This is a genomic window from Streptomyces griseosporeus (genome assembly GCF_014656055.1).
GTDB lineage: Bacteria > Actinomycetota > Actinomycetes > Streptomycetales > Streptomycetaceae > Streptomyces > Streptomyces griseosporeus.
The window spans coordinates 115,344-225,894 of record NZ_BNBR01000004.1; the positions used below are offsets into that span (position 1 = coordinate 115,344).

The 110,551-nt window shown below is 71.6% G+C and carries 108 protein-coding genes, 5 tRNA genes, 1 pseudogene and 1 riboswitch (1 of these 115 running past the window's edge); of the genes and pseudogenes, 60 read left to right on the forward strand and 54 right to left on the reverse strand.

Going from position 1 to position 110,551, the window contains the following annotated elements; genetic code table 11:
- The first annotated feature begins 179 nt into the window (after positions 1-179).
- Entirely contained in the window at positions 180-1,586 is a 1,407-nt protein-coding gene (locus tag IE308_RS19510) for an FAD-binding oxidoreductase (protein ID WP_110628469.1), read from the forward strand.
- A gap of 24 nt (positions 1,587-1,610) precedes the next feature.
- On the opposite strand, the gene IE308_RS19515 is transcribed toward IE308_RS19510, so the two are convergent.
- Positions 1,611-2,021, reverse strand: coding sequence for an SsgA family sporulation/cell division regulator (locus IE308_RS19515; protein ID WP_110628468.1), 411 nt, complete (start codon positions 2,019-2,021; stop codon positions 1,611-1,613).
- A gap of 211 nt (positions 2,022-2,232) precedes the next feature.
- Here IE308_RS19515 and IE308_RS19520 point away from each other — a divergent pair, with 211 nt between their 5' ends.
- Both IE308_RS19520 and IE308_RS19525 read left to right on the forward strand, forming a co-directional pair.
- Entirely contained in the window at positions 2,233-4,068 is a 1,836-nt protein-coding gene (locus IE308_RS19520) for an RDD family protein (protein ID WP_190218929.1), read from the forward strand.
- A gap of 89 nt (positions 4,069-4,157) precedes the next feature.
- Positions 4,158-4,889: an RDD family protein gene (locus IE308_RS19525; RefSeq protein WP_190218930.1), complete on the forward strand. Its 732-nt coding sequence runs from the start codon at positions 4,158-4,160 to the stop codon at positions 4,887-4,889.
- A 57-nt stretch (positions 4,890-4,946) separates the two neighbouring features.
- Here the strand turns inward: IE308_RS19525 and IE308_RS19530 are convergent, their stop codons facing one another.
- The gene (locus IE308_RS19530) at positions 4,947-5,195 is read right to left on the reverse strand and encodes a hypothetical protein (RefSeq protein ID WP_229908961.1); all 249 of its coding nucleotides are present in this window, start codon (positions 5,193-5,195) and stop codon (positions 4,947-4,949) included.
- A gap of 343 nt (positions 5,196-5,538) precedes the next feature.
- Here IE308_RS19530 and IE308_RS19535 point away from each other — a divergent pair, with 343 nt between their 5' ends.
- Entirely contained in the window at positions 5,539-7,890 is a 2,352-nt protein-coding gene (locus tag IE308_RS19535) for an immune inhibitor A domain-containing protein (RefSeq protein ID WP_110628465.1), read from the forward strand.
- Between the two features lie 121 nt (positions 7,891-8,011).
- Positions 8,012-8,353, forward strand: a complete 342-nt coding sequence (locus tag IE308_RS19540; protein ID WP_110628464.1) for a hypothetical protein — start codon at positions 8,012-8,014, stop codon at positions 8,351-8,353.
- Between the two features lie 19 nt (positions 8,354-8,372).
- Here the strand turns inward: IE308_RS19540 and IE308_RS19545 are convergent, their stop codons facing one another.
- Together IE308_RS19545 and IE308_RS19550 are read right to left on the reverse strand one after the other, a co-directional pair.
- The gene (locus tag IE308_RS19545) at positions 8,373-8,966 is read right to left on the reverse strand and encodes a nicotinamidase (protein ID WP_110628463.1); all 594 of its coding nucleotides are present in this window, start codon (positions 8,964-8,966) and stop codon (positions 8,373-8,375) included.
- Positions 8,967-9,152: 186 nt separating this feature from the next.
- The gene (locus tag IE308_RS19550) at positions 9,153-10,502 is read right to left on the reverse strand and encodes a nicotinate phosphoribosyltransferase (protein WP_190218931.1); all 1,350 of its coding nucleotides are present in this window, start codon (positions 10,500-10,502) and stop codon (positions 9,153-9,155) included.
- Positions 10,503-10,559: 57 nt separating this feature from the next.
- Here IE308_RS19550 and clpS point away from each other — a divergent pair, with 57 nt between their 5' ends.
- The 7 genes from clpS (at position 10,560) to IE308_RS19580 (ending at position 15,356) form a co-directional block, all read left to right on the forward strand.
- Positions 10,560-10,877 (forward strand): ATP-dependent Clp protease adapter ClpS, encoded by a 318-nt coding sequence (gene clpS, locus IE308_RS19555; protein ID WP_110628461.1) that lies wholly within the window; start codon positions 10,560-10,562, stop codon positions 10,875-10,877.
- A gap of 11 nt (positions 10,878-10,888) precedes the next feature.
- Positions 10,889-11,494 (forward strand): DUF2017 domain-containing protein, encoded by a 606-nt coding sequence (locus IE308_RS19560; RefSeq protein ID WP_190218932.1) that lies wholly within the window; start codon positions 10,889-10,891, stop codon positions 11,492-11,494.
- Positions 11,495-11,839: 345 nt separating this feature from the next.
- A complete protein-coding gene (locus IE308_RS19565; protein WP_190218933.1) occupies positions 11,840-13,264 on the forward strand; it encodes an amino acid permease in 1,425 nt (474 codons plus the stop codon).
- 146 nt (positions 13,265-13,410) lie between these two features.
- Entirely contained in the window at positions 13,411-13,833 is a 423-nt protein-coding gene (locus IE308_RS19570) for a M67 family metallopeptidase (RefSeq protein ID WP_110628458.1), read from the forward strand.
- 79 nt (positions 13,834-13,912) lie between these two features.
- On the forward strand, positions 13,913-14,008 hold the full coding sequence (locus tag IE308_RS37475) for a putative leader peptide (protein ID WP_343234080.1): 96 nt from the start codon (positions 13,913-13,915) through the stop codon (positions 14,006-14,008).
- A 112-nt stretch (positions 14,009-14,120) separates the two neighbouring features.
- Complete coding sequence (locus IE308_RS19575) at positions 14,121-14,399, forward strand: MoaD/ThiS family protein (RefSeq protein WP_110628457.1); 279 nt, start codon at positions 14,121-14,123, stop codon at positions 14,397-14,399.
- A gap of 6 nt (positions 14,400-14,405) precedes the next feature.
- A complete protein-coding gene (locus IE308_RS19580; protein ID WP_190218934.1) occupies positions 14,406-15,356 on the forward strand; it encodes a PLP-dependent cysteine synthase family protein in 951 nt (316 codons plus the stop codon).
- 4 nt (positions 15,357-15,360) lie between these two features.
- Here the strand turns inward: IE308_RS19580 and IE308_RS19585 are convergent, their stop codons facing one another.
- Positions 15,361-15,801, reverse strand: coding sequence for a type II toxin-antitoxin system PemK/MazF family toxin (locus IE308_RS19585; RefSeq protein ID WP_190218935.1), 441 nt, complete (start codon positions 15,799-15,801; stop codon positions 15,361-15,363).
- A 272-nt stretch (positions 15,802-16,073) separates the two neighbouring features.
- Here IE308_RS19585 and IE308_RS19590 point away from each other — a divergent pair, with 272 nt between their 5' ends.
- Positions 16,074-16,826, forward strand: coding sequence for an MBL fold metallo-hydrolase (locus IE308_RS19590; RefSeq protein ID WP_190218936.1), 753 nt, complete (start codon positions 16,074-16,076; stop codon positions 16,824-16,826).
- A gap of 73 nt (positions 16,827-16,899) precedes the next feature.
- On the opposite strand, the gene IE308_RS19595 is transcribed toward IE308_RS19590, so the two are convergent.
- Positions 16,900-18,150: a PTS transporter subunit EIIC gene (locus tag IE308_RS19595; protein ID WP_110628453.1), complete on the reverse strand. Its 1,251-nt coding sequence runs from the start codon at positions 18,148-18,150 to the stop codon at positions 16,900-16,902.
- A 180-nt stretch (positions 18,151-18,330) separates the two neighbouring features.
- The gene (locus IE308_RS19600) at positions 18,331-19,647 is read right to left on the reverse strand and encodes a PTS transporter subunit EIIC (RefSeq protein WP_110628452.1); all 1,317 of its coding nucleotides are present in this window, start codon (positions 19,645-19,647) and stop codon (positions 18,331-18,333) included.
- A 179-nt stretch (positions 19,648-19,826) separates the two neighbouring features.
- Here IE308_RS19600 and IE308_RS19605 point away from each other — a divergent pair, with 179 nt between their 5' ends.
- From IE308_RS19605 to rdgB, 4 genes are all read left to right on the forward strand, one after another.
- Entirely contained in the window at positions 19,827-20,060 is a 234-nt protein-coding gene (locus IE308_RS19605; protein WP_043440579.1) for a PTS sugar transporter subunit IIB, read from the forward strand.
- A 92-nt stretch (positions 20,061-20,152) separates the two neighbouring features.
- Positions 20,153-20,890, forward strand: a complete 738-nt coding sequence (gene rph / locus IE308_RS19610) for a ribonuclease PH (protein WP_110628451.1) — start codon at positions 20,153-20,155, stop codon at positions 20,888-20,890.
- A 158-nt stretch (positions 20,891-21,048) separates the two neighbouring features.
- Positions 21,049-21,459, forward strand: a complete 411-nt coding sequence (locus tag IE308_RS19615; RefSeq protein WP_190218937.1) for a hypothetical protein — start codon at positions 21,049-21,051, stop codon at positions 21,457-21,459.
- Between the two features lie 44 nt (positions 21,460-21,503).
- Positions 21,504-22,106, forward strand: coding sequence for an RdgB/HAM1 family non-canonical purine NTP pyrophosphatase (gene rdgB / locus IE308_RS19620; protein WP_110628449.1), 603 nt, complete (start codon positions 21,504-21,506; stop codon positions 22,104-22,106).
- Positions 22,107-22,162: 56 nt separating this feature from the next.
- Here the strand turns inward: rdgB and IE308_RS19625 are convergent.
- The 3 genes from IE308_RS19625 to bcp form a co-directional block, all read right to left on the reverse strand.
- Positions 22,163-22,247 (reverse strand) — tRNA-Leu (locus tag IE308_RS19625).
- Positions 22,248-22,289: 42 nt separating this feature from the next.
- The gene (locus IE308_RS19630) at positions 22,290-23,306 is read right to left on the reverse strand and encodes an HNH endonuclease signature motif containing protein (RefSeq protein ID WP_190218938.1); all 1,017 of its coding nucleotides are present in this window, start codon (positions 23,304-23,306) and stop codon (positions 22,290-22,292) included.
- A gap of 92 nt (positions 23,307-23,398) precedes the next feature.
- On the reverse strand, positions 23,399-23,866 hold the full coding sequence (gene bcp / locus IE308_RS19635) for a thioredoxin-dependent thiol peroxidase (RefSeq protein ID WP_190218939.1): 468 nt from the start codon (positions 23,864-23,866) through the stop codon (positions 23,399-23,401).
- A gap of 94 nt (positions 23,867-23,960) precedes the next feature.
- Here bcp and IE308_RS19640 point away from each other — a divergent pair, with 94 nt between their 5' ends.
- The 3 genes from IE308_RS19640 (at position 23,961) to IE308_RS19650 (ending at position 25,206) form a co-directional block, all read left to right on the forward strand.
- Positions 23,961-24,290: a DUF3618 domain-containing protein gene (locus tag IE308_RS19640; protein WP_110628447.1), complete on the forward strand. Its 330-nt coding sequence runs from the start codon at positions 23,961-23,963 to the stop codon at positions 24,288-24,290.
- Between the two features lie 65 nt (positions 24,291-24,355).
- Positions 24,356-24,712 (forward strand): GroES family chaperonin, encoded by a 357-nt coding sequence (locus IE308_RS19645; protein ID WP_110628446.1) that lies wholly within the window; start codon positions 24,356-24,358, stop codon positions 24,710-24,712.
- Between the two features lie 55 nt (positions 24,713-24,767).
- A riboswitch (guanidine-III (ykkC-III) riboswitch) is annotated at positions 24,768-24,851 on the forward strand.
- 34 nt (positions 24,852-24,885) lie between these two features.
- A complete protein-coding gene (locus tag IE308_RS19650; protein ID WP_110628445.1) occupies positions 24,886-25,206 on the forward strand; it encodes a DMT family transporter in 321 nt (106 codons plus the stop codon).
- Between the two features lie 10 nt (positions 25,207-25,216).
- On the opposite strand, the gene IE308_RS19655 is transcribed toward IE308_RS19650, so the two are convergent.
- Positions 25,217-27,817 (reverse strand): transglycosylase domain-containing protein, encoded by a 2,601-nt coding sequence (locus tag IE308_RS19655; RefSeq protein ID WP_190218940.1) that lies wholly within the window; start codon positions 27,815-27,817, stop codon positions 25,217-25,219.
- Between the two features lie 216 nt (positions 27,818-28,033).
- On the opposite strand from IE308_RS19655, the gene IE308_RS19660 reads away from it, so the two are divergent.
- From IE308_RS19660 to IE308_RS19675, 4 genes are all read left to right on the forward strand, one after another.
- Entirely contained in the window at positions 28,034-28,834 is an 801-nt protein-coding gene (locus IE308_RS19660) for an ABC transporter permease (RefSeq protein ID WP_110628443.1), read from the forward strand.
- Positions 28,827-29,648 carry an ABC transporter permease gene (locus IE308_RS19665; RefSeq protein ID WP_373314534.1) on the forward strand — a complete coding sequence of 274 codons (822 nt, stop codon included), beginning with the start codon at positions 28,827-28,829 and terminating at the stop codon, positions 29,646-29,648. The genes IE308_RS19660 and IE308_RS19665 overlap by 8 nt, the downstream gene beginning before the upstream one ends.
- A 48-nt stretch (positions 29,649-29,696) precedes the next feature.
- Positions 29,697-30,707, forward strand: coding sequence for an ABC transporter ATP-binding protein (locus IE308_RS19670; RefSeq protein WP_190218941.1), 1,011 nt, complete (start codon positions 29,697-29,699; stop codon positions 30,705-30,707).
- A gap of 128 nt (positions 30,708-30,835) precedes the next feature.
- Positions 30,836-31,612: a DUF1707 SHOCT-like domain-containing protein gene (locus tag IE308_RS19675; RefSeq protein WP_190218942.1), complete on the forward strand. Its 777-nt coding sequence runs from the start codon at positions 30,836-30,838 to the stop codon at positions 31,610-31,612.
- Between the two features lie 82 nt (positions 31,613-31,694).
- On the opposite strand, the gene IE308_RS19680 is transcribed toward IE308_RS19675, so the two are convergent.
- Positions 31,695-33,032, reverse strand: coding sequence for an SGNH/GDSL hydrolase family protein (locus IE308_RS19680; RefSeq protein WP_190218943.1), 1,338 nt, complete (start codon positions 33,030-33,032; stop codon positions 31,695-31,697).
- 236 nt (positions 33,033-33,268) lie between these two features.
- Between IE308_RS19680 and IE308_RS19685 the strand changes: the two genes are divergently transcribed.
- Both IE308_RS19685 and IE308_RS19690 read left to right on the forward strand, forming a co-directional pair.
- Positions 33,269-34,669, forward strand: a complete 1,401-nt coding sequence (locus IE308_RS19685) for a DUF445 domain-containing protein (RefSeq protein ID WP_373314536.1) — start codon at positions 33,269-33,271, stop codon at positions 34,667-34,669.
- A gap of 54 nt (positions 34,670-34,723) precedes the next feature.
- Positions 34,724-36,265 (forward strand): MFS transporter, encoded by a 1,542-nt coding sequence (locus IE308_RS19690; protein ID WP_110628439.1) that lies wholly within the window; start codon positions 34,724-34,726, stop codon positions 36,263-36,265.
- Between the two features lie 175 nt (positions 36,266-36,440).
- Here the strand turns inward: IE308_RS19690 and IE308_RS19695 are convergent, their stop codons facing one another.
- On the reverse strand, positions 36,441-36,920 hold the full coding sequence (locus IE308_RS19695; RefSeq protein ID WP_190218944.1) for a DUF2269 family protein: 480 nt from the start codon (positions 36,918-36,920) through the stop codon (positions 36,441-36,443).
- A gap of 102 nt (positions 36,921-37,022) precedes the next feature.
- Here IE308_RS19695 and IE308_RS19700 point away from each other — a divergent pair, with 102 nt between their 5' ends.
- Entirely contained in the window at positions 37,023-37,967 is a 945-nt protein-coding gene (locus IE308_RS19700; RefSeq protein ID WP_190218945.1) for a GlxA family transcriptional regulator, read from the forward strand.
- A gap of 95 nt (positions 37,968-38,062) precedes the next feature.
- Here the strand turns inward: IE308_RS19700 and IE308_RS19705 are convergent, their stop codons facing one another.
- Positions 38,063-38,368 carry a hypothetical protein gene (locus tag IE308_RS19705; RefSeq protein WP_190218946.1) on the reverse strand — a complete coding sequence of 102 codons (306 nt, stop codon included), beginning with the start codon at positions 38,366-38,368 and terminating at the stop codon, positions 38,063-38,065.
- A 179-nt stretch (positions 38,369-38,547) separates the two neighbouring features.
- Here IE308_RS19705 and IE308_RS19710 point away from each other — a divergent pair, with 179 nt between their 5' ends.
- The 3 genes from IE308_RS19710 to IE308_RS19720 all read left to right on the forward strand — a co-directional run bounded on the left by IE308_RS19710 (position 38,548) and on the right by IE308_RS19720 (position 40,620).
- The gene (locus tag IE308_RS19710) at positions 38,548-38,970 is read left to right on the forward strand and encodes an Hsp20/alpha crystallin family protein (protein ID WP_190218947.1); all 423 of its coding nucleotides are present in this window, start codon (positions 38,548-38,550) and stop codon (positions 38,968-38,970) included.
- Between the two features lie 182 nt (positions 38,971-39,152).
- On the forward strand, positions 39,153-39,581 hold the full coding sequence (locus IE308_RS19715) for a DUF2267 domain-containing protein (protein WP_229909002.1): 429 nt from the start codon (positions 39,153-39,155) through the stop codon (positions 39,579-39,581).
- A 199-nt stretch (positions 39,582-39,780) separates the two neighbouring features.
- The gene (locus tag IE308_RS19720; protein WP_190218949.1) at positions 39,781-40,620 is read left to right on the forward strand and encodes an alpha/beta fold hydrolase; all 840 of its coding nucleotides are present in this window, start codon (positions 39,781-39,783) and stop codon (positions 40,618-40,620) included.
- A 65-nt stretch (positions 40,621-40,685) separates the two neighbouring features.
- On the opposite strand, the gene IE308_RS19725 is transcribed toward IE308_RS19720, so the two are convergent.
- Both IE308_RS19725 and IE308_RS19730 read right to left on the reverse strand, forming a co-directional pair.
- Positions 40,686-40,880 carry a DUF397 domain-containing protein gene (locus IE308_RS19725; protein WP_190218950.1) on the reverse strand — a complete coding sequence of 65 codons (195 nt, stop codon included), beginning with the start codon at positions 40,878-40,880 and terminating at the stop codon, positions 40,686-40,688.
- Positions 40,880-41,725, reverse strand: coding sequence for a helix-turn-helix domain-containing protein (locus tag IE308_RS19730; RefSeq protein WP_190218951.1), 846 nt, complete (start codon positions 41,723-41,725; stop codon positions 40,880-40,882). Before IE308_RS19730 ends, IE308_RS19725 begins: the two co-directional genes overlap by 1 nt.
- Positions 41,726-41,938: 213 nt before the next feature.
- Between IE308_RS19730 and IE308_RS19735 the strand changes: the two genes are divergently transcribed.
- A complete protein-coding gene (locus IE308_RS19735; protein WP_190218952.1) occupies positions 41,939-42,610 on the forward strand; it encodes an ATP-binding protein in 672 nt (223 codons plus the stop codon).
- Between the two features lie 57 nt (positions 42,611-42,667).
- Here IE308_RS19735 and IE308_RS19740 read toward each other — a convergent pair whose 3' ends face one another.
- From IE308_RS19740 to IE308_RS19755, 4 genes are all read right to left on the reverse strand, one after another.
- Complete coding sequence (locus IE308_RS19740) at positions 42,668-45,817, reverse strand: DEAD/DEAH box helicase (RefSeq protein ID WP_229908962.1); 3,150 nt, start codon at positions 45,815-45,817, stop codon at positions 42,668-42,670.
- A gap of 105 nt (positions 45,818-45,922) precedes the next feature.
- Positions 45,923-46,939, reverse strand: a complete 1,017-nt coding sequence (locus tag IE308_RS19745; protein ID WP_190218953.1) for an SEC-C domain-containing protein — start codon at positions 46,937-46,939, stop codon at positions 45,923-45,925.
- 124 nt (positions 46,940-47,063) lie between these two features.
- Positions 47,064-48,536, reverse strand: a complete 1,473-nt coding sequence (locus IE308_RS19750) for a glycoside hydrolase (RefSeq protein WP_190218954.1) — start codon at positions 48,534-48,536, stop codon at positions 47,064-47,066.
- Positions 48,537-48,734: 198 nt separating this feature from the next.
- A complete protein-coding gene (locus IE308_RS19755; protein ID WP_190218955.1) occupies positions 48,735-50,219 on the reverse strand; it encodes an MFS transporter in 1,485 nt (494 codons plus the stop codon).
- 67 nt (positions 50,220-50,286) lie between these two features.
- On the opposite strand from IE308_RS19755, the gene IE308_RS19760 reads away from it, so the two are divergent.
- The 4 genes from IE308_RS19760 (at position 50,287) to IE308_RS19775 (ending at position 53,138) form a co-directional block, all read left to right on the forward strand.
- A complete protein-coding gene (locus tag IE308_RS19760) occupies positions 50,287-50,814 on the forward strand; it encodes a winged helix-turn-helix transcriptional regulator (protein ID WP_110628423.1) in 528 nt (175 codons plus the stop codon).
- A 47-nt stretch (positions 50,815-50,861) separates the two neighbouring features.
- Complete coding sequence (locus tag IE308_RS19765; RefSeq protein WP_190219373.1) at positions 50,862-51,173, forward strand: DUF6412 domain-containing protein; 312 nt, start codon at positions 50,862-50,864, stop codon at positions 51,171-51,173.
- A gap of 117 nt (positions 51,174-51,290) precedes the next feature.
- Positions 51,291-52,013 carry a YidC/Oxa1 family membrane protein insertase gene (locus IE308_RS19770; RefSeq protein ID WP_190218956.1) on the forward strand — a complete coding sequence of 241 codons (723 nt, stop codon included), beginning with the start codon at positions 51,291-51,293 and terminating at the stop codon, positions 52,011-52,013.
- 267 nt (positions 52,014-52,280) lie between these two features.
- A complete protein-coding gene (locus tag IE308_RS19775) occupies positions 52,281-53,138 on the forward strand; it encodes a fumarylacetoacetate hydrolase family protein (protein ID WP_190218957.1) in 858 nt (285 codons plus the stop codon).
- A gap of 130 nt (positions 53,139-53,268) precedes the next feature.
- Here the strand turns inward: IE308_RS19775 and IE308_RS19780 are convergent, their stop codons facing one another.
- From IE308_RS19780 to IE308_RS19790, 3 genes are all read right to left on the reverse strand, one after another.
- Positions 53,269-54,135, reverse strand: a complete 867-nt coding sequence (locus tag IE308_RS19780) for an LLM class F420-dependent oxidoreductase (RefSeq protein WP_190218958.1) — start codon at positions 54,133-54,135, stop codon at positions 53,269-53,271.
- A 95-nt stretch (positions 54,136-54,230) separates the two neighbouring features.
- On the reverse strand, positions 54,231-54,740 hold the full coding sequence (locus tag IE308_RS19785; protein ID WP_190218959.1) for a heme-degrading domain-containing protein: 510 nt from the start codon (positions 54,738-54,740) through the stop codon (positions 54,231-54,233).
- Positions 54,740-55,858, reverse strand: coding sequence for a Gfo/Idh/MocA family oxidoreductase (locus IE308_RS19790; protein ID WP_190218960.1), 1,119 nt, complete (start codon positions 55,856-55,858; stop codon positions 54,740-54,742). The genes IE308_RS19785 and IE308_RS19790 overlap by 1 nt, the downstream gene beginning before the upstream one ends.
- A 56-nt stretch (positions 55,859-55,914) precedes the next feature.
- Here IE308_RS19790 and IE308_RS19795 point away from each other — a divergent pair, with 56 nt between their 5' ends.
- From IE308_RS19795 to IE308_RS19820, 6 genes are all read left to right on the forward strand, one after another.
- Positions 55,915-57,030 carry an ROK family transcriptional regulator gene (locus IE308_RS19795; RefSeq protein ID WP_229908963.1) on the forward strand — a complete coding sequence of 372 codons (1,116 nt, stop codon included), beginning with the start codon at positions 55,915-55,917 and terminating at the stop codon, positions 57,028-57,030.
- A gap of 150 nt (positions 57,031-57,180) precedes the next feature.
- Positions 57,181-58,065, forward strand: coding sequence for a hypothetical protein (locus IE308_RS19800; protein ID WP_308440117.1), 885 nt, complete (start codon positions 57,181-57,183; stop codon positions 58,063-58,065).
- A 165-nt stretch (positions 58,066-58,230) separates the two neighbouring features.
- The gene (locus tag IE308_RS19805; protein ID WP_110628414.1) at positions 58,231-59,010 is read left to right on the forward strand and encodes an HAD-IIA family hydrolase; all 780 of its coding nucleotides are present in this window, start codon (positions 58,231-58,233) and stop codon (positions 59,008-59,010) included.
- A gap of 106 nt (positions 59,011-59,116) precedes the next feature.
- On the forward strand, positions 59,117-59,668 hold the full coding sequence (locus tag IE308_RS19810) for a hypothetical protein (protein WP_190218963.1): 552 nt from the start codon (positions 59,117-59,119) through the stop codon (positions 59,666-59,668).
- Between the two features lie 3 nt (positions 59,669-59,671).
- Positions 59,672-60,334: a class F sortase gene (locus IE308_RS19815; protein WP_190218964.1), complete on the forward strand. Its 663-nt coding sequence runs from the start codon at positions 59,672-59,674 to the stop codon at positions 60,332-60,334.
- A 69-nt stretch (positions 60,335-60,403) separates the two neighbouring features.
- Entirely contained in the window at positions 60,404-61,411 is a 1,008-nt protein-coding gene (locus IE308_RS19820; protein ID WP_190218965.1) for a glycoside hydrolase family 6 protein, read from the forward strand.
- A 62-nt stretch (positions 61,412-61,473) separates the two neighbouring features.
- Here IE308_RS19820 and glxA read toward each other — a convergent pair whose 3' ends face one another.
- From glxA to IE308_RS19835, 3 genes are all read right to left on the reverse strand, one after another.
- The gene (gene glxA, locus IE308_RS19825; protein WP_190218966.1) at positions 61,474-63,411 is read right to left on the reverse strand and encodes a radical copper oxidase GlxA; all 1,938 of its coding nucleotides are present in this window, start codon (positions 63,409-63,411) and stop codon (positions 61,474-61,476) included.
- Positions 63,408-65,432 carry a glycosyltransferase family 2 protein gene (locus IE308_RS19830; RefSeq protein ID WP_190218967.1) on the reverse strand — a complete coding sequence of 675 codons (2,025 nt, stop codon included), beginning with the start codon at positions 65,430-65,432 and terminating at the stop codon, positions 63,408-63,410. Before IE308_RS19830 ends, glxA begins: the two co-directional genes overlap by 4 nt.
- Positions 65,433-65,833: 401 nt before the next feature.
- Positions 65,834-65,907 (reverse strand) — tRNA-Lys (locus IE308_RS19835).
- A gap of 188 nt (positions 65,908-66,095) precedes the next feature.
- On the opposite strand from IE308_RS19835, the gene IE308_RS19840 reads away from it, so the two are divergent.
- The 4 genes from IE308_RS19840 (at position 66,096) to IE308_RS19855 (ending at position 69,819) form a co-directional block, all read left to right on the forward strand.
- Positions 66,096-67,409, forward strand: coding sequence for a peptidoglycan-binding protein (locus IE308_RS19840; protein ID WP_190218968.1), 1,314 nt, complete (start codon positions 66,096-66,098; stop codon positions 67,407-67,409).
- 31 nt (positions 67,410-67,440) lie between these two features.
- Entirely contained in the window at positions 67,441-68,568 is a 1,128-nt protein-coding gene (locus IE308_RS19845) for an SPFH domain-containing protein (protein WP_190218969.1), read from the forward strand.
- A gap of 122 nt (positions 68,569-68,690) precedes the next feature.
- Complete coding sequence (locus IE308_RS19850; protein WP_190218970.1) at positions 68,691-69,296, forward strand: lytic polysaccharide monooxygenase auxiliary activity family 9 protein; 606 nt, start codon at positions 68,691-68,693, stop codon at positions 69,294-69,296.
- 91 nt (positions 69,297-69,387) lie between these two features.
- The gene (locus IE308_RS19855) at positions 69,388-69,819 is read left to right on the forward strand and encodes a DUF3592 domain-containing protein (RefSeq protein WP_110628405.1); all 432 of its coding nucleotides are present in this window, start codon (positions 69,388-69,390) and stop codon (positions 69,817-69,819) included.
- A gap of 80 nt (positions 69,820-69,899) precedes the next feature.
- Here the strand turns inward: IE308_RS19855 and IE308_RS19860 are convergent.
- The 7 genes from IE308_RS19860 to IE308_RS19890 form a co-directional block, all read right to left on the reverse strand.
- Positions 69,900-69,973 (reverse strand) — tRNA-Lys (locus IE308_RS19860).
- Positions 69,974-70,094: 121 nt separating this feature from the next.
- Entirely contained in the window at positions 70,095-70,853 is a 759-nt protein-coding gene (locus tag IE308_RS19865) for an IclR family transcriptional regulator (RefSeq protein WP_110628404.1), read from the reverse strand.
- A gap of 195 nt (positions 70,854-71,048) precedes the next feature.
- Entirely contained in the window at positions 71,049-71,831 is a 783-nt protein-coding gene (gene ehuA, locus IE308_RS19870) for an ectoine/hydroxyectoine ABC transporter ATP-binding protein EhuA (RefSeq protein ID WP_110628403.1), read from the reverse strand.
- Entirely contained in the window at positions 71,821-72,471 is a 651-nt protein-coding gene (ehuD, locus tag IE308_RS19875; RefSeq protein ID WP_190218971.1) for an ectoine/hydroxyectoine ABC transporter permease subunit EhuD, read from the reverse strand. The genes ehuA and ehuD overlap by 11 nt, the downstream gene beginning before the upstream one ends.
- Positions 72,468-73,184, reverse strand: coding sequence for an ectoine/hydroxyectoine ABC transporter permease subunit EhuC (gene ehuC, locus IE308_RS19880; RefSeq protein WP_190218972.1), 717 nt, complete (start codon positions 73,182-73,184; stop codon positions 72,468-72,470). The genes ehuD and ehuC overlap by 4 nt, the downstream gene beginning before the upstream one ends.
- Positions 73,181-74,116, reverse strand: a complete 936-nt coding sequence (gene ehuB / locus IE308_RS19885) for an ectoine/hydroxyectoine ABC transporter substrate-binding protein EhuB (protein WP_190218973.1) — start codon at positions 74,114-74,116, stop codon at positions 73,181-73,183. Before ehuB ends, ehuC begins: the two co-directional genes overlap by 4 nt.
- Positions 74,117-74,264: 148 nt before the next feature.
- The gene (locus IE308_RS19890; protein ID WP_190218974.1) at positions 74,265-75,221 is read right to left on the reverse strand and encodes a D-2-hydroxyacid dehydrogenase; all 957 of its coding nucleotides are present in this window, start codon (positions 75,219-75,221) and stop codon (positions 74,265-74,267) included.
- Positions 75,222-75,422: 201 nt separating this feature from the next.
- Here IE308_RS19890 and IE308_RS36990 point away from each other — a divergent pair.
- From IE308_RS36990 to IE308_RS19900, 3 genes and pseudogenes are all read left to right on the forward strand, one after another.
- Positions 75,423-75,593: pseudogene (locus IE308_RS36990) on the forward strand (maleate cis-trans isomerase family protein); the annotation flags it as partial.
- Positions 75,590-76,330 carry a maleate cis-trans isomerase family protein gene (locus IE308_RS19895; protein WP_190218975.1) on the forward strand — a complete coding sequence of 247 codons (741 nt, stop codon included), beginning with the start codon at positions 75,590-75,592 and terminating at the stop codon, positions 76,328-76,330. The pseudogene IE308_RS36990 and the gene IE308_RS19895, both read left to right, overlap by 4 nt.
- Positions 76,331-76,453: 123 nt before the next feature.
- The gene (locus IE308_RS19900; RefSeq protein WP_190218976.1) at positions 76,454-77,560 is read left to right on the forward strand and encodes an LLM class flavin-dependent oxidoreductase; all 1,107 of its coding nucleotides are present in this window, start codon (positions 76,454-76,456) and stop codon (positions 77,558-77,560) included.
- Here IE308_RS19900 and IE308_RS19905 read toward each other — a convergent pair.
- Positions 77,536-79,374 carry a putative bifunctional diguanylate cyclase/phosphodiesterase gene (locus tag IE308_RS19905; RefSeq protein ID WP_110628396.1) on the reverse strand — a complete coding sequence of 613 codons (1,839 nt, stop codon included), beginning with the start codon at positions 79,372-79,374 and terminating at the stop codon, positions 77,536-77,538. The genes IE308_RS19900 and IE308_RS19905 overlap by 25 nt on opposite strands.
- Positions 79,375-79,733: 359 nt before the next feature.
- Here IE308_RS19905 and IE308_RS19910 point away from each other — a divergent pair, with 359 nt between their 5' ends.
- Positions 79,734-81,092, forward strand: coding sequence for a M6 family metalloprotease domain-containing protein (locus tag IE308_RS19910; RefSeq protein ID WP_190218977.1), 1,359 nt, complete (start codon positions 79,734-79,736; stop codon positions 81,090-81,092).
- Positions 81,093-81,184: 92 nt separating this feature from the next.
- Here the strand turns inward: IE308_RS19910 and IE308_RS19915 are convergent.
- The 7 genes from IE308_RS19915 to IE308_RS19945 form a co-directional block, all read right to left on the reverse strand.
- A tRNA-Lys gene (locus IE308_RS19915) sits at positions 81,185-81,258 on the reverse strand.
- Positions 81,249-81,815 (reverse strand): bifunctional DNA primase/polymerase, encoded by a 567-nt coding sequence (locus IE308_RS19920; protein WP_110628395.1) that lies wholly within the window; start codon positions 81,813-81,815, stop codon positions 81,249-81,251. Before IE308_RS19920 ends, IE308_RS19915 begins: the two co-directional genes overlap by 10 nt.
- Before the next feature lie 163 nt (positions 81,816-81,978).
- On the reverse strand, positions 81,979-82,350 hold the full coding sequence (locus IE308_RS19925) for a DUF8844 domain-containing protein (RefSeq protein ID WP_190218978.1): 372 nt from the start codon (positions 82,348-82,350) through the stop codon (positions 81,979-81,981).
- A gap of 192 nt (positions 82,351-82,542) precedes the next feature.
- Positions 82,543-83,901 carry an AAA domain-containing protein gene (locus IE308_RS19930; protein WP_190218979.1) on the reverse strand — a complete coding sequence of 453 codons (1,359 nt, stop codon included), beginning with the start codon at positions 83,899-83,901 and terminating at the stop codon, positions 82,543-82,545.
- Complete coding sequence (locus IE308_RS19935) at positions 83,898-85,511, reverse strand: hypothetical protein (RefSeq protein WP_190218980.1); 1,614 nt, start codon at positions 85,509-85,511, stop codon at positions 83,898-83,900. Before IE308_RS19935 ends, IE308_RS19930 begins: the two co-directional genes overlap by 4 nt.
- Positions 85,502-86,665, reverse strand: coding sequence for a hypothetical protein (locus IE308_RS19940; RefSeq protein WP_190219374.1), 1,164 nt, complete (start codon positions 86,663-86,665; stop codon positions 85,502-85,504). Before IE308_RS19940 ends, IE308_RS19935 begins: the two co-directional genes overlap by 10 nt.
- Positions 86,607-87,572: a phosphatase PAP2 family protein gene (locus IE308_RS19945; protein ID WP_190218981.1), complete on the reverse strand. Its 966-nt coding sequence runs from the start codon at positions 87,570-87,572 to the stop codon at positions 86,607-86,609. The genes IE308_RS19940 and IE308_RS19945 overlap by 59 nt, the downstream gene beginning before the upstream one ends.
- Positions 87,573-87,815: 243 nt before the next feature.
- Here IE308_RS19945 and IE308_RS19950 point away from each other — a divergent pair, with 243 nt between their 5' ends.
- Positions 87,816-88,412: a histidine phosphatase family protein gene (locus tag IE308_RS19950; RefSeq protein WP_110628389.1), complete on the forward strand. Its 597-nt coding sequence runs from the start codon at positions 87,816-87,818 to the stop codon at positions 88,410-88,412.
- Positions 88,413-88,774: 362 nt separating this feature from the next.
- Here the strand turns inward: IE308_RS19950 and IE308_RS19955 are convergent, their stop codons facing one another.
- Positions 88,775-90,232: an NsdA family TPR-like regulatory protein gene (locus IE308_RS19955; RefSeq protein WP_190218982.1), complete on the reverse strand. Its 1,458-nt coding sequence runs from the start codon at positions 90,230-90,232 to the stop codon at positions 88,775-88,777.
- A gap of 278 nt (positions 90,233-90,510) precedes the next feature.
- On the opposite strand from IE308_RS19955, the gene IE308_RS19960 reads away from it, so the two are divergent.
- Positions 90,511-90,948 (forward strand): hypothetical protein, encoded by a 438-nt coding sequence (locus IE308_RS19960; protein WP_190218983.1) that lies wholly within the window; start codon positions 90,511-90,513, stop codon positions 90,946-90,948.
- 49 nt (positions 90,949-90,997) lie between these two features.
- Positions 90,998-91,867 carry a spermidine synthase gene (locus tag IE308_RS19965; protein WP_190218984.1) on the forward strand — a complete coding sequence of 290 codons (870 nt, stop codon included), beginning with the start codon at positions 90,998-91,000 and terminating at the stop codon, positions 91,865-91,867.
- Positions 91,868-91,882: 15 nt separating this feature from the next.
- Here the strand turns inward: IE308_RS19965 and IE308_RS19970 are convergent, their stop codons facing one another.
- Positions 91,883-92,422 (reverse strand): hypothetical protein, encoded by a 540-nt coding sequence (locus IE308_RS19970; RefSeq protein WP_110628386.1) that lies wholly within the window; start codon positions 92,420-92,422, stop codon positions 91,883-91,885.
- 120 nt (positions 92,423-92,542) lie between these two features.
- On the opposite strand from IE308_RS19970, the gene IE308_RS19975 reads away from it, so the two are divergent.
- From IE308_RS19975 to IE308_RS19985, 3 genes are all read left to right on the forward strand, one after another.
- Positions 92,543-93,250 (forward strand): response regulator transcription factor, encoded by a 708-nt coding sequence (locus IE308_RS19975; protein ID WP_190218985.1) that lies wholly within the window; start codon positions 92,543-92,545, stop codon positions 93,248-93,250.
- Positions 93,247-94,650, forward strand: coding sequence for a sensor histidine kinase (locus tag IE308_RS19980; protein WP_190218986.1), 1,404 nt, complete (start codon positions 93,247-93,249; stop codon positions 94,648-94,650). Before IE308_RS19975 ends, IE308_RS19980 begins: the two co-directional genes overlap by 4 nt.
- A 129-nt stretch (positions 94,651-94,779) precedes the next feature.
- Positions 94,780-96,240, forward strand: a complete 1,461-nt coding sequence (locus IE308_RS19985; protein WP_190218987.1) for a glycoside hydrolase family 18 protein — start codon at positions 94,780-94,782, stop codon at positions 96,238-96,240.
- 186 nt (positions 96,241-96,426) lie between these two features.
- Here the strand turns inward: IE308_RS19985 and IE308_RS19990 are convergent, their stop codons facing one another.
- The 4 genes from IE308_RS19990 to IE308_RS20005 all read right to left on the reverse strand — a co-directional run bounded on the left by IE308_RS19990 (position 96,427) and on the right by IE308_RS20005 (position 101,274).
- A complete protein-coding gene (locus IE308_RS19990; RefSeq protein ID WP_110628382.1) occupies positions 96,427-97,875 on the reverse strand; it encodes a GH1 family beta-glucosidase in 1,449 nt (482 codons plus the stop codon).
- 146 nt (positions 97,876-98,021) lie between these two features.
- The gene (locus tag IE308_RS19995) at positions 98,022-98,921 is read right to left on the reverse strand and encodes a carbohydrate ABC transporter permease (RefSeq protein ID WP_110628381.1); all 900 of its coding nucleotides are present in this window, start codon (positions 98,919-98,921) and stop codon (positions 98,022-98,024) included.
- Positions 98,921-99,946 carry a carbohydrate ABC transporter permease gene (locus IE308_RS20000; RefSeq protein WP_110628380.1) on the reverse strand — a complete coding sequence of 342 codons (1,026 nt, stop codon included), beginning with the start codon at positions 99,944-99,946 and terminating at the stop codon, positions 98,921-98,923. Before IE308_RS20000 ends, IE308_RS19995 begins: the two co-directional genes overlap by 1 nt.
- Complete coding sequence (locus IE308_RS20005; protein WP_110628379.1) at positions 99,943-101,274, reverse strand: ABC transporter substrate-binding protein; 1,332 nt, start codon at positions 101,272-101,274, stop codon at positions 99,943-99,945. Before IE308_RS20005 ends, IE308_RS20000 begins: the two co-directional genes overlap by 4 nt.
- Before the next feature lie 422 nt (positions 101,275-101,696).
- Here IE308_RS20005 and IE308_RS20010 point away from each other — a divergent pair, with 422 nt between their 5' ends.
- The 3 genes from IE308_RS20010 (at position 101,697) to IE308_RS20020 (ending at position 103,929) form a co-directional block, all read left to right on the forward strand.
- A complete protein-coding gene (locus IE308_RS20010; RefSeq protein ID WP_110628378.1) occupies positions 101,697-102,752 on the forward strand; it encodes a LacI family DNA-binding transcriptional regulator in 1,056 nt (351 codons plus the stop codon).
- 13 nt (positions 102,753-102,765) lie between these two features.
- Entirely contained in the window at positions 102,766-103,221 is a 456-nt protein-coding gene (locus tag IE308_RS20015; RefSeq protein ID WP_190218988.1) for a DUF5959 family protein, read from the forward strand.
- A 93-nt stretch (positions 103,222-103,314) separates the two neighbouring features.
- On the forward strand, positions 103,315-103,929 hold the full coding sequence (locus IE308_RS20020) for a hypothetical protein (protein ID WP_190218989.1): 615 nt from the start codon (positions 103,315-103,317) through the stop codon (positions 103,927-103,929).
- A gap of 142 nt (positions 103,930-104,071) precedes the next feature.
- Here IE308_RS20020 and IE308_RS20025 read toward each other — a convergent pair whose 3' ends face one another.
- From IE308_RS20025 to IE308_RS20050, 6 genes are all read right to left on the reverse strand, one after another.
- A complete protein-coding gene (locus IE308_RS20025) occupies positions 104,072-104,812 on the reverse strand; it encodes a class I SAM-dependent methyltransferase (RefSeq protein WP_190218990.1) in 741 nt (246 codons plus the stop codon).
- A 118-nt stretch (positions 104,813-104,930) separates the two neighbouring features.
- Positions 104,931-105,536, reverse strand: a complete 606-nt coding sequence (locus tag IE308_RS20030) for a PASTA domain-containing protein (protein ID WP_229908964.1) — start codon at positions 105,534-105,536, stop codon at positions 104,931-104,933.
- 157 nt (positions 105,537-105,693) lie between these two features.
- A tRNA-His gene (locus IE308_RS20035) sits at positions 105,694-105,766 on the reverse strand.
- A gap of 110 nt (positions 105,767-105,876) precedes the next feature.
- Positions 105,877-106,485, reverse strand: coding sequence for an oligoribonuclease (gene orn / locus IE308_RS20040; RefSeq protein WP_110628367.1), 609 nt, complete (start codon positions 106,483-106,485; stop codon positions 105,877-105,879).
- Between the two features lie 204 nt (positions 106,486-106,689).
- Complete coding sequence (locus IE308_RS20045; RefSeq protein WP_110628366.1) at positions 106,690-107,916, reverse strand: helix-turn-helix domain-containing protein; 1,227 nt, start codon at positions 107,914-107,916, stop codon at positions 106,690-106,692.
- Between the two features lie 378 nt (positions 107,917-108,294).
- Positions 108,295-108,615, reverse strand: coding sequence for a hypothetical protein (locus IE308_RS20050; protein ID WP_190218991.1), 321 nt, complete (start codon positions 108,613-108,615; stop codon positions 108,295-108,297).
- A 329-nt stretch (positions 108,616-108,944) separates the two neighbouring features.
- Between IE308_RS20050 and IE308_RS20055 the strand changes: the two genes are divergently transcribed.
- Both IE308_RS20055 and IE308_RS20060 read left to right on the forward strand, forming a co-directional pair.
- Entirely contained in the window at positions 108,945-109,472 is a 528-nt protein-coding gene (locus tag IE308_RS20055) for a universal stress protein (RefSeq protein WP_110628364.1), read from the forward strand.
- A 133-nt stretch (positions 109,473-109,605) separates the two neighbouring features.
- Entirely contained in the window at positions 109,606-110,166 is a 561-nt protein-coding gene (locus tag IE308_RS20060; RefSeq protein ID WP_110628363.1) for a GPR1/FUN34/YaaH family transporter, read from the forward strand.
- A 220-nt stretch (positions 110,167-110,386) separates the two neighbouring features.
- Here the strand turns inward: IE308_RS20060 and glmS are convergent, their stop codons facing one another.
- Positions 110,387-110,551: the 3' end of a glutamine--fructose-6-phosphate transaminase (isomerizing) gene (gene glmS / locus IE308_RS20065; protein ID WP_110628362.1), read on the reverse strand. It continues 1,653 nt past the right edge of the window; the window shows 165 of its 1,818 coding nt (coding positions 1,654-1,818); its start codon lies beyond the right edge, outside the window; it ends in the stop codon at positions 110,387-110,389.

The following is a 110,551-nucleotide window of genomic DNA, read 5'->3' on the forward strand; positions in this document are numbered from 1 at the left end:
CCCCCGGGTCGGTGGGGCCGGTGTCGGCGGGGCCGAGGGGCGGGGCGCTGTCGATCAGGCCCCCGGAGGGCTTCGCGCTGTTCTCCATGGCGCTCACTGTGCGCGAGGACGCCGACCGCGCCCGGTATACGGCGGCTGCCGTACACGGGGTTCACACCGATGGCCCCCGGTGCGACGCTGTGATCATGAGCCGCATCGAAGCGCCGCGCGACGAACGGACGGGCAACCTCCTCGACCGGCTGCTGGCCGGCCTGCCCGCCGAGGCCGTCCTGACCGACCCCGACGTCACGGCCTCTTACGCCCACGACATGGCCAGCTTCTGCCCGGCCGGCTCCCCGGCCGTGGTCGTGCTGCCCCGCACCGTCGAACAGGTCCAGCACGTCCTGCGCACCGCCACCGAGCTGCGTGTCCCCGTCGTCCCGCAGGGCGCCCGCACCGGCCTGTCCGGCGGCGCCAACGCCACCGACGGCTGCATCGTGCTGTCCCTCACCAAGATGGACCGCATCCTGGAGATCAACCCGGTCGACCGGGTCGCGGTCGTCGAACCCGGCGTCGTCAACGCCGCCCTCTCCCGCGCCGTGGAGGAACACGGGCTGTACTACCCGCCCGACCCCTCCAGCTGGGAGATGTGCACGATCGGCGGCAACATCGGCACCGCCTCCGGCGGCCTGTGCTGCGTGAAGTACGGCGTCACCGCCGAGTACGTCCTCGGCCTGGACGTCGTCCTCGCCGACGGCCGCCTGCTCACCACCGGCCGCCGCACCGCGAAGGGCGTCGCCGGATACGACCTCACCCGCCTCTTCGTCGGCTCGGAGGGCTCCCTCGGCATCGTCGTCCGGGCGGTCCTCGCGCTGCGGCCCAAGCCGCCCCGGCAGCTGGTGCTGGCCGCCGAGTTCCCCTCGGCGGCGGCCGCCTGCGACGCCGTGTGCCGGATCATGGCCGGCGGTCACGTCCCGTCCCTCCTCGAACTGATGGACCGTACGACCGTCAAGGCGGTGAACGACCTCGCCCACATGGGCCTGCCCGAGACCACCGAGGCCCTCCTCCTGGCCGCCTTCGACACCCCGGACCCCGCCGCCGACCTCGCCGCCGTCGGCGCGCTGTGCGAGGCCGCCGGTGCCACCCAGGTCGTTCCCGCCGAGGACACCGCCGAGTCCGAACTGCTCCTGCAGGCACGCCGGCTGTCCCTCACCGCGCTGGAGGCCGTCAAGGGCACGACGATGATCGACGACGTGTGCGTGCCCCGCTCCCGGCTCGGCGACATGCTCGACGGCGTCGAGCGCATCGCCGCGAAGTACGGCCTGACCATCGGGGTCTGCGCGCACGCGGGCGACGGCAATACCCACCCGACCGTCTGCTTCGACGCGCAGGACCCCGACGAGTCCCGGCGGGCCCGCGAGTCCTTCGACGAGATCATGGCCCTCGGCCTGGAACTCGGCGGCACGATCACCGGCGAGCACGGCGTGGGTGTCCTGAAGAAGGAGTGGCTGGCCCGCGAGATCGGCCCGGTCGGCGTCGAGATGCAACGGCAGATCAAACAGGTCTTCGACCCGCTCGGCATCCTCAACCCGGGCAAGCTGTTCTGACCTCGGTCGGTGCCGCACCGGGTCTCACTGGGCGAGCAGTTGGTCGAGGGCGTCGTCGATGCCCAGCTGCTCGCCCTCGGTCCCCGGCGGCACCACCCGCAGCGTCCGCTCCAGCCAGGCCGACACCTGGGCCGCCGGCGCCTCCAGCAGGGCGTCTCCGTCGGGCGAGCTCAGCGCCATCAGCACCACGCTGCGACCGTCCACCTTCGTCGGCCACACCCGCACGTCCCCGTGCCCGCACGGCCGGAACACGCCCTCCACCAGCAGCTCCCGGGCGAACGTCCAGTTGACCGGGTACTCCGAGTTGATGTGGAAGGTGATGTGCACGGCGTAGGGGTCGTCGGTGCGGTAGGTGAGCCTGGCCGGGACGGGGATGCCGCGCTCCGGCGAAAGGATGAGCCTCAGTTCCAGTTCGCGCTCGACCACGGTGTGCATGACGGTGTCGTCCTCTCGTGAGGGGCCCTCGGACGGGCCCGTACGAGGAGAGAGGGGGCCGGGCCGGAAGCATTACGCGGGTTCGGGGAAATTCTTTTTCCCTCGTGCCCGGAAAGGGGTGGGTCCTGCGGGAGAGGCGGTGGCGGTTGCGCTCGTCTGATAGATGTGGAGGCCCCCAAGTGACCCCCGAGACAGATACGGGACGACGGACATGAGCGCCCCAACCCCGGCCCCCGGCGACGACCGGCCCCGCGAAGGGTATTACCCGGACCCGTCCATCCCTGGATACGTCCGGTACTGGAACGGTTCCGCCTGGGTGCCGGGCACCAGCCGCCCGGCGCCGACCGACGGCGAGCCGCTCGCACCGCCGCCCGGCGTGCGCCCGGCGCAGCCCGCCTCCGTGGAGGAGACCGGCCCCCACTTCTTCGACGAGGACCCGCAGCCCGGCCCGGCCGCCGACCCCCAGGAACCGGCCTCCGCATGGACCGCCGACCGCGCCCGCCAGTCCGGCTTCGGCACCGACCAGGACCGTCGCGTGTCGTGGGGGACCCCCGGGGCGGCCGCGGACCCGAGGGTGCCGACAGACCCGGCCCGGACCCCCGCACCGGGCTCCGGCCCCGCCCAGCCCGCCGCACCCGGCCAGGCCGCCGGTCCGGCCCAGTCGCCCGTACCCGGCCAGGCCGCCGGCCCGGCCCACTCGCCCGTACCCGGCCAGGCCCCCGGCCCGGCCCAGTCGCCCGTACCCGGACAGGCGTCCGGTGCGGCTCCGGCGAGCGTGCCCGGGCAAGGACCCGGCGCCGGGCAGTCGTTCGGTCCGGCGCGGGCGTCCGGTGCGGGCCGGTCGCCCGTGCCCGCACAGGGGCCCGGGGCCGCCCAGGGACCCGTACCCGGCCAGTCCTTCGGCCCGGCGCAGGCCTCCGGCGGTGGCGCCGGGCGCGCGGAGGCCGGGGACGCGGAGTCGTCGCCGGGCACCGTCGTCTTCCGCCGGCCCACCGCCGCCGACGCTCCCCAGGGTGATCAGGACGCGGGCACGATGCTGTTCCGCCCGGTGCCCTCGCAGGGGCAGGGCGACGGACGCGGCCAGGCCGGCCAGGGCACCCCGGGCGCGGCCCCCGACTGGCCGGAGGCCGGCTCCGACTTCGCCGCGCAGGGCCCGGTGCACGCCGGTGCCGCCGGCCCGGCGGCCGCCGCGGCGCCGGGTCCCGGTTTCGCCGCCGGGAAGGCCGCCGCCGACCGCGCGGCCGCCGCACAGGGCCCGGCGGCAGCCACCCCCGGCACCCCCGCCGCCACCCCCGGGCCGACGGCCTCGCAGCCGAACCCCGCCGCCCCAGGCCCGGTCGGCCCCGCCGCCCCCGCCACCCCCGGCTTCCCCCATCAGGCCGCCCCGGCCGCCGCCTCCGCCAACCCCCTCTCCACCCCCGTGACCAGCGGCCCCGGCGGCGGTCAGGCCTCCTGGGCGCAGCAGGTGCACCAGCTGGCGGGCGCGGGCGAGGCGGAGCAGCCGGTCGCGCCGTGGAAGCCGCCGGTGGAGGACATCTTCCAGGCGGCGGCCCGCCGGCAGGCTTCCGCGCGCCCCGCGGGGCTCGGCAGGCGGCTGGCCGCGCGGCTCGTCGACACGCTGGTCGTCGCCGCCGTCACCTCCGCCGCCGCCGTGCCGCTCGGCCTGAAGACCGTCGACCACGTCAGCGAGAAGATCGACGCGGCCAAGCTCACCGGACGGACCGTCACCGTCTGGATCGTCGACGGCACCACCTCGGTCTACCTCGGTGTCATCCTCGCCGTCCTGCTCCTCGCCGGTGTCCTCTGCGAGGCGCTGCCCACCGCCAAGTGGGGCCGCACCCTCGGCAAGAAGCTGTTCCGCCTGGAGGTGCGGGACATCGAGGCGCACGAGCCCCCGTCCTTCGGCGCGGCCCTGCGCCGCTGGCTGGTCTACAGCATCCCGGGGCTGCTCGGCATCGGTGTCGTGGGCGTCGTATGGGGCCTGTTCGACCGTCCCTGGCGGCAGTGCTGGCACGACAAGGCCGCGCATACGTTCGTCGCGGGATGACCGGGTACGGCGTCCGGCCCGGCTGATCCGGTACTCCGACCGGCCGCTCGCCGGATGCGGAGCCGGAGGGAACGCGGTGCACTCGGCCCATGAGCACCGAACCGCCCCCCGGCTCCGGGCAGCCACCGGAGGACGACCCGTTCAGGAAGCAGCCCCCGCCCGGCCCCGGGCAGGGGCCGGGACCGGGCTCGCCGTACGACACCCCGCACGGCGGCCAGCCCCCGCCACCCCACGGCACCGGCGGCCCCCCGGGCGGCGGCCCCTACGGCGGCGGTGGCCCGTACGGGGGCGGTGGCCCGTACGGGGGTGACCCCTACGGCGGTCCCGGTGGCCCCTACGGCGGCCCCGGCGGCCCCGCCGACCCCCTCGCCGGCATGCCCCCGCTCGCCGACAGCGGCAAGCGCACGCTCGCGCGCATCATCGACATGATCCTCGTCGGTGTCGTCGTCTGGCTGCTCACCCTCGGCTTCAACGTGGACGAGTACACCGTGGACGGCGACCGGATCGAGGTCGGCAAGTCCCTCGGCCAGTCCGCCATCGCGGCCGTGCTCTACGTCGCGTACGACACCTTCCTGATCGCCCGCACCGGCCAGACCGTCGGCAAGAAGCTGCTCGGCATGCGCGTGGCCAATCTGGACAACGGGGCCAACCCGTCCGTGCAGAACGCGCTGCTGCGGGCGTTGGTGCTGTGGATCCCGTTCGCGTTCTGCTGTGCCTGTGTGTGGACGGCGATCTCGGGCGGCTGGAGCTTCTTCGACAAGCCGTACAAACAGGGCCTGCACGACAAGGCGGCCAAGACGGTCGTGGTCAGCACCGGTTGAGCGCACGGCGAAGGGCCCGCACCGGCCGCGGCGCGGGCCCTGTCGCCCGATGTCGGGTTAGGGGGCCACCGGTTCGCGTTCGCTGCGCTCGGCGGAGGCCGGCCGCGCGGCTGGGGCCGACGCCTTGGGCACCGGGACCGTCATCGCGACGAGCACGCCGAGCGCGAGTGCCGCCACGGCGACGACCGCGATCGCCGGGCCCGAACCCGTCTGGGACAGCAGCAGCATGGCGAGCGTCGAGAAGACGACGGTGCAGGCACCGTAGACGAGCTGTGCGACGGTCGGGCGAGGCAGCGGACCAGGCATGGCAATCGTGTCCTCGGAAGCGGGGGTTGTCTCGACTCTATTCGCCTGCATGCCCGAGCGGAACGAACAGTAAGCGTGACCTAACCAACAGTGCCGGTGCACAGGGGGCGCACGGAGTCATGCGCCGCGCTCGGTCCGGTCGTCCGGCCGCGGGGAGACCGTCCGCAAAGCGAACGCCTCTTCCGCATAGTGCACTTGACTTGTCCAAGTCAAGGTCTGTCTTTTCTTCTAAACCTCTAGTCAAATGTCGTCACTTGACTACACGCGTTGATCATGCGCGCGCGGATCCCGCCAGACCAGGGCCCCTATCTGCCGTGCGCGCACACGCGGGGGAGGAACTCAAGTGACCAGTAGATCCTGGACGTTCAGAGCGGCGGCGATCAGCGTCGCGCTCGCGGCGGCCTCCGCCGGCTTCACCACCTTCGCCGTGGCCGAGGCCGCTCCGAACGCCGGAGCCACCACCGTGGACCGGCACGACCCGGCCCCGGAGAAGCAGCACAAGCACGACCTCGACGGTCCGCTGAGCAAGACCCAGGAAGCCCAGCGCCAGGAGGCCCTGGACCAGGTCATATCCGGCCAGGCCCAGGTGAAGGAGAAGAACGGCTCCAAGGTCGTCCAGCTGAAGAGCAAGAAGGGCGACAGCAAGTTCGTCGAGCTGGGCCGCGAGAAGACCGACAAGATCTTCACCATCCTGGTGGAGTTCGGCGACAAGACCGACCCCAAGTTCGGCGGCACGCCCGGCCCGCTGCACAACACCATCGCGGCGCCCGACCGCACCAAGGACAACTCCACGGCCTGGCAGGCGGACTACGACCGCCAGCACTTCCAGGACCTCTACTTCGGCACCGGCAAGAACACCGAGTCGGTCAAGAAGTACTACGAGAAGCAGTCCTCGGGCCGCTACTCGGTCGACGGCGAGGTCTCCGACTGGGTCAAGGTGCCCTACAACGAGGCCCGCTACGGCAACAACGCCTGCGGCTCCACCAACTGCCCGAGCGTGTGGAACGTCGTCAGCGACGGCCTGAGCGCCTGGGTCGCGCAGCAGAAGGCGGCCGGCCGCACCGACGCCCAGATCAAGGCGGACGTCGCGCAGTTCGACCAGTGGGACCGCTACGACTACGACGCCGACGGCAACTTCAACGAGCCCGACGGCTACATCGACCACTTCCAGATCGTGCACGCCGGTGAGGACGAGTCCGCGGGCGGCGGCGCCCAGGGCACGGACGCGATCTGGGCCCACCGCTGGTACGCCTTCGGCACCGACGCCGGCGCCACCGGCCCCGCCAACAACAGGCTGGGCGGCGCGCAGATCGGCGACACCGGCATCTGGGTCGGCGACTACACCATCCAGCCGGAGAACGGCGGCCTCGGCGTCTACGCGCACGAGTACGGCCACGACCTCGGCCTGCCCGACGAGTACGACACCGCGGGCGGCGAGAACTCCACCGGCTTCTGGACGCTGATGTCGTCCGGTTCCTGGCTCGGCCGCGGCAAGGACGCCATCGGCGACCTGCCGGGCGACATGAACGCCTGGGACAAGCTGCAGCTCGGCTGGCTCAACTACGACACCGCCAAGGCCGGCAAGCAGTCCACGCACAAGCTGGGCGTCGCCGAGTACAACACCTGGGACAAGCAGGCCCTCGTGGTGAACCTGCCCGACAAGGCGGTCACCACCGAGGTCGTCAAGCCGGCCGAGGGCGCCACCCAGTGGTGGAGCGGCAGCGGCGACGACCTGAAGAACACGCTGACCCGCAGCGTGGACCTCACCGGCAAGACGTCGGCCGCCCTCACCCTCGACGGCTGGTACGACATCGAGGCCAACTACGACTACCTCTACACCGAGGTGTCCACCGACGGCGGCGCCAACTGGACCGCCCTGGACGGCACGGTGGACGGTCAGCCGATCCCGCGTGACGGCAGCGACAAGCCGGCCCTGACCGGCAGCTCCGAGACGTACAAGAAGCTGTCGTACTCGCTGGACGCCTACGCGGGCAAGAAGATCGACCTGCGCTTCCGCTACCAGACGGACGGCGGCGTGGCCCTCAAGGGCTTCGCGGCCGACGAGATCACGGTGACCGCCGACGGCGCCGCCCTGTTCTCCGACAACGCCGAGACGCTCGACCCCGCCTGGACCAAGGTCGGCTTCGACCGCATCGGCGCGTCCTTCACCAAGGACTACGCGCAGTACTACATCGCCGAGAACCGCCAGTACGTGTCGTACGACAAGACGCTGAAGACCGGCCCGTACAACTTCGGCTTCTCCACGACCCGTCCGGACTGGGTCGAGCACTACGCGTACCAGAACGGCCTGCTGATCTGGAAGTGGGACACCTCGCAGGCGGACAACAACACCGGCACCCACCCCGGCGCCGGCCTGATCCTGCCGATCGACTCCCACCCGGAGGCGCTGCGCTGGAAGGACGGCACGCTGATGCGCGGCCGCATCCAGTCCTACGACGCGCCCTTCAGCCTGTACCCGACGGACGGCATGACGCTGCACAAGGCCGACGTCGCGACCAGGATCTGGCCGTCGGCCGGCGTGTCGGTCTTCGACGACCACGCCAGCACCTACTACGACGCCTCGAACCCGGCCTCCGGTGTCAAGGTCACTGACACCAACACCCGGATCCGGATCGTCAAGGAGGCCAAGGACGGCTCGACGATCAACCTCCAGGTCGGCCCCGCGGTGAAGTAGTCACTGTTTCCGCAGGTCAGACGCGTATCGGCGGCAACCCCTTGGCGGGTTGCCGCCGATCGTGTTTAGGTGCGTGCTGTGGATTTCTTATTGACACCGGGACGCACGGGGGTGTGACTGCATGGCCGCAGGAGGTTTCTGCAAGCTGCCGAACGGCAGCGTGGTGGTGGCGCTGAACCTGCCCAGCCCCGCCGCCGACGGCCCCGCCGGAGTGCGGGTCCTCGTCCACGCCCAGAACCGGGCGCGCGCCCTGACCAGGCTGCGCAACCTGGGGCTGCGCTCGGTCTATCTGCGTGGCAACGCGGCCCCGCCGACGCCGGACGAGATCACCGCCGTACTGCACCACCCGGACGGCCTGATATGGCGGACCGCGCCCGGCAGCGCGGTCGGCGGCCCGGAACTGATGACGGAGCTGTGGCACCCGATCCGGGCCCTGCTCAGACGCCCCGCGGCCCCGGCGTGACCGTCCCGGTGCCGGGCGCCTAGCCTCTCAGGACGACGGGCTTGCCGGTCAGCTCCACGCCCGCCTCCCGCATCTCCTCGATCGCCTTCTCGGTGGTCTCTTGGGCCACCCCGGCGGTCAGGTCGAGCAGGACGTGGGCGCGGAAGCCCTCCTTCGCCGCGTCCAGCGCGGTGGCGCGCACACAGTGGTCGGTGGCGATGCCCACCACGTCCACCTCGTCGACCTCGCGCTCCCGGAGCCAGTCGGCGAGGCCGGTGCCGTTCTCGTCGGCGCCCTCGAAGCCGCTGTAGGCGGCCGCGTACGCGCCCTTGTCGAAGACGGCGTCGATCGCGCCGGAGGCGACGACGGGCGCGAAGTTCGGGTGGAAGCCCACGCCCTCGGTGCCCGCGACGCAGTGCGCGGGCCAGCTGCGCACATAGTCCGGGTTGTCGGCGAAGTGGCCGCCGGGCGCGATGTGGTGGTCACGGGTGGCCACCACATGCCGGTAGGCGGGGGTGGCCTGCCCGATCAGCTCGGTGATGGCGGCGGCGACATCGGCACCCCCGGCGACCGCGAGGCTGCCTCCCTCGCAGAAGTCGTTCTGCACGTCTACGACGATCAAGGCGCGGCGCATGGTGGGTGTCCTTCGGCAATCGCGGTCGGCAGGAAGGGTCAGCGGGCCCGGCCGGTATGAACTTCCGAGCCTAGGGAATCCCGGGGCGGTACGGGAGGGGGCATCAGGGGGCGTGAACGGGGGCGCACCCGCCCACGGGCCCCTCTGACGGGCCCGTGTCCGCCCCCGATGGCTCTGTTCGGCCGCTCACTGGCTACCCGAGCGCCCGTGGACGTATTCCGTCGGCAGGACGGGTTCCCCGCGCGAGAGCTGGATCGCGGACAGCGGCAGGCCGGCGCGGGCCGCCGCGTGGCGCTCGCGGGCGGCGTCCAGCGGCTCACGCCCGACGATCTCGCCGCCTTTGACCAGCTCCACCAGCAGCTGCCGGTCGGCCAGCTCGCCCGGGACCGGCCCGGTGCCGACGACCTCGGCCTCGGCCACGCCGTCCTCGTCCAGCCGCCGCGCGGCCCACTTGCGCCCGCCGACCGAGGTCTTCCCGCCGGAGGACTTCTTCGCCACCGCCTTCAGCGGCGCCTTCGGATCGGCGCTCTCGGCACGGGCGACCAGCTTGTAGACCATCGACGCGGTGGGGTGCCCGGACCCGGTCACCAGCTGGGTGCCGACGCCGTACGCGTCCACCGGCGCCGCCGCCAGCGAGGCGATGGCGTACTCGTCGAGGTCCGACGTCACGATGATCCTCGTGTCGCGCGCGCCCAGCTCGTCCAGCTGCTGCCGCACCCGGTGCGCGACCAGCAGCAGGTCGCCGGAGTCGATGCGCACGGCGCCCAGCTCGGGCCCGGCCACCTCCACCGCCGTACGGACGGCCTCGGCGACGTCGTAGGTGTCCACCAGCAGGGTCGTGCCGCGGCCCATGGACTCCACCTGGGCGCGGAAGGCGTCGCGTTCGCAGTCGTGCAGCAGGGTGAAGGCGTGCGCGGAGGTGCCCACGGTCGGGATGTTGTAGCGGAAGCCGGCCGCCAGGTCGGAGGTGGAGGCGAAGCCGCCGACGTAGGCGGCGCGCGACGCGGCCACCGCGGACAGCTCGTGAGTGCGCCGGGCGCCCATCTCGATCAGCGGCCGGTCACCGGCCGCCGAGGCCATCCGGGACGCGGCGGCCGCGATCGCCGAGTCGTGGTTGAGGATCGACAGGATCACGGTCTCCAGCAGCACGCACTCGGCGAAGGAGCCCTCCACCCTGAGGATCGGCGAGCCCGGGAAGTACACCTCGCCCTCCGGATAGCCCCAGATGTCACCCGAGAAGCGGTATCCGGCCAGCCAGTCCAGGGTGGCGTCGTCGACGATCCGCCGCTCGCGCAGGAAGCCGAGCACGCCCGCGTCGAAGCGGAAGTTCTCCACGGCGTCCAGGACGCGCCCGGTGCCCGCGACGACGCCGTAGCGCCGGCCGTTCGGCAGCCGCCGGGTGAAGACCTCGAAGACGCTGCGCCGTTCGGCCGTACCCGCCTTGAGGGCGGCCTGGAGCATCGTCAGCTCGTAGTGGTCCGTGAAGAGCGCCGTCGAGGGGACGTCCACCGGCAGCCCAAGGTCCGCAGTGTTCATGGCAAGAGATGGTACCCCTATTTCGTCAGTGTGACGATTTCTGGGGCCCGTGGCAGCATGGTCACTGTGACGGCAGCCGCACCCATCGAGATCGAGAAGACCGAGTCGGCGGAGGAGGTTTCCGCCGTACCCGAGCCCGACGTGCCCTGGGTGACGATCGTCCACAACGATCCCGTGAACCTCATGAGCTACGTGACGTACGTCTTCCAGACGTACTTCGGCTACTCCAAGGACAAGGCCACCAAGCTCATGCTCGACGTCCACCACAAGGGCCGGGCGGTCGTCTCCAGCGGCACGCGCGAGGAGATGGAGCGCGACGTGCAGGCCATGCACGGCTACGGTCTGTGGGCCACCCTCCAGCAGGACCGGAAGTAGCGATCGCCTTCATGCCAGGACACTTCGAACCGCTCCGCGGCGGCGGTGCCGCCGTCGCCCTCGACGACGTCGAGATCTCCATCATCCGCTCGCTCGCCGTGCAGCTGCTGGAACTGATCGGCCCCGGCCCCGCCGAGGACGCCCCGGACGACCCGCTCGCCGAGCTGTTCGCCGAGGGGCCCAGCGAGCCGCCCTCCGACCCGGTCCTCAGGCGCCTGTTCCCGGACGCCTACTCCGACCCGGAGCAGCAGCCCGCCACGGCCCAGGAGGCCGCGGAGCGCACGGCCCGCTCGGCCGAGTTCCGCCGCTACACCGAGAACGACCTGCGCGCCCGCAAACGCGACAGCGCCCTCGCGGTGATCCGCTCGCTGGACGCGCTCACCCCCGTCGGCGAGGAGGGAGCGGTCCTCAAGCTGTCCTCGCAGGAGTCCCAGCAGTGGCTGGGTGCGCTCAACGACCTGCGCCTCGCGATCGGCTCCCGGCTGGACATCACCGACGAGGACGACACCGACCTGCTGTACCGGCTGCCCGACGAGGACCCGCGCAAGCCGATGGTGATGGCGTACCTGTGGCTGGGCGGCCTCCAGGAGACGCTGGTTTCCACCCTGATGCCCTGATCTGTCCGCACCGGGCGTTCGCTCAGAGGACGCTCAAATCCGGATAACGATCCCGTCACCGCGACGGCCGGGTACGCCCGCCAGGGTGCCCTTTTGTCCGGTTTTCCCCGTGGGGTGCGTCACACGCGGCACCCCCGATCACTGTTGCGGCCGTGATAAATCTTCACGACCGCCCGACGAACACCACCCGTATGTTCGGTCGGGTGCGCCACCGAGCCGGCAACCGCCGGCCAGGCAATGAGCGGGCCCGCACAGCTCGCTCAGCTCCATCAATCCGGGGGGATCGAAACCCGATCCGAGGCCGACGAGAGGCCTGGGTCGGCATGGAGAAAGGCGCACCACACCATGACCTCGAAGCAGGTCGAGCAGGGGGTCACCCCCGAGGAGGGCTACGAGCGCGGGCTCGGCAGCCGTCAGGTCCAGATGATCGCGATCGGCGGCGCCATCGGCGTCGGCCTGTTCCTGGGTGCCGGGGCGAACATCGCCAAGGCCGGACCCAGTCTGATCCTGATGTACGCCCTGGCGGGCGTGATCATCTTCTTCATCATGCGGGCGCTCGGCGAGCTCCTGCTGTACCGCCCGGTCTCCGGCTCCTTCGCCGAGTACTCGCGCGAGTTCCTCGGCCCGTTCTTCGGCTACTTCACCGGCTGGACGTACTGGCTGATGTGGGTCGTCACCGGCATGGCCGAGCTGACGGCCGCCGCGATCTATGTCAACTACTGGTTCCCGGACGTCCCGCAGTGGGTCACGGCCCTGGTCTTCCTGGTGATCCTCTTCGGGGTCAACCTGATCTCCGTGAAGCTCTTCGGCGAGCTGGAGTTCTGGTTCTCGATGGTCAAGGTCACCGCCCTCATAGGCATGATCGTCATCGGCCTGGGCGTGCTCACCTTCGGCTTCTCCTCCGCCGGCGACACCGCCGCGGTCTCCAACCTGTGGGCCTTCGACGGCTTCTTCCCCAAGGGCATCGGCTCGTCCCTGATGACCCTGCAGGGCGTCATGTTCGCCTACCTCGCGGTCGAGCTGGTCGGCGTCACCGCCGGTGAGTCGGAGAACCCCGAGAAGACCCTGCCCAAGGCGATCAACACCCTGCCCTGGCGGATCGCGCTGTTCTACGTCGGCGCCCTCACCGTCATCCTGTGCGTGGTGAAGTGGACCGAGTTCGCGCCGGGCGTCAGCCCGTTCGTCGCCGCCTTCGCGAAGATCGGCATCCCGGCGGGCGCCGGCATCGTCAACTTCGTCGTGCTCACCGCGGCCCTGTCGTCCTGCAACTCGGGCATGTACTCCACCGGCCGCATGCTGCGCAACCTCGCCTCCAGCGGCGAGGCGCCCAAGGTCTTCGAGAAGCTGTCCTCGACGAAGACGCCCGCGCTCGGCATCACCGTCTCGGTGCTCTTCATGGGCATCGGCGTCGTCCTGAACTACATCGTCCCGGAGAAGGCCTTCGGCTACGTCACCTCCGTCGCCACCGCGGCCGGCATCTGGACCTGGCTGATGATCCTCGTCAGCCACGTCCTGTACCGCCGCGCGGTCGACGCGGGCCGGCTGCCCGCCTCCTCCTTCCCGGCGCCCGGCGGCTCGGTCTGCTCCTGGATCGCCATCGTGTTCCTGCTGTTCGTCACCGGCCTCATCGCCAAGGATGCCGACTCCCGGGTCTGCCTGTACGTCATGGCGGGCTGGGCCGTCGCCCTCGGCATCGGCTGGATGGTGCTGAAGTCCCGCAACCCGGAGATCACCCAGCGCCGCGAGCCGGAGCTCGAAAAGGTCGGCTGACCAGCCGCTTCGACCACTCCAGAGGACGTCCGGCCAGACGGGGCACTCGTGGCGCCCCCTCCGGCCGCCGCTCAGGGCGTCCGGCATCCGGGCCGTTCCGTACCACTCCTCGGTACGGAACGGCCCTTCTGCTTATCCTGACGGACATGCTGACCATCACCCAGGCCCTCGTCGACCAGATCGTCGCCCACGCGCGCAAGGACCACCCCGACGAGGCGTGCGGCGTCGTCGCGGGCCCGGCGGGCTCGGACCGCCCCGAGCGCTTCATCCCCATGCTCAACGCGGCGATGTCGCCCACCTTCTACGAGTTCGACTCGGGCGACCTGCTCAAGCTCTACCGCGAGATGGACGACCGCGACGAGGAGCCGGTGGTCATCTACCACTCCCACACCGCCACCGAGGCCTACCCCTCGCGCACCGACATCTCCTACGCCAACGAGCCCGGCGCCCACTACGTCCTCGTCTCCACCGCCGACACCGACGGCCTCGGAGAGTTCCAGTTCCGCTCGTTCCGGATCGTGGAGGGCGAGGTGACGGAAGAGGAGGTCAGGGTCGTGGAAGCGTACTGATTCCGGTATCCGGTCGGAAAACATCCAGCATGCGAGATCACACTCCGGGTCCCGGGACGGGAATCGATACGATGAGCCCATGGTTCTGAACGACGTGAGCGACAAGACGCCGGGCATGCTGCTCGTGGCGCGGCTGCACGTCGACCTGTGCAGGCTCGCCAGCTCCATCTGTTGACGCTGCCTGCCGCCGTACGGCCGTGGAGCCGCGGCGCTCACCGCACCACCCGCTTCACCCGCGCCGCCGCGCGCCCACCGACGTCATCCACTCCCGACAGGAGCCCACAGCCATGGCCATCGAGGTCCGCATCCCGACCATCCTCCGCCAGTACACCGACGGTCAGAAGGCGGTGGAGGGCAGCGGCGACACCCTCGCCGAGCTGTTCGCCGACCTCGAGAGCCGGCACGCGGGCATCCAGGCCCGCATCGTGGACGGCGACCAGCTGCGCCGCTTCGTCAACGTCTACCTGAACGACGAGGACGTCCGCTTCCTCGACGGCATCGAGACCAAGCTGTCCGACGGCGACAACGTCACGATCCTGCCGGCCGTGGCCGGCGGTATGGCCTGATCGGCGATGCGGTACGACTCCCCCCTGGCCGCGGTCGGCAACACCCCCCTGGTGCGCCTGCCGCGGCTGTCGCCGTCCGACGACGTGCGCATCTGGGCCAAGCTGGAGGACCGCAACCCCACCGGCTCCGTCAAGGACCGCCCCGCCCTGCACATGATCGAGCAGGCGGAGAAGGACGGCCGCCTCACACCCGGCTGCACGATCCTGGAGCCCACCAGCGGCAACACCGGCATCTCGCTCGCCATGGCCGCCAAGCTCAAGGGCTACCGCATGGTGTGCGTGATGCCCGAGAACACCTCGCAGGAACGCCGTGACCTGCTCGGCATGTGGGGCGCCGAGATCATCTCCTCCCCGGCCGCGGGCGGCTCCAACACCGCCGTACGCGTCGCCAAGGAGCTGGCCGCCGAGCACCCCGACTGGGTGATGCTCTACCAGTACGGCAACCCGGACAACGCCGGCGCCCACTACGCGACGACGGGCCCCGAGATCCTCGCGGACCTCCCCTCCGTCACCCACTTCGTCGCGGGCCTCGGCACCACCGGCACCCTCATGGGCGTCGGCCGCTACCTGCGCGAGCACAAGCCCGACGTCAGGATCGTCGCCGCCGAGCCGCGCTACGACGACCTGGTGTACGGCCTGCGCAACCTCGACGAGGGCTTCGTACCCGAGCTGTACGACGCCTCCGTGCTGACGACGCGCTTCTCCGTCGGCTCCGCGGACGCCGTGACCCGCACCCGGGAACTGCTCCAGCAGGAGGGCATCTTCGCCGGCGTCTCCACGGGCGCCGCGCTGCACGCCGCGATCGGCGTCGGCAAGAAGGCGCTCAAGGCGGGGGAGAGCGCCGACATCGTCTTCGTCGTCGCCGACGGCGGCTGGAAGTACCTCTCGACCGGCGTCTACACGGCCGCGACGACCGAGGAAGCGATCGAGACGCTGCAAGGCCAGCTCTGGGCCTGAGGCGCTATGCCAGGTGACGGACCTGGTCCCACAGGACCGGGTCCACCACTCCCACGCGGCGCCGGAAGTCACCCACCGGCACCTCGCGCAACTCGTCCGTCTGCAGGAAACTCGCCCGCCCCCGCGCGTCCCCCACCGCGCCCGGCGGCAGCGGGATCACCCCGGCCCGCTCGTGGTGGTTCTTGGTGCTGATCTTCGCGACGACCGCGTGGCCACCCCGCACGGACAGCACCAGACACGGCCGGTCCTTCCGCCCCGGCCCGTCCTCGAAGGGCACGCCCGCCCACCAGATCTCCGCGGGCTCCGGCCGCGCGCCCGTCCCGCCACCGCGGGACCGCCGCCCGCCGCCCGGCGGCCGGGGCGCCCGCCCCCACCCGTCGACGAGCACCGCGACGAGCGCGAGCAGCACCACCGCCACGAGCGCCAGCCACCAGGACGTGTCCATACCGACGACGGTACCGGCGCATCCTGCACGCCGCGCGCCCTTTCGTCACTCCGCGCAACCTGCCGCGCGCCGCAGGCGCCCCGCGTCCAGCCGAACCGGTGACAGCACAGGTGAGTTCGCCCACAACAGGCCTTGGCGGAGGAGCGACCGGAGGTTTTGCGCCTTACGCTCGACGGACCGCACGACCCCACGCCCGTCCCCGATTCCCGATATCCCGTTTCCGCAGATTTGCCCGCATTTCCCGCATTTTCCGCCACGGAGGTTTCCGCTCCATGAAGCTCACCGTCGTCGGCTGCTCGGGGTCGTTCCCGTCCGCGGAATCGGCCTGCTCGAGCTACCTCGTCGAGGCCGACGGCTTCCGGCTGCTTCTCGACATGGGCAACGGCGCCCTGGGCGAGCTGCAGCGCCACTGCGGTCTCTACGACCTCGACGCGATCTTCCTGAGCCATCTGCACGCCGACCACTGCATCGACATGCTCGCGTACTTCGTCGCGCGCTACTACCGCCATGACGGCGGCCGCTGCGCCCCGCTCCCGGTCTACGGCCCCGAGGGCACCGAGCACCGCCTGACGACGGCCTACGCGGACACCCCGTCGGCCTCCTCCATGAGCGAGGTCTTCGACTTCCACACGGTCAAGCCGTCCACCTTCGAGATCGGCCCGTTCACCGTGCACACCGAGCGCGTGGCCCATCCCGTGGAGGCGTACGGCATCCGCATCGAGCACGCGGGGAAGGTGCTCGCGTACTCCGGCGACACCGGCGTCACCCCCGCCCTCGACGAACTCGCCCGGGACGCCGACCTGTTCCTGTGCGAGGCCGCGTTCACCCACGGCAAGGAGTCCATCCCCGACCTGCACCTCAACGGCCGCGAGGCAGGCGAGACGGCGGCCCGGGCCGGGGCCCGCCGCCTGGTCCTCACCCACATCCCGCCGTGGACCGACCCCCAGGTCAACCTGGCGGACGCGCGGGCGGTGTACGAGGGCCCGGTGGAACTGGCGGCACCCAGACTGTCGTACGACATCTGACCCCACGGCACACACACCGAAGGCCCCGGAACCTTGCAGGTCCGGGGCCTTCGTCACGCCGTACGACGAGCTCTCACGCCTTGGTGAGATCCTCGACCTCCTCCTCGGGCTCGCGGCCCGGGGTGGGGATGTTGAACCGGACGATGGCGAAACGGAACGTGAAGTAGTAGATCGCGCCGAAGACCAGCCCGATCGGGATGATCATCCACGGCTTGGTGGCCATGTTCCAGTTGAGGAAGTAGTCGATGGCGCCCGCCGAGAAGCTGAAGCCGTGGTGGACGCCGAGGGCCCAGGTGACGGCCATGGAGACGGCGGTCAATACCGCGTGGATGACGTACAGCACTGGCGCGATGAACATGAACGCGAACTCGATCGGCTCGGTGATACCCGTGACGAACGAGGTCAGCGCGAGCGACATCATCATGCCGCCGACGACCTTGCGGCGCTCGGGGCGGGCGCTGTGCGTGATGGCCAGGGCGGCTGCCGGAAGGGCGAACATCATGATCGGGAAGAAGCCGGTCATGAACTGGCCGGCGGTCGGGTCGCCGTGGAAGAACCGGGGCAGGTCGCCGTGCCAGACGGCACCCGAGGCGTCCTTGAACGAGCCGATCTCCTGCCACGCCACCGTGTTGACGAACTGGTGCATACCCACGGGCAGCAGCGCCCGGTTGATCGCGCCGAAGATACCCGCGCCGACCGCGCCGAGGCCGGTCATCCACTCGCCGAAGTTGGTGATCACGTCACCGATGGGCTCCCACACCAGGCCGAAGAAGACGCCCACCGCGGTGCCGATGAAGGCCATCAGGATCGGCACGAGCCGGCGCCCGTTGAAGAAGCCCAGCCAGTCGGGGAGCTTGGTGCGGTGGAAGCGCTGCCAGACGACCGCGGCTATCAGGCCCATGATGATGCCGCCGAAGACCTTGGGGTCGTTGTACGTCGCGGCGATGTCCTCGCCCTTGGTGATCTTCGCCTCGGTGATGGGGAACGCCGTCAGCACGTTCTTGTAGACGAGGAAGCCCACCAGGGCGGCGAGCGCGGTCGAACCGTCGGCCTTCTTGGCGAAGCCGATGGCGATGCCGACGCAGAACAGCAGCGGCAGGTTGGCGAAGACGGCGTCGCCGGCCGTCATGAACACGGCCGCGACCTTGTTCCAGCCGAAGCCGTCCTTGCCGAAGACGTCGTCCTGGCCGAGCCGCAGCAGGATGCCCGCCGCCGGCAGCACGGCGATGGGCAGCTGGAGGCTGCGGCCGACCTTCTGCAGGCCCTGGAACAGGCCGGATCCCCGCTTCTTTGCGGGGGCCGCCGTTGCGGTGGCGGTGCTCATAGACTTCCTCCATCGGGTGGTGGTCTACACCACTCAGTGGTGTAGACCTGTTGTAACACGATGAAGGCGGTATAAGGAACCCGTCAAAAACGCAACCGGAGCGCTACGCCCCGTACCGTGTCCCGAACGTGACGAAGGGCCCCCGGACCGGCGGTCCGAAGGCCCAAAAACCCTGCCTCATCAGGCTCTTGTCACGTCCTCGACCTCCTCCTCCGGCTCCCGCCCGGGGGTTTTGAGATCGAACTTCGTGATGGCGAAGCGGAAGATCACGTAATAGACGGCGGCGAAGCACAGGCCGATCGGGATGATCGCCCACGGTCTGGTCGCCAGGTTCCAGTTGATGATGTAGTCGATCAATCCGGCGGAGAAGCTGAAGCCGTCGTGCACGCCCAGCGCCCACGTCACCGCCATCGACACCCCCGTGAGCACCGCGTGGACCGCGTACAGCACGGGCGCGATGAACAGGAACGAGTACTCGATCGGCTCGGTGATCCCCGTGACGAACGACGTCAGCGCCACCGACAGCATCAGCCCGCCCACCACCTTGCGCCGCTCCGGCCGCGCGCAGTGCGTGATGGCCAGGGCCGCCGCCGGCAGCGCGAACATCATGATCGGGAAGAAGCCCGAGGTGAACTGGCCCGCGTCGGGGTCACCGTGGAGGAACATGTTGATGTCGCCGTGCCACACCTGGCCGTCCGGCGCGGTGTACGAACCGAACTGGAACCAGATGGGCACGTTCAGGAACTGGTGCAGACCGATCACCAGCAGCGCCCGGTTCGTGACCCCGAACAGACCGGCGCCCCAGGCGCCGGCGTCCCGCAGCCACTCGCTGAAGTTCTCCAGGGCGTCACCGACCGGCGGCCAGATCCACAGGCACACCACCGCGAACGCGATCGCCACGAACGCCATGATGATCGGCACGAGTCGGCGCCCGTTGAAGAAGCCCAGCCAGTCCACCAACTTCGTCCGGTGATAGCGCTGCCAGAAGTAGGCCGCCAGCAGGCCCATCACGATGCCGCCGAACACCCCTGGGTTCTGGTACTCGGCCGGCGTCGCGGGCGAGCCCAGGGGCGCGGCGCACACCCCGCCCAGCGGGCCCGCACTGGTGAACGTGCCGGTCGGGCAGTCCTTCGGGAACTGGTGCAGGACGAAGTAGTAGACGAGGTAACCCGCCACCGCGGCCAGCGCGGTCGACCCGTCGGACTTCTTCGCCATGCCGATCGCCACGCCGATGCAGAACAGCAGCGGCAGACCCAGCGAACCGTCCAGCAGGGCGCCGCCCGCGGCTGCCATCACCTTGGAGACGTTCGTCCACCCCAGGCCCTGGTCCCCGAAGACATCCGCCTGCCCCAGACGGTTCAGGATGCCCGCCGCCGGCAACACCGCGATCGGCAGCTGCAGACTGCGCCCCATCTTCTGCAGGCCCTGGAAGAAGCGGCTCCAGCGTTCCCTCGCGGGGCTGACCTTCCGGCCCTCGGCGGCACTCTCGGCACTCATCGGTATCCTCTGGTGTAGACCAGTTGACCGACAGTCGGCTTCGCTGTCGTGATCGCCATCATTCGGTACATACGGCATCAACGCTCGCGAAGTTGGGCCGACTGTGGGTTACTGCGACTACCGCGACGACCGCGACACCGCGGCGGCGGTCCGCACCAGGGATTTCAGGGAGACGGAACATGGCCAGCAAGGCTGAGAAGATCGTCGCCGGGCTCGGCGGCATCGACAACATCGACGAGATCGAGGGCTGCATCACCCGCCTGCGCACCGAGGTGCACGACGCCTCCCTGGTCGACGAGGCCGCCCTGAAGGCCGCCGGCGCCCACGGCGTCGTCAAGATGGGCACCGCCATCCAGGTCGTCATCGGCACCGACGCCGACCCCATCGCCGCGGAGATCGAAGACATGATGTGAACCCCCGGGTCCCAGGACCCCGGATTCACCTGGAAGGGGCTTCTCCCACCGAGGGAGGAGCCCCTTCCGCCACTCGGGCTAGGCTCAGCGGCATGTCACGCATCGACGGCCGCACCCCCGAACAACTCCGCCCGGTCACCATCCAGCGCGGCTGGAGCAAGCACGCCGAGGGCTCCGTCCTCGTCTCCTTCGGCGACACCCGGGTGCTCTGCACCGCCTCCTTCACCGAAGGCGTCCCCCGCTGGCGCAAGGGCAGCGGCGAGGGCTGGGTCACCGCCGAGTACGCCATGCTGCCCCGCGCCACCAACACCCGCGGCGACCGCGAGTCCGTCAAGGGCAAGATCGGCGGCCGTACCCACGAGATCAGCAGGCTCATCGGACGTTCCCTGCGCGCCGTCATCGACTACAAGGCCCTCGGCGAGAACACGATCGTCCTCGACTGCGACGTCCTCCAGGCCGACGGCGGCACCCGCACCGCCGCGATCACCGGCGCCTACGTGGCCCTCGCCGACGCCGTCGCCTGGGCCCAGGGCAAGAAGCTGATCAAGGCCGGCCGGCAGCCGATCACCGGCACCGTCGCCGCCGTCTCCGTCGGCATCGTCGGCGGCGTCCCGCTCCTCGACCTCTGCTACGAGGAGGACGTCCGCGCCGACACCGACATGAACGTCGTCTGCACCGGAGACGGCCGCTTCGTCGAGGTCCAGGGCACCGCCGAGGCCGAGCCGTTCGCCCGCGAGGAGCTGAACGCCCTCCTCGACCTGGCCGTCTCCGGCTGCACCGAGCTGGCGGCGGCGCAGCGCGCGGCGCTCGAAACCGTCCTCGAACGGTAAAGCGCACCCCAAACCACGCTCAAGAGAACATAAGACGTCCGAGGACGGCACGGGCAACCGTGCCGTCCTCGGACGCGTCAGTAGGGGTACGGAAAACGGGGGCCGGGGGAGGCCCGAGAAGGGCGGCCACGGGCCGGCCCGAGGGAGGGAGCACAGCCATGGCCGCGAGCCGACGCCCACGTCGAGGCCGCCGTATCGCCATCGTCACCGCCGCCGTCGCGGCCACCGCACTCACCGCCGGTCTCACCACCGGCTGCGACGCCGTGAACAAGGCGCTGGACTGCGTGCAGACCGCCGACGCCATCGCCGACAGCGTCACCGACCTCCAGCAGGCCGTGGAGAACGCCTCGAACGACCCCACGCAGCTCGACGAGTCCCTCGCCGCGATCGACAAGAACCTCGACAAGATCGGCGACAAGACCGACAACGCCGACGTCAACAAGGCCGTGGACGACCTGAGCAAGGCCGTCGACAACGTCCGTACGGCCATCAGGAACGGCGACCGGACCCCCGACATCAGCCCGGTCACGGACGCGGCCGGCGAACTGACGAAGGTCTGCACGCCGTAACGGCCGGTCACCGGCCCCCGACCCCGCTGGGGATACTGGGGGCCATGACCCGCTTGATCCTCGCCACCCGCAACGCCGGAAAGATCACCGAGCTGAGGGCGATCCTCGCCGAGGCCGGACTCCCGCACGAACTCGTCGGCGCCGACGCGTTCCCGGACATCCCCGACGTCAAGGAAACCGGCGTCACCTTCGCCGAGAACGCCCTGCTCAAGGCCCACGCCCTCGCCCAGGCCACCGGCCTGCCCGCCGTCGCCGACGACTCCGGCCTGTGCGTGGACGTCCTGAACGGCGCCCCCGGCATCTTCTCCGCCCGCTGGGCCGGCCGCCACGGCGACGACAAGGCCAACCTCGACCTGCTCCTCGCCCAGCTCTCCGACATCGCGGACGAACACCGCGGCGCCTACTTCGCCTGCGCCGCCGCCCTGGCCCTCCCCGACGGCACGGAACGCGTGGTCGAGGGCCGCCTCCCCGGCACCCTCCGCCACACCCCGGCCGGCACGAACGGCTTCGGCTACGACCCGATCCTCCAGCCCGAGGGCGAGACGAGGACCTGCGCGGAGCTGACCCCGGCCGAAAAAAACGCGATCAGCCACCGCGGCAAGGCGTTCCGCGCCCTGGTCCCGGTGGTACGGGAACTGCTGGGCTGAAGACGGACGAGGGGTGGGTCCGCGCAGAACGCGAACCCACCCCTCGGTGCAGACAGTGCGGTCGGTGGGACTCGAACCCACACGGGATTTCTCCCACGGGCACCTAAAACCCGCGCGTATCGCCTATTTCGCCACGACCGCCCCAAAACGGACATCAGGTCCCCCTGAGCCGCTCGGTGCCCCTCAGTGTACGGGGCCCGCATCACCGCCGTGCCGGGACTTCTTCCGGCACCATGTAGGCGTCAGGGCGTGGCAGTTCGGGCACAGGTACCGAAGATTCCCGACGCGGTTGTCGAGCCAGTCGCCGTCGACATGGTCGATATGCAGCGTGATCGGCTGCCCGAGCCACTCCCCACGGTTTCCGCACGACGCGCAGCGGTACGGCACTCCGCGCTCGCGCAGCCCGGCATGGAGCCGCTCACGGTTGGGACGCGGTGATCCCGGAGGCAGGACGACCAAGGCGTCGAGCGCCCGCGAGCTCTTCGGCAGGGTGGGTTGCACGCTCCCTGAGCGCCGCGTGAAGTGGCCGGTGTCCAAACCCAGCTCGGCGACCTTGCGGCGGACCCTGCGGTGGTTGGTGTAGTTCACCTCCAAGCCCAGGGCGCGCATCACATCGGCGTAGCTGCCGGATGACCGCACGGCGGCCCTCAGCCGGTCCTCGGGCAGCGCCATGCGGGCGTGGCGGAAGTGCGACGTGTCGATCCCCCGGTCCCGAAGCAGCCGCCCCAGTGCCGCTCTGGAACGTCCGTCGTCCGGAACCCCCAGCGCCCTGGCCGTACCGCGGACGCTGTCCGAGGCGGCCGCGGCGGCTCGCAGCTCCTCGTCGGTGAAGGGCAGGGCAGCGCGCGACCGGTCGATACCGGCGAAGTGGCTGATGTCGATACCTGCCGCGGCGATGCGGCGGCGAAGGTGCGACAGCGTTCCGCGTGCGGGAGTCGCCCCCAGATGCAAGGCAACCTCACGCAGGGATGCCGATCCGGCGACCGCATCAGTGATGGTCGTGTCCGAATACGCGCGCCACGGGCTGTGCCGTCTGAAGTGGCTGACGTCGAGGCCGTGGGTGGCGACCCTCTGCTGAAGCACCCTCCGCTGCCCGCCGCTGGGCTTGAGGCCCAGGCGGCGCACCAGCTCGTTCCAGCTGTGCGACTCGCTCACGGCGTTCGCCAGCACCTCGGGCGCGTACCTTGCCTCGCGGTCCATTCCCCCTCCGATACGACCAGGCGTTCCCCTCTCGTACGGAGTAACGAGCCGGTGATCGGAGGGTCACGCCCGGTCGGGTCGGGCGGGGTGGGTCAGATGGCCAGGTCCTTGATGATCTTGGCTACGTGGCCCGTCGCCTTGACGTTGTACAGGGCCCGTTCGACCTTGCCCTCCTCGTCGACGATCACCGTGGAGCGGATGACGCCGACGACCGTCTTGCCGTAGAGCTTCTTCTCGCCGAAGGCGCCGTACGCCTCCAGGACCTGCTTGTCGGGGTCGGCGAGGAGGGTGACCCTGAGGTTCTCCTTCTCGCGGAACTTGGCCAGCTTCTCCGGCTTGTCGGGGGAGATGCCGATGACGTCGTACCCGGCGCCGGCCAGGACGTCGAGGTTGTCGGTGAAGTCGCACGCCTGCTTGGTGCAGCCGGGGGTCAGCGCGGCCGGGTAGAAATAGACGATGACCTTGCGGCCCTTGTGGTCCGACAGGGAGACCTCGTTGCCGTCGGCGTCGTGCAGGGTGAAGGCGGGGGCCACGTCCCCGGGCTGGAGTCGCTCGCTCATCGGACCAGCGTAACCGGGGGTCCTGACAGTGCGGCGGGGCCGAGAGCTGACAGACTGTCCAGAACAGCATCAGATTGACTTCGGAGGCCGTACGGTGGCGGACACGTCGGACACCAGAACCCCGGCGCAGATCGAGGCGGACATCAGGCGCCGCCGCGAAGTGCTGGCCGAGACACTCGACGAGATCGGGGTGCGGGTGCATCCGAAGACGATCGTCGGGGATGCCAAAGCCAAGGTCGTCGCCAACATCGATCACACGGTCGGGAGGGCCTATGTGCAGGTCAACCGGGTCGTGAGTGACGTGCGGGCGCAGTTCACGGACGAGGAGGGGGCACCCCGGCTGGAGCGCGTCGTGCCCGTCGCCCTCGTGGCCGTGGGGGTCGTGGGGCTCCTCCTGTTCAGCAGCAGGCGCCGCAAGGGCTGAGGCCCGGCTGCCGAGCGGCACCCCTCCCGCGTACGGATCCGTTCCAGGCAGGTAGGTTCAGTGGCGTGAGCGCCAACAGAAACGAGCACAGCACCCATCCCGACAAGCTGCCCATCCGCATGCTGCACGACCGCGTCCTCGTGCGGCAGGACACCAGCGAGGGCGAGCGGCGTTCCGGCGGCGGCATCCTCATCCCGGCCACCGCGGCCGTCGGCCGCCGGCTGGCCTGGGCGGAGGTCGTCGCGGTGGGGCAGAACGTACGGACCGTGGAGCCGGGCGACCGGGTCCTGTACGACCCGGAGGACCGTGCCGAGGTCGAGGTGCGCGGCATCGCCTACGTGCTCATGCGCGAGCGCGACCTGCACGCCGTGGCCGCGGACCGGTTCGAGGGGTCGGAGGACTCCACCGGCCTGTACCTCTGACACAGCGGTCGAAAGGGGCTGGTGACCATGGTCACCAGCCCCTTTTGCGCGTCCTTTGCTACCTTCGAAGGAGATCCGCCCGACGAGACGCGCCGTACCGGGCCGTACCCCAGCGGTACGAACGCAAAGACGACGCACCCCCGCTCAAGCAACAACGTCCGGAGGTGCTCGCCATGGCGTGGGTTCTGCTCGTCGTCGCCGGTCTGCTCGAAGTCGGCTGGTCCATCGGCATGAAGTTCAGCGAGGGCTTCACCCGGCTGTGGCCGAGCCTGTTCACCGGCGCCGGCATCGTCGCCAGCATGCTGCTGCTGTCCTACGCCGCCCGCTCCCTGCCCATCGGCACCGCCTACGGCGTGTGGGTGGGCATCGGCGCGGCCGGTGCGGCGGTGGTCGGCATGGTCGTGCTGGGCGAGCCGGCCACCGCCGCCCGGATCTTCTTCGTGTGCCTGCTGCTGGTCGCCGTCGTGGGGCTGAAGGCGACCAGCGGGCACTGATCGCGGGGCGCTATCTCAAGGTGCCCTGGCCGAACGTCGTGCCGGCCGTGTCCGTGCCGTCGGTCGTGCCGCCGTCGCCGCCCGTGCCGCCGTCGGTCGTGGTGCCGCCGTCCCCGGTCGTCCCGCCGTCCGCGGTGGAGCCGGTCGTGCCGCCGGTGCCGCCGCCGTCCGTGGTGTCCCCGGCGGTGGTGCCGCCGGTGGACGGGGTGCCGCCGGTGGTGGTCGTGCCGGTGCTGGTGCCACCGGTCGTCTGGCCCTGGGTCTGGCCCGGCGTCTGCCCGCCGGTCTGCCCCGCGGTGGCCGGACGGCCCGTGGGGTCGCCGGTCGTGCCGCCGGTGTTCCCGTCGCCGGTGTCGTCCGTCTCCTCGTCGCTCGGCTCGGTGCTCGGCGGGGCCTGCGTCTCCTCGGCGCCCTCCTCCAGCTCCAGATCGAAGTCGCTGACCGGGGTGTCCTTCAGCGCGTCGCGGGTGAACTGCGCCCAGATGTCGGTCGGCGCCCCGCCGCCGTTGATACGCGGCAGGCCCATCACGTCGTACAGCGACTTCTGTGCGGCGGTGTCCGGGTCCTGGCCCATCACCGACACGACCGTGGCCAGTTCCGGGGTGTAGCCGGCGAACCAGGCCGCCGTGTCGTACTCGGCGGTGCCGGTCTTGCCGGCGGCCGGGCGGCCCGCGGCCTGGGCGGCGGTCGCGGTGCCGTTCTCGACGACGCTCTGCAGTATCGCCGTCGTGGTGTCGGCGGCCTCCCGGCTGACGGCCTGGTGCTGCTCGGCCTGCGGCAGCCGGATGACGTCCTGGCCGTCCTTGGTGATCTTCTCGACGAGCGTGTACGTGCCGTGCTTGCCGTGGTTGGCGAGCGTCGCGTACGCCTCCGCCATGTCCAGGACGCTGGCGTTCGCCACGCCGAGCGCGATGGACGGGTACGGGGAGAGCGACTTGGTGTCCGCCGGGATGCCGAGGTCGACCGCGGTCTGCTTGACCTTGGCCGGGCCGACGTCGACGGCCATCTGCGCGTACACCGAGTTCACCGACTTGTCGGTGGCCTCGCGGACCGTGATGGGGCCGTAGTTGACGCCGTCCTCGTTCTCCGGGGCGTACCCGCCGCCGCTCCAGCCCTCCACCGGGCGCTCGCTCTCGCCGCTGTAGATCGTGTTGGGGGTGATGGTCCGGCCGTCCTGGGTGGTGGCCTCGTTCTGCACGGCCGCGGTGAACACGAACGGCTTGAACGTGGAGCCGACCTGGTAGTCCCCGCGGGTGGCGTTGTTCGTGTACTGCTTGACGTAGTCGATGCCGCCGTACATCGCGACGACCTTGCCGGTCCTGGGGTCGACGGCGGCGCCGCCCGCGCGGACGTACTTGTCGCGGGGGTGGGCCTTGGCATCCAGCTTGGACATCAGCTGGTCGTCGACGGCCTTCACGAACGCGTCCTGCTTGCTCTTCTGCAGGGTGGTCGTGATGCGGTACCCGCCTGCCCGCAGCTCGTCCGCGTCGACGATCTTGTTCTCGTAGAGGTAGTCCTTGATCGCGTCGAGGAGGTAACCGCGCTGCCCGGACAGTCCGGTGGAGAGGGTGGACTGGCGCGGCATCGGGAACTTCAGCGCGGCCCGGGACGACTGGCTGAGCCAGCCCTTCTTCACCATGCCGTCCAGGACGTAGCTCCAGCGGGCCTCGGCGGCGGCCTTGTTCTCGGGGTGCGCGACGACGTCGTACTCGCTGGGCGCGTTCAGCAGGGAGGCGAGGTAGGCGCCCTGGGCGGCGGTCAGGTCGGTGGCGTCGATGCCGTAGTAGGCGCGGGCGGCGGCCTGGATGCCGTAGGCGTTGCGGCCGAAGAAGCTGGTGTTGAGGTAGCCCTCCAGGATCTCGTCCTTGCTCGTCTCGCGGTCCAGCTTGATCGCGATGAAGAACTCCTTCACCTTGCGGGTGACGGTCTGTTCCTGGCCCAGGTAGTAGTTCTTCACGTACTGCTGGGTGATGGTCGAACCGGACTGCTTGCCCTTGCCGGTGACGGTGTTCCAGCCGGCGCGGAGCATCGCCTTGGGGTCGACGGCGGACTCGCTGTAGAAGTCGCGGTCCTCGGCGGCCAGGACGGCGTGCTGGGCGTCCTTGGAGATCTGGGCGAGGGTGACGTTCTCCCGGTTGACCTCGCCGTCGCGGGCGATCTCGGTGCCGTCCGCGTAGAGGTAGACGTTGGACTGCTTGGTCGCCAGGGCGTTGGCCGGCGGGATCTTCACCATGGAGTAGCCGAGGAAGAACAGGCCGGCGAGCAGCAGGACGCCGATGACGAAGGTGCCGAGGACCATGCGCCAGGTCGGGACGAGCCGCCGCCAGCCGGTGCGCTTGGGGCGCTTGGGCTTCTTGCCGTCGGTCCCGGATCCGGCGGGTTCCGATTCGGCGAGCCCGGACTCAACGGTTCCGGACCCAACGGTTCCGGACTCAACGGTGCCGGACCCAGCGGTGCCGGACCCAGCGGTGCCGGACTCGGCGGTTCCCGCTTCAGCGGCTCCCGCTTCGGTGGTTCCGGATGCGGCGGTCGTGCCGTCGTCGTCAGCCGCCTTCGGCTCTCCCTTCGCCCCGGCCTCGGTCGGCTGCTGCGGCTGCGGCTCGTCGCTCATGTCGTGCTCGGACTCCTGTTTCGCGTCGTACGTTCCCGTACGCCTCGTTGCGCCTTCTGCGCACCACTCCCCCCATTGAAGACTCTCGTACCGGGTGATCCGTTCCCGTGTCCCGGCACACGTCGCCCGGAAAATGCGTGGCCGGAACCCCTGGGGGATGGCTAGGCTCCTGCGCTTCGGTGCCGGAGGGCCGGGAAGGCCGGGAGGGCGGTCGGCGTGGGTGCGGGACGGTTGTACGCGGCCGTCGCTGTGGGTGGATTCAGAAGGTACGCGACGTATCGGGCGGCAACGGCCGCGGGGGTGTTCACCAACACCGTCTTCGGTCTGATCATCGTCTACACCTACCTCGCGCTGTGGGACGAGAGACCGCACCTCGGTGGGTACGACCAGACGCAGGCCGTCACCTACGCGTGGCTCGGCCAGGCCCTCTACTCGACGCTCGCCATCCAGGGCGGCGGCACCGAGAAGGACCTGATGGCCCGCATCCGCACGGGCGACATCGCCGTCGACCTGTACCGGCCCGCCGACCTGCAACTGTGGTGGCTGGCGAGCGATCTGGGCCGGACCCTGTTCCAACTGCTGGGCCGGGGCGTCATCCCGTTCGCCTTCGGCGCGCTGGTCTTCGACATGGCGCTGCCGCACTCCGCCGCGACCTGGGCGGCGTTCGCGGTGGCGCTGCTGCTGGCGGCGGTGGTCAGCTTCGGCATCCGCTACCTCGCCGCGCTGAGCGTGTTCTGGCTGCTCGACGGGACGGGCGTCAACCAGGCCGTGATGGTGCTGGGCATCTTCTGCTCGGGCATCACCCTGCCGCTGAACGTCGTCCCCGGCGCACTCGGCGACCTCGTCCAGGTCCTGCCGTGGGCGGCCCAGTTGCAGATGCCGGCCGACGTGCTGATGGGGGAGACGTCCCCCTGGTCGGCGTACGGCTTCCAGGCCGCGTGGGCGGTGGTGCTGCTGGCGGCGGGACGGGTGGTGCAGTCGGCGGCGACCCGGCGGGTGGTGGTGCAGGGTGGGTGAGACCGGCCGCCTGCGCGAGGGCACGCGGGCCTATCTGCTGATCGCTGCCATGTGGATCCGCTCCACGATGACCTACCGCACCTCCTTCGTCCTCACCGCCGTCGGCAACCTGGCGGTGACCGGCCTGGACTTCGTCACGCTGGTGCTGATGTTCGCGCAGGTCGACACGCTGGGCGGCTGGACACTGCCCGAGGTCGCCTTCCTCTACGGCCTGTCGGTGACCTCCTTCGGCCTCGCCGACCTGCTCATCGGCTCGGCGGACACCCTCGGCGCACGGCTGCGCGACGGTTCCTTCGACACGCTGCTGGTACGGCCCGCCCCGGTGCTGGCCCAGGTCGCCGCCGACCGCTTCGCGCTGCGCCGGCTGGGCCGGATCACCCAGGGCGCGCTGGTGCTGGGCTGGGCGCTGTGCGCCGTGCACGTCGAGTGGACCGCGGCGAAGGTGCTGCTGGTGCCGGTGATGCTGGTCAGCGGCGCGGCGATCTTCGGGGCGGTGTTCACGGCGGGCGCGGCCTTCCAGTTCCTCGCGCAGGACGCCGCCGAGGTGCAGAACGCCTTCACCTACGGCGGCACCACGCTGCTGCAGTACCCGCCGACGGTGTTCGGCAAGGACCTGGTCCGCGGGGTCACCTTCGTGCTGCCGCTGGCCTTCGTCAACTGGGTGCCCGGCGCCTATGTGCTGGGCCGGCCCTATCCGCTCAGCCTGCCGGGCTGGGCGGCGTTCGCGCCGCCGCTGGTCGCCGCCGGGTGCGTCGCGCTGGCCGGGCTGGCGTGGCGGGCGGGGCTGCGGGCGTATCGGAGCACGGGGAGCTGACGGGCGTATGCCGGGGTTCGAGGGACGTATGCGGGAGTTGAGGGGCGTATGACAGAGACCGGCACGGGCTCCGGCACGGTCACGGACACCGTCGCGGACGCGTTCATCGAGGTGGACCGGGTCGAGAAGGTCTTCGACGTGCGCCGCAGGACCGGCTTCCTCAAGCGGGAGCGGCGGCAGGTGCGGGCGGTCGACGCGCTCTCCTTCACCGTGGCGCGCGGCGAGATGGTCGGCTACATCGGCCCGAACGGCGCCGGCAAGTCCACCACCATCAAGATGCTGACCGGCATCCTGACGCCGAGCGGCGGCCGGCTGCGGGTGGCGGGCATCGACCCCGCGCGTGAACGCACCCGGCTGGCCCACCGTATCGGGGTGGTGTTCGGGCAGCGCACGACGCTGTGGTGGGACCTGCCGCTGATCGACTCCTACCGGCTGGCGCACCGCATGTACCGCATCCCCGACGCCCGTTACCGCGAGATCCTCGACCGGCTCGTCGAACTCCTCGACCTGGGCGCCCTGCTGGACGTGCCGGTACGGCAGCTGTCGCTGGGCCAGCGGATGCGCGGCGACATCGCGGCGGCGCTGCTGCACGACCCCGAGGTGCTGTACCTGGACGAGCCGACGATCGGCCTGGACGTCGTCTCCAAGGCGCGGGTACGGGAGTTCCTGCGCGGGCTGCGCGACGAGCGCGGCACGACGGTCCTGCTGACCACCCACGACCTCCAGGACATCGAGCAGTTGTGCTCCCGCGTGATGGTCATCGACCACGGCCGCCTGATGTACGACGGCCCGCTCGCCGGTCTGCACGAGGCGGGCGAGAGCGAACGCACCCTGGTGCTGGACCTGGAGCGGGAACTCCCGCCGGTCGACGCGCCGCCCCCCGCGCGCGTGGTGCGCGTCGAGGGCCCGCGGCAGTGGCTGGCCTTCCCGGCGTCCGCGTCGGCGGCACCCCTGGTGGCGCGGCTCGCGGCGGAGTACCCGCTGGTGGACCTGTCGGTACGGGAGCCGGACATCGAGGCCGTGATCGCGCGGATGTACGAGGAGCGGGCGTCGGCGTAGGGGACGGGCGGTCCTCGGCACGGGGCCACTGCATGGGGTGGGATGGTCGCCGGGCCCGGTCGGCGGCGCCGGGCCGGGCGCCGTCAACCACGTAGTGCCGCGGGCCCTCGGCTCGTAGGCTGCTGTGCATGACCGACGAGTCCGTCCCCGAGCGCGGGGCCGCCGAGGGACCGCAGGGCGGCGCGTCCCCGGTGCCCGACCGCCGTACGTCCGAGGTGCCCGGCCGCGACGCCCCCGGCGTCCCCGATCTGCGCGCCTCCGACGCCGACCGGGAGCGGGTCGCCGAGGTGCTGCGCGACGCCCTCGCCGAGGGACGGCTGGACATGGCCGAGTTCGAGGAGCGGCTGGACGCGACGTACAAGGCGCGCACCTACGGCGAGCTGACCCCGCTCACCCGGGACCTGCCGGGCGCCACGCCGGCCGTTCCGCTGACCAAGGAGCCCGCCGCGGACGGCGGTTGGGCCGGGCGGATCGTCGGCGGGGAGGGCACCTCGACCTGGGGCGTGGCCGTGATGTCCGGCTTCCAGCGCCGGGGCCGCTGGACCGTGCCGCGCCGCTTCACCTGCTTCACCTTCTGGGGCGGCGGCGAGATCGACCTGCGGGACGCGAACTTCGCCGACCGCGAGGTGGAGATCAACTGCGTCGCGATCATGGGCGGGGTGCAGATCGTCGTGCCCCCGGGCGTCGAGGTCGTCGTGCGCGGCATCGGCATCATGGGCGGCTTCGACCAGCGCGAGTCCGGCATCCCCGGTGACCCGGGCGCCCCCCGGGTCGTCGTCAGCGGCTTCGCCTTCTGGGGCGGGGTGGCCGTGGAGCGCAAGTTGCCGCGCGAGGAGCGGCGCCGGCTGAAGGAGGAGCGGCGCCGCGAGCTGGACCACGACCGGCGGCGGCACTGGGAGCACTGACGGCGGCCGGGCGCCATGGCCCGTCGGCTCCTTCCAGGCGCTCAAGCACCGGCTGGCCCATGGGAGCGCCAGGCCGTGGGGATCACAGCTGGGCCGGCGCCGACCCCTTCAGGTCGTTCAGGTCGAACACCTCGGCCATCTTGCGGTAGCCCGCGTCGCTGGGGTGCAGATGGTCGCCGCAGTCGTAGCGCGGCAGCAGTCGCCGCGGGTCGTAGGGGTCCCGCAGGGCCGCGTCGAAGTCGACCACCGCGTCGAACACCCTGCCCGACCGGATCACCGCGTTGACCTGCTGCCGTACGGTGTCGCGGGCCGGGCTGTAGCCGCGGTGGCCGCCGAACGGCATCAGCGTGGCGCCCACCACCTTCGCGCCGCGCGCGTGGGCCTGCCGGACCAGGGTCCGCAGCCCGTTCAGGACGGCGCCGGGGGTGGGGGCGACGTCCGGCCGCATGATGTCGTTGACGCCGAGGTCGATCACGACGACCTTGACGTTCGCGTGGCCGAGCGCGTCCCGGGAGAACCGCTTGAGCCCGCTGATGTTCTCCGGGGGGCGCCCCAGCCCGTCGACCAGGACGCGGTTGCCGCTGATGCCGGCGTTGACGACGCCGTAGCGCGGGACGTCCCGGCCGGCGTCGGCGGCGCCGCGCAGCCGGTCGGCGAGGACGTCGGTCCAGCGCCGGTTGGTGCCGGGGGTGGAGGTCATGCCGTCGGTGAGGGAGTCGCCGAGGACGACGACGGTTCCGTCGGCCTGGTTGCTGAGCACGTCCAGCGCGGTCAGATAGCGCCAGTACGACGTGTGCTCGGTGTACGCCGCGCCGTCCGCGTCGGCCGCGTGGTCGCCCGGAGCGGCGTAGGACGTCTGGCGGGCGAACTTGTGGATGGTGACGGGGCCGGAGGAGGTGGGGGAGTAGGTGGTCACGAGGACGTCGCCGTCGGCCGGCACGGGTATGCGCACGGCGTCGCTGACCGCCTGCCGCCCGGCGGGTATGACCACGCGGGTGCCGCCGCCGAAGGTTATTCGGCGCAGGGTGCCGGGGTCGGCCGCGGCGGTGCCGTGGCCTGCGGAGACGGCGACGGTGGCGTGGGTGACGACCAGCGGCCGGGTGCCGTAGAGGTTGGACAGCGTGATGCGGGCACTCGTCCCGCCGACGCTGGTGTGCACGACGTTGCGCACGGACCGGCCGGCCATGCCGGTGCGTCCGGTGCCGGGCTCGGCGCCGGACGGGGAGGTGGCCCAGGTGCCGACCCACACGCCCGTGGAGGCGGGGGCCGCGGAGTTGTGGGAGCCGCGCCCGCCGGCGAACGTGTCCCGCGAGCCGGCCGAGCCGTCCCCGGCGGAGACCCCGATGTACAGCGCGGCGGACAGGCCGACGATCAGAGCGATGATCGCGGACAGCAGAGCACAACCCTGGCGCCTGGTCATGCGGTGCGTGTTCTCCTCGGGCGAGGGGAGCCCGGGGCTCCGTGGTCGATCTTCCCATGATGCGTCATGGGGTCCGTCCCTTCAGAAGCGGGGGAACCATCGCATTGTTCCGGGAGTTCGCACGGGGAACCCGGGATCGGGGACGTCTCGGGGTCCGGTCAGGGAGAAGCCGGGGTCGGGGCACGGGGCGCGAAGGGGCCGAGCGGGGACAATGGGTACGGGGGGAGCGTGATCGGATGGAGAGGATGGACCGGACACAGCAGGCGGAAGACGTGACGCAGGACGCGGCCATCGGAGCGGTGTCCGCGGCCGAGGCCCGGACGGACGCACCGGCCCGGGCCGGGACTCCGGCCCGCGCACCCGTCTCCCGCGCGATGACCGCCTTCAGCCCCGCCGACGAGGAGAAGCGGCGCGGGGTGCGGCGTATGAAGCTCACCGCGACCGGGCTGCTGCTCTTCGTGGCCCTGGTGTACGTCCTGGCCAAGTGGGGCCACAACTCGGGCGCCGGTCCCTGGGCCGGATACGTCGCCGCGGCCGCCGAGGCCGGCATGGTCGGCGCGCTCGCCGACTGGTTCGCGGTCACGGCCCTCTTCCGCCACCCCCTCGGCCTGCCGATCCCGCACACCGCGATCATCCCGAACAAGAAGGACCAGCTGGGCGTCTCCCTCGGCGAGTTCGTCGGCGAGAACTTCCTCTCGGAGGACGTCGTACGGCAGCGGCTGCGCGCCGTCGGCATAGGCAGCCGCCTCGGCGCCTGGCTCGCCGAGCCCGCCAACGCCGACCGGGTCACCGCCGAGCTGGCGACCGCGCTGCGCGGCGCGCTGACCGTGCTGCGCGACTCCGATGTGCAGGCGGTCGTCGGGGAGGCCGTCACCCGGCGGGCGAACGCCCGGGAGATAGGCCCCGGCCTCGGCAAGATGCTGGAGCGCATCGTCGCCGACGGCGGCCACAAACGCGTCGTCGACCTGGTGGTGGGCCGCGCCCACGACTGGCTGGTGCTGCACGGCGACTCCGTGATGGACGCCGTGCAGGGCGGCGCGCCCGGCTGGACCCCGCGGTTCGTGGACCGCAAGGTCGGCGAGCGCGTCTACAAGGAGCTGCTGCGCTTCTGCGCCGAGATGCGGGACATGCCCTCGCACCCCGCGCGCGGCGCCCTGGACCGCTTCCTCACCGACTTCGCGGGCGACCTGCAGTCCGACACCGACACCCGGGCCCGGGTGGAGCGGCTCAAGGGCGAGGTGCTCGGCCGGGGCGAGGTGCAGGACCTCATCGCGTCCGCCTGGACGGCCGTACGATCCATGATCGTCTCCGCGGCGGACGACGAGCGCAGCGAGCTGCGCCTGCGCACCCGCGCCTCGCTGCTCTCCCTGGGCGCGCGCATGGCCACCGAGCCGAAGGTGCAGGAGAAGGTCGACCGGTGGGTCGAGGGCGCGGCCGTGCACGTCGTGACCACCTACCGCAAGGAGATCACCTCCCTCATCACGGACACCGTAGCGAGCTGGGACGCCGAGCACACCACCCGCAAGATCGAGGCGCACATAGGCCGTGACCTGCAGTTCATCCGCATCAACGGCACGGTGGTCGGCTCGCTGGCCGGCCTGCTGATCTACACGGTGTCGCGGGCACTGGGGGCGTAGACCGGCGCCGGCCGGGCACCCGAACGGGCGGTCCGCTCGATGAGGAGGGTGCCCATGACCACCGCGCAGGCCGAGACCGGCCGCACCATCACCACGAACATCCCCGCCCGTCTCGACCGCCTGCCCTGGTCCCGCTGGCACTGGACGATCGTCATCGGCCTCGGCACCGTGTGGATCCTGGACGGCCTCGAAGTCACGGTCGTCGGCAACATCGCCAGCCGGCTCTCGGAGTCCGGCAGCGGCCTCGACATCAGCTCCGGCCAGATCACCGGCACCGCCGCCGCGCTGTATGTGGCGGGAGCCTGCTTCGGCGCCCTGTTCTGGGGCCGGCTGACCGACCGCTGGGGCCGCAAGAAGCTCTTCATGATCACCCTGGCGGTGTACCTGGCGGCCACCGCCCTGACCGCGTTCTCCTTCGAGGCCTGGTGGTTCTTCCTGTTCCGGTTCCTCACCGGCTTCGGCATCGGCGGTGAGTACGCGGCCATCAACTCCGCCATCGACGAGCTGATCCCGGCGAACTACCGGGGACGCGTCGACCTGATCATCAACGGCAGCTTCTGGCTGGGCGCGGTCGGCGGCTCGCTGCTGTCGATCCTCGCGCTGAACACCTCGATCTTCGCCGCGGACGTCGGCTGGCGGCTGACCTTCGCGCTCGGCGCCGTCCTCGCCCTCGTCATCCTGCTCGTCCGGCGGCACGTCCCGGAGAGCCCGCGCTGGCTGCTGATCCACGGCAGGGACGAGGAGGCGGAGGAGATCGTCTCCTCGATCGAGCGGCGCGTCGAGGCCGACAAGGACGGGGCGCGGCTGCCGGAACCCGAGGGTGAGATCACCATCCACCAGCGCCGCAGCGTCACCTTCCTGGAGATCGGCCGGACGGTCTTCTCCCGCTACCGCCGCCGGGCGATCCTCGGCTTCGCCCTCTTCATCGGGCAGGCCTTCCTCTACAACGCGATCACCTTCGGCTTCGGCGCGATCCTCACCACGTTCTACGACGTGCCGGCCGACCACACCGGCTACTACTTCGCCGTGATCGCGCTCGGCAACTTCTTCGGCCCGCTGCTGCTGGGCAAGCTGTTCGACACGGTCGGCCGCCGGGTGATGATCTCCTCCACCTACCTGCTGTCCGGCCTGCTCCTGTTCGGCACGGCCTGGCTCTTCGGCCAGGGCACGCTCACCGCCGGAACGCTGACCGCCTGCTGGTGCGTGGTGCTGTTCTTCGCCTCCGCGGGCGCCTCCAGCGCCTACCTGACGGTCTCCGAGGTGTTCCCGATGGAGACCCGGGCGATGTCCATCGCGTTCTTCTACGCCCTCGGCACGGCCGCCGGCGGCATCAGCGGCCCGCTGCTGTTCGCCGACCTCACGGGCACCGGCAAGACCGGCGACACGGTCCTCGCCTTCTGCATCGGCGCGGCCCTGATGTGCGCGGCCGGCCTGGTCGCCGCGTTCCTCGCGGTGCGCGCGGAGCGCCGCTCGCTGGAGGACATCGCCGAGCCGCTGACGGCGGTGTCGGGCCCGTCGGCCTCGGGGACGTCGGCCGGTGCGCAGGGCCGGGGCGACGGCCGGGGACGGCCGGGCTCGCGGCCGGCCACGGCGTAAGGGGACGGGGGTGGCGTACGGCGGGTCACCGGGGCGGCTGCCGGGCTCGCGGCCGGCCACGGCGTGAGCGGGCTGGGACCACCGGGCTCGCCACGACGTGAGCGGGACGGGGGCGGCCGGGCTCGCCACGGCGTAGGCGGGACGCGGGCTGCGTATGGCGGGCCACCGGGGCGGCTCACGCCCCGGTGGTCGACCCCGGCCGCACGATCATCAGCACCGTCACCGCCGCCCACAGCAGGTTGAACACGCCGGTGACCATGGCGAGCCGGACGGTCGCCGGACGCGTACCGGCGCCGTCCTGGTCGCCGCGGTCGCCGTCGACGGCCTCGGTCAGCCTCTCCTGACCCGGCAGGACGAGGAGGCCCAGCACCAGGGCGGCCACGGTGGTCAGCACGATGGACGTGATCAGCCAGGCGTCGCCGAGGACCCCCATCTGCCGGGCGGTGGCGAACCCGAACACGGGGACGACGACGCCGACGACGGCGTACACCCGGCAGATGCGGTGCAGCAGCCGTACGGTCTCCGTCGCCCCCGCGTCCTGCGGGGCGGCCAGGGCGCGGCGCGCGGCGGGCGGGAACATGCTGGCGGCCACGGTGACGGGCCCGATGGCGATGATCGCGGCGAGGACGTGGACGGCGAGGAGGAACTTGGTCACGGGGAGACGGTAGGCAGGGCGGCGATCTTGCAGAAGTGGCGGGAATGCCAGAGCCCGACGGATTCTCGCCAAGGCCCACCGTGGCTCGCTTACGCTCTCGCCATGCACTCCGTGGCCGTACTGGCGCTGGACGGCGTCATCCCCTTCGACCTGTCCGCCCCGATCGACACCTTCGGCCGGTCCCGGCTGCCGGACGGCGGGGAGCCGTATCGGATCCGGGTCTGCTCGGTGCGGGACGAGGTGCCCGCGGGCCCCTTCACGATCCGCGCGCCGTACGGCCTGGACGCGCTGGCGGAGGCGGACACGATCATCCTGCCGGGCGTGGCCGAGCCGCCCGAGCTGCTGCCACCCGGCGTCACGGAGGCGCTGTGCTCGGCGGCGGCGAACGGCACGCGCATCGCGTCGATCTGCGTCGGCGCCTTCCTGCTGGCGGCGACAGGCCTGCTGGACGGGCTGCGGGCGACGACCCACTGGTACGCGGCGCCCGCCCTCGCCGAGCGCTACCCGAAGGTGACGGTCGACCCGAACGTCCTCTACGTCGACAACGGCCAGTTCCTCACCTCGGCGGGCGCCGCCGCGGCGCTGGACATGTGCCTGCACATGATCCGCCGGGACCACGGCTCCGCGGTCGCCGCGCACGCGGCCCGGATGTCGGTGATGCCGCTGGAACGGGAGGGCGGCCAGGCCCAGTTCATCCTCCACGACCTGCCCCCGGCTCCGGCCGGCTCGACGCTGGAGCCGCTGCTGGCGTGGCTCGAGGACAACTGCGGGCAGGACCTGACCCTGGAGCGGATGGCGGCGCGGGCGGGCATGAGCACCCGCACCCTGAACCGCCGCTTCCGCGAGCAGACCGGTACGACGCCGCTGCAGTGGCTGCACCGGGCCCGGGTACGCCGGGCCCAGTACCTGCTGGAGACGACGACACACCCCGTCGAGCGCATCGCCGCCCAGACCGGCTTCGGCTCGCCGACGGCGTTCCGGGAACGGTTCAGGCGGGTGGTGGGGACGAGCCCGCAGGGCTACCGGAGGGCGTTCCGGGAGGGCTGACCGGGCGTCGGCGGGAGCCCCCGGGGTCGTCATAAGCCGTGGCAGTGCTGCCCATCGGCCGTTGCGGTGCTGCCTATCGGCCGTGGCGGGGCTGCCTATCGGTCGTTGCGGTCGGCGACGGCCCAGGAGGCGAGGGCGACGGCGCCGGCGACACCGAAGACGGCGGGCCAGGCGCCCACCTTCTTGGCGAGCGGGTGCGACCCGGCGAAGGCGGCGACGTACGCGGCCGACAGCGCGCCCGCGGCCTTCCCGCCGGCCCGCTGCCGCCACTGCTGCGCGGCCGCGGCGCCCGCGACCGCGAGGACGGCCCCGCCGAGCTGCCGCTTCTTCGTCCAGCGGGCGACTCCGTACCCGCCGACGAGCCCGCTCGCGGCGACGACTGCGCTGGGAACCCTGGCCATCACGTGCCTCCTGAGACCTCCGTCGAATGCCCCGAGGCTAACCCCGGCCTGTTCTGGGCGAACGAACCTGAGTCGAGGCTTGTCAAGTTTCCTCTCCGGAGTTATATAAGAAGGCGGTAGCGGCGGTAAGCCGCAAGGGCATCGCACCTCGCAGCGTCTGAAGAGAGGAGTGACCTGTGATGCTCATGCGCACGGATCCGTTCCGTGAACTCGACCGGCTCGCGCAGCAGATGCTCGGACCCACGGCCCGCCCGTCGGCCATGCCGATGGACGCCTACCGCTCCGGGGACGACTTCCTCGTCCACTTCGACCTTCCCGGCATCGACCCCGAGACCATCGAACTGGACGTCGAACGCAACGTCCTCAACGTCCGGGCCGAACGCACGTCCCCGGCCCCCGAGGACGCGGACCTGATCGTCGCCGAACGCCCCACGGGTACCTTCACCCGCCAGCTGTTCCTCGGCGACACCCTCGACACCGAACGCATCGACGCCTCGTACGAGGCCGGCGTCCTCACGCTCCGCATCCCGGTCGCGGAGCAGGCCAAGCCGCGCCGTATCCAGATCACGGGCGGCGACAGCCGTAAGCAGATCAGCAGCTGACCGCTCCGGCCGGTGGTCCGCACCTCCCGTGCGGGCTGCCGGCCGGTGACGACGTACGCACCCCGAGGGAGGAGCCGCCCATGACCGTGACCACGGCGCCGAGCGCGACGACGACCCCCCGTACGACGAGCCCCTGGGCCTCCCGTACGACGATCCCTGGTACGTCGACGCTGTCCCGCCCAATGGCGCCCCGCCCAAGAGCGGCGGAGGACAGCCGCTGGACGGCGCTGGTGGAGTCGGTCCGCGACGCGGGCCAGTACCCCACCGCGCGCGAAGCGGAACGGATCACCCGCATCGTGCTCTCCGCCCTCGGCGGCCAGGTGATCGGCGAGGAACGCGTCGCGCTCGCCCGTGCCCTCCCCGAGGAGGCGGCCCGGGTCATCGCGTCCCAGATCCCGGCCACGCGCCGCCTCACGGCAGCCGAGTTCGTCGACTCGGTCGCCACACGCATCGAGGGCGCGACTCCGGCGACGGCCCGCTGGGACGTCAGCTCGGTCCTGAGCGTCCTGCCCCCGCTGCTCGGCGAGGCCCTGACGACGAGGATCCTCGGGGCACTCCCGAGGGGCTACGCGCTGCTGTTCGGCCGAGCGGACCTGGGCGCGCGGAGGTAGGCACGGGCCGCATCCGTGGACTCTCCGGCCGCCGCGGCCGGTTGCCTGCTGGTGTCTGCCTACCGGCGACCTGCTGGTTGGCGAGCTGCTTGGCGGCGGGCCGCCCGACGCCGAATTACCTCTCCTCGGCGTACCGTTGGCGAACCACCCATCGGCAAATCACCTGGCGCGACCGGAGAGCCGACGGAAAACTGCCCCCATGACCACCCCGGACTCTCTGACCACGCCGGACGGCACGCGCATCGCGTACCGGGACGACGGCCCACGCCCCACCCCCGGTGCCACCAGCCCGATCCTCCTCCTCCACGGCCTGGCAGGCCACATGGACGAATGGGCGGCGCTACGGCAACTCCTCCTCGCCGACGGCCACCGCGTGGTGTCGTACGACGCCCGGGGCCACGGCACGAGCACCCGCCGCCCGGCCGACATGTCGAGGTCGGCGGCGGTGGCGGACGCGGAAGCCCTCCTGACCCACCTGGGCGCCGGACCGGTGACCCTGCTGGGCCAGTCACTGGGCGGCCTGACGGCCCTGCAACTCGCGGCGAGACGCCCCGACCTGGTGTCCCACCTGATCCTCATCGAGGCGGGCCCGGCGTGCCGCAACCCGGCCCTGCCCGAGCAAATCGAGACGTGGCTGAACACCTGGCCTGCGACGGGCTTCCCCACCCGGGAGGACGCCAAGTCCTTCCTGGGCCACGAGGCGTGGGCCGCCGGCCTGACCCAGGGGGAGGAGGGCCACTGGCACCCCCGCTTCGACCCCCGGAAGATGATCGAGGCGATCCGCGAACTGGCCACGAACGACTACTGGCCGGACTGGTCCCACATCACCTGCCCCACCCTCCTCATCCGGGGCGAGAGGGGCACGACGCCCCCGGAGGAGGCAACGGAAATGCGGACGCGCCGCCCGGAAACCCGGGTGGAGGTCATCCCGGACGCGGGTCATGACGTGCACTTGGACCAGCCGGGTCGGGTGCATCGGGTGGTGAGGGCTTTCCTGAATGCAAGCAAGTGCGCTGACAGGGCGGGGTCAGGCGGATAGAGAGAGCCTCTTCCTTGAACGCTCCGTCCGTGCGGCTGCCGCCCTCTTCGCCCGCTCCGTGTATGTCACGCGTCTCTGCTGGTCAACGCACTTATGAACGCACGCCAGGCCTTGGGGCCAACTTCGATGCAGACACCTGATGTGCTCTTGGAATCGCGTACCAGCATGCCGCTTGCAACGTGCGCGCACTCCACGCACTCAGTTCCGCTGCCGCCGCTGTAGGAGGACTTGAACCATCGGTGCGTAGCGGGCGCTGTCATCAAAGCTCCTGGCCTATGCGTTGGATGATGTCCTTCGAGGACTCGAGGTCGAGTGCCTGAGCACTCAGGTACTCGAACGCCAACCTATAGCGCTCCAGTTCCTTCGGCTTCTCCATGAAGAGGCCCCCGCCGAGTAGATCGACGTACACGACGTCGAGCTCCCGTGAAGGGCCGCGCAGCACGGCGAAGCTGCCCACAGCGGCGGCGTGAGCACCCTTGGAGAAGGGCAGCACCTGCACGGTGACATGCGGCCGTTTCAACGCGGCGAGCAGGTGACACAGTTGGTCCCGCATGACGTCCCGGCCCCCCACCTGACGTCGCAAAGCCGCCTCGTCGATCACGCACCAGAGGTGCGGAGGCGCGTCGCGTTCCAGCAACTCCTGGCGCTTCATCCGGATATCCACCATGTGCTGCACTTCTCGCTCTGGGCACTGCACCTCTGAGGCACGGTGTACGGCCTCGGCATAGCTCCGCGTCTGCAACAAGCCCGGGATGTACATGCACGCGTAGTGGTCCTCCCGGATCACCTCGTCCTCGAGCGTGAGCATGAGGTTCATGGATTCAGGGATGGGATCGTCGAGTGACCTCCACCAACCCTGGATCTTGGCACCCTTCGCCAGTTCGACGAGCGCGAGTCGTTCCTCGTCCGATGCGCCGTATTCCCGGCACAGGGCGTCAACAGCAGGCCACTTGACCGTTCCTTCCTTCGTCTCGTAACGACTAAGCGTCGCCTTGGAGATGCCGACACGGGCACCGGCCTCCTCGAGTGTGAGGCCCTTGGCCTCACGCAGGCGGCGTAGGTCGGCACCCAGTTGACGCCTACGGGTTGTTGGTCCAACTGCCATGCTCGCGGCCCTTCTGTCGCTCCGTGTAGATCGTCGTGGGTGCCTGAGCGGCCTAGCAAGAAGGTGTGCGCCGGGGGCGCGTGCTCGGATGTCGCGCTTCCACCCTCCACGCTCCGATCCGCGTGAGAGTTTCATTTTGAGAGTTTCAGTGAAACTGTACGTGTGTGATGCATCGCGCACAGTGATCAAAGACGGTCTTGGGGAGTGAAGTTCATGGAGATCGGACGTGCCGCTAGCTGCCTGAGGCGGAAGCCGTGGAAGCTTCCCTTCTTGGCGGAGCCCCAGGAAGTGAATGCCCTCCGTCGCCTCGTGCGCCTCCACTTGGAGCTGTGGGAGTTGCCCGACGTCATCGAAACGGCCCAGCTCTGTGTGAGTGAGTTGGTGTCCAACGTCATCGTTCACGTCGGCCCCGGCACCCCGACCACCCTCGCCGTTTCGATGAGTGAAGAGCGGTTGCGGATTGAGGTGCACGACCCGGATGCCCGTGCCCTGCCCACAGTGATGGAGGCGGGCCTCGATTGCGAGGGGGGCCGAGGTATGGCACTGGTGGCAGCCTCCGCCGACCGCTGGGGCGTCGAACTCTTGCCGGACCGCAAGGTTACCTGGGTAGAACTAGCGACAGAACACGGATCAGTCTCACCGCAGTCGCGCCCGCACATCAATCGAGCGGAGGGCTTGCTAGGTCTCTACGGCGCAGCGCGATCTCAGGAGGCGGCCGGCGTGTCCAGCTTCGGGCGCCTTGCCCTCGCCTGCGCGGAGGAGACCGCAATCGACATCATCGCGGACCTCCTCCACTGGCTGCACGCGCATGGCCGGGACGCTGACGACGTCCTGGATCGAGCGCAGATCTTCTTCGAGGCTGAACTCGGCACACACACCTGGTGATGCTTGGGTGCGCGTGTTGTGAGGATGCCCACCGTTTGTGTAAGGCGCTGACGGGTGTCAGCCGCTGGCGACCGCCGCCGCGTAAGACCACACGTCCGCGGGTAGCTCGTGTTGGAGCTCCCAAGTGATCGCCATCGGTTTGCTGCCGGTGTGACCCTGATATGTAGCCGGTCCCAGCAGCATCCATGGCTCGGACTTGCCGATGCTGTTGTTCTTGTAGCGGCGGAGGAACAGAAGCACATGGCTGCGCTGCTCGACATGGCGTTGGTAGCGCAGACCGGTGGGGGAGTTGGCCGAGATGGTGGACTGCGACTCCCAGTGAAATCGCTTACGGCTGATCGCATAGTCCTTGTAGCGAACGCTCGGTGAGAAGTCGCGCTCGTCCTTCTCCAGGGTGATGAGGAGGGCGTCCGTCTTGAGTTCCTCCACCCAGCGCACTCCTTGCCCGAAGTCCCTAGGCATCTGGCCGCCCAGTCGTGCTACGCCCAGAGCCGCCAGGATTTCGGAACGGTTGTAGCTGCTGTGGATCTTCAACGGCAGATGACTGAGCGGGCCGTCTAGGGCGACTGGGTAGTGGTCCGTTCGGTCCAGGACGTATGTCAGGACCTGTCGGAGCTCGTCGCGAACGAGGTGTTGGGACCGCAGAGATGCGAGGCCCTCTCCGTAGCTTGTGTAGCCGCCGGCTTTGTCCCAGAGGTTGAAGAACAGCATGCGGGCGTACACCTGCTCGCCGGGAGACAGGGAGTCATAGTCAGGGGCATCGTCAGCCAAGAGGCGGAGGTAGGCCTGAGCTCGCGCCTGGTCATCCACGTGCAAGAAGGCATGGATCCGCTTGAGGAGTTCTTCTTCGCCGGCTGTCGGGGCCTCCTCAATGATGCCGGCCCTCCGTAGGACGCTTGTCCATGAATTCTTGTTCCGGTAGAGCTCCTTGATGTCGCGACGGCTTTCCCGCAGATACGCTGCCAGTTGAGGCGTGCTGTAGTCCCTTACCTCCTTCGCCAACGTGTTGATAGACGTGTTGAGCTGCGTACGAATGTTGTTGAGGATCAGTTCCTTCGACTTGCCTTCGAGGATGATCTGACAACCGGAGGGAAGTTGAGGAAAGTCGCGCTCGATGCTCTCTACCAAGCGGTTGCGGGAAAGGTTGGTCAACGCGCGAAACTGCTCCTCGAAGCGGAACTCGGCTCGGTGCTGTCCGATGAAGTCGAGGACGGTTAGAACGGGCTTGTTCGCCGTTCGGCGCAGGCCTCGTCCCAGCTGTTGCAGGAATACGGTGGCGCTGTTCGTTGGGCGCAGCAAGATCAAGGTGTCGACCTCGGGAATATCCAAACCCTCGTTGAACAGATCAACGGAGAAGATCACCTGAATGTTGCCGTCTCTTAGATCCCTCAACGTTCGCTCGCGTTCGGTGGGCGACGAGTCGCTGTCGAGGGCTGCGGCTCTGAAGCCCGCATCGCGAAAGCGTTCGGCCATGAAGTGTGCATGTTTCTTGGACACGCAGAAGCCGAGGGCGCGCATTCCCGCCAGGTTCGGGATCTTGTCCTTCACCTGCTTGATCACGATTAGGGCGTGCGCGTGACTGGCTGTGTAGAGGTTCTCCAGCTCATCGCGGTCGTAGTTACCGGCGCGCCAGCTGATCTGGGACAGGTCAGTGCCGTCAGGAGTTCCAAAGTAATGGAACGGGCATAGTAGGTCGTTTTCCAAAGCCTCCCACAGTCGCAACTCTGCGGCGATCCGACCTCCAAAGTAAGCATCTTGCACATTCTGGCCGTCCATGCGCTCTGGCGTTGCGGTCAGGCCCAGGAGCTCGACGGGTTTGAAGTGGTTCAGGATGCGACGGTATGTGCTCGCAGTGGCATGGTGGAACTCGTCAATGACAACTACGTCGAAGTGTGCTGGATCTAGCCGCTCCAGCCGCTGAAGGTTGAGGGACTGGACGCTAGCGAAGACATGTGACCACTCCCTGGGTTCCTCCCCGTTGTAGAACAGCTCGCCGAAGTTGCCGTCGGCAAGGACCTCCCGGTATGTGCGGAGGGACTGCCTCAAGATCTCCTTGCGGTGAGCCACGAAAAGCAACCGCGGGAGCTCTCCGCTGCGGTGGTCACGCAGCTTCCGATAATCCAAGGCGGCCATGACGGTCTTACCTGTGCCAGTCGCCGCTACCAAGAGATTCTGGTGATGGCCGCGGAGTTCTCGCTCGACGTGGAGTCGTTCCAACATGTCCTGTTGGTGCGGAAACGGACGTACCTCAAGACCCGAGATGTTGATCTGGAGGTCCTCGCTCGTGCCCTTGCCACCGGCGTGCGCCAAGGCGGCGGCGAGGCGGTCCCCGTCGTGGTCGGGGTCGTACGTTTCGAAGGCGACGTCGTTCCAATACGCGTCGAAGGTGGCTTCGAACTTGTCGACCACTCTCGGGGTGGCAACCGAGGACAACCGTACGTTCCACTCGAGGCCGTCGAGCAGGGCGGCCTTCGATAGGTTTGAGCTTCCTACATAGGCCGTGTTGTATCCCGTATTTCGACGGAAGAGCCATGCTTTCGCATGGAGGCGGGTCGAGCGAATCTCGTAGTTAACTTTGACGTGTGCTCCGAATTCGCGCGCCAGGCGATCGAGCGCGTACCGATCGGTGGCACCCATGTATGTGGTAGTGATGATCCGAATCGGCACGTCCCGCTTCCGAGCCGCACGCAAGGCGTCCTCAAGGACCCTTATGCCATGCCACTTCACGAACGCGCACAGCAGGTCGATGTGGTCGGCTGTGGCGATTTCCGCCCGCAGTTCGGCGCCGAGGTTGGGATCGCCTGTGGCGTTGGTGATCAACGCTGTTTCTGACAACGGGGTCAAGGGGCGGATGGCGTACACGCCCGGCGCTTCCTGCTCCGCCAAGGCGAGCAGTTGACGAGGCCCGTCCACGATGGGGCCGAGGGTGGCGTCCTCCTCCGGGTCGGGCGCTGTGGCGCTCAGAGATCGGAGGATGTGATTCGCGGCGGCCACCTGGTCCTTGGGCGCCAGTTGACTCAAGCGGCGGCCGACAGCCTCGCCGATGTAACGGGCCAAGACATGAGGGGTCGACTCCTTGCCGACCTCACCATGGACGGCCTTCCACCCGATGGCTTCGAGGCCCTCTATCTGGCTTTGGAGGCTCTCCGTGATGAGCTTCTCGTAGACGCCAGCCTCGTGCCCCGACTGTTCCCCCGGTTCCGCCACGCCTGCTCCTGATCCATCGTGGGCTTCCGGTGCGAACCCGCGCACCGTGGTGGATCAGTTCTAACAAAAGCCACTGACAAGCGGGCAGATGTCTTCTACTTCACCTCATCCTTCCGCCCCGTGACACTCCCCATAAACCCTCCCCGACCCACACCAACAAACCGCCCCCCTCTGCGGCGGCCAAGCCACCGCCCGCCCCCGTGCCGCCAGCGTCGTCGCGTACTGGGGAAGCAGGGTCGGGTCCGCGGGGGACGAGGCTTCCGACGCTGCGAAGGCCTCGTAGGACGGGACCGTGCCTGTCACGATGCCGAGGTTCTGGGTGCCGGAGGCGGCGAGTTCGCGGAGGGATGCCTCGACCGTGGCGAGGTGGGCCTCGTAGGAGGGGTACTCGGAGGACAGGGACGGGTAGTCCGCGAGGAGTTCCGACAGCTCGGCCGCCGGCCAGTGGAGGACCGCCACCGGGAACGGGCGGGAGAGAGCCTCCCGGTACGTGCCGAGTTCGGCGCGGAGGCGGGAGATCTCGGCCGCCAGTTCCGCGGGGTTCGAGGAGCCCAGGGACCAGACGCGGTTGGGGTCGTGCAGCTCGTCCAGGGGGACCGGGGCCGTGTTCAGGGAGTCGGCCAGGGTGTCCCAGTCGTCGTGAGGGGCGCCCAGCATCCGGCGTACCCGGTGGCGGCCGAAGAGGACGGGGTGCGTGGCGTACGGGGGCTCCTCGACGTCGGTGAGGAGGAGGCGGGCGGCCTCCGTGAACGTCTCGTGCGCCGCCTCCAGCTCGTCGTGGGACTCCAGCGCCTCGGCGATGATCACCCAGGGGGCCGGGTCGCGCGGCGCGGCGACGCGGATGCCCTCGATGATGGCGCGGGCCTCGGCCTCGTGGCCGTACTCCCAGAGGTTCGAGGCCTTCAGCGCGCGGACCAGGTGGGGGTGGTCCAGGTCCGTCGCGGAGCTGAGGAGGCGGTCGTAGAGGGTCGTCGCGGCGGGGCGGTCGCCGGAGAGTTCCAGATGGGCCGCGGCGCGCAGCAGCAGGGCCTCGGCGTCCTCGGGATACAGGCCGGCGGTCCGTTCCAGGCGGGCGGCCTCGGCGGCGTGGTCGACGTTCTCGGCGGGCGTGTCGGGGCGCATGGGTGACACCGTACTGCCGATCAGCCGTGGTCGTGAGGTATCCGCAGGCCACAGCCCGATGCCGGGCTCGCGAGGAGACGCCGCCTGTCGCTGCCGTCCCCGCCGCCGTCCCGCCCGGGCGGGCTCACACCGTCACTCCGTCCACCTGGAGCGTCTGCACCGAACCCGCCGCGAAGGGCACGCTCAGTGTCTTTCCGGTGAGGTATGTGTCCGTGTATGGGCGGTATTGGTCGCCGCCTGTCGTCGCCGTGTGCCAGCGCGGGACCAGGCCCCCGGTGCCGCCCGTCACCGTCCTGAAGCGGGAGAGGTCGAAGGTCAGGGTCTGGGCCGACGTACCTGTGTTCGCGGCCACGATCACCAGGCGCCTCGACGCGCGGTCCAGGGCTGCCACCGCGTTGCTCACGCCCGTGTCGAGGATCGTCATGCCCGGGCGGATATGGCGGCTGAACTGGGCCATCACGTAGTACTTGGTCTGGATCGCGCCCGGCTGCAGGGTGGCCGGGTCGTAGGCGATCATCGCCCAGCCCGCGCTCGGGTCCATCACCTGCCAGTAGACCCAGGCGGTGGGGTGCAGCCAGCGGAAGTCGTAGAGGAGGTTCTTGGCCATGGTCAGGCCCGTTCCGTCGCCGTCGCCCGTCTCCGAGTTCCACAGCGCCTTGCGGGACGTCGTCACCACGTCCGTGTAAAGCAGGTCGCGGCGGCCGCCGGCGCCCTGGTAGCCGTGCACGTTCACCCGGTCGATCAGGGACTTCGTCGTCGCGTTGAAGGAGTTCCAGGTGGTGCGGGCCAGGTCGTAGCTCGTCTCGTCCGAGGCGGCGATACGCGTCGACTGCAGGCCGCGCTTGTCCAGCTCGCTCCTCAGGTATGGCAGTACGGCCGCCTGCACCGACGCGTCCACATGGCAGCCCTCCTGGGTGCCGTCCGCCTTCCACCAGGCGGAGGACGGCTCGTTGAAGGCCTCGACGGTCGCGAAGGTCACGCCCCAGTGCTGCCGGGCGTACAGCGCGACGGCGGCCAGGTGGGCGGCGTGCTGGCGGTGGTTCCAGCTCTGCAGGTTGTTGCCGCCGTCGGCGGCGCCCGAGGGGTTGTGGTTGGAACACATCCACCACATCGGCGAGTTGGCGAAGAGTTCCGTGACCGCGCCTCGCTGGGCCGCCTTCTGGAGCATCGCGCGCTGGGTGGCGTCCGCCGTCCAGTTCCAGGCCGAGGAGGCCGGGTCCTCGTTGCGCCAGTCCTGCCAGTAGCCCTCTATCTGCTTGAAGCGGGGGATGTGGGGGGAGACGGCCATCGTCTCGCCGTCGACGCTGTTCCAGCTGCACGCGCCCAGGTTGTAGCGGGCGATGTTCAGGCCGAGGCCGGGGAGCGTACGGCCGCCGTACGACACCTGCCTGGTGGTGAAGAAGAGGTCGGCGAAGTCGTCGCGGGCGCCGAAGACGTTCGCCCACCAGGCCAGGGACGTGCCCCAGCCCTCCCAGGTGCCGTACGCCGCCGACGGGTTGACGGCGACGGCGGTGTCCGCCCGTGCCGTGCCGGTCGCCAGGGTGGTGCCGAGGAGTGTGCCGCCCGCGGCGGTGAGCAAGGTCCTGCGTCGCATCATGGCGTCCGTCCGTCCGTCCGTCGGTCCGTGTCCGGGCATGCGGGAGCAGCGCATTGCGCGGCCCCCAGGGGAGGTTGGGGGCCTGCGGTTGAAAAGAGTCGCGTGTGGTGGGGGAGTTGTCGAGGGTTCCGACAGCCCTTTCTCAAACCCGTGGAGGAACTGGCCTGTTCGCGCCGTGGACGGGCCCCGAAGTCTGCCTCAGCCCCGGTCCCGCAGCCCCGTCACCGCCCCCGCCGCCACCACCGCCAGGCCCGCCGACACCCACAGGGCCAGGTCCGTGCCATGGGCGAGGTCGGTGGGTGAGGTGGCGATGGCGATCGTCAGGGCCACCCCGGCGCACGAGCCGATGTAACGGAAGGTCTGCTGGGCGCCCGAGCCCAGGGCCGCCCGCTGCGGCGGGACCGACTCCACGGCGAGCAGCGGCAGCGCGGCGTTGAGCAGACCACTGCCGATGCCGCCCACGATCAGGCCGGGCAGCAGCCGGGGCCAGGAGCTGGCGGAGACCGCGCCGAGCATCGTCAGCACACCGGCCGCGTGGAGGAGGAAGCCGAACCCGAGCTGCCACCGGGTCGGGACACGCCCGGACAGGCGACGCGCCTGGAGGGCGACGGCGAAGGAGAGGCCGGACCAGAGCAGGAACAGCCAGGCCGTGTCCATGGGGGACAGGCCCAGGCCGTGCTGGAGCACCGTCGGCAGGAAGCTGAACAGGCCGATCACCGCCAGGCCCGTGAACAGACCGCCCGCCGACGAGGCCAGGAAGCGGGGGCGGCGCAGCAGGCCGAGGTCGATCATGGGCGTAGCGGTGCGGCGCTCGACGACGGCGAAGAGGGCCAGCAGCAGGACGGTCGCCGCCAGCAGCAGCGCCACCGGGGCGCGCAGCCAGCCGTCGCGGCCCAGCGTGAGCGCCGCGACCAGCGCGACCAGGGCCAGGCCGAACGTCACCGCCCCGAGCAGGTCGGGACGGCCGCCGCGCGGTGCGCGGGACTCCGTGAGGGTACGGGCGGACAGCGCGCCCGCCAGCAGCGCGGCGGCGCCGAGGACGCCGTAGCCGAACCGCCAGTTCGGCATCGCTCCGGTGAGGACCGGGCCGAGCGCGATACCGCCGCTCACGCACGCGCCCCAGACGCCCGTGGCGCGCAGCCGGCCGTGCGGGGTCGGGAACGCGTGGACGAGCAGGCCCAGGCTGCTCGCGAGGAGGGCGGCGCTGGCGGCGCCCTGCGCGACGCGCGTGAGCGTGAACAGCCAGGTCGAGTCCGCCAGTCCGCCGAGCGCCGTGGTCAGACCGAGGGCGAGGGTGCCGGCGACGAAGATCCGGCGGCGGCCGTAGTCGTCGGCGAGGCTGCCCGCGACCAGCAGGAGGGCGGCCAGGCCCAGCGGGGTGCCGTTGAGGAGCCAGGCCTGGGCGGAGAGCGGGGTGTGCAGGTCGGCGGCCATCGCGGGGAGCGTGACCATCGGCGCGGTGTACGTCATCAACGTCACCGCCGTCGCCGCGCTGACCAGGGCGAGTGTGGCGCGGGGGTGGGCGGCGGGCTGCGCGGCGGGGGCATCCAGGGGGCGGGCGCTCTCGGGAACCCCGGATGCCTCGGGGGCCTCAGAGGCCTCAGAGGCCTCGGACGCCTCGCGGAGCCCGGGGCTCTCGGACGTCTCGGGCACCAGCTGAGTTCGTTCATTGAACCTTGTCATGGAGTCACCGTAGCAGGGTAGGTTCGGTCACTGAACCCTTGACGGCGATTGCGGTTACAGTGGGGGCATGGCGCTGGGCAAGGACTACGTGACGCAGGAGTGCTCGATCGCCCGCGCCCTGGAGGTCGTCGGCGAGCGGTGGACGCTGCTCGTCGTCCGCGACGCCCTCTACGGCGTACGGCGCTACAACGACTTCCTCGTCCACCTCGGCATCCCGCGCGCCGTCCTGGCCGCCCGCCTCCAGACCCTGACCTCCGAGGGGATCCTGGAGAAGCGGCGCTACCAGGAGTCGCCGCCGCGGGACGAGTACGTCCTCACCGAGTCGGGGATCGGGCTGTGGCCGACGCTGAGGTCGCTCGGCCTGTGGGGCCGCGAACACGTCAGCGGCGTCAAGCTGCGGGAGTTCCGGCACGCCCTGTGCGACACGGAACTCGGGCCGTACGGCGAATGTCGCGTGTGCGGAACCATCGTGCCGGTGCCGGACGTTGTGATGGTGCCGGGGCCGGGACTCGACCCCGATCCGGCGGATCCGGTCAGCAAGGCGCTGCTGCGGCCCAAGCGGCTGCTGGAGCCCCTGGTGACCGAGCCGGTGTAAAGACGCCAACGGACCTGAGAGGAAGAGGAGGGGAAGCGATGATCCGCATGATCCGCAGCTGGAGCGCCCTGCGCCCCGCCCTCGCCCTGCTCCTCCTCGTCCTCCAGGTCACCCTGCTGGACGCCGGCGGCCTCTCCGCCACCGTCGCGCTCGCCGCGACCGCCGCCGCCGGTGCCGCGCTCGCCGTCTGCGCCCTGGTCAGCGCCCGTTCGGTGCCGGCGACACCACCGACGCGCATACGTACGGCGATACGGGACCGGTCCCGCCGTACGGCTTTCCTGCCCCAGCGCGATCCCGACGCGCCCGGCCGCCGCCGGCCCAGGGCACCAGGAGCCGCCCTCCCGGCGACCGCCGCGTAGGGCACTTCCGCAGCACCCCCTGCAGCACTCGCGCAGGCCCACCGTGCCCCCACGCGGGTCGTCACGCCGCCACACCTGTCTGACCGGCCGACGTGACCCCGGAGGGCTCACCCACCCATGTCCGTATTCGCTCGACTCGTCGAGCAGCTCGCCGAGCTGCTCCAGCCGCTGTTCCACGCCTCGGCGGCGGCCGCCGCGATCGTCCTGTTCACGATGCTCGTACGCCTTCTCGTGCATCCACTGTCCCGGGCCGCCGCGCGCGGACAGAAGGCGCGGACGGCGCTCCAGCCCCGGATCGCCGAGCTGCGCCGCAAGCACGCGAAGAACCCCGAGCGGCTCCAGAAGGCCGTGCTGGAGCTGCACGCCGAGGAGAAGGTCTCCCCGCTGTCGGGCTGCCTGCCCAGCCTGCTCCAGCTGCCCGCCTTCTTCCTGCTGTACCACCTGTTCTCCAGCTCGACGATCGGAGGTGAGCGCAACGAGCTGCTGACGCACGAACTGCTCGCCGCGCCCCTGGGCGACCGCTGGTCCGACGCCCTGGCCGGCGGCGGGGCCTTCGGGGCGGCCGGGGCGGTGTACCTCGCGCTGTTCGCCGTGGTCATCGTCGTCGCCGCGTACAACTTCCGCCGGGCCCGGCGGACGCTGGCCGAGAGCGGTGCGCCCGTGATGACGGGGGCCGAGGGGGAGGGCGCGGTGCCCGGGCTGGCGGCGGTCGGCAAGGTCATGCCGTTCATGTCCTTCGCCACGTTGATCACCGTGGCGGTCGTGCCGCTGGCCGCCGCGCTGTACGTCGTGACCAGCACGGCGTGGAGCGCGGTGGAGCGGGCCGTGCTGTACCGGTGAGCATGCCTGAGCCGGAGCCGGAGCCGGAGCCGGGGCCGGGGCCGGGGCCGGGGCCGGGGTCGGGGCCGGGGCCGGAGCCGGGGCCGGAGCCGGGGCCGGGGCGGGGCCGGGACGGCCGGGCTGCCTACGGTCCAGTACGTGAACCGGGTATTGCGGAGTGGACGCCGAACTTGGAGGATCGACCAGTCCTCCGATGGCTGCGCCACGGCCGCACCCCGGTCGCTCCATCGGCCGGGCGCCCGCGATCGAGGAAGATGGTGAGGACCCATGAAGCTGCTGCGAGTCGGTACGGCCGGGTCGGAACGGCCCGCGCTGCTCGACGGCGAAGGGACCCTGCGCGACCTGTCGGGCCTGGTGCCCGACATCGACGGCGGGCTGCTCGCCGACGACGCCGCCCTCGCCCGGATCCGCGCCGCGGCCGACTCCGGTGAGCTGCCCGCGCTGGACCCGACCGGGCTGCGGATCGGACCGCCCCTGGGCCGGATCGGCAAGATCGTGTGCATCGGGCTGAACTACCACGACCACGCCCGCGAGACCGGCGCCGAGCCGCCCGCCGAGCCCGTCGTCTTCTTCAAGGCGCCGGACACGGTGGTCGGCCCGCACGACACCGTGCTCGTGCCGCGCGGCTCCACCAAGACGGACTGGGAGGTGGAGCTGGCCGTCGTCATCGGCCGTACGGCCCGCTACCTGGGCTCGGCCGAGGAGGCGCTCGCGCATGTCGCGGGGTACACGGTGGCGCACGACGTGTCGGAGCGGGAGTTCCAGATAGAGCGGGGTGGCACCTGGGACAAGGGGAAGAACTGCGAGACGTTCAACCCGCTCGGGCCCTGGCTGGTGACCGCGGACGAGGTACCCGACCCGCAGGACCTGCGGCTGCGGCTGTGGGTCAACGGCGAGCTGAAGCAGGACGGGACGACGGCCGAGCAGATCTTCCCGGTGGCGGAGGTCGTGCGGTACGTCAGCCAGTTCATGACCCTGTACCCGGGCGACGTCATCAACACGGGCACGCCCGCCGGTGTGGCGATGGGGCACGCGGAGCCGAAGCCGTACCTGCGGGCCGGTGACGTCGTCGAGCTGGAGATCGACGGACTCGGCCGGCAGCGGCAGGAGCTGAAGGACGCCTGAGGGCCTGACGGTCTGAAAGGTCTGAGGGGGGCGCCTGAGTGCCTGAGGGGCCACCACCGCCCCGGCCATCACCGCCCTCCGAGGCAGGGACCCGCGGGGCCGCACAGGGGATGCGGCCCCGCGCCCCTTCTCAGGCCAGGATCTGGGCGAGGCGGGCCCAGCCCTCCCGGGGCAGGAACTCGCGAGGGCCGCCGTGCACCACCTGAAGGGCCACATGGTCGGCGCCGGCGGCGTGGAACTCGTCGATCCGCTTGCGGATCACGTCCTCCGTGCCCCAGGCGAACACCGCGTCGACCAGCCGGTCGCTGCCGCCGTTCGCCAGGTCGTCCTCGGTGAAGCCGAGGCGCAGGAAGTTGTTGGTGTAGTTCGGCAGTTGCAGATAGAGGGCGAGCGTGTCGCGGGCGAGCTCGCGGGCGCGGGCCGGGTCGTCCTCCAGGACGATCTTCAACTCCGGGGCCAGCAGCGCCTGGTCGCCGAGGATCCGGCGGGCCTGGGCGGTGTGCTCGGCGGTGATCAGATAGGGGATCGCGCCCGCCGCCCGGTCCCGGGACAGCTCCAGGGTCTTGGGTCCGAGCGCGGCCAGCACACGGCGCCCGGCGGGGACGCCGGCGGTGTCGAGCGCGTCGAGGTAGGCGACGAGGGAGGAGTACGGGCGGCGGTACTGCTCGGCCAGCTTGGCGTGCGAGGCGCCGATGCCGAGGACGAAGCGGCCGGGGTGGGAGGCCTCCAGCTCGGCGTACCGGGCGGCGGTGCCGGCGGCGTCGTACTCCCAGATGCTCTGGATGCTGGTGGCGACGGTGATCCGCTCGGTGGCTTCGAGGAGCGGTACGGCGTGGTGGACGGTGCTGTTGCCGCCGAGCCAGAGGGCGCCGAAGCCGAGTTCCTCCAACTCGGCGGCGGCCTCCCGGAGTTCGCCGCGGCGCTGCGGGTCCTCCGAGCGCAGGCCGATGTTCCAGATGCCGTAGCGGCCGATCGTGTCCTTGACGGGGTTGCTCATCGGGCGGTTCCCTCCGGCTGGGCGGCGTTGATCGTCGTGCCTCTCGCCAGTGCCAACCGGAGGGTGTCCCGACTTAATCCCGGGTCAGTCCCGGCTCAGTCCCGGGCCAGCCCCAGGAACTCCTCCAGGGCCTCCACCACGAACCGGTGGTCCTGGAGTTGCGGCAGACCGGAGACGGTGACCGCGCCGATGACGCCGACGCCCTCCACGGTGAGGGGGAAGGAGCCGCCGTGCGCGGCGTAGACGTCGGGGTCGAGGCGGGAGGACTCCTCGAAGGTGGTGCCCTTGGCGCGGAAGCGGGCGCCGACCAGGTAGGAGGAGGCGCCGTAGCGCTCGACGACACGGCGCTTGCGCTGGATCCAGGCGTCGTTGTCGGGCGTGGAGCCGGGCAGCGCGGCGTGGAAGAGCTGCTGTCCGGCGCGGTGGATGTCGACGGCGACGGGCGCCTGGCGGTCGCGGGCCATGCCCACCAGGAGGGAGCCGAGCGCCCAGGCGTCGTCGTGGGTGAACTGCCGGAAGACCAGGCGGCGTTCCTGGGCCTCCAGCTCCTCGATGCTCGGGGTCAGCTCGGGGCGGACCTTCGGGGTCAGTTCGGGGCCGCTCATCACAGGGTCACCGCCACTCCGTCACGGGCCGAACGCCGGGCCGCCTCCAGCACGTCGAGCGCGGCGGCCGCCTCCAGGGCGGTCACCGGGTTGGGTCCGGCGCCGGTGAGGGCGGCGGCCACGGCGGCGTAGTAGGCGGGGTAGTCGCCGGGCAGGGTCGGCACCGCGCGGCCGCCGCCGGTCACCGGGGACTCCCCGGAGCCGACACGGCCCCACAGCGACTCCTCCTCGACACCCCACCCGGCGCCGTCCACGCCGGGGCGGTGGCCCTCGCGGAGGGCGGCCTCCTGCGGGTCCAGGCCGTACTTGACATAGCCCGCCCGCGAGCCGAGGACGCGGAAGCGGGGGCCGAGCTGGGCGGTGGTGGCGGAGACGTACAGGTGGGAGCGGACGCCGTTCGCGTGGGTGATCGCGAGGAACGTGTCGTCGTCGGCGGCGGCGCCGGCGCGGCGCACGTCCGACTCGGCGTACACCTGGACGGCCGGGCCGAAGAGGACCAGGGCCTGGTCGACGACGTGGCTGCCGAGGTCGTAGAGCAGACCTCCGATCTCCGCCGGGTCGCCGGACTCGCGCCAGCCGCCCTTGGGCTGCGGGCGCCAGCGTTCGAAGCGGGACTCGAAGCGCCACACGTCGCCCAGCTCGCCGTCGGCGATCAGCTTGCGCAGGGTCAGGAAGTCGTTGTCCCAGCGGCGGTTCTGGAAGACGGACAGGAGCAGGCCGCGCTCCTCGGCGAGGGCGGCCAGCTCGCGCGCCTCGGCGGCGGTGCCCGCGACCGGCTTGTCGACGACGACCGGCAGGCCGGCCTTCAGGGCCGTGGTGGCCAGCGGGACGTGCGTCTTGTTCGGGGAGGCGATGACGACCAGGTCGAGGTCGGCGGCGCGGTCGAACAGCTCGTCCGGGGTGGCGGCGACACGGACGCCCGGGTGCTCGGTGCGGGCCTGCTGCTGCCGCTCGGGGTTCGAGGTGACCACCGTGTCCAGGGCGAGGCCCTCGGTGGTGGCGATCAGCGGGGCGTGGAAGACGGAGCCGGCGAGGCCGTAGCCGACGAGGCCGACCCGCAGGGGGGAGGCCGGGGAGCCGGTGGCGCCGGGGGAGCTGCCGAGGGGTGTGCCAGTCATGGACCCCACTTTCGCAACGCTGTTGCCAAAGTGCAAGTACGGGCGACAATGGCGTGGTGAACAGGACGAACGGCGGCGCCAATCTGCTGGCCCTGCGCAGCCACAACGCCACGCTGGTGCTCGATCTGCTCCGCGGGGCGGGCGAGGAGGGCATCAGCCGGCTGGAACTCGCCGAGCGGACCGGGCTCACCCCGCAGGCCGTCAGCAAGATCACGGCCCGGCTGCGCGAGGAGGGGCTGGCCGCGGAGGCGGGGCGGCGCGCGTCGACCGGCGGCAAGCCGCGGACCGTGCTGCGGCTGGTGCCCGAGGCCGGGCACGCGGTGGGCGTGCAGCTGGACCGCGACGAGGTACGGGCGGTCCTGGTCGATCTGACCGGGCGGATCGTCGCCGAGCGCCGCGCGGGCGTGGACCTTGGGAGCGCCGGGGCGGACGCCGCGGTCGACGCGGTCGTCCGGGAGGCGCGGCCGCTGGCGGGCGGTGTGCGGGCAGGGGCGCTGCTCGGGGTGGGGGTGGCGCTGCCGGGGCCGCTCGACCATGTGCGGGGGGTGCTCCACAGGGTGACCGGGTTCCCGCAGTGGGAGGGGTTCCCGCTGCGGGACGCGGTGGCGGCGCGGTTGGACGTGCCGGTCGTGGTGGACAAGGACACCAACGCGGCGGCGCTGGGGCTGGCGGTGGCGGGCGAGGGCGAAGGGCCGGAGGAGGCCGCGCGGTCGTTCGCGTACCTGCACCTCGCCACGGGCCTCGGTGCCGGTCTGGTGATCGGCGGGGCCGTGCACCGGGGTGCGCGGACCGGGGCGGGGGAGTTCGGGCACCAGGTGATCCAACTGGACGGGCCGAGGTGCACCTGCGGCGACCGGGGGTGCGTCGAGGCGCTGTGCCTGGCCGCGGTGGCGCGGGGGGACCTGGAGGAGGCGGCGCGGGTGCTGGGGGCCGGGGCGTCGAACCTCGTGGGCCTGCTCGACATCGACCTGGTGCTGCTCGGGGGCCGGACGGTGGCGGCGGCGCCGGACGTGTTCGTACGGGGCGTCGCGGACGTGCTGGAGGCCCGGGCACGGCGCGAAGGCGCGGTCGGGGGCGCGGTACCGGTGCGGCCGGCCCGGGGCGGGGCGTGGGGGGTCGCGGCGGGGGCGGCGCAGCTGGTGCTGGGCGGCGTGTTCGGCCGGCACGGCTGAGGCCGGGTGCCGCCGGGGCTGGGGCTGGGCCAGGGCTGGGGCCGGGGTCGGTCGGGGTCCCCCGATCAGCCGCACTCCCTCCTCCGTTCGAGCCCCCGTCCCGCGCGGCGTCGCCCCCGCGGACGGGGCCGCCGCCAAGCTCATATGCCTATGCGACTGTCTACGCCTGTCTCCCCCTGTCTCGCCGCGGCCGCCGCCCTCGTCCTCTCCTCCTCCCTGGCGGTCGGCGCCGTGGCCGGGCCCGCCGCCGCCCGGGCCGGCTGCACCGCGACCGGCACCGGGGACTTCCCGCTGAGCACCCGGATTGTCGGCGGCCCGGCGTCGTACGAGGCCGGGGGTAAGTACGGCAGCTGGCGCATCGAGGTGCGGAACACCACCGGCCGCACCTGCACCGGCATCCACCCGGTCGTCGTCCTCGTCGACGGGCGGCACGCGCTGAAGCCCGGCCAGGCGCGTCTGGAGTTCTCCCACGGGGGCCGGGAGCACACCGTGCGCTTCGAGGAGACCGACGAGGACGAGCTGGTCGGGGCGTTCGCCGACGGGGACGGGTTCGACGGGTTCAGCGTGGGGCCGCGGGGCACGCTCGCCGTGGACGTACGGCTGGCCTTCGGCGCCGACGCCGTGCCGGACGCCGTACCGAACGACGTCACCGCGAACGCGGCCGTCGTGCAGCGCCACGAGGACGACGGGGACTGGGTGGGGCAGTCGAACGACTACCGCTTCACCGTCCGGGAGGCCTCCGACGAGGACGAGCCCCCCGCCGAGGACGAGTCCCCCTCCCCGCACGAGTCCGGGACCGCCGCCGGCACCGGAGGCACGCCGACCCCCACCCCCACCCCCCGTCCCGACGGCACCGCAGCCTCCCCCGGCCCGGCCGAGCCCACCGATCCCGGTGCCGCCCCCGACCTCCACGGCCCCGGCCAGCTCGCCGCCACCGGCCCGCTCGCCCACCGCACCGCCCTGGCCGCCGCCGGCCTCCTCCTCGCCGGCGCCACCCTGACGCTCGTCCGCAGGCCGTTCAGGCGCCGCCGCTGAGGCGGCCACCCCGCCGCCCCTGTGCAGGCGATCTGTCTCCTGGCTGTCCAGCCGTTGATCGACGGGGTACGTATCCGTCAGTCCTGATTAGGCTGTGGCGCGTCGGTACGCCGTGGTTCCGGCGCCCCAGTCCGTATGACGTACGTACGCCAGGAGACGCAGCACATGGCAGAACGCAAGCCCATCGAGTCGTGGCTCACCGACATGGACGGCGTGCTCATCCACGAGGGTGTGCCGATCCCCGGCGCCGACGCCTTCCTGAAGAGGCTGCGCGAGTCCGGCAAGCCCTTCCTGGTGCTGACCAACAACTCCATCTACACCCCGCGCGACCTGCACGCCCGGCTGACGCGCATGGGCCTGGACGTGCCCATCGAGAACATCTGGACGTCCGCGCTGGCCACCGCCAAGTTCCTCGACGACCAGCGGCCCGGCGGCTCGGCGTACGTCATCGGCGAGGCCGGTCTGACCACCGCGCTGCACGACATCGGCTACATCCTCACCGACCACGAGCCGGACTACGTCGTCCTCGGAGAGACCCGCACCTACTCCTTCGAGGCCATGACCAAGGCGGTCCGGCTCATCAACGACGGCGCCCGCTTCATCTGCACCAACCCCGACGAGACCGGCCCCTCCACCGAGGGCCCCCTCCCGGCGACCGGCGCCGTCGCCGCGCTGATCACCAAGGCCACCGGTAAGCAGCCGTACTTCGCGGGCAAGCCCAACCCGCTGATGATGCGCACCGGCCTGAACGCGATCGGCGCGCACTCCGAGACCAGCGCGATGATCGGCGACCGGATGGACACCGACGTCCTGGCCGGCATGGAGGCCGGTATGCAGACGTTCCTGGTGCTCACCGGACTGACCCGGCCCGAGCAGGTGGAGAACTTCCCCTACCGCCCCTCCAAGATCGTGGACTCGATCGCCGACCTGGTCGACCGGATCTGAGCAGCGGGTCCCGAAACCCGATTCCACCCGTACGGCGCAGCCGTGTCCCCCAGCGGATGCGATCCGCCGGGCCCCGGAGGACGCTCCAGATGACTGGAGGTTCACCATGGGTCGACTGAACATCACACTCTGCGCGGCGGCCGCCGCGGCCGCGGCGCTGCTCCCTGTGGCGCCCACGGCGTCCGCCGCGTCCGGGTCGGGCGACCGCGAGGTCTCCGTGACCCCGTCCACGCCCGCCGCGGGCGCCGACGTCGCGCTGCAGGTGCGCGGCTGCTCCGGCAGGACGGGTACGGCCGTCTCCTCCGCGTTCGTCGCCGACGTGCACCTCGCCGGCGCCGACGGCACGCTCGCCGGCGAGACCAAGGTGCGCTCCACGCTGAAGCCCGGCCCCTACGACGTGAAGATCACCTGCGCCGACTTCACGATCAAGGGCAGCATCACCGTCGTGGCCGCCGGGGCGCAGTCGCACCCCACCGCGCCCGCCTCCCCGGTCGCCCCCGTCCCCGCGGGCGGCGGCGGCACCGCACGCCTCGCGGTCTCCCCCTCCCACGCCGAGGGACCCGGCACCGCCCACGCGGTCACCGGGCTGGTCCTGGCCGGCGTCGCCGCGGTGGCCGTCGCCCTGCGCAGCGCCCGCCGGAGCCGCAGGACGGACTGAACCATGGGCGAGAGCGCACGCTCCTCCGGCACCGGACGCCTGCTGACCGGCGTGGCCTGGGCGATGCTGCTGCTCGGGCTGTGGCTGTGGGGGCGCGAGGTGACCGACGTACCGCCCGGGATGTCCCCGCCGACCACCGGTGACGTGGCCGCCGTCGGACGCCCCGCCGAGCCCCTGCCCCCGCCGGCGCGGCCGCTGAAGCCGGCGCTGCCGCAGCGCGTCGACATCCCCGACCTCGGCGTGCAGGCACCCGTCGTGGCCCGCGGCCTGACCGCGGCCGGGGCGATCGACCCGCCGCCCTTCGAACAGGCCGCGGTGGTCGGCTGGTACCGCGGCGGGGTACGGCCCGGCGCCGCCGGCACCGCGCTGATGGTCGGGCACGTCGACACCGAGACCCGGCCCGCCGTCTTCTACAAGCTCAGCACCCTCACCCCGGGCCGCACGGTCCGCGTCGTCCGCGACGACGGCAAGGTCGCCGAGTTCACCGTGGAGAGCGTCGAGGTGGTGCCCCGCGACCGGTTCGACGCCCACCGCGCCTACGGCGTCCGCCACTCCGGCCGCGCCGAACTCCGCCTGATCACCTGCGGCGGCACCTTCGACCGGGCCAGCCGCAGCTACACGGCGAACGTGATCGTCTCGGCGTACCTGACGGGGACGGCCCGGTGACCGCGACGGGCCCGGGAGGACGTGTGTCAGGATTGAGCTTTGGAACAGTGCACTCCAAGGGGGAGTTGGATGTACGGCACGAGGGGGGCCGCGGCGGTGCTGGGGGCGGCACTGCTGCTCGCCGGTTGTTCCTCCGGGGGCGGCGGCGACGACACCAAGGGTGACGGCGCGGGCGCCGGCATCACCCAGCAGCCCAAGGCGGCCGACCCGTTCTGGGTCAACCCGGACGGCAACGCCGCCCAGCAGGTGGCCGCCTATCTCAAGGACGGCAAGAAGAGCGAGGCGGAGCAGATCCGCAAGATCGCCGCGCAGCCGACCGGCGAGTGGATCGGCCCGGAGAACCCGGAGCAGGAGGCACGCGGCTTCACCGAGGCCGCCGCCAAGGCCGACCGCACGGCGCTGCTGGTCCTCTACAACATCCCGCACCGCGACTGCGGCCAGTACTCCCAGGGCGGCGCCGCCGACGGCGACGCCTACCGGGCCTGGATCGACGGGGTCGCCAAGGGCATCGGCGACCGCGCGGCCACGGTGATCCTCGAACCGGACGCCGTGCTGCACCTGGTCGACGGCTGCACCCCGGACGAGTTCCACGAGGAGCGCTACGACCTCCTCAAGGGCGCCATCGGCACGCTGAAGGCGCTGAAGAACACCAAGGTCTACCTGGACGCCGGCAACGCCGGCTGGGGCCACCCCGACCAGATCTTCGAGCCGCTGAAGTGGGCGGGCATCGACGGGGCCGACGGCTTCTCGGTGAACGTGTCGAACTTCTACTCGACCAAGGACTCCCTGGCCTACGGCAAGCAGCTGTCCGCCAAGGTCGGCAACAAGCACTTCGTCATCGACACCAGCCGCAACGGCAACGGCCCCTACACGGACGGCGACCCGAACGAACGCTGGTGCAACCCGCCGGGCCGCGCCCTGGGCGAGACCCCCACCGCGAAGACCGCGGACCCGCTGGTCGACGCCTACCTGTGGGTCAAGCGCCCCGGCGAGTCCGACGGCGAGTGCAAGGGCGGCCCGAAGGCCGGGCAGTGGTGGCCCGACTACGCCTTGAAGCTGGCGAAAGCCTCGAAGTGACGCGAAGGGCGCCCTCCTGCCGGAGGGCGCCCTCTGTGTCGTACGGCCACGGCACTACCGCGTCACGGCACCCTGACCCACTGCGCCTTGGAAGGCGTCCCCTGGTCGTCGTCCACGAACAGCATGTACCACCCGGACGGAACCAGGTTCCGGCTCTTCGGCACGGTGACCGTCACCTTGTCCCCGGACACCTTGAAGTCCAGCGCGATCGACCGCTGGTCCACGTCCGTGACGTGCGTGGACGCGCTCGGCCGGATCAGCCGGGCCTTCTTCAGCGACGAGGCGTGCTGCGAGGTGAAGGTGCCCGAGCCGCCGCGCCGGATCGTCGAGGGCCCGTCGGACAGCGACGGCCGCGAGTCCCGGTACAGATACGGCGGCGTGTAGATCTCGATGCGCTGCTCGAACTTGCCCGGCTTGGTGTTGGCCTTGTCCGCGTAGAGCGAGTCGGAGCCGAAGAACATCACGCGGCCGTCGGGCAGCAGGATCGACCCGGAGTGGTAATTGCGGCCCACGAGCGGGTCGGCGACCTGGTCGAAGGTGTTGCTGTCCGGGTGGTAGAGCCGCGCCTGGAGGATGTTGGAGTCGCCGCGGCCCCGGTAGTCCTCCGAGCCGCCGGAGACCAGCACGGTGTCGTCGGGCAGCACCGAGGCCTGCGGGTAGCGGGTGCCCTTCTCCAGCGTCGGCCCGTCCACGAACCGGGGGTTCGGGTCCTTGAGGTCGACCAGCCGGGTCTTGTTGCTGGACAGCTTGGACTCGCCGACGCCGCCGCCGCCGATCACCATGTACTTCTCGTTCTGCGCGGGCGGCAGCAGCACCGTGCCGGACGTCTCCATCCGGTCCGGGTCGCTCAGCCCGGGGATCTTGCTGAACTTGTTGGTCTCGACGTCCCAGATGCCGGGGTCGCGGCCGACGTCGTCGGGGCCGTACCCGGCGTTCGAACCCGAGTAGAAGATCTTGCCGTTCTCCATCAGGAACAGCGCCGGATATGTCGGGAACTGGCGGACCGTCGAGGTGTACGTCCACTTCTTGGTGGCCGGGTCGAAGATCTCGTTCTTGCCGGGGACGAGCTGGCCGATGTCGTCGAGGCCGGAGACGCTGAGGACCTTGCCGTCGCTGAGCGTGGTCAGCGTCGGGTACCAGCGGGCCTCGTTCATCGGGTCGACCTTGATGTACCGCTCGGCGACCGGGTCGAACTCGTAGGCGTCCCGGATGCCCTGGAAGTCCTTCTTGTCCAGGGCGAGTTTCTGCGCGATGCCGTAGGTGTTGCGCGCGTCCAGGCCGGTCAGGCCCTGGATGCGGTAGTTGTCCTGGGTGCCGGTCTCGTACTCGGCGCCGGACTTCTGCGCCTCGACGTAGATCCGGCCGAGGCCCGGGTCGTTGCGCAGGAACCTGCCGGTCTTCGGGTCGAAGACCTTCTTCGCGCGCGGCACGAGGACGGGGTCCTTCGAGACGAAGGTCTTGCCGTTCTGCTTGCCGGTGAACGCGGTGCCCGCGGGCAGGGTGATCGGCTTGTCCGGGTTCTCGTTGTGGACGATCATCAGGCCGCCGGCCTTGGTGACGTCACCCTTCAGCTTCTCGTACCGCTTGGTGCCGCCCGCGATGAGCAGGTTGCCGTTGGCCAGCTGGGTGTGGCCGGTGCAGAACAGGTCGCTGGGCGTGGGCACCTTCTTGATGGTGCCCTTGACCGGGTCCCAGATCCGGGTGTCGAACCGCTTCGCGTCGAAGTTGTCCTGGTTGTTGCCCGACCCGGCGACCAGCAGGACCTTCCCGGTGTGCAGGAGCGCGGCGTGGATGGTGTTCTGCCGGTACTCCTCCGGGAACTCCACGATGTCCCAGTGACCGTTGTCCGCTTTGTACTCGGGCTTGTTGATTTGGTACTGGTGGTATTTCTCGGTGCTGAAGCGGTAGAGCCACGGCCCGTTCATCCCGGCCAGCGCGACTACCACCGCCGTGCCTATCGCGAGTCGACGGGCGCGGCGGCGGCCGGCCTGGTCTTTCATTCCTTACGTCCCCCAAGTCCACCAAGGGCGATCTGCATGGTCTGGTCGTTGCCCCCGTCCTGGCCCCCGGCCCCGGCCCAGCCGGGCCGCTGCGCGGGGGCGTGCGGCACCTGGCCGTGCGGCCCGTGCCCGTACGGCGCGTACTGACCGGGCACCTGCCGTTCGGGCGCCTCCGGCGTCGACGCGGGCGGGGCACCCTGCGGTTCCGCGGCCTGCGCGGCGGGCCGCTTCTTCGCCTCGCGCAGCTCGTGCCGCCACACGAAGATCGGGAAGGCGGTGATCAGCATGGCGAACGCGGCCCAGATGACCATCGCCGGGTGCGAGTGCCCGAAGACGAAGCCGGCGGCGATGGACACGCCGAAGATCGCGATGAAGTACCAGTGGTAGCGGAAGGTCGCGAACCAGGTGTCGGGGCTGGCCGAGTCGCCCTTCGGGGTGACCACGAACTTGCTCTTGCGGCGCAGCAGGGAGTCGATCAGCGCCTTGGCGTACAGCGGCGCGGACAGCGCGGACATCACCATGCCGGCGACACCGCCGGAGCCCTCGGGCTCGTGCGGGGAGACGTTGTGGCGGCGGTTCCAGACGTACAGGCCGATCTGGAGGGCGGAGGCGTTGCCGTAGAGCATCAGCCACACGGTCGGGTCGATGTTCACACCCGAGGCGCCCAGGCCCAGGAACAGCGCACAGCTCAGCGCCGCGAGGATCCAGTTCAGCGCCGACATCGGGTAGAAGATGATCATCATCGTGTAGTTGAAGAGCTTGCCGGGCGGCAGCGTGCCCCAGCCCTTCCAGTACTGCTTGAGGATCGTCTCGTACGTGCCGCGCGACCAGCGCATCTGCTGGGTGAAGAAGTCCGTCCAGGCGGCCGGGCCCTCACCGACGGCGAGCACGTCCGGGGTGTACACCGACCTCCACTTGCGGCCCGTGGCCGGGTTCTTGTGGCGGTGGATCTCGAAGCCGGTCGCCATGTCCTCGGTGATCGAGTCGTACAGACCGCCGATCTGCTTGAGGGCCTTGATGCGGACGGCGTTGGAGGTGCCGACGAACATCGGGGCGCCGTACTTGTTGCCGGCGCGCTGGATCAGCGCGTGGAAGAGGAACTGCTGCGACTCGGCGGCCTTGGTGACGAAGTTGTCGTAGTTGCCGTAGACCTGCGGGCCGATGACGAAGCCGACGTCCGGGTCGCGGAAGAAGCCGAGCATCCGCTCCAGGTAGTTGGGCAGCGGCACGTGGTCGGTGTCGACGGAGGCGAAGAAGTCGTAGTCGTCGCCGTGGGCCTCGAGCCAGGCGTTGTAGTTGCCGTGCTTGGTCTTGGCGCGGTGCGGGCCCTTGGGCTGGTTCCACTTCGCGACGCCCTTGCGGGAGAAGTGGTGCACGCCCAGGCGCTCGCAGACCGCCTTGACCTCGGGGTCGTCGCCCTCGTCGAGCAGCCAGACGTGCATCAGGCCCCGGTGGCGGATCTTCACGGCCGCCTCCAGGGTCTTGGTCACCATCTCCAGCGGCTCCTTGCCGGGCACGAAGGAGGTGAGGAACGCGACGCGGGTGCCGGTCTCCGGCACCACCGGGACCGGGTCGCGGGCGACCAGGGTGGCGTGCGCGTTGGACAGCACGTTCATGCAGCGGAAGAACTCGATCAGGCCGATCGAGACGAGCATGACGATGTCGAGCGCGGGGAGGAAGTCGAAGGCGGGGTAGTCGCGTTCGGTCCAGTGCTCGGGCTGGAGCAGCCAGAACAGCAGCACCAGCGACAGCACGGGGGCCGCGGCCAGCATCAGGGCGACCCGGATGCGGTGCGGCTCCTGCGAGATCAGCGAGCGGTACTGGACCTTGTACGGCTTGTTCGGGTCCGGCTGGGTGAGGGGCCCCGCGAGCCGGCTGTAGTGCTCGTAGTCGTATCTCGGCAGCGTCCTCTTGATGCGCCGGAAGGTTCCGGTCGTGCTCATCCGGTGCGAAGGCACCCTGAGTTGCGTGGTGTCTGACGGGTCATAGTTCTGCCGGGCGCCCGTCGGCGTCGACGTCATGAGTCATTCCCCCCACACGCAGGTCACCGCGTGTCTGTCGGTTGTCCATCCCGTCCGCTGAGGGCCCCCTCGACCTTCGCGGACGTTTCAGTGGTGGGCCACAGGCGCCACGTCTTCCCAACCCTATAGACATGGCACCGAGACCTTCCGGTTGCATGATGCCCCCCTCGGCATCGTGGTAGGAACGGGGCCCCTCTCCCCGTCAATCCCGTGCAACCGGTTTCTTGCCCCCCAAGTACCGCGAATCGGCGGCATCTTGAAGAACCAGGGTTCTACGGTGTTCAGCATGATCGCAAGATGGGAAACGCGGTGTTTACCGGTCATACGCGCCGATTGCCGCGACGGCTCATGTTCCGGGCATGCAGAAGGCCCCTCGCGCCTGCGAGGGGCCCTGCTGTCTGTGCGCCGCCAGGGACTCGAACCCCGGACCCGCTGATTAAGAGTCAGCTGCTCTAACCAACTGAGCTAGCGGCGCCTGCTGACGTCGATAACTCTACATGACCCCCAGGGGTGGTTCCGACCACCACGTCCCGCCCCTTTTGTTCGATTATGTCCATGACGTACATCATTCGGACCGTCAGCATGCGCTCCGGCGTGACAGTTGGAAAACTGATCAATGTGCACAGGAGTGGACATTTCCAGCTGGAGTGTGAGGGGAATCGCATGGAGACTCCGGTCTTCGAGGAGATCGACCCCGTGAGCGACTGCGACTGCCCCGGATGCGTCCACTGGCGGCGGGTGCTCCCGGTCTCGCCGCCGGGCCGCCCCCCGGCGCACCGCGCCGCGCTGGTCGTGGCGGCCGCCGCCGCCACGGCGCTCACCTCGGCGCACGCCGCCCCGGCCGCGGCGGCCCCGCACGCCCCCGGCCGACCCGGCGTTCCCGCAGGTGACGAGCCCGACACCCCGCAGGGGAGCAAGGCGCCGCTGCACGGCCCGGGCGGCACGCCGGCCAAGCCGGTGATCAAGATCAGGGAGACGACCCGGGCGGACATCATCCGGCGGGCCAAGACCTGGGTCGCGGCGCAGGTGCCGTACAGCATGACCACGTACTGGTCGGACGGGTACCGGCAGGACTGCTCCGGCTTCGTCTCCATGGCCTGGAACCTGCCGGGCAACGAGTGGACCGGCAGCCTCGACCAGTACGGCGAGCGGATCACCAAGGAGGAACTGCAGCCCGGCGACATCCTGCTCTTCCACAACCCGTCCGACCCCGAGCGCGGCTCGCACGTGGTGATGTTCGGCGGCTGGACGGACTACACCCACACCTACTACGTCGCCTACGAGCAGACCCGCCCCGTCACCCGCCGCCAGGCCACCCCCTACCCCTACTGGAGCAACACCGCCAAGTACGTCCCCTACCGCTACAAGGGCGTTAGCGCGAGCACCGGCGGCGGGGAGGCGGAACCGGCGGAGGTCCCGCCGGGGCAGACGCCCTTCCCGGGGGCGTCGTACTTCCGCGCCGGCGCGAACAACCAGTACGTCACCCTGCTCGGGCAGATGCTGGTCGCGCGGGGCGGCGCGCGCTTCTACACCAGCGGCCCCGGCCCCCGCTGGACGGAGGCCGACCGCCGGGCCGTGCAGGCCTTCCAGCAGGCGCAGGGCTGGACGGGCGCCGACGCCGACGGCTACCCCGGCCCGCGCACCTGGGCGCTGCTGGTCGAGGGCAAGGGCAAGGACATCCCGGCGGCGACGAAGCCCGCGACCCCGGCGCCGCCCGCCGAGGGCAAGCCCGGCACCGTCCCGCCCTTCCCGGGCCGGGGCATGTTCCGGCCGGGCGCGAACAACGCCCACGTCACCCAGCTGGGCCGGCAGCTGGTGAAGAAGGGGTTCGGCCGGTTCTACACCAGCGGCCCGGGCCCGCGCTGGGGCGAGGCGGACCGGCGCAACGTGGAGGCGTTCCAGCGCGCCCAGGGCTGGCGGGGCGGCGCGGCGGACGGCTACCCCGGCCCGGAGACCTGGCGGCGGCTCTTCCGGTGAGGTCAGGATCGCGGAGCGGTTGGAGGCAGGCATGAGTACGACCACCGAATCGACGCCCGAGTTCGAGGGGACGGCGGAGGGCGGCCCGTCCCGTCCGGCCCGGCTCATCCAGAACGAGGCGACCACCGAGATCCCCGTCCATCTCCTCTTCCGCGACGACCCCGACCCCGAGCCGGTGCACCTGCGCCCGGCCGTGGTGGGCCGCCGGCAGGGCACCGGCGAGCAGCCCCGGGTGCGCCGGCCGGCCGCGCCGGTGCGCCGGCGTCCGGTGCCGCGGGTCGACCCGGAGCTGGGGGAGCGGCCCGGGCGGGTGCTGCCGGGGGCGGTCGGGGTGCTGGCGGGGGTGTGCGGGGCGGCCGGGTGCGCGGCCACCTCCTGGTGGGCGGGGCTGCTGCCGCCGGTGGCGGCCGGGGCGCTCGGGCTGCCGGCCGTGGCCGGGGCCGGGCTGGGTCCGGTGCAGTGGGCCGCGTACGCGGGGGCGGGCGCGCTGGGGCTGTTCGGGTTCGGCGGGCTGGCCCGGGGCCGTACCGGACGGGCCTGGGTGCTCGGGCTGTTCGGCCGCTACCGGGGCACGGTCCGGCGCACCGGCCTGATGTGGGTCAACCCGCTGCTGCTGCGCCGCCGCGTGGACGTACGGCTGCGGCACTGGCGCAGCGAGGCCATGCCGGCCGCCGACGGCAACGGGGTCGCCCTGCGGGTGGTCGTGCTGGTGGTGTGGCGGGTGCGGGACACCGCGCGGGCCGTCCTCGGGGTGGACGACCACGAGACCTATCTGCGTGAGTGCGTCGAGGCGGCGCTGGCGCGGGTGCCGGTGGACATGCCGGGCGGCGGACGCGCGCCCGTGGAGGCGGCGGCGGACGCGCTGACCCGGCTGGTCGCGGCGGAGACGGCACCGGTAGGCCTGGAGGTGTTCTCGGTGCAGCCGGTGCGGGTGGAGTACGCGCCGGAGGTCGCCGCGGCGATGCAGCGCCGGCGGATCGCCGCGCTGGACGCGCAGCACCGGGCGAGCGTGCTCACCTCGGTGGTCGACTCGGTCGAGGACACGGTGACCCGGCTGACCATGCGCGGGCTGGTCGAACTGGACGACTACGAGCGCAAGGCGCTGGTGAAGGACCTGACCGTGGCGTTCTGCGCGGGGCGCGGGGAGGGCGGGCCGTGACGGGGGCAACCGACCCTGCGGTTGGTATGGACATGTTCAACTAACGGTCCTACTCTGCGACTTGGTCTAGACCTACCTGCACGGCTCACAGGAAATCCCCCACGTTCTCCAGGAGCGGCAGCATGCGCACAAGGACCAAGCTGTATGCCGCCGTGGTGGGACTGGCCACGACCGGAGCCCTTGTCCTCTCCTCCGGCGGCGCCAGCGGCCACGGCTACACCGACCTCCCCATCAGCAGGCAGAAGCTCTGCGCCAACGGCACGGTCAAGAACTGCGGCGACATCCAGTGGGAGCCGCAGAGCGTCGAGGGCCCCAAGGGCTTCCCGGCCTCCGGTCCCGCCGACGGGCAGCTCTGCAACGGCGGGGTGAGCCGGTTCGCCCAGCTCAGCTCGCCGGTCACGCCCTCGGGCGCGGCCTGGCCCACCACGAAGGTCACCGGCGGGCAGTCGTACACGTTCCGCTGGCAGTTCACGGCCATGCACGCGACGACCGACTTCAAGTACTACGTCACCAAGCAGGGCTGGAACCAGAACCACGCCCTGTCCCGCTCCGACCTCAACCTCACCCCGTTCCTGACCGTCCCCTACGGCGGTCAGCGGCCGCCGTCCACGCTCTCCCACAGCGGCACCCTGCCGACGGGGCTGAGCGGCCACCACGTGATCCTCGCGGTGTGGACGATCGCGGACACCGGTAACGCGTTCTACGCCTGCTCGGACGTCACGTTCTGAGCCTCGTCGCCCTCCCGGCCGGACCCTGCCGATCCCCGTTCGGTAGGGTCCGGCGCACAGTTGACGTTCGAGGCACGGGGGTGCGGGCGGTATGGGCGGCGGGTTCACGGTGCTGGTCTGGGTGCTGGTGGCGTTCTTCGTCTGGGGCGGGGTGGCCACGGTCCGCCGGTACCGGCAGCGGCAGGCGGCCTGGGAGAGCGGGCTCACGGCCCGGGCGAGGGTCGTGCGGGCCTGGGTGACCGCGCAGGCGGTCAACAACACCGTCCGCCGGATCCAGTGGCACGAGTACGACTACACCACCCACGACGGACGCGCCGTCCGCTTCAAGGAGAGCGGCGGCCCCCGCGACCGGGGCCAGGGCGAGGAGGTCCTCGTCTACTACGCCGCCCACGAGCCGGACAAGGCCACGGCGTCCGCGCCGCAGCCCGGCAAGGACCTGGCGGGCACGGTCTTCGTCCTGATCATGCTGGTCGTCGGCGCCGCCGTCCTGCTCTCCCAGTGGGCGAGCCTGTCGGGGGTCTGAGCGCCCGGCGCCCGGGGGTTGCCCGGGGGTGCCCGGGCACACGAAGGAGCCCCCCGCTTCCGCGAGGGGCTCCTCGGTTGTGCGCCGCCAGGGACTCGAACCCCGGACCCGCTGATTAAGAGTCAGCTGCTCTAACCAACTGAGCTAGCGGCGCATGACTCCCGCCGACCTCGGAGATCTCCGCTCCGCGGCTGGCGACGAAGAAAATACTACCCGGTCCCGAGGGGTGCTCCCGACCACCCCGGGACCGGCCCGGGGTGATCCGGAGGACGGTCCTAGATCGCCAGGGAGAGCAGCACCGGCGCCGCGTTCCGGTTCAGTGCGTCGGCGGCCTGGCGCAGGCGGTGGGCGTGCTCGACCGGCAGGGAGAGGGCGAGGCAGCCGACCGAGGAGCCGGCGGTGATCGGGACGGCCGCGCAGACCGTGCCGATCGCGTACTCCTGGAGGTCCAGCACCGGCACCGTCGGCGGCTGCGCGGCCAGCCGGGAGAGCAGCAGCTTGTCGCTGGTGATCGTCTTGGAGGTGAGCCGGGCCATCTTGTGCCGGGCGAGGTGGTCCCGGCGGCCGTTGTGGTCGAGCTGTGTGAGCAGGCTCTTGCCGACCGCGGTCGCGTGCGCCGAGTAGCGGAAATCGACCCACTCGTGCACCGCGGGCGTCGCCGGGCCGTCCGCGTACTGGGTGACCTTGACCTCGCCGTCGACGTACCGGCTGAGGTAGACGGCCGCCCCGACCGAGTCGCGCAGCCGGTCCAGGGTGCGCTGGAGCTGGTCGCGCAGCGCCTCCTCATGGCCCTGTGCCGCACCCAGCCGGCTCAGCGCGGCGCCGGTCACATAGGCGCCGTCGGTGACCTGTTCGACGTATCCCTCGCGACGCAGCATCAGCAGGAGGGAGGTCAGCCGCTCCGTGCCGAGCTGGGTCTCGCGGGCGAGTTCGGCGTCGGTGACGCCGGTGGTGTACCGCGCCACCGTCTCCAGCACGCGCAGGGCGTCCTGGGCCGACTGGTACGGCGCGGTCGGCTCGTGCATCAGCGCCACGGTGTCCCCCCAGCGGTCGCTTTTCGGCCGTGATCCGGGCAGTGGATCCCCTCCACGATAACCGGCAAACGGCCTGCGTGGAGGGGGTGTTGACGGGATGACGGGCCTCTCAACTGCGACGCTGACACGGTGGCATATGCCGCCGGACTGCAACCACGTCCCGACCTGGAGTGACGGATCGGGTACGTCATGCAATTACAGCACCGCGCTGATAAATTCCCGTGTCCTTTCCTGCTCGGGGTCGCCGAAGATCTTCTCCGGGGGCCCGGCCTCCAGGATCCGGCCGGAGTCGAACATCAGTACCTGGTCGGAGATGTCCCGGGCGAAGTTCATCTCGTGCGTCACGCACAGCATCGTGATGTCGGTGCTGCGCGCGATGTCCCGCAGCAGATCCAGCACACCCGCGACCAGCTCCGGGTCGAGCGCCGAGGTCACCTCGTCCAGCAGCAGCACCTTCGGCCGCATCGCCAGCGCCCGCGCGATCGCCACCCGCTGCTGCTGCCCGCCGGACAGCTGCGTCGGACGCACGTCGCACTTGTCGGCGAGGCCCACCAGGTCCAGCAGCTCCCGGGCCCGCTCCTCCGCCTCGTCCTTCGACAGGCCGAGCACGGTCACCGGCGCCTCGGTGAGGTTGCGCAGCACGGTCATGTTCGGGAACAGGTTGAACTGCTGGAACACCATCCCGATCTTCTTGCGGACCTCGCGGCACTGCTTCTCCGACGCCGGGAACAGCCGCTCCCCGTCGACGGTGATCGTGCCCTCGTCGGGCTTGGTCAGCGTCATCAGCAGCCGCAGGATCGTCGTCTTGCCCGAGCCGGACGGGCCGATCAGCGTGACGTGCTTGCCCGCGTCCACGGAGAAGTCCAGGTGGTCCAGGACCGTGTTGTCCCCGAACCGCTTGGTCACCTGCTCCAGGCGCACCAGCGGACCGGTGCCGGCGGGCGTCGTGAGGGGCTGCTTGCTGGTGTCAACGGACAAGACGGCGCTCCAGGGTGCGAAGAAGAAGGGAAGCCAGATAGGACACGACGACGAAGGCGACGCCGATCACGGTCAGCGGCTCGGTGAACCGGAAGGTCTGCTGGGAGAAGAGCCGGGCCTGGCCGAGCATCTCCAGCACGGTGATCACCATCAGCATCGGCGTGTCCTTCAGCATGGCGATGACGTAGTTGCCGAGCGCGGGCACCACCCGGCGCACCGCCTGCGGCAGGATCACCGCCGTCCAGGTGCGGCGCACCGGCAGGCTCAGCGCGGTCGCCGCCTCCCACTGGCCCACCGGCACGGCCTCGATACCGGCCCGATAGACCTGCATCGTGTACGTCGAGTAGTGCAGGCCGATCGCGACGACGCCCGTGGTCAGCGCCGACATCGTCACGCCCCGCTCGGGCAGCACGTAGAAGAGGAAGAACAGCTGCACCAGCAGCGGCGTGTCGCGCACGAACTCCGTGACCACCCCGACGGGCCAGCGCACCCACCGGGTCGGCGTCCGCATCAGCAGCGCCCACACCAGGCCCAGCGCGAACGAGATCAGCGAGCCGAGCGCCAGCGCCTCCAGGGTGACCACCAGGCCGTCCCAGAAGTGCGGCATGAAGTCGGAGACGGCACTCCAGTCCCAGTTCATCGGACACCTCCCGCGACCGGGGCGCCGGCCGGCTCAGCCGCCGCGACCGCCTTCTCCTTCACCGGCGCCCTGCCGACCCCGGCCTTCAGCTTCCGCTCCAGCGCGCGCATCCCCCGCGTGAGCAGGAAGGCGATCACGAAGTAGATCAGCAGGACGTACGTGTAGATCTCCGCGCTCTCCTGGAGCGCCAGCCGCACCAGGTTGCCGCTGAAGGCGAGGTCACCCATGCCCATCACCGACACCAGCGCGGTGCCCTTCAGCAGCTCGATCAGCAGGTTGCTGAAGGGCGGGATCATCTCCGGCACCGCCTGCGGCAGCACGATCTTGCGCAGGCGCTGCGCCGGGGTGAACCCGAGGGCGATGCCGCCCTCCTTCTGCGCCGGGTCCACCGCGATCAGCGCGCCGCGCACGATCTCCGCGCCGTACGCCCCGTAGGTCAGCCCGAGCGCCAGCGTGCCCGCCCACAGCGGGACCAGCTGCCAGCCGAATGCCAGCGGCAGCACGAAGAACACCCAGAAGATCATCACCAGCGCCGAGGTGCCGCGGAACACCTCCGTGTACAGGCCCGCCACGAACCGGACGATCCACCGCCGGTGGGTGCGCCCGATCCCGGCCGCGAAGGCCACGACTCCGCCGAGCAGCGCGCTGAGCACCAGCAGCTGCACGGTCACCCACACGCCGTGGAGTACGAGTTGCCACAGTCCCGAGGTCATCCGCCGCACAGCTCCTTCGCGGTCAGATCGGTCATCTCGGCCTTGGTGAAGCCGAACCGGCCGAGGATCCGCAGCAGTTCGCCGCTCTTCTTCAGCTTGTGCAGCTCGGCGTTGAAGGCGTCCCGCAGCCGGGTCTCGTTCGGCCGGAACGCGAACGCGCCCCCGCTGACGTACGGCTTGCCGGCCACGATCGGGGCGAACGGCCGGGTCGCCTCCGCCTTCGCCGACTTCTTCACCACTTCACGGACCGTCAGCGCGGTACCGGCGAACACGTCGACCCGGCCGGCCTCGACCGCGTTCAGGCCGGCGACCTGGTCGGGGACGATCAGCATGTCGCTCTGCTTGTATCCGGCGCCGACCGCGTAGTCGATCTGCGCGTTGCCGGTGCCGGTGGCGAACCGCGCCTTCTTCCTCACCACGTCCTCGTACGAGTGCAGGCCCAGCGGGTTGCCCTTGCGCACGATGAACGCGTCCAGCATCTGGTAGTCGGGGTCGGCGAAGATCACCTGCTCGCAGCGCTCGGGATTGACGTACATCCCGGCCGCGACGACGTCGAACTGCTGCGAGTTCAGCCCCGGGATCAGCGAGCCGAACTCGGTCGGCACGGGCTGCACCCGGTCCACCCCGAGCCGCTTGAAGATCACCTTCGCCAGCTCGGGCGCCTCGCCGGTCAGCTCGCCGTTCCTGTCGATGTACCCGAACGGGATCTCACCCGCGATGCCCAGCCGTACGACGCCCTGGGCGCGCAGCCGGTCGAGCAGTTCGCCGCCGTCGGTGGTGGAGGCGGTGGCCACGCGGGAGCAGCCCACGGCCCCCAGCGCGCCGAGCGCCGCGACCCCCGCGAGCAGCGACCGGCGGGCGGGTCCGGACGGGATCCGGCGGGTGGTGCGGGTGTTCTGGACGTGGTGGCTGTTTCTTATTGGTGGAGCCATGGGCGCGCGGCTACCCGATGGTATGCGATGTATGCATCAGGGACAGCCGGGCACCCATGCCCGCGCACGCCACGAGATCTACGTCCTTTTCCAGCCATTCACGGGCACCGGACCGCCCCTTCCGTCCTGTGGCACCCACTCACGGCCGTCAGTGACCGGGCACGTATCCGCGGCTCTTGTCGACCACGTTCACCAGGGGCCGGCCGGCCGCCCAGCGCTCGTACAACTCCACGAACTGGGCGCCCAGTTCGTCCCGCCAGCCGACCGTGTCGCCGCTCATGTGCGGGGAGACCAGCAGGCCCGGCACCCGCCACAGCGGGCTGCCCGGGGGAAGCGGCTCGTGCGTGAACACATCCAGCGCGGCGCCCGCGATCCACCGCTTCGACAGCGCCTCGGCGAGGGCGTCCTCGTCGACCAGCGCGCCCCGGCCGACGTTGATGAAGCGCGCCGACGGCTGCATCATCCCGAAGCGGCGCGCGTCGAACATGCCGCGGGTCACGTCCGTCAGCGGGGCCGCCGCGACCACCCAGTCCGCCCGCGCCAGCAGCCGGTCCAGATCGGCGGGGCCGTGCACACCGGTGCGCGGAGTACGGCCGACGAGCGCCGGCGTCACACCGAGCGCCTTCAGCGTGCGGGCGATCGCCCGGCCGATCGGCCCCGAGCCGACCACGCACGCGCGCGTGCCGGCCACCCGCAGGCCCTCCCGGTGCCGCCACTCCCGCTGCCGCTGGTACTCCCAGGTGCGCGGCAGGTCCTTGGCCATGGCCAGCACGAGCGCGGCGACGTACTCGGCGATCGGCTGGTCGAAGACGCCCCGCGCGTTCGTCACCACCGTGCCGGAGGCGGCGAGCGCCGGGCACATCAGATGGTCGACGCCGGCGCTCGCCGTGTGCACCCAGCGCGGGCGCGGGCCCTCGCCCGGCCACGCCTCGCGCACCGCGTGCGAGGTGAAGTCCCACACCAGCAGCACATCGGCCTCGGGCAGCCGGGCGGCGAGGCCCGCCTCGTCCGTGTGCACGATCCGGGCGCGGCCGGTGAGACGGCCGAGACGGGGCGGGGGGTCGGCGTCCAGGACGAGGAGGGTCGGCATCGTGGGGGCGGTCATGCGGGGCCGTTTCTGCCGGGGCCGCCCCCGCACGGGGGACGGACCGGTTCCGGGTGTCTGACATGCACGGATTGACCACGCTCGCAGGCCGACCCACCGCCGTCAACAGGGGCGCCCGTACGATCCGTTACCCCCGCATCTCCCACCGTGACGCGGTGCCCGCGCCGGGCGGGCAGGATGCCGGTGCGCGGCGGGGCGGCACGCGGTCCCGTGCCGTCGGCCCGGCCCGTCGCGATGTGGGCGGCGCCGCGCCGGCTGGGTACCCGGGCCGTGGGGCCGTACCGGGCACCGCTCGATGCCGGTGCGCGGGTGCGGCCCCCCGCCGCGCCGGAGGTGCCGGACGGCGAGCAGCAGCAGGAAGGGTGGACATGACAGCACTCGGATTCCTCTACCCGGGCCACTCGGCCGAGGACGACTACCCGCGCATCGAGCAGCTCCTGGGCAGCGACATCCGGCTGGACCTCGTCCACACGGACATCGGCGAGGACGCCCACCGGGTGGACGCCCTGCGCCGCCTGGGCGCGCCGGAGCGGCTCGCCGCCGGCGTCGAGCAGCTGCGGCTGTCCGGCGCCGAGTCGGTGGTGTGGGCCTGCACCAGCGGCAGCTTCGTCTACGGCTGGGAGGGCGCCCACGAGCAGGTCCGCGGCCTCGCCCGGGCGGCCGGGATGGCCGCCTCCTCGACGTCCTTCGCCTTCGTGCACGCGGTACGGGAGCTGGGCGCGCTCGGCGTGCGGCGCGTCGCCGTCGGCGCGACCTACCCCGAGGACGTCGCCGGGCTCTTCGTGGACTTCCTGCGTGCCGGGGGCGTGGAGGTGACCGGCGTGCGCGGCGCCGGGACCGCGACGGCGGCGGAGGCCGCCGCCTGGGGCGAGGACGAGGTACGGGCACTGGCCCGGGCGGCCGACCTGCCGGAGGCCGACGCGGTGCTCCTGCCGGACACGGCCCTGCACACGGCCGCGTACGTGCCCCGGCTGGAGAAGGAACTGGGCAAGCCGGTCCTCACCGCGAACCAGGTCAGCGTGTGGGAGGCCCTGCGCCTGGCGGACCGCCGCGTGAACGCGCCGGGTCTGGGCGCACTGTTCCGGCGGGAGCCGGTGATCCAGGCGTGACGCTCGCGGGGCGGGGGCGGGAGAACAGAAGGGGGCGGACCGCGGAATAAACCGGAGACCCCCTCCTGTTAGCCGGTGACGTACATCCATGCCGTACTACCGCAACACGCAGGAGGCACGCCCGTGGCCGCGACCGACTCCACCGGGGACGAGATCCGAGGGACCGCGCGGGGCAGCGCGCCCGTGCCCCTCTCCGTGCTGGACCTGGTCACCGTAGGGGCGGGGCGTACCGCCGGCGACGCGCTGCGGACCAGCGTCGACATCGCCCGGCTGACGGAGTCGCGCGGCTTCCACCGGTACTGGGTCGCCGAGCACCACTCGATGCCCGGCGTCGCCTCCTCCTCGCCGGCCGTGATCCTCGCCCACCTCGCCGCTCACACCGAGCGCATCCGGCTCGGCTCGGGCGGCGTCATGCTGCCCAACCACGCGCCGCTCGTCATCGCCGAGCAATTCGGCACGCTGGAGGCGCTGGCGCCGGGGCGGATCGACCTGGGGCTCGGGCGGGCGCCCGGCACGGACGGTGCGACGGCCGCGGCCCTGCGCCGCAGCGACCGGCTCGACGAGGGCGCCGACGACTTCCCGCAGCAGCTCGCCGAGCTGACCCGGTTCCTCGACGACGACTTCCCCGACGGCCACCCCTACCGGCGCATCCACGCCGTACCGGGTCCGGTCCAGGCCACCTCGCCCGGCGGTGTGCAGTCCCCGCACCGGCCGCCTATCTGGCTGCTCGGCTCCTCCGGGTTCAGCGCGCGGCTGGCCGGCATGCTCGGGCTGCCGTTCGCGTTCGCCCACCACTTCTCCGCCCAGAACACCGTCCCGGCGCTGGACCTGTACCGGCAGTCGTTCCGCCCCTCCGAGGTGCTCGACGCGCCGTACGCCCTCATCGGGGTGGCCGCCCTCGCCACCGACGAGGAGCGCGAGGCGCGCCGCCAGGTGCGGGCCGCCGCGCTGAACATGGTGCGGCTGCGGATGGGCCGGCCCGGCCTGGTGCCGACGCCGGAGGAGGCCGAGGCGCACGAGTTCAGCCCGATGGAGGAGGAGTTCGTGCGGTCCTGGAACGCCAACGTCGTCCACGGCACCGCCGACGAGGTCCGCTCCGGCCTGGACGACCTGCAGAAGCGCACCGGCGCCGACGAGCTCATGCTCACCGGCAACGCCCACAGCGGCGAGGTGCGCCTGCGGTCCTACGAACTGATCGCCGACGCCTACGGGTTCCCGACCGCCGGCTGACCCGGCCCGACCGGCGCGACACTCCCCAGCAGCTCGGAGATACGATCCGGCGGCACCGGGCGGGAGTACAGCCAGCCCTGTCCGGTGTCGCAGCCGATGCCGCGCAGCCGGTCGGCCTGTGCGGCCGTCTCCACGCACTCGGCGGTGACCGTCAGCCCCAGCCGGTGCGCGAGCTGGATCATCGCCTCGACGATCACCTCGTCGGCGGGGCTCGGCGGCGCGTCCCCGCCCTCGTACTGGAAGCCGCGCACGAAGGAGCCGTCGAGCTTCAGCACGTCGACCGGGAGCCGGCTGAGGTAGGCCAGGTTCGAGTAGCCGGTGCCGAAGTCGTCGATCGCGATGCGTACGCCCATGTCGCTGAGGGCCTGCAGCGCGCGCAGCGGACGGCCCCCGGAGCCCATCACCGCCGACTCCGTCAGCTCCAGCTGGAGCAGGTGCGGCGCGAGCCCGGTCTCGGCGAGGGTCTGCGCCACGTCCGCCACCAGGTCGGAGTCCCAGACCTGCCGCACGGCCACGTTGACGCTGACGAAGATCGGCGGCTCGTCGGGGTGGTCCAGCTGCCAGCGGCGGGCCTGCCGGCAGGCCGACTTCAGGATCCAGCGGCCGAGCGGCACGATCGAGCCGTCCTCCTCCGCCAGTGCGATGAACCGATTCGGCGCGAGCAGTCCGAAGCGCGGGTGGTCCCAGCGCACCAGCGCCTCCACCCCGCGCAGCCGGCCGTCGGACATACCGACCAGCGGCTGGTAGTCGAGCACGAACTCGCCCCGCTCGATGGCGGGGCGCAGGGTGGAGGCGAGGGCCTGGCGGGTCATCAGATGGGCGTTGCGCTCGGGGTCGAACAGCGTCCAGCGGTTCTTGCCGTCCGCCTTGGCCCAGTACAGCGTCGTGTCGGCGGCCTGCATCAGCCCGGTCGCGGTCGTGCCCGCCGCGTGCCGTTCGACCACGCCGATGGAGGCGGACAGGGACAGCCGCTGCCCGGCCAGGTCGAACGGGGCCTGAAGGGCCGTCAGCACGGACTCGGCCAGCTCGGCGAGCTGGTCGGTGCCGGTGGAGTCCTCCACCAGCAGCGCGAACTCGTCGCCGCCGAGCCGCGCCACCAGCGGGGCGCTGGTCCGGCCGTACCCGGCCTGGTCGGCGCAGCGGGTCAGCCGTTCGGCGACCTCCGCGAGCAGCCGGTCGCCCTCGCGGTGGCCGAGGGTGTCGTTGATCGCCTTGAAGCCGTCCAGGTCCAGGTAGCACAGGCCGACCCGGCCGGTGCCGCCCAGTTCGTACGACTCCGCCTCCAGCGCGGCCGTCAGGCGCTCGAAGAACAGGGTGCGGTTGGGCAGCTTGGTGACCGGGTCGTGCATCTGCAAGTGCCGCAGCCGCGCCTGGAGTTGGCGGCGGGCGCTGATGTCGGCGACGGACAGCAGGACACCGGGCCCGCCGTCGGCCAGCGGGGCCACGGTCACCTGCACCCACGCCGAGGGGCCGTCGGGGTGCTTCAGGCGGCGGGTGCAGCGCAGCTTCGCCCGCCGGCCGCGCAGCACCTCGCGGTAGGCGTGCCAGGTGCGGGCGTCGGAGGCCAGGTCCACCAGGTCGGCGGCGACCCGCCCGATGAGCTGCTCGGACGTGCTGCCGAACAGGGCGCCGAGGGTGTCGTTGGCGTGTACGACCAGGCCCTCGCGGTCGACGACGGCCATGGCGAGCGGGGCGGCGGTGAAGGCGGAGCGGTACGACTCGTCGGCACGGGCGGAGTCGGATTCGTCACTCTGTGTGATCACCGACCGGTCAAGATCGGTCGCGGGCGTCGGCCCTTCGGACGTTCCGTTCACCGCTCGCTCCCGCAGTGCACTCGATCGTTGTCCGCGCAGGAAAGTGTGCCGATCATAGAGGCTGGTGCGGTGCCCTTCCAGCCGCTGTCCACCGTTCAGGATCCCCCGGGCGCGCGCGGACCCTCCCGGCAGATCGTTTCTGCTCGCGCCTGGGCGCCTTCTTCCTGCCCCCGACCGCTTGTGACGTTCCGTGAGCGGTTCGGGAGTGTCGCCTTGTTCTGCCCTGTCATCGGATACCTCACACGTCTGGATCAGATAAACAGGCAATACGGCAATAAACCCGGACAAGCTGGGTGCGGTGTTCCTCCCCCCAGCGCCGCGTCGGCGCGGGGGCACCCCCACCGCACCCGGAGGTCCCGTTGCCGCGTCAGCTCCGCCTCAAGGGACTCGCCCGTGCGGCCACCGCGCGCACCCGGGGACTGGGCGCGACGCTGCTGCGGCCCCGACTGCGCAGCACCGCCGCCGTGTTCACCACCATGTCGGCCGTGGCCGCGACCTCCCTGATCAGCGGCCCCTCGGTCGCGGAGCCCTTCTCGACCGCGCCCTGCACCCTCCAGCGCACCGAGGCCCACCACTCCGAGGGCGTCGACACCTGGAACGCCGCCTACCCACGGCCCACCCACGCCCTGGACGCGGTCATGGTCTTCCTGTCCTTCCCCGACTCCGTGCCCCTCACCACCCCCGCCGAACTCGCCGCCGACCACTTCCCGGCCACCAGCGACTACTTCGCCCGCGCCTCCTACGGCAAGTTCACCCTGCGCCCGCACCCGCTGCGCCAGTGGATCCGGATGCCGCGCCCCTCCACCGCGTACGCCATACAGCGGGACTGGGCCGCCGCCGACCGCGCCGCCTATCTGCGCGACGCCCTCGCCGCCGCCGATCCGCACGTCGACTTCTCCCGCTACGACATCGTCTACCTGGTCGCCGACCCGGACGCCCCCGGCGTCGACTCCGACGCCACGAAGGTCGTCAACCTGGACACCCCGCTGTACGCGGACGGCGCCCCGCTGCGCCGCGTGGTGACCGTCTTCGAGCAGCACCCGCCCGACCGGCTGGTCCTCGCCCACGAGACCGGGCACGTCTTCGACCTGCCCGACCTGTACCACCGGCCCGTGGACGGCAAGGGCGACTGGGACACCTACGTCGGCGACTGGGACCTGATGGGCAGCCAGTTCGGGCTGGCCCCCGACCTGTTCGGCTGGCACAAGTGGAAGCTGGGCTGGCTGGAGCCGCGCCAGGTGGTGTGCGTGCGGGGCACCGGGCCGACCCGGATCACCCTGGAGCCCCTCGGCGCCGGGCCCGGCGTCCCCGTCATCGGCGCCGCGGGCGCGCCGGCCTTCGGGCTCGGCCACGGCACCAAGCTCGCCCTGGTGCGCACCGGCCCCGACAGCGTCCTCGCCCTGGAGGCGCGCGGACCGGTCGGCAGCGACAGCGGCGTCTGCCGCAGCGGGGTCCTCGCCTACCGGGTCCGCAGCACGGCCGAGTCCGGGCGCGGCCCCGTCGAGGTGATCGACGCCCACCCGCGCGGCGAGGCCTGCTGGGAGGGCTCGGTCTACCCGCCCCTCGCTGACGCGCCGATCTCCCTCGGCGAGAGCTTCACGGTGCCGGGGGACGGCGTGCGGGTGGAGGTGCAGGGGCGTACGGCGTCCGGGGCCTGGACGGTGCAGATCACACCGGCGGCGGCGGTGCGAGGGGGCGCGGTCGAGGCGAGGCACTGAACCGGCGCCGGGCCGGGCGGGACGACCCATTGCCGGGCGGGCCGGCCCATGACGAAAGGCCCCTCGCTGTGCGAGAGGCCTTTCGACTGCCGTGCGCCGCCAGGGACTCGAACCCCGGACCCGCTGATTAAGAGTCAGCTGCTCTAACCAACTGAGCTAGCGGCGCCTGCTGACGTCGTAGACCTTAGCATCCTGGTCGGCGGGGTGCGAAATCGAAATCCGCACGGCCTCGCGGGCCGCCCGGACGGCCGCCCACAGCAGGATCTCGGGGCCGGGCAGCCACGGGTGCCGGGTGTCCGGCGCGACCAGCCAGCGGCTCGCGGCGGTCTCCGGCCCGGCGGGGACGGGCGCCGGGACGGTCACCGCGTCGCCGGTGCCGTGGCACAGCAGCGGCGGGATGCCCGCCGCACGGCCGCCGCCCCACTCCTCCCACTCCAGCAGCCAGGGCAGGCGCTGGGCGGTTCCGGGGGCGGCGAACATCAGCATCCGCCCGCGGAAGACGGCCACCGGGCCCGAGCCCGGCCCCTCGTCCCAGAGCCGGTCCAGCATGCGGCGGCCGAACAGGGCGGGCACGCTGACGACGTCGAAGGCGGAGCCGCAGGGCAGGACGACCGGGGCGTCCGGGCGTTCCTCCCACAGGGCCAGGGTGCTGCGCGGGTACGTTCCCGCGGAGGCGAGCCAGGTGGCGCCGTCGTGCGTGACATGGCAAGGGCTGCTGCTCATGCCGTCTACATCTACCGGGGGTGAGCGAACGGTTCCCCAGAGTTGCGGGAAATCGGGACAGTGGGGGGAGGGAAGGAGTATCTTGCCCGCCTGGCATATGCCATACGGGTGTTCGATGCCGGGCCGCGCGGGCGTGCCGGCAGTCGGACCGGGCCAGTCCGGGTCAGACCGGGTCGGCGTACCCCGCCGCCGCACCCTCGCCGCTGCGGAGCAGGTCGCGGCCGAACTCGACCATCTTCTTCGCGTAGTCCTCGGTCCACGCGGCCCGCTCGGCGATGTCCGCCGCCGTCATCCGGTCGAAGCGCCGGGGGTCGGCGAGCTGCGCCGCCGCGATGGCCTGGAACTCCATCGCGCGGTCGGTCGCGGCACGGAACGCCTGCGTCAGCTCCGTCGCCCGCGCCAGCAGCGCCTGCGGGTCCTCGATCGACTCCAGGTCGAAGAAGTGCTCCGGGTCGGAACCCGCCTCGGCGGGCTCGAAGATCAGGGGCGCGGGGCGTAGCCGCGGTTCGTTGCGACGCGGCGTGGGCTCCGCCATGTCGTGTCTCCTCCTCGTCGGAATGTGCGGGACGTGCGGGACGCGCACCGGACGCGCGGCCCCCGGACGCCGCCTTCCATTGTCTCGCGCCACCGCAAGGGGGCCTCGGACGGCGCCGGAAGACTCAAGGCCGCGAGGCGGCGCGATGTTCCCGAAGACGCGCCGGCACCGCGTGATGCGCCTCCCAGCCGCTCACGGTCGCCAGGCCACCCGGTGTTCCGTCAGGTGCGCCAGTACCGCGTGGTTCGCCTCCCAACCATCAGGGAACTTCACCACCGTGCCCAGCTGGACCGGTTCCGTCGACGGGTAGTCGTCCAGGAGGTCGTCCACGCCCGCGCGGCAGACCACGATGCAGGCGTGCCGGTGGCGGGAGGCCAGGACGCACAGGCGGCCCGTCTCCAGGTGGAACGCGGTGGCGTCGGGGCGGCCGGAGAGCGGGTGCAGGACCACCGTGACGTCGTACTCACGGCCCTGGAGCCGGTTGGCCGTGTCGACCGTCACGTCCGTCACCCCCAGCTCGGCCAGGGCCGCCCGCACCGCCGCCGCCTGGTCGCGGTGGGCCGTGCCGACGGCGATCCGGTCGGCGGTGAGCGGGGCCGGGTCGGGCGAGCGCTCCGAGGTGGCGGCGCCGCCCCGGTCCAGCAGCCGCCGTACGACCGCCGCCACCGCCCGCACCGCCTCCGGGTCCGTGCGCGGGGTGTGCCGCCGGGGCAGCTCCAGCAGCCCCCAGCCGGAGACGGCCGCCTCGTCGATCACCCGGTCGGGTCCCGAGCCGTCGGACGGCACCGCGAACGTCAGCCGGCGGTCGCCGTGCCCGGTGCCGCTGCGGAACGGCGTGTACGGGTAGAAGGCGTCCGAGACCAGCGGGGCCGCCGACGCCGGCAGCCGCCACGACACCGGCAGGCGGTGCTGCGGCAGCTCCGGGTTGTGCGCGAGCAGCGTCGTCACCGCCGAGGCCGACGGGTCGTACGACAGCCCCGCCCACTGCTCGCTGCCGACGATCGCGAACGGGTCCAGCTGCCCCGGGTCGCCCACGAACAGCGCCCGCTCGAACAGCCCGGCCACGGCGAGCAGGCTGTCCGACCGCATCTGGTACGCCTCGTCGACGATCGCGTGCCGCCACGGCTCGTCGACCTTCACATGCGCCCACTTCGCGGCCGTCGACAGCACCACCGGCAGCCCGGTCAGCTCGCCCGCCTTCGCCGACGTCCGCACCTGCGGCAGCTCGTCCAGCGCCTTGTCGTACGGGTCGGCGTCGCTGCTGTGCAGCCGGCCCACCGGCAGGTCCGGGTTCTTCTCGGCCAGCCGCAGCACCAGATCGTCCACCTGCGCGTTCGTCTGCGCGACGACCATCAGCGGGCGCCCGGCCTCCGCCAGCTCCAGCGCGGCCCGCACCACCAGCGTGGACTTGCCGGCACCGGGCGGGGAGTCCACCACCACACCGCGGTGCGGCCCCTCCACGGTGTCCCGCAGGATCGCGTCGGTGGCCCGCGCCGCCGCCGCGCCCGGATCGAAGGCGGCCTCGGCGGCGGTGGCCTGGGGCGCGCTCACAGCACATCCTCCTCGGTCAGCGGATCGGCGGCCTCGGTCACCGGCTCCCCGGGCGGCCCGCCGTGCGTCCACGGGGTGTCCTCCGGGTCGGGCAGTTTCGCGCCGCCGCGCTGCTCGTGCTCGAACAGCGTGAAGCACACCCGGTCGCCCTTCACGGGCACGGACCCCTCCTCCGGCTCCTTGCCGCGGCCCATCTTGTCGACGATCCGCAGCACCACGACCGCGCCGTCCGCGTCCCTTTCACCGTCCTCGTCGGCGTACCCGACGAACTCCGCCGCCTGCGGTCTGCCGCCCAGCGAGCGGTACACCTTCGCCCGCTCGGCCAGGTGCGGGCGGTCGTCCGTGCGGACCGTCACCAGCGGGCGCGGGCTGGGCCGCTTGCCCTCGCTGTACGCCATCGTCACGTCCGTCACCTCGCCGGCGAACGCCTCCCCGGCCAGCCGCCGCCCCGCCATCACCAGCGGATCGTCCAGCGCCTCCTGCGCCTCCAGCCGGGCCTGCTCCCGCTCCCGCGCGGCCAGCTTGTTGGCGGCGGTCACCGCGTCGTCGCGGCGCGGCTGCGGCGGCTCACCGGCCAGCACCCGGTCCCGGTGCCCGGTGAACGACCAGCGGTCCCGCGTCCACCGCTCCTCGACCCGCGACCCCTCCGGCAACTCCCGCAGCAGGTCCAGGCCCCGCCACACCCGGTCCCAGGTCGGCAGCGTGACCCGCGCGACCAGCCCGCGGATCTCCTCCTCCGCCCGGGTGAGCGCACCGAGCCGGCTGTCGGCCTCCAGCCCGTCCTCCGCCGCGGCCAGCGCGGTACGCGCGCGGTCGTACCGCTCGATGGCCGGGGCGAGCAGCTTGTTGTCGAACGCCGGGTCGGTGGCCGGCCCCGCCGGCGGGCACAGCAACTGCCCGTCCCCGTCCCGGGCCAGCTCCGCCTCCCGCGCCGCCGCCGCGCCCGAGCTGCCCTCCGGCGGGTCGATCCACGCCAGCAGCGCGCCCAGGTGCTGGTCCTCCAGGCCGGACTGGCCGGTCGCCCAGTGCCGGGACAGCAGCTCGGTCGCCGCCAGCAGCAGCGCGGAGCCCGGCACCCGGGCCCGCTCCCCGTAGTGCGTCAGCCACCGGCCGAGCAGCGGCACGCGCGGGGGCGCCGGGTACGGCGTGTCCGGCTCCTGCTCCGCCGTACGCCGGAACCGCATCGAACGGCCCAGCAGCCGGACGAACTCGATGCCCGCGCGGCTCGGCACGATCAGCTGCGGCGCGTCCGCGCACAGCTCGACCTCGACCTTGACGCGCTTGCCCGTCTCCGGGTCGGTCTCGGTGCGCTCGGCGGCCTCGACCGCTTCGGCGTACCCCTCGATGTACGGCAGGACGATGTCGGCGAGGTCGGCCAGGAACGCGAACCGCAGATCGCGGTCGCGCGGCTGCGGTACGACGAGCAGCCGCGGCGCGTCCCGGTCGGTCCCGACCAGCGCGCCGAGGGGGGCGCCGGCCTCACCGGCGGTGGTCAGCGGCACCAGCACCAGCGGCCGCTGCGACAGATGCCGGTGGCGGACGGTCGCGGCGGGCTGGGCGCGCCCGGTGGCGACGGCCTCCAGCCGGGCGAGGGAGGTGATCAGGGACACGCGGCCCCCCGCAGCTCTCCGGAGCGGCTCTCCGCAGCCTCCGCGAGGGCCTCGGCGCGCAGCGCCGCCGCCCGGCGCAGCGCGGCCACCGCCGGGTCGTCCGGGTCGCCGCTCTCCCCGCGGGCCGCGGCCAGCACGTCCTCCACGGTCGTCAGGCCGCCCAGTTCGGCGCGGACAGCGCGGCCCAGCGAGGTCACCGCGCCCGCGGTGCGGGACCGGTCACGGCAGTGGAAGGCCAGCTCGCAGGCGGCCAGGCACTCGGGCGCGTACGTCGCCGGGACCGCCTCGACCGCCGCCGTGAGCTGCTCGGCGGGCAGCTCGGGCGAGAAGCAGGTGCCCTCCGGCAGTCCGGCGGCGATCTCCTCGATGCGGGTGAGCCGGGCCAGCTGCCGGGCGGTGACCGCGCGCTGCTTGCGGATGTCCACCGCGGACGCGGCCGGCAGGTTGGAGAAGTCCTTCGGGCACACCAGCAGCACCCGGTGCCGCACCTCGGGCGCGGGGTCCAGCCGGGCGGCGACCTCCTCCAGCGCCAGCACGTACACCGCCGCCTGGCGGGCCGCCGCGCCGACCTTGGCGGGGTCCGCCGAGCCGTCCAGCATCGGGAACGACTTGATCTCCACGACCGTCCAGGAGCCGTCCGGATGCACCACGACCGCGTCCGGCTCCAGGAAGGCCGGCGACCCGGCCACGTCCAGCGCGAGCATCGGATGGTCGAGCAGCGTCCAGCCGCCCGCCTCCACGGCCTCCCGCAGCGCCAGCGCGGTACGCGCCGTGCGGCCCTCGGGGCCGCTCGCGGTCAGATCGGGGGCGTACGTCCGCTCCGGCGGCTCGGCGCCCGGATCGAGCTTCTCCCGCACCAGCCGCAGCAGCTCCGCGCCGCCGTCCGCCTTCACCCGCACCTCGAACGCGTTGCCCCGGGTGAGGGCGAACTGGGACTGGCCGAACGCCGACGGCGCGCCCAGCGCGCTCGCCAGCGCCGCCTTGTTCACCCCGGCGCCGTCGAGCAGGGCGCGCCTGCTGCACCCGGGGTTGGCGGCGAGCGCCGCGAGGGCGCGTGCGTCCAGTGCCTTGGCCGGTACGTCCGGTCCGCGCAGCTCAGCGAGCCGGTGCCGGAGCGCCTTCGCCCGCTGCGGCGTTGTCCGCGGGGGAGGCACCCGGCTCGGCTCCGGGCTCGTCGAGCCGCGCATCGCGCTGCCGTGGAATTCGCTCACCCGCCGAAGTCTGGCATTCGCCACTGACAATCGGGGCCCGTGCGTCGCGGGAGCCGCCCGGGACGAGCGGGAGACGCGCCGCCAGCCACACCCGCGCCCGGTCGGCCGCCCGCATCACCAGCGGGGCCAGCAGCAGCCCGACGCCCATCACGGCCGCGCCCGCGACCGCGTCCAGGAAGTAGTGGTTGGCGGTGCCCATGACGACGATCGTCGTGAACAGCGGGTAGATCACCGCGGCCACCTTCGTGGCGCGCGTGCCGCCGTAGCGCCACAGGACCACGCCGCACCACAGCGCCCAGCCGACGTGCAGGCTCGGCATGGCCGCGTACTGGTTGGTCATGCCGCCCATCCCGCGCGGCGCGCTGGCCTCGCCGCCCCACCAGCCGTACGAGCTGTAGTGGGCCATGGTGTCCACGAACCCGTGGTCCGCGGACAGCAGCCGGGGCGGGCAGGTGGGCAGCAGCGTGAAGCCGATCAGACCGAGGAACGTCGACGTCATCAGCCAGGTGCGGGCCGCGCGGTAGCGCACCGTCCGGGACCGGAACAGCCAGATCAGCAGCGCGGGCGTGACCAGGTAGTGCAGCGACGCGTACCAGAAGTCCGCCGGGACGCCGAGCCACGGCTCGCGCGTGAACAGCCGGTTGAGCGGGTGCTCCGCGTTCAGGCGCAGCGCCTTCTCGATCCGCAGGATCGCCAGGCCGTGGTCGATGGCGGAGGACACGTCACCGCGGGCGAGGAGCCGGCCGGCCGAGTAGCAGGCGTACACCAGCACGATCAGCGGCAGCTCCGTCCACCAGCGCAGCCGGGTCCGCGGGGCTGTCTCGATGCCCGGTGTCTCGGTGTGCGGCATCCGATTCGCCCTGACCCTTCATTGTCGCTGCGGCACCCGGTGGCGCGGGCGTGCCACTTTACGTCGTTCCTACGCGCCCCCGCCGGGCACCCCCGGCCCTGAGAGACGCTGAGATCGCCCCCCGGGTTGCCCGCCACCAGGGTGCGCGATGATGGAGGGGTCGCGCCGCGGATTTCTCTTTCACCCGATCGGATCTCCCGGGCACCCCCCGCCCCGCCCACATGTTTCACGGAAAGGTCGCTCATGGCACCGCGCATCCTGCTGGCCCGGCACGGACAGACGGAGTGGTCGCTGTCCGGCAAGCACACCGGCAGGACGGACGTGCCCCTCCTGGAGGAGGGCCGCCGGGGCGCGAAGCTGCTCGGCGAGCGGCTGAACCGGGCGCCGTTGGACGGCCTGCCCGGCGTCGAGGTCCGCACCAGCCCGCTGGCACGCGCGCGTGAGACGTGCGAACTGGCCGGGTTCGCCGACCGGGCGACCACCTGGGACACCCTCATGGAGTGGGACTACGGCGCCTACGAGGGGATGACCCCCGCCGAGATCCAGGCCGTCCGCCCCGGCTGGCTGATCTGGCGGGACGGCGTCCCCGAGGGCGAGACCCTCGCCGAGGTCACCGCCCGCGCGGACGAGGTCGTCGCGTGGGCCCGCTCCGCCGACCGCGACGTCCTGGTCTTCGCCCACGGCCACATCCTGCGCTCCATAGCCGCCCGCTGGCTCGGCTACCCCCTCGACTTCGCAGCCCGCATCCGCCTCAACCCGACGTCCCTGTCCACCCTGAGCTGGGCATACGGCGAACCGGCCATCGAGAGCTGGAACGACTTGGGCCACTTGGCGGGCTAGCCACACACCGGCCTGCCCAGCTGCAGGCCGTGTGCCTGCGTAGCTGCGGAGAGTGGTGCCGCTGGGGCGGTGCCCCACCCGGCGGCGGGCCGTGTGCTTGCGTACCCGGCAGCGGGGGGCCGCCTGCCGACTTGGCTGCGGGAGTCGTGCCGCTGGTCCGGCGCCCACCCGGCGGCGGGCCGTGTGCCTGCGCAGCTGCGGGCAGTCGTGCCGCTCGGGCGGTGCCCACCCGGCAGCGGGGGGTCGCCTGCCGACTTAGCTGCGGGCAGTCGTGCCGCAGGGCGGCACGGGTGGGCGCAGCGGCACCCGTCCAGCGCCGGGCCGCGCGACCCACCCCCGGCCCGCACCAGCGCCGGGCAACCTCACGCGCTCCGGGGCAGCCCCCCGTGCCGTTCCAAGAAGTCGGCCACCCCAGCGACCCGCCGGTGCGGCAACAGCACGCGCGCCGTCCCCGCCAGCATCGCCTGCACCCGCGACGACTGCACCTCCCTCAGCAGATCCAGCACCCGCATCCCCGCCGAGGCGGCCTCGTCCGGCCGCCCCCCGCGCGCGAGGTCGTCCGCCAGTTCGGCCGTGTACAGCGCGGTGTTCCGCGTGAAGTGCGGGTCCTGCAGCCGCGCCGCCCGCCGCGCGTGCCGCGCCGCCCGCGGCCAGTCGCCCAGCGTCGACCAGCACTGCGCCTCCAGCCCCTCCAGCTCGGCCTCGCCGTAGAAGCTCATCCACTCGGGGTCGGCGTCGGACGGCCCCCGCGCGTACAGCGCCTGCGCCCGCACGAGTGCCTGCTCGCACGCGACCCGGTCGGCGAGCCCGGCCCACCCGCCCGCCTCGCGCAGCGCCAGCAGCGACATCAGCCGGGCCGACCCCAGCGGCCGCGCGACCCGCTGCGCGGCCTGCGCCGCGCGCAGCGCCTCCCGCGGGCGCCCGGCGTCCCGGGCGAGGAACGCGGCGTTGCAGAAGGCGTGCGCCTCCAGCGCGTCGTCCCCGGTCATCCGCGCGGTCGCGAGCGCCTCGGCGTAGTGCGACCGCGCGTCGTCGAAGCGGCCGGAGTCATGGGCCAGCCAGCCCACGGAGATGGCCAGTTCACCGGCGCCCGAGTGGAGCCGGTCGGCGGTCGCCTGCCGGGTCGCGCCGGCGTCCAGAAGCGCGTACGCGGCGCGCAGCGGAGCCGCCGCGCGCCGGTACAGGCCGTCCGCGCCGTGCCGGTCGTCGAGCAGCCGGATCCTGCGGACGGCCTCCTGCAGCGCGCTCGCCTCGGAGGCGCCGGGGCGGCCGAAGGGACGTTCCGCCGCCGCGGCGTCGAAAGCGAGCCCCAGGGGGCCCAGCGAGGCGGCGGCCACGGTGGCGCCCCCGCCGGTCATGAATGCGCGACGCAGCACGTCGCTCTCCTCGTGGTTGTCGTGCGGGTCGTACGGGTCCTGCGGGTCGTACGGGGACTGCGGATCGTGCGGGTCATCCGGGTCGTGCCCCTCCGGCGTTTCATACGGCTCTGGCCCCCCGCCCGTCTCAGCGGCCCGCGGCCTGCGCCCGCGGACGGACGAGCGCGGCGCGAACCCCAGGTCCGTCAGCGTGCGGCCGGGGAACATATGCAGGAACACCCGTTCGTAGGCGTAGTTGGGACAGCGGATCTCACCCGCCTCGACCCGGCCGATGTACCGCGCGTCGCAGCTGACCCGCTCGCCGATCTCCCGGGCGGCCCGGCGTACCAGCGCGGCGAACTCGGCCGGGGAGCGCCGGCCGCGCAGCTGCCGGAAGGCGAGGTTGGGCTGCGGTGGCCGGTCGGGCCGGGACGCCTGGGATGCGTGGACCGTTGACGACGCCATGGCCGGGTCCTCTCGTGCGAACCGTCGAACCATGCCGGGGAGCGGGGTGAGTTGACCGGTTTGCCGTCCTGATCACCCTGTTCCCGGCGGGCAAGAACGTACCTGCTGTGACGGAGTCGCCACGCGGTGTTTGGCTACAAACCGGATATCTCATCCGTGATCTGCCATGAACTGCCATCCTTTGCGGCGGACTTCCGCCGTAGCCGTTGACGCGGTGATGCGTTGGACTCTGTGGTCCGCAGAAGGTGTTGCAGAGGTGTTCCGTGGTGGAGGCCGACATGGAGACGAGCCAGAGCATCGATCCCTGTACGCCGCCGTCGACGGCGGGCCACCCGCCGAGACCCGAGTACGGCGCACTGCCCGTGGTGCCGGCCCTCTGGGACCTCGTCACGGTGCCGGCCCGGCAGGGCCTGGAGGCGGTCGACATCCTGCGCCGCGGCGCCGGCGACGCGGTCGGCCCGGTCCTGCACGACGACGGCTGCGACACCCTCGGCTTCCTCGTCCCGCCGGGCACGGCGGCCGGCTGGGACGTACCGGGCAGCACCTGCACGGAGACCGACGGGCGCGGCCTCACCCTGCCGCCGCTGCCGCCGGTGGAGGGCTCCGACTGGCTGCTGCCGCCGGGCGAGGCGGACCTGGCGACCGATCCGGCAGTGCTGCGGGCCGCGCTGGGTGAGGCGGCGCGGATGATCGAGGCGGCGGACAGCTGCCGCTGAGCGGAACCCTGCGCGGGCGGGACGGCCCGCAGCTCCGCATAATGACCGAATGGGCAGGTCGAGGAATCCCCGGCGGCGGCAGGGCACCGCGCAGGCCGTCGTCGAGAGCGTCGACGGCGGGCTCGCCGAGCTGGTGCCGGACCGGGACCGGCCCCGCGCCTGGACCCTGCTGGTCGACGGCGCGCCCCAGTCGCACGTCGACCTGGACGACCCGGCGTTCCTGTCCTTCGAGTACCAGCGCCGCCTCGGCCACGTCATCGACCTCACCGCCCCGCCCGGCCGGCCGATCCACGCCGTGCACCTCGGCGGCGGCGCCTTCACCCTCGCCCGCTACACCGCAGCCACCCGTCCCCGCTCCACCCAGCAGGTCGTCGAACGCGACGCGCAGCTCGTCCAACTGGTCCGCCGCGAGCTGCCGCTGGACCCGAACGCGCGCGTGCGGGTGCGCTCGGCCGACGCCCGCGAAGGGCTCGCCAAAATACCGGACGGCTGGGCCGACCTGATCATCGCCGATGTCTTCAGCGGCGCCCGCACCCCCGCCCACCTCACCTCGACCGAGTTCCTCGACGAGGTCCGCCGGGCCCTGAAGCCGGGCGGCCTGTACGCCGCCAACCTCGCCGACGGTCCGCCGCTCGCCCATCTGCGCGGCCAGATCGCCACCGCCGCCGCCCGGTTCGCCGAGTCCGCGCTGGTCGCCGATCCGACGGTGCTGCGCGGCAAGCGGTTCGGCAACGCCGTCCTCGTCGCCTGCGACCACCCGCTGCCGCTCGCCGAGCTGACCCGCCGCGCCGCCTCCGACCCGCACCCGGGCCGGGTGCTGCACGGCAAGGACCTCGTCGACTTCACGGGCGGGGCCGCACCGGTCACCGACGCGGTCGCCGTGGCCTCACCGGAGCCCCCGGCGTCGGTCTTCCGCTGACCGCGACCGCAGGCGTCAGTAGGTCCCGATCTCCACCCGCGGCGGCCCGTCGTGCCACGTGCAGAACACCGACACCCGGTCCGCGCCCGAGGCGAACTCCACCCGGATCCACGACTGCGTCTTCCACACCTGCATCGACCAGCCCGAGCCGGGCGTGGCGGAGACCAGGGAGGCGTCGGTGGCGCCGATGTCGAAGACGACCCGGCCGCCGTCGGTGTCGTAGCCCTTGATCCGGCCGGAGGCGGTGGGGGAGGGGCTCGGCGAGGGGGTCGCCGGCGGCGACGCGGAGGGCCGGGCGGTCGTACGGCTCGGCGTCGGTGCCGGGCTCGTCGCGGACGGGCGCGGGGACGGTGAGCGGGACGGGGCGGGCCGTGCCGTCGACGAGGCGAGCGGCTTCGAGCCCTGCGCGGTCGCGTCGGCCGCCGTGATGGGCAGGGCGCGCGGCGGGTCGTACGCCGTGCCCGCCATCACCGTGTGCACGCCCCACCACGACAGCGTGACCGCCGCGCCCGTGGCGAGCGACCAAGCCAGTACGTGGACGACTCCTCTGTGCATCGCGGGCCATACTGCCTCACGCGCCCCACGGGTGTCGTCCGGGCCGGGGCAATTTCCACAAGCGGGGAGTTGTCCACAGGGCCCGGATGCGGGTCGTCCGTATGGCGTACGGTGCGGCGCATGGCAAGTGTTCTCGTGGTCGAGGACGACCAGTTCGTACGCTCGGCGCTCATCCGGCATCTGACCGACGCGGCCCACACGGTGCGCAGTGTCGGGACGGCGCTGGAGGCGCTGCGCGAGGTCGCCCATTTCCGCTTCGACGTGGTGATCCTGGACCTCGGACTGCCCGACCTGGACGGCTCCGAGGCCCTGAAGATGCTGCGCGGCATCACCGACGTCCCGGTGATCATCGCCACCGCCCGGGACGACGAGGCGGAGATCGTGCGGCTGCTCAACGCCGGTGCGGACGACTACCTGACCAAGCCGTTCTCGGTGGAGCACCTGTCGGCGCGCATGGCGGCCGTGCTGCGCCGGGCGCGGTCCTCCGCCGGGGAGGCACCCCCGACCAGCGTGCTGCGCGTCGGCGGTCTCACCGTCGACCCGCTGCGCCGCCAGGCCGAACTGGACGGCACGCGACTGGACCTGACCCGGCGTGAGTTCGACCTGCTCGCCTTCCTGGCCGGGCGGCCCGGCGTCGTCGTACCGCGCCGCGAGCTGCTCGCGGAGGTGTGGCAGCAGTCCTACGGCGACGACCAGACCATCGACGTGCACCTGTCGTGGCTGCGCCGCAAGCTGGGCGAGACGGCCGCGCGGCCCCGCTATCTGCACACCCTGCGCGGGGTGGGCGTGAAGCTGGAGCCGCCGGCGGAGGGGGAGCCGGCGCGATGAGATGGGCACTGGTCCGGGTCTGCCTGGCGGTCACCACGATGGTCGTGGTCGCCTTCGCCGTCCCCCTCGGCCTCGTCGTCAAGGAGATGGCCCGCGACCGCGCGTTCTCCAACGCCGAACGGGAGGCCGCCGCCCTGGTCCCCGCGCTGTCCATCACCACCGACCAGGAGCAGTTGGAGCGGGTCGTCGCCTCCGCGGAGTCCGACGCCGGAATGGCCGTCCACATCCCCGAGGTCGACGGCCGGCCCGCCGTCGACCTCGGGCGGCAGCGCGCCGCCGACGCCGACATCGCCACCGTGCGCAGACTCGGCCGCGCCTCCACCGCCGAGGTCCCCGGCGGCTCGACGCTGCTCCAGCCGGTCGCGCTCAGCACCGGCGCGATGGCCGTGGTCGAGGTGTATGTCCCGGAGGCCGAGGTCAGCAACGGCGTCGGCACGGCCTGGGCGGTGCTCGCCGCGGTCGGCGCCGCCCTCGTCGTCGGCTCGGTCGCGGTCGCCGACCGGCTGGGCGTACGGATGGTGCAGCCGGCCCAGCGGCTCGTCGAGGGCGCGCACGAACTGGGCGAGGGCAAGCTGGGCGCCCGCGTGCCCGAGGAGGGCCCGACCGAACTGAGACTGGCGGCCGTCGCGTTCAACTCGATGGCCGACCAGGTCGTGCAACTCCTCGCCAACGAGCGGGAGCTGGCCGCCGACCTGTCCCACCGGCTGCGCACCCCGCTGACGGTGCTGCGGCTCAACGCGGCCTCCCTCGGCGACTCCCCGGCCGCCGAGCAGACCAGAGCCGCCGTCGAGCAGCTGGAGCGGGAGGTCGACACCATCATCCGCACCGCCCGCGAGGCCAAGCCGCAGACCGCCGCGGCCGGGCCCGGCGCCGGGTGCGACGCGGCCGAAGTGGTCCGCCAGCGCATGGAGTTCTGGTCGGCGCTCGCCGAGGACGAGGGCCGCAAGTGGCGGGTGGCCGGCGTGGACCGCCCGGTGCGGATACCCGTGGCCCGCGCCGACCTGGCCGCCGCGCTCGACGCGCTGCTCGGCAACGTCTTCCGGCACACCCCCGAGGGCACCGCCTTCGCCGTGGACGTGCACAGCGGCGAGGACGCGGTGATCGTGCTGGTCTCGGACGCGGGCCCGGGCATCGCCGACCCGGAGGCTGCCATGGCGCGCGGCCGGGGCTCCGGCAGCGACGGGTCGACCGGGCTGGGCCTGGACATCGCGCGCCGGCTGGCGGAGTCCACCGGCGGGGATGTCCGGATCGGCTCTTCGGTGCTGGGCGGCACGGAGGTGCGGCTCTGGCTCCAGCGCGACGGGCGGCGCCCGGCGGGCAAGGGCCACCGCACCGCCGTACGACGCCGCCGGCCGGGGCGATTGGTCTCTACCTTTAACCGGTCCCGATCGCATCCTTAAGCGCACCCTAAGATCCCCGACCGCCGCCCCGATCAAGCCGATTGTCCGATTCCGGATCGCTAGCGTGCTGCCGCGTCCCAGGCACCGGGACCCCGCGAACCCCCGTGAACAGCGAAGGCAGGCACGCGCATGAGCACGCACCGGCGGAAGATCAGTGGCAGGAACAAGGCGATCGGAGGCCTGGTCGCCGCGGCGGTCGTCGGCGGCGGCGCGCTCGTGCTGACCGGCACCGCGCAAGCGGCCGGCATCGGCGCCGCGTACACCAAGACCAGCAGCTGGTCGACCGGCTACACCGCGCAGTACGTCGTCACCAACAACAGCGCCCAGGCGGACAAGGACTGGACCCTGGAGTTCGACCTGCCGGCCGGCAGCAAGCTCGGCTCGCTGTGGAACGGCGAGCCGGGCACCAGTGGGCAGCACGTCACCGTCAAGCCGCCGAAGTGGGACACCGACGGCCTCGCCCCCGGCGAGTCCGTCACCGTGGGCTTCGTGGTCAACGGCACCGGCGACCCGACGGGCTGCCGTATCGACGGCGCCTCCTGTTCCGCCGACGGCGGCGCCACCCCCGAGCCGTCCGGCCGGCCGACCCAGTCGCCGACCCCCACGGCCACGCCCAAGCCCACCCCCACGCCGACGCAGACCGCGACCCCCACCCCGACGCCCACGCCCACGCAGAGCACCGGCACGGGCACCACCGCCTCCGCCGGCTTCGCGCCGTACGTCGACACCTCCCTCTACCCGGCGTTCGACCTGCTCGCCGCGGCCGACGCGACCGGCGTGAAGAACTACAACCTCGCCTTCGTCACCGACGGCGGCGGCTGCACCCCCAAGTGGGGCGGCGTGACCGACCTCGCGAGCGACGGCGTCGCCGCGCAGATCGGCGCCCTGCGCGCCAAGGGCGGTGACGTCCGGGTCTCCTTCGGCGGCGCCTCCGGCACCGAACTCGCCACGTCCTGCTCCTCGGCGGACGCCCTGGCGGCGGCCTACGGCAAGGCCGTGGACGCCTACAAGCTGACCAAGGTCGACTTCGACGTCGAGGGCGGCGCGCTGCCGAACACCGCGGCCAACACCCGCCGCGCCCAGGCCATCGCCAAGCTCCAGCAGCAGCACCCCGGCCTGGACGTCTCCTTCACCCTCCCGGTGATGCCGGAGGGCCTCACCCAGGACGGCGTGAACCTCCTCGCGAACGCCAAGCAGAACGGCGTGAAGATCGCCACCGTCAACATCATGGCGATGGACTACGGCCCCGCCTACAGCGGCGACATGGGCACCTACGCCGAACAGGCCGCCACCGCCACCCAGGCCCAGGTCAAGAGCGTCCTCGGGCTCGGCGACAGCGCGGCCTGGAAGACGGTCGCGGTCACCCCGATGATCGGCGTCAACGACGTCGCCTCGGAGGTCTTCAAGGTCGACGACGCCACCCAGCTGGTGAACTTCGCCAAGTCCAAGGGCCTCGGCTGGCTGTCCATGTGGTCCGCCACCCGCGACAAGGCCTGCCCCGGCGGCCCCAAGCCCTCCGCCGACGCCACCTGCAGCTCGGTCGACCAGTCCGCCAACGCCTTCTCCAAGGCCTTCGCAGCCATCGGCTGACCCGCGGCCCCCGGCATCGGCTGACACCGCGGCCCCCGGCATCGGCTGACACCGCGGTCCCCGCAGTCCCCCCCGGGAAAGAAAGCGCCCGGCGCGGCACGCCCCCACAGCATGCCGCGCCGGGCCGTTTCCGTCAGGGGCTCGGCGCCCCTGCGAGCCGGGCCTCACCCCGGACCCGGCCGGGCCTCACAGCCCCGGAACCTCCGGCAGGCTGCCCGTGCGGGCCGCCTCGCCGTACCACTTGGCACTCGACTTGGGTGTCCGCGCCAGCGTCGCGTAATCCACGTAGACGGCACCGAATCGCTTGCCGTAGCCGTAGGCCCATTCGAAGTTGTCCATCAGGGACCACAGGAAGTAGCCGCGCACGTCCGCGCCGTCGGTGATCGCCCGCCGCACCGCGGACAGGTGTCCGTGCAGGTAGGCGATGCGCTCCGGGTCGTGGACCTGGCCGTCGGACTCGGGCTTGTCGTCGTAGGCCGCGCCGTTCTCCGTGATGTACAGCGGCAGGCCGGGCGCCTCGCGCGTGTACCGCATGATCAGCTCGTGCAGACCGGTCGGGTCGATGGTCCAGCCCATCTCCGTGCGCTCGCCCGGCGTCTGGTGGAAGGCCACGTCCTCGGCGGCCGGCCACGGCGAGTGCTCGCTGGACCCGTGCCCGTCGGCGCGCGGGCCCTTGGCGTCCGGGTCCGCCGCGGACACCAGCGTCGGCGTGTAGTAGTTGAGGCCGAGCGCGTCCAGCGGCTGGTGGATCGCGCGCAGGTCGCCGTCGAGGACGTACGACCAGTCGGTCAGCGAGGCCGTCGCCGAGAGCAGCGTCTCCGGGTAGGCGCCGTGCAGCATCGGGCCGTGGAAGACGCCGTTGGCCAGGTCGTCGATGCGGCGCACGGCCGCCAGGTCCTGCGGGGTCGGCGAGAGCGGCCGCACCACCGAGGAGTTGAGGCTGACCGCCACCTGGTTGCGGGACGGCATCACCGAGCGCAGCGCCTGCGTGCCGAGACCGTGCGCCAGGTTCAGGTGGTGCGCGGCGCGCAGGGAGGCCGCCGGGTCGGTGCGGCCCGGGGCGTGCACACCGGAGGCGTAGCCGAGGAAGGCGCTGCACCACGGCTCGTTGAGGGTGATCCACTGCTCCACCCGGTCGCCCAGGGCCTCGCCGACGATCTGCGCGTACTCGGCGAACCGCAGCGCCGTCTCGCGCTCCGGCCAGCCGCCCGCGTCCTCCAGCTCCTGCGGCAGGTCCCAGTGGTAGAGGGTGACGGCCGGCTTGATGCCGTGCTCCAGCAGCTCGTCCACCAGGCGGCGGTAGAAGTCCAGGCCCACCTGGACCGCCGGGCCCCGCCCGGTCGGCTGCACGCGCGGCCAGGAGACGGAGAAGCGGTAGGCGGTCAGGCCCAGCTCCGCCATCAGCGCCACGTCCTCGCGGTAGCGGTGGTAGTGGTCGACAGCGATGTCACCGGTCTCGCCGCCGGCCGTCTTGCCCGGCGTATGGCTGAAGGTGTCCCAGATCGACGGGGTCCGGCCGCCCTCCCGTACCGCGCCCTCGATCTGGTAGGCCGACGTCGCGGCGCCCCAGAGGAAAGCGGGAGGGAAGGTCACGGGGCTCGTCGCGGGCGTCACCGAGTTCGAGGGCACAGGCATGGAAGCGCTCCCATAGGGGGTCGTGGAGACCGACGGATAGACAGAAGGGGGGAAGGGGCGGGGGCCGGGGCGGCGGTGACCCGGCCCCCCGAAGGCGGCGGCACGGCAGCCGGGGAGGCGTACTGCCGGGCGGCCGGACGCGGGGGTCAGCCCTTGACCGCGCCCTGCATGATGCCGCCCACGATCTGCTTGCCGAACAGCAGGAAGGCGATCAGCAGGGGAAGCGTGCCGAGCAGCGCGCCCGCCATGATCACGGAGTCGTCGGGGATGTACCCGGTGCCGAGCTGGTTCAGGGCCACCTGGACCGTCGGGTTCTCCCCGTTCAGGGCGATGATCGGCCACAGGAAGTCGTTCCAGGCCATCACGAACGTCAGCAGCCCGAGCACCGCCATCGCCGGCCGCGCCGCCGGGAAGACCACGTGCCACACGATGCGCAGACTGCTCGCACCGTCCACCCGCGCCGCCTCGATCAGCTCGGTCGGCAGCGCCTGCACCAGGTACTGCCGCATGAAGAACGTACCGAAGGCGCTGACCAGGGTCGGCAGGATCACCGTCTGCAGCTGGTTGGCCCAGCCCAGGTCGCTCATCCACAGATACAGCGGTACGACGGCCAGCTGCGGCGGGATCATCATCGTGCCGATGGTCACCAGCAGCAGCGCGCTGGAGAACCGGAACCGCAGCTTGGCGAAGGCGAACCCGGCGAGCGTGGAGAACAGCACCGTACCGACGGTGATGCAGGCCGCCACGAAGATCGTGTTGAACATGGCGGTCCCCATGCCCGCCTGGTCCCACGCCGTCTGAAGGTTCTTGAACAGGTTGCCGCCGAACCACAGCGGAGGCGGGGTCTGCGCGAGGCGCTCGTTGGTGCGCGAGGCCGCGATCGCCGTCCACACCAGCGGGGCCAGCGACACCAGCGCGAACAGCACCAGCACGACGTAGGTGACCGGACCGGCGTGCAGCTGCTTGCCGGCACCCATCACCCGCACCCGGCGCCGGGGCGGGGCGCCCGAGGTCTTCTGCGGAAGCGTGAGTTCACTGGTGGCCATCAGGACTTCCTCAGCCGTCGGGAGATCAGCATGTTGATCGCGGCGATGATCAGCAGGATCAGGAACATCGACCAGGCGATCGCGGACGCCTTGCCGAGGTTGCCGACGATCCATCCCTGGTCGTACATGTACAGACCGAGCGTCTGGTACTGGTGCTCGGAGCCGCCCTTGGTGCCGCTGACGCCGCCGAACAGCAGCGGCTCACCGAACAGCTGCGTCGCGCCGATGGTGGAGACCACGACGGTGAACAGGATCGTCGGCCGCAGCATCGGGATCGTCACGTGCCGGAACTGCTGCCAGCGCGTGGCGCCGTCCAGCGCCGCCGACTCGTACAGATCGGCCGGGATGGCCTGCATGGCCGCCAGGTAGATCAGCGCGTTGTAGCCGGTCCACCGCCAGATCACGATCGAGGACACCGCCAGCTGCGAACCCCAGTCGGACTCGCGCCAGTTGACCGGGTCCATGCCGACCGCGTCGAGCACCCAGTTGACCATGCCGTTGTCCGGCGCGAACAGCAGGGTGAAGACCAGCGTCGCCGCCGCCACCGAGGTGGCGTACGGGGTCAGCATCACCACGCGCCACACGGTCGAGCCGCGCAGCCGGTAGTTCAGCATGTGCGCCAGCCAGATCGCGGCCATCAGCTGCGGAACGGTGGAGAGCACACCGATGGAGAAGGTGTTCTTCAGCGCGTTCCAGAAGAAGTCCGACGACAGCAGGTTCTGGTAGTTGTCCAGGCCCGCCCAGGTCTGCTGGTCCAGCGAGGACAGCTGCACGTGGTGCAGCGAGTACCAGGCGGTGTAGAGCAGCGGCACCAGCGAGAAGGCGCCGAAGACGACGAAGAAGGGGGCGATGAACGCGTACGGCGACGCCTTCATGTCCCAGCGGTACATCCGGCTGCGCCACGAGCTGCCGCCCGGGGCCTGCCGACCGCGACCGTGAGCGCGGCGGGCCGCGCCCGGCTGGTCGCCGGGCGCGGTACCGGCACTCGACGCGGGATGCGCGAGAGCCTGCTTGGAGCCGGTCACTGGCCGAGCACGTCCTTGATCTCGTTCGAGGCGGCGTCCCAGCCCTGCTCGGGGGACTTGCCCTTCTGCTCGACCTGGAGGATGCCGACGTCCGTCAGCGCGGTGTTGATCGGCTGGTCCTTGGTGCCGAAGATCTGCGACGGGATCGTCTTGGCCGAGTCCGAGTAGATCTGGGTCAGCGGGGCGTTCGAGAAGTACGCCAGGGTGTCGGGCGAAGGCGTCAGCGAGGAGTACGCCGCCGGGGTCGACGGGAAGCTGGCCTGCTTGGCGAAGACCTTCGCCTGCTGCTCGGGCGCGGTCAGCCACTTCGCCAGCTCGATGGCCTCCTTCTGGTGCTTGCTCGCCTTCGGCACGCCGAGGAAGGAGCCGCCCCAGTTGGCCGCGGTCGGCGCGGCCGCCACGTCCCACTGGCCCTTGCCCGCGGCGCCGGACTTCTCCTGGATGTAGCCGACCATCCACGCCGGGCAGGCGACCGTGGCGAACTTGGCGTTGGCGAAGCCCTGGTCCCACGGCTTGTCGAACTGCTTCAGCTTCGCCGACATGTCGCTGGTGGCGACCGTCATCGCGACGTCCCAGGCCTTCTTCACGCCCGCGGACTTGTCCCAGATGACGTTGCCGTCCTTGTCGTAGTAGCGGTCCTGGGCGCCGCCGAGGGCCGCGTTGTAGACGGAGGAGGCGGAGTCGACGTACTTGGTGCCGCTCGGCGCCTTCTGCATGTACTGCTTGCCGAGCTCGACGTACTTGGCCCAGTCGCCCTTCCACTGGGCGGCGAGCTTGGTGCGGTCCGTCTCCAGGCCGGCCTTCTGGAAGAGGTCCTTGCGGTAGCAGATGGCCATGGGACCGATGTCGGTGCCGAGCCCGATCAGCTTGCCGTCCTTGGTGGTGGCCTGGTCGTTCTTCCAGCCCAGCCACTGCGACTTGTCGACCTGCGAGCCGAGGTCGACGAACTTGTCGCCCTGGGTCTGCACGGCCTCGGTGATGTTGCCGACCTCGATGGCCTGGACGTCGTCGGTGCCGGAGCCGGCCTGGAGGCGGGTGAGGACCTTCGGCCAGTAGACGTCGGTACGGGTGGTGACGTTCTCCTTGATGGTGACGTCGGGGTGGAGTTTCATGTACTCGTCGTACAGTCCGGCCTGCTTGTAACCGAACGTGCCGAAGGTGCCGATGGTCAGTGTGGTCTTGCCACCCGCGTTGCCGCCTGAGCCGTTCCCGGACCCGGACGAGTTGTCGTCGTCGTCGCTGGCGCAGCCGGCCAGCAGTCCCGTCGCCAAGACGGCGACGGCTGCCAGGGCCGTCACCCGGTGGGACCGGCGGGTACTCGTACGCATTGCGTCCTCCTGTTGCCTGACGTGCCGACCCCCCGGCCAACTGCTGTGGTTGGGCCCGTTCGATACTCGCTGCGGCTCGGGCGGGGAACGTGCGGGACGTGTATGTGTCAGGTACTGTGGGAGCGCTCCCACAGGTGATGTGTTGAAGAGTCGTAGGTTCGTGCGGGGGTGTCAAGGGCACGGACGCCGCGAGATGCGTTCAGTTATCGGGACGTTAACTGGACCCAATCATTCCGCACCAGGGTGGTTTGCAGGCCGTAAGCGGGGTGTGAACGGGGGGTGAGTGGGGGCTGGGCGGGTCGGTCGTGAGCGCATCGCCGGAACCCTGAGCGGGCCGCCACCCCGGACCGCGGGCGATGGGGAATCCCGGTGGGGCTGTTACATTCCAGGCCGGAGACAGGGTCGACGGGGAGGCGGAGCGCATGGCACACGGAGCACGGGGTGGCCGCAGCGGTGGCCGGCCCACCCTGGAGGAGGTCGCCGCCCGCGCCGGAGTCGGCCGCGGCACGGTCTCCCGGGTGATCAACGGGTCGCCCCGGGTCAGCGAGGCCACCCGGGCCGCCGTCGAGGCCGCCGTCGCGGAGCTGGGATACGTCCCCAACACCGCCGCCCGCGCGCTCGCCGCCAACCGCACCGACGCGATCGCGCTGGTCGTGCCCGAGCCGGAGACCCGCTTCTTCGCCGAGCCGTACTTCTCCGACATGCTGCGCGGTGTCGGCGCGGAGCTGAACGAGACCGAGATGCAGCTGCTGCTGATTTTCGCGGGCAACGACCGCGAGCGCCGCCGCCTCGCCGAGTACCTCGCGGCACACCGGGTCGACGGCGTCCTGCTGGTCTCCGTCCACGCGGACGACCCGCTGCCCGACCTGCTGTCCCAGCTGGAGATCCCCGCGGTGATCAGCGGCCCGCGCTCCGCCGCCGAGACCCTCCCCTCGGTCGACTCCGACAACTACGCCGGCGCCCGCCAGGCCGTGGAGCACCTTCTCTCCCGGGGCCGGACCCGCATCGCCCACATCACCGGCCGCCTCGACGTGTACGGCGCCCAGCGCCGCGTCGACGGCTACCGCGAGGCCCTGCGGGACGCCGGCCGCGCGGTGGACGAGGCGCTGATCGAGCCGGGCGACTTCACCGAGGAGGGCGGGCGGCGCGCGATGACGGCCCTGCTGGCCCGCTGCCCCGACCTGGACGCGGTCTTCGCCGGCTCCGACGTGACGGCGGCGGGTGCCCGCCAGGTGCTGCGCGAGGAGGGCCGCCGTATCCCCGACGACGTGGCGCTGGTCGGCTACGACGACTCCGCCATCGCCCGCCACATGGAACCGCCCCTCACCAGCGTCCGCCAGCCCATCCAGGAGATGGGCCGCCGCATGATCGACCTCCTCCTGGCCGAGATAGCCGACCGCCGCCCGGCCGCCGCGCGGGGCCTGGACCGACGGCAGATGGTCCTGCCGACGGAGCTGGTGGAGCGGGCGTCGTCGTGAGGAGGGCGCCGGTGTGCTCCCCCTGATCGACCTCACGGACGGCGACAACCACTTCTGCGTAAGGGTGCGCGGTCGCAGCATGCCGGGCGTCCTTGAGCATCACGACCGCCTGGACGCGGAGCTCCTGCTGACGAGCAGCTTCGTCACCGGCCGCCTGCCGATGTGGCTGCGGCCGTCCGACCTGCGCGCATGGTCCGACTGCCTGAACCTGCTGGCGAGGGGCCAGGACGCCGTCTGGCGCGACGACGACCGAAGCCCGGCGATCACCGTCCTCCCGCACTACGAGGAGTACGCCTCACCAGCGGTCCGCGTGGAGGACCCGGGCCGCTCGGACGCCCTGGTGATCCTGCCGCTGGGGCTGGAGGACGGGTGGGTCGAGGGGCAGCGGGGGTTGCTGGAGCGGGTGCTGGAGAGGTGGCCGAGCGAGGTGCGGGAGACGGGGCCGGGGGTTTATGAGTGGGGGCGCTGAGGGCTGGATGATGGTCGGTGGGGCCACTTATCCGTAGCCACGGGAGGGATCATCAACAGGGATCGGTGCGCCTACGCGAGGTCGTGGCAGGACATGGACCCCGCGACCCATCCGTTCGACCCCGAGCAGGCACCCCGAGTAGTGCGTGAAGTCGTGTGCTCCCTTGATCCGGAATCGGGAAGGCCGAGAGCCGCGTGGTCGACCCTGTCGGTCGCCCAGGCGCTTGCCGAGCGCTACGGCGAGTGGGCCGGCAGGTGGACCGGATCCGTCGGGCGTACCGCTGATGCGGGAACCGTCATCGAGGATCTGGAGCCCGGCGGCGGTGGTGACGACCTCGCCTTCGAGGCGCGGCGGTACACCCGCATTCTCCTGCGCTGGCGCGCATGGCTGGAGGAACTCGCCTCCCTCTTCTCGCAATTCGCCTGCGCGCCCGACGCGCCGGAAGCGGAGAGACGGCGTGTGCGGGAACGGGGAGTCGGCTCCGTGGTCGCCCTGGTCGTCGAGCGGACCGGTGCCGGTGAGGTGTGGTGCGGGGAGTGCGCGGCTGCGCTTGCGTGGTTCCTGGAGACAACCGGATTGCCGCCGGACGAGGCTGAGGAACTCGCGGACATGGCGGTGGATGCGGAGTTCGAGAGTTGGATCGTCCCGGGAGTGGACGCGTTGAGCAGAGTCAGCGCGATCATCGAGGAACACACGCCGCGCGGTTGATGTGCACCCGCTTGCGGCGCTGACTCCCTCTTCGGTCCTATGTGCGATTTCTCACCGACCAGCGGGTGGCTGGCTCTGGTCGCCGATCGGCTGGCCGGGGCGCGGCCCGAGTACGAGGCGCGCCCCTGATGTCCGGGTCCTGTCAGGCGCGGCAGCGCAGCATCTGCAGTGGGGGATTGGTGCGGAAGTCCGTCCAGAAGTCGGTGCCGTACTCGCGTACGCCGGCCTCGGACACCTCCACGGGAACCCAGGTCAGGTCGCGGAAGCCGGCCGTGCGCAGGGAGTGTTCGTAGACCTCGCGGCGCGGGCACGTCGTGATGAAGGAGATCGGCGGGTCGAGGAGCGCGGTGAGGCGGATGCGGGGGCCGGTCTCGGCCTCCTCGCCGGTCAGTTCGGGGAGGAAGCCGTACGGGGCCGGGGTCGGGCCGGAGAAGTCGTAGTCCGGGTTCTGTGCGAGGACGAAGAACTCCCCGCCGGCGACCAGACTGCGGTGCACCGCGCGGCACATGCGCTCCATGGTGGCGACGTCCTCGGCGTAGTTGAGGCACTGGACCGCCGTCGCGATGTCGAAACGCCGTTCCAGCGGGCGCAGTTCGGCCACGTCGCCGACCTCGTAGCGGACGCCGAGCGGGTCGGCCTCCTCCAGTTTCCGCGCGGCGGCGACCATCTCCCCGGAGATGTCGATGCCGAGCACGTCGCTCGCGCCGCGCCGCTTGAACTCACGGCTGTAGAAGCCGGTGCCGGACGCCAGGTCGAGGACGGACCTGCCGCGCACGTCCCCGACCAGGGCCAGGAAGCCGGGCACCTCCGCGTAGTGCGCCAGCGGCAGCCCCTTGAACCCCTCGAACGCCTCACCGATCTCGTCGTACTGCTGCACGCTCATCGCGTGTCCTCCCCTGGTCGCCTGGTCGCCTGGTCCCGGTCGCGTCCCTGACGGAGCAGTCTTCCGGCGGGGCGGGGGAGGGCCGTAGTGGCGGAAGCGACGAACATCGGGGCGTCGGTCAGCAGGATTCGCCGAACTTCACCGCGGTGAACGCGACGGGCTGACCGTCGAGTTTCGCGCCGGGTGCCGGATCCTGGGAGCACACCTGCCAGTTCGACTCGACGAGGATCATCCGGTCCTCGCCGGACGCGTCGGTGACGGTGATGCTCGTGCTGCTGTCGAGTGCCTGGCGGGCGACCTTCACGGACTTGCCCTTGAAGTCGGGCATCGTGGTGCCCGCTTCCTGGACGTCGCCCTGGTCGGTGCTGGGGCAGTCCTCCTCCAGCTTGACCGTGGCGAAGTCCACCTCGGTGTCGGTCGGATGCTCGCCGGCCTTCGGGGTCTGGGCGCAGACCTTCCAGTTGCGGTCCAGCACCTGGTGCCTGCCGCGGCCCAGGGCGTCGTGGGAGGCGAGGTGGCGGAACCCGGCGGCCTGGGCCTGGTCCTGCGCGGACTGCAGGCCCTTGCCGGTCATGTCGGGCAGGGTCGCCGTGTCGGCGGTGGAGGGCTTGCCGTCGGTGCCCGCGGCGCCGCCCTTGTCGTCCGGGCCGCACGAGGTGAGAGCGAGCAGTGCGGCGGCGGCGAGAGCCGTGGCAGCGGTGGTGGTGCGGGTGCGGGTGCGCAAAGGAGTCCCCCTCGGGCTGGTGACGAGAGACCAGCGTGCGGCCTGGGGGAGTGGGGCGGGTGCGATGTGAGCGTTTCGTGACATCACCGGACAAGGCCGGATGAGATGAAACGCCGAGAGGCCGACCTGTTTCCAGGTCGGCCTCTCGGTCGTTCAGGGTGAGTGACGGGACTCGAACCCGCGACATCCTGGACCACAACCAGGTGCTCTACCAGCTGAGCTACACCCACCATGACCGGCGCGGGGAATCTTTCGTTTCCCTGACCGGCCGAGAAAAAGTGTACAGGGTCCGAAGGGGTGCTCGCGCACGGGTTTCGCGGCGCCCCTTCCAGGCGTCGTGTCAGCCCTGCTGAGCAGGCAGGACGTGTCTGGCCGCGATCGTCTTCGCGGTGTCGGAGTCGGGGCCGGGCTGGGGTACGAAGATCGCCTCGCGGTAGTAGCGCAGCTCGGCGATCGATTCGCGGATGTCGGCGAGCGCCCGGTGGTTGCCGTTCTTCTCCGGGCTGTTGAAGTAGGCCCTCGGGTACCAGCGGCGGGCCAGCTCCTTGATGGAGGAGACGTCGACGATGCGGTAGTGGAGGTAGCTCTCCAGGGAGGGCATGTCGCGCAGCAGGAAGCCGCGGTCGGTGCCGACGCTGTTGCCGCACAGAGGGGCCTTGCCGGGCTCCTTCACGTGCTCCCGCACGTAGGCCAGGACCTGCTCCTCGGCGTCCTTCAGCGTCGTACCGTTCGGGAGCTCCGCGAGCAGCCCGGACGCGGTGTGCATCTGACGCACCACCTCCGGCATCGTCTCCAGCGCCCGCTCCGGCGGCCGGATGACGATGTCCACACCCTCGCCGAGCACGTTCAGCTCGGAGTCGGTGACTAGGGCGGCCACCTCGATGAGCGCGTCGTCGGACAGCGAGAGGCCGGTCATCTCGCAGTCGATCCACACCATGCGATCGTTCATGCGTTTCACCTTACGGCCCGGGCCCCGTCCCCGGGACAGCCCGTGCACCCCGGGACAGCCCGTGCACCCCGGGACAGTGCACCCCCGGGACAGCCCGTGCACCCCCGGGGCAGCCGTGCACCCCCGGGGCAGCCGTGCACCCCCGGGGCCGGGCCCCGGGGGTGTGGTGGTGCGCTCCGGCGCAGGCGCCGCGCACGCCGTCCGTCAGGCGCCGCTGCGCGGTCCCGGCACGCTGCCCGACAGGGCCGCCGTGCGGCGGGACTGCATCGGGACCGGGCTGCTGTCGGGGTGCAGCAGGGCACCCGGCGGCAGGCCCGGCGCCCCGGCCACGGATGCCGGTGCGGACGGTGCGGCGGCGGTCGACGCGGACGGCGCCTCGCTGCCCTCCGTGCCCCTGTTCGGCGCCTCGCCCTGCGGCCGGCGTGCCCGGTACGCGGCCCGGTAGGCGGCCGGCGACGAGCCGAGCTGCCGGCGGAAGTGGCCGCGCAGGGCCACCGGCGAGCGGAAGCCGCAGCGGCCCGCCACCTCGTCCACCGAATAGTCGGACGTCTCCAGCAGCCGCTGGGCCTGGAGCACCCGCTGGGTGATCAGCCACTGCAGCGGGGCGGACCCCGTCAGCGAGCGGAAGCGGCGGTCGAACGTGCGGCGGCTCATATAGGCGCGTGCCGCCAGCGTCTCCACGTCGAACTGCTCATGGAGGTGTTCCAGCGCCCAGGCGACGACCTCGGCGAGCGGGTCGGCGCCGATCTCCTCCGGTAAAGACCGATCGAGATAGCGCTCCTGGCCTCCCGAGCGGCGCGGCGGTACGACCAGGCGGCGGGCGAGCGCACCGGCCGCCTCGTTGCCGTGGTCCGACCGCACGATGTGGAGACAGAGATCGATTCCGGCCGCCGTGCCCGCCGACGTCAGCACGTCGCCGTCGTCGACGAACAGCTCGCGTGGATCGACGTGCACCGACGGATAGCGCTTGGCCAGCGTCGGCGCGTACATCCAGTGTGTGGTCGCGGGACGGCCGTCCAGCAGGCCCGCCGCCGCCAGCACGAAGGCGCCCGTGCACAGCCCGACGATGCGGGCGCCTTCCTCGTGCGCCCGGCGCAGTGCGTCGAGCGCCTCCTCCGGCGGTGGTGAGGTGATCGAGCGCCAGGCCGGCACGACGACCGTGCCCGCCCGCGAGATCGCCTCCAGGCCGTTCGGCGCGGTGAGTTCCAGGCCCCCTGTGGTCCGCAGCGGGCCTTCCTCGCCGGCGCACACCAACAGGCGGTAGCGCGGCACGCCGGCGTCCTGGCGGTCGATACCGAACACCGACAGCGGAATGGAACTCTCGAAGATGGGGCCGCCGCTGAACAGCAGCACCGCGACGATCTCCTTGCGGCGTCGCCCGGACAGCTTCCGGACAGCGGATTCCGGCGCGGCAGTGGAGTCGTGGCTCATACTGCTAAGCCCCCCTCGGTGGTCGCGGCTCCTCGGTTGTGTCGCTCCTGCACGTTTCCCCTCGGTCCTGCACGAGTCCCCCGCCGTACGACAGTCAAGATCGAATCTACTGCGCCACGCCGTGCCGTGGTGACCGGTTCGCCACCCGGCACATTGTCGACATGGCAACTTGGCGTAAAGCATTCGATCACGAAGCGTTGCACTCGCGGGGCGTGCAGGGAAGTACGCCTTGTCGCAGTGGCCAAACCGCGTAGGGTGTGCAGGCTCTCGGAGGCCCTTTCCTTGCAGGTCAAACGGCGGATGGGGGGTGTCTTCGGGGGGTGATGCACGCGCGCCGGAAGTTGGCTGAAAAGAGTCGGGCCGGTGCGCAAAAACCGGTCACGTGACCGGTGTCTGTCCCCCGTCACCGGTACCGGCCCCTCCGGTGGTGTGCCGCCCGCCGCGGTGCGTCCCGGACCCCGTCCGCTGGTGCCGCCCCCGGTGCGGGGCGTGCCCCTCGGCGGCCGGGCGGGCCGCGCCGCGTTCGGACCGGCGCAGCAGCACCCGGCAGACGGCGGTGACGGCGGCTAGACCGAGGGCGGTGCCGCCGGCTCCGGCGAGGGAGGTGCCGTACCAGAGCAGGACCACGGGGACGAGGACGCAGCTGAAGGCGGCCCAGCGGACGACGTCGCTCGTGGGGTCCTGCGCGGGTGCGGGCATGGCGGTCTCCCTGGGAGTCCTGGGGTGGTGCGTCGCCGGGTTCAACGCGTGTTCGATCAGTCGGTCACTGTCCGTTGCGAGGCCGTGCGCGGTGCGTGATTTCCGCGCAAACCGCCTGTACGGGGCAGCAACCGTTGCGTCGCGGGCGCCCCCTCGTGCATGCTCCGGGGAACCCCCGCGGCGGGGGTCCGCAGATCTGGGCGAAGGAGGCGTGCCGCCGTACCCTTGGGGGTATGGGGTCGGGAAGACGTTTCCCGGACACAGCTCGAACCGCTCCGCCGCACACGGTCGTCCCACCCACACACAAGGATCACAACGCCGAGACAGCCATGGCCGGTCACGAATTCTTCGAACCCGCGGACCGCAAGCGGCCGGTCGCCGAACCGTCGGCGACGGATCCCCTGGCGGCCGAAGAGCCACGCCATGCGTGCGACCCCGCCTTCAAGCACGGCGTGGTCGTCGGCTTCGACGGCTCCACGTCCAGCGAGCGCGCCCTGGCCTACGCGATCGGCATGGCGCAGCGCTCCCGCGCGGGTCTGATCATCGTCCATGTCGCCAACCGGCTGCCCACCACCGTGTGGGCGGGCTGCGAGCCCCCCGTCTTCGTGGACGTGCCCGACCACCGCACCGAGGTCCTCGGTCTTGAGCTGGCCTGTGCGGACTATCTCGCCGAGGTGCCGTGGATCCTCGTCGAGCGGGGCGGCGACATCTGCCACGAACTCGAAGAGGTCGGCCAGGAGTACGAGGCCGACGCGATCGTCGTCGGCTCCACCCACGGCATCGTCGGCCGGATCTTCGGCTCGGTCGCGGGGCGGCTCGCCAAGCGGGCCAAGCGGCCCGTGATCGTCATTCCCTGACCCGACGGTTCGTCAATTCCCTTGCTGTGCAGTGCCCGAGCGTAAATCCACTCACGCGCAGAGGTTCTTTGTGCCCTTGTGAAGGGCATATACCGCTCACCGCACAACTGCACATGCACGAAGGGAGCCCGCCGTGGACAACGACGTCTCTGCGGGAAGCGGAATCACCACCGTGGTCGGCCGACTCGCCCTCGGTGTCACGCTGTTGGCCTTCGGACTCGGCACCACCGAGGTCATCGACGGCGTGACGGCGGCTGACGCCGTATCCATCGCCCAGTACGTGGGCGGCATCGCCCTCTTCCTCGCCGGCCTGCTGGCCCTCCGCGACCGTGACGCCGCCACGGGTACGGCGTACCCGGTGCTCGGCGCGCTCTGGTTCACCTGGGCCGTCCGGGCCGGCGACTCCGGCAACTCGGCCGGGCTGTTCCTGCTGCTGTTCGCCCTCGTGGCGCTCTCGCTGACCCTCGCCGGGGGCGACCAACTCGGCCAGGCGACCTACGGGTTGCTCTTCGTCGCCCTGGTGCTTCTCGCCATCGCGCGCTTCGCCGACAGCGACGTGCTCACCACGGCCGGCGGCTGGGTGGCCGTGGCCGCGGGTGCGGTGGCCTGGTACGCCGCGACCGCCGCGTCGGCCCACTGGCCGACGGCGCTGCCGCGGCGCGCGGCGGGCCGGGGTGTGACGGCCACCGGTTAGCTGCGCTGCCTGCGCCGGGGGTTGGGCGGCTTCCGGCGCCTTATGAGCGGACCCCCCGTGACTGGTGGCGTCACGTGGGGGTCCGTTCGCATGTGTGGCCGCTGCGGGTGCGTGGGGGCTTGTCGCGCAGTTCCCCGCGCCCCTGGGGCATGCACCTGGCCTCTGTCGTCAGCGGGGCCGCGGCCCTGGGGCATGCACTCGGCCCGCGGCCTCGGGTCGGCTACTCGACCGTTACCGACTTCGCCAGGTTGCGCGGCTTGTCGATGTCCCTGCCCAGGGCCTTGGCCGTGTGGTACGCCAGGAGCTGGAGGGGGATGCCCATCAGGATGGGGTCGAGTTCGTCCTCGTTCTTCGGGACGACGATCGTGTGGTCGGCCTTCTCCTG

Excerpts from the sequence above, each read along its gene's own strand:
- IE308_RS19980 (WP_190218986.1), top strand. The coding sequence starts at position 93,247 with ATGAGATGGGCACTGGTCCGGGTCTGCCTGGCGGTCACCACGATGGTC.
- IE308_RS19525 (WP_190218930.1), top strand. The coding sequence starts at position 4,158 with ATGAGCACCGAACCGCCCCCCGGCTCCGGGCAGCCACCGGAGGACGAC.
- ehuC (WP_190218972.1), bottom strand. The coding sequence starts at position 73,184 with ATGACCTCGGGACTGTGGCAACTCGTACTCCACGGCGTGTGGGTGACC.
- IE308_RS19575 (WP_110628457.1), top strand. The coding sequence starts at position 14,121 with ATGGCCATCGAGGTCCGCATCCCGACCATCCTCCGCCAGTACACCGAC.
- IE308_RS19810 (WP_190218963.1), top strand. The coding sequence starts at position 59,117 with ATGGGTCGACTGAACATCACACTCTGCGCGGCGGCCGCCGCGGCCGCG.
- IE308_RS19560 (WP_190218932.1), top strand. The coding sequence starts at position 10,889 with ATGCCAGGACACTTCGAACCGCTCCGCGGCGGCGGTGCCGCCGTCGCC.
- IE308_RS19920 (WP_110628395.1), bottom strand. The coding sequence starts at position 81,815 with ATGAGCAGCAGCCCTTGCCATGTCACGCACGACGGCGCCACCTGGCTC.
- IE308_RS19685 (WP_373314536.1), top strand. The coding sequence starts at position 33,269 with ATGGAGAGGATGGACCGGACACAGCAGGCGGAAGACGTGACGCAGGAC.
- IE308_RS19550 (WP_190218931.1), bottom strand. The coding sequence starts at position 10,502 with ATGAACACTGCGGACCTTGGGCTGCCGGTGGACGTCCCCTCGACGGCG.
- orn (WP_110628367.1), bottom strand. The coding sequence starts at position 106,485 with ATGAACGATCGCATGGTGTGGATCGACTGCGAGATGACCGGCCTCTCG.
- IE308_RS19750 (WP_190218954.1), bottom strand. The coding sequence starts at position 48,536 with ATGATGCGACGCAGGACCTTGCTCACCGCCGCGGGCGGCACACTCCTC.
- ehuB (WP_190218973.1), bottom strand. The coding sequence starts at position 74,116 with ATGGCTCCACCAATAAGAAACAGCCACCACGTCCAGAACACCCGCACC.
- IE308_RS20020 (WP_190218989.1), top strand. The coding sequence starts at position 103,315 with ATGGACCCCGCGACCCATCCGTTCGACCCCGAGCAGGCACCCCGAGTA.
- IE308_RS19925 (WP_190218978.1), bottom strand. The coding sequence starts at position 82,350 with ATGGCGGAGCCCACGCCGCGTCGCAACGAACCGCGGCTACGCCCCGCG.
- IE308_RS19580 (WP_190218934.1), top strand. The coding sequence starts at position 14,406 with ATGCGGTACGACTCCCCCCTGGCCGCGGTCGGCAACACCCCCCTGGTG.
- IE308_RS19570 (WP_110628458.1), top strand. The coding sequence starts at position 13,411 with ATGCTGACCATCACCCAGGCCCTCGTCGACCAGATCGTCGCCCACGCG.
- IE308_RS19690 (WP_110628439.1), top strand. The coding sequence starts at position 34,724 with ATGACCACCGCGCAGGCCGAGACCGGCCGCACCATCACCACGAACATC.
- IE308_RS19615 (WP_190218937.1), top strand. The coding sequence starts at position 21,049 with ATGGCCGCGAGCCGACGCCCACGTCGAGGCCGCCGTATCGCCATCGTC.
- IE308_RS19950 (WP_110628389.1), top strand. The coding sequence starts at position 87,816 with ATGGCACCGCGCATCCTGCTGGCCCGGCACGGACAGACGGAGTGGTCG.
- IE308_RS19965 (WP_190218984.1), top strand. The coding sequence starts at position 90,998 with ATGGGCAGGTCGAGGAATCCCCGGCGGCGGCAGGGCACCGCGCAGGCC.
- IE308_RS19655 (WP_190218940.1), bottom strand. The coding sequence starts at position 27,817 with ATGAGCGACGAGCCGCAGCCGCAGCAGCCGACCGAGGCCGGGGCGAAG.
- IE308_RS19675 (WP_190218942.1), top strand. The coding sequence starts at position 30,836 with ATGACCGACGAGTCCGTCCCCGAGCGCGGGGCCGCCGAGGGACCGCAG.
- IE308_RS19975 (WP_190218985.1), top strand. The coding sequence starts at position 92,543 with ATGGCAAGTGTTCTCGTGGTCGAGGACGACCAGTTCGTACGCTCGGCG.
- IE308_RS19955 (WP_190218982.1), bottom strand. The coding sequence starts at position 90,232 with ATGGCGTCGTCAACGGTCCACGCATCCCAGGCGTCCCGGCCCGACCGG.
- IE308_RS19800 (WP_308440117.1), top strand. The coding sequence starts at position 57,181 with ATGCGACTGTCTACGCCTGTCTCCCCCTGTCTCGCCGCGGCCGCCGCC.
- IE308_RS20010 (WP_110628378.1), top strand. The coding sequence starts at position 101,697 with ATGGCACACGGAGCACGGGGTGGCCGCAGCGGTGGCCGGCCCACCCTG.
- IE308_RS19850 (WP_190218970.1), top strand. The coding sequence starts at position 68,691 with ATGCGCACAAGGACCAAGCTGTATGCCGCCGTGGTGGGACTGGCCACG.
- IE308_RS20045 (WP_110628366.1), bottom strand. The coding sequence starts at position 107,916 with ATGAGCCACGACTCCACTGCCGCGCCGGAATCCGCTGTCCGGAAGCTG.
- IE308_RS19670 (WP_190218941.1), top strand. The coding sequence starts at position 29,697 with ATGACAGAGACCGGCACGGGCTCCGGCACGGTCACGGACACCGTCGCG.
- IE308_RS19725 (WP_190218950.1), bottom strand. The coding sequence starts at position 40,880 with ATGACAGCGCCCGCTACGCACCGATGGTTCAAGTCCTCCTACAGCGGC.
- IE308_RS20055 (WP_110628364.1), top strand. The coding sequence starts at position 108,945 with ATGGCCGGTCACGAATTCTTCGAACCCGCGGACCGCAAGCGGCCGGTC.
- IE308_RS19895 (WP_190218975.1), top strand. The coding sequence starts at position 75,590 with ATGACAGCACTCGGATTCCTCTACCCGGGCCACTCGGCCGAGGACGAC.
- IE308_RS19830 (WP_190218967.1), bottom strand. The coding sequence starts at position 65,432 with ATGACGTCGACGCCGACGGGCGCCCGGCAGAACTATGACCCGTCAGAC.
- IE308_RS19545 (WP_110628463.1), bottom strand. The coding sequence starts at position 8,966 with ATGCGCCGCGCCTTGATCGTCGTAGACGTGCAGAACGACTTCTGCGAG.
- IE308_RS19790 (WP_190218960.1), bottom strand. The coding sequence starts at position 55,858 with ATGACTGGCACACCCCTCGGCAGCTCCCCCGGCGCCACCGGCTCCCCG.
- IE308_RS37475 (WP_343234080.1), top strand. The coding sequence starts at position 13,913 with ATGGTTCTGAACGACGTGAGCGACAAGACGCCGGGCATGCTGCTCGTG.
- IE308_RS19945 (WP_190218981.1), bottom strand. The coding sequence starts at position 87,572 with ATGCCGCACACCGAGACACCGGGCATCGAGACAGCCCCGCGGACCCGG.
- IE308_RS19730 (WP_190218951.1), bottom strand. The coding sequence starts at position 41,725 with ATGGCAGTTGGACCAACAACCCGTAGGCGTCAACTGGGTGCCGACCTA.
- IE308_RS19700 (WP_190218945.1), top strand. The coding sequence starts at position 37,023 with ATGCACTCCGTGGCCGTACTGGCGCTGGACGGCGTCATCCCCTTCGAC.
- IE308_RS20005 (WP_110628379.1), bottom strand. The coding sequence starts at position 101,274 with ATGCGTACGAGTACCCGCCGGTCCCACCGGGTGACGGCCCTGGCAGCC.
- IE308_RS19520 (WP_190218929.1), top strand. The coding sequence starts at position 2,233 with ATGAGCGCCCCAACCCCGGCCCCCGGCGACGACCGGCCCCGCGAAGGG.
- IE308_RS19995 (WP_110628381.1), bottom strand. The coding sequence starts at position 98,921 with ATGGCCACCAGTGAACTCACGCTTCCGCAGAAGACCTCGGGCGCCCCG.
- IE308_RS19530 (WP_229908961.1), bottom strand. The coding sequence starts at position 5,195 with ATGCCTGGTCCGCTGCCTCGCCCGACCGTCGCACAGCTCGTCTACGGT.
- rph (WP_110628451.1), top strand. The coding sequence starts at position 20,153 with ATGTCACGCATCGACGGCCGCACCCCCGAACAACTCCGCCCGGTCACC.
- IE308_RS19715 (WP_229909002.1), top strand. The coding sequence starts at position 39,153 with ATGGCGCCCCGCCCAAGAGCGGCGGAGGACAGCCGCTGGACGGCGCTG.
- IE308_RS19680 (WP_190218943.1), bottom strand. The coding sequence starts at position 33,032 with ATGACCAGGCGCCAGGGTTGTGCTCTGCTGTCCGCGATCATCGCTCTG.
- IE308_RS19815 (WP_190218964.1), top strand. The coding sequence starts at position 59,672 with ATGGGCGAGAGCGCACGCTCCTCCGGCACCGGACGCCTGCTGACCGGC.
- IE308_RS19770 (WP_190218956.1), top strand. The coding sequence starts at position 51,291 with ATGTCCGTATTCGCTCGACTCGTCGAGCAGCTCGCCGAGCTGCTCCAG.
- IE308_RS19705 (WP_190218946.1), bottom strand. The coding sequence starts at position 38,368 with ATGGCCAGGGTTCCCAGCGCAGTCGTCGCCGCGAGCGGGCTCGTCGGC.
- IE308_RS19785 (WP_190218959.1), bottom strand. The coding sequence starts at position 54,740 with ATGAGCGGCCCCGAACTGACCCCGAAGGTCCGCCCCGAGCTGACCCCG.
- ehuD (WP_190218971.1), bottom strand. The coding sequence starts at position 72,471 with ATGAACTGGGACTGGAGTGCCGTCTCCGACTTCATGCCGCACTTCTGG.
- IE308_RS19515 (WP_110628468.1), bottom strand. The coding sequence starts at position 2,021 with ATGCACACCGTGGTCGAGCGCGAACTGGAACTGAGGCTCATCCTTTCG.
- clpS (WP_110628461.1), top strand. The coding sequence starts at position 10,560 with ATGGTCACTGTGACGGCAGCCGCACCCATCGAGATCGAGAAGACCGAG.
- IE308_RS19590 (WP_190218936.1), top strand. The coding sequence starts at position 16,074 with ATGAAGCTCACCGTCGTCGGCTGCTCGGGGTCGTTCCCGTCCGCGGAA.
- IE308_RS19585 (WP_190218935.1), bottom strand. The coding sequence starts at position 15,801 with ATGGACACGTCCTGGTGGCTGGCGCTCGTGGCGGTGGTGCTGCTCGCG.
- IE308_RS19985 (WP_190218987.1), top strand. The coding sequence starts at position 94,780 with ATGAGCACGCACCGGCGGAAGATCAGTGGCAGGAACAAGGCGATCGGA.
- IE308_RS19595 (WP_110628453.1), bottom strand. The coding sequence starts at position 18,150 with ATGAGCACCGCCACCGCAACGGCGGCCCCCGCAAAGAAGCGGGGATCC.
- IE308_RS19720 (WP_190218949.1), top strand. The coding sequence starts at position 39,781 with ATGACCACCCCGGACTCTCTGACCACGCCGGACGGCACGCGCATCGCG.
- IE308_RS19765 (WP_190219373.1), top strand. The coding sequence starts at position 50,862 with ATGATCCGCAGCTGGAGCGCCCTGCGCCCCGCCCTCGCCCTGCTCCTC.
- IE308_RS19990 (WP_110628382.1), bottom strand. The coding sequence starts at position 97,875 with ATGCCTGTGCCCTCGAACTCGGTGACGCCCGCGACGAGCCCCGTGACC.
- IE308_RS19970 (WP_110628386.1), bottom strand. The coding sequence starts at position 92,422 with ATGCACAGAGGAGTCGTCCACGTACTGGCTTGGTCGCTCGCCACGGGC.
- IE308_RS19745 (WP_190218953.1), bottom strand. The coding sequence starts at position 46,939 with ATGCGCCCCGACACGCCCGCCGAGAACGTCGACCACGCCGCCGAGGCC.
- IE308_RS19855 (WP_110628405.1), top strand. The coding sequence starts at position 69,388 with ATGGGCGGCGGGTTCACGGTGCTGGTCTGGGTGCTGGTGGCGTTCTTC.
- glxA (WP_190218966.1), bottom strand. The coding sequence starts at position 63,411 with ATGAAAGACCAGGCCGGCCGCCGCCGCGCCCGTCGACTCGCGATAGGC.
- IE308_RS19960 (WP_190218983.1), top strand. The coding sequence starts at position 90,511 with ATGGAGACGAGCCAGAGCATCGATCCCTGTACGCCGCCGTCGACGGCG.
- IE308_RS19845 (WP_190218969.1), top strand. The coding sequence starts at position 67,441 with ATGAGTACGACCACCGAATCGACGCCCGAGTTCGAGGGGACGGCGGAG.
- IE308_RS19630 (WP_190218938.1), bottom strand. The coding sequence starts at position 23,306 with ATGGACCGCGAGGCAAGGTACGCGCCCGAGGTGCTGGCGAACGCCGTG.
- IE308_RS19735 (WP_190218952.1), top strand. The coding sequence starts at position 41,939 with ATGGAGATCGGACGTGCCGCTAGCTGCCTGAGGCGGAAGCCGTGGAAG.
- rdgB (WP_110628449.1), top strand. The coding sequence starts at position 21,504 with ATGACCCGCTTGATCCTCGCCACCCGCAACGCCGGAAAGATCACCGAG.
- IE308_RS19710 (WP_190218947.1), top strand. The coding sequence starts at position 38,548 with ATGCTCATGCGCACGGATCCGTTCCGTGAACTCGACCGGCTCGCGCAG.
- IE308_RS19820 (WP_190218965.1), top strand. The coding sequence starts at position 60,404 with ATGTACGGCACGAGGGGGGCCGCGGCGGTGCTGGGGGCGGCACTGCTG.
- IE308_RS20050 (WP_190218991.1), bottom strand. The coding sequence starts at position 108,615 with ATGCCCGCACCCGCGCAGGACCCCACGAGCGACGTCGTCCGCTGGGCC.
- IE308_RS19840 (WP_190218968.1), top strand. The coding sequence starts at position 66,096 with ATGGAGACTCCGGTCTTCGAGGAGATCGACCCCGTGAGCGACTGCGAC.
- IE308_RS19565 (WP_190218933.1), top strand. The coding sequence starts at position 11,840 with ATGACCTCGAAGCAGGTCGAGCAGGGGGTCACCCCCGAGGAGGGCTAC.
- IE308_RS19780 (WP_190218958.1), bottom strand. The coding sequence starts at position 54,135 with ATGAGCAACCCCGTCAAGGACACGATCGGCCGCTACGGCATCTGGAAC.
- IE308_RS19600 (WP_110628452.1), bottom strand. The coding sequence starts at position 19,647 with ATGAGTGCCGAGAGTGCCGCCGAGGGCCGGAAGGTCAGCCCCGCGAGG.
- IE308_RS19755 (WP_190218955.1), bottom strand. The coding sequence starts at position 50,219 with ATGACAAGGTTCAATGAACGAACTCAGCTGGTGCCCGAGACGTCCGAG.
- IE308_RS19540 (WP_110628464.1), top strand. The coding sequence starts at position 8,012 with ATGGCCGCAGGAGGTTTCTGCAAGCTGCCGAACGGCAGCGTGGTGGTG.
- IE308_RS19890 (WP_190218974.1), bottom strand. The coding sequence starts at position 75,221 with ATGACCGCCCCCACGATGCCGACCCTCCTCGTCCTGGACGCCGACCCC.
- bcp (WP_190218939.1), bottom strand. The coding sequence starts at position 23,866 with ATGAGCGAGCGACTCCAGCCCGGGGACGTGGCCCCCGCCTTCACCCTG.
- IE308_RS19805 (WP_110628414.1), top strand. The coding sequence starts at position 58,231 with ATGGCAGAACGCAAGCCCATCGAGTCGTGGCTCACCGACATGGACGGC.
- IE308_RS20025 (WP_190218990.1), bottom strand. The coding sequence starts at position 104,812 with ATGAGCGTGCAGCAGTACGACGAGATCGGTGAGGCGTTCGAGGGGTTC.
- IE308_RS19605 (WP_043440579.1), top strand. The coding sequence starts at position 19,827 with ATGGCCAGCAAGGCTGAGAAGATCGTCGCCGGGCTCGGCGGCATCGAC.
- IE308_RS19650 (WP_110628445.1), top strand. The coding sequence starts at position 24,886 with ATGGCGTGGGTTCTGCTCGTCGTCGCCGGTCTGCTCGAAGTCGGCTGG.
- IE308_RS19775 (WP_190218957.1), top strand. The coding sequence starts at position 52,281 with ATGAAGCTGCTGCGAGTCGGTACGGCCGGGTCGGAACGGCCCGCGCTG.
- IE308_RS19760 (WP_110628423.1), top strand. The coding sequence starts at position 50,287 with ATGGCGCTGGGCAAGGACTACGTGACGCAGGAGTGCTCGATCGCCCGC.